We start from the raw sequence: 112,833 nt of genomic DNA on the forward strand, positions 1-112,833 counted from the left end.
TGTCGAACCAGTCCGCAAACTCCTCTTCCCGGGGACTCCACGTTGCAAGAGGCAGGTACAGGGGGATGAGCTGATCCTCCCTAGCGCTCAGCCCCACCGTCAGCAGGAGCGCAAGCATGGTCTTCCCCGCACCGCTCTCCGCGTGAAGCACCGCTCGCCGCAAACCTCCTGTCGTGAACAGGTCGGTGAGCTTGGTCGTGTACGTCTCAAAGTCCCACACGTGCTCGCCGTAGGCCGGTTCAATCAATGCACCGGGGGTAGCAGCGTTGCGCAGAGTGACCGGCAACAAGGCGTTGCGTTCCATGTCGCGGGTTTGTCGTTCCGGCGTCCACACCTCACGGACGTCGTCACGCAGGGCAGGGAGGATCTCGGACACCGGAGGGTCGGAGTCCTTGCGGAGGGTCGGTATCAGGCCCAACCCGCCGAAGAGTGTGATCAGAAGCGACAGCCCTGAAGAGATCTGGTCAGCGGACCCCTGCCCGTATTTCACCCAGTTGACGAGAAGGGCGCAGGCTCCAACCACGACCAATGCCCAGGAGAAGCGTGTGCGCCAGCGCTTGCTGCGCGTCGAGTGGAAATTCAATTCCCCACCCCCCTGTTGCCCCGTGGCGCTTCCGCCGCGGCCGTACTTTGCCCTCCGCTTCTCCCCCCGTCGATGCGGCATCACCCGTCGTGTGACCTAGGCGATGCACTTTGTTACGCAGCCCAGACATTGCTTGAGGAGCTGCGACAGGACAGATGCCAGGAGTTCGGCGACGTTCACGCCGCCAGCCCGAGAGTGTCGCGCCAGGTGGGGCCGGGTGTGGTGAGGCGGCGAAGCTCTACTCAACCGAGATCGCAGCCCCAAGCCGGTGCGGTCATGTCCGCTGGATGACTGGCTGTTGAACTCGCGCCGGGTCTGAGGTAGCCGTGTTTCTGGCCCTGAACCACAGACGAAACCCGCACTCACAGACACTCCAGGTGTCATCATGAAGATGAAAGATGCAGGTAGGAGCCACTGGCTACAGGCTCTGTTGCTCTCCTAAAGCGGGTGTCGCAGGTTCGAATCCTGCCGGGGCACACGATGAAGGGCCAGTTCTTAGGGGTGATCCTCTGGAACTGGCCCTTTGCTCTGATCACGGTCGTGGCACACCCGTGCCACAAAGCTCACTACGAGTCCGCGTCACCCGCCTCTTTACGGATCATCGAGCCGAGTCGATGGGCGATCTCGCGAGCCCGGCCGTTGACCGTGTGCTGGTGGATCAGCGCCGCGCGAGGCGTGCTGTGTCCCATGGGGGCGGCCGTCTCCGTGCGCGGGGCCATCGTGGCGACGGATGGAGGGCTCCGATCCCCGACCCCATCGACCCAGGCTGAGCCGAGCAGACGCGGCCCAGGGCGTCCAAGGCGTTCGTGCAGTGGCGCGCTCCCCCTGGACGCCAGGAACCACGCCCGCTCCATGGTGTGTGGGTCGACGGCGTACGGGATGGGAGCTGGGGGGGGAGGTTGTGCGTGTCCGGGCCGCAGTCGTTCCCCGGACCTCGCCGGCACCTGCCCTGGATCGCCCGTATGCGTAATGTGCTCCTTTTTCCTTGGGCTGCGCCGTAGGGGTTGCGATGAACCATGCGGCGACTAGCGTGGGTGAACGAGAGGTCTGACACGGCGGCATCCGCGATCAGTCAGATTCTCTTCACAAGGAAAGCGGCCGCAGCGCAGTAGGCGAAGCCCACGCTGCGGGGCTGCGACAGGGAGATGCTCCCCACACGTACGCGGCCGATCGGAGACCGCGCCGCAGACCTTCAGGGCGGCCGCGAGCAGCCGCACGCGCCTGACTGCGTGCGGGCCAATCAAGGAACAGGAAGTGTATCGATCATGCGAGCACGACGCCTGAAGCACCTCCTCGCCGCTTCGGCGGCAGGCATTCTCGTGGCCGGCGGCGCCGCGATCGGCACGGCCGGGACTGCGGTCGCATCCGCTCCGACTCACGCTCCTCAGGTCTCCGTCGGCTACCACAGCCACGGCGGCGGTGGCGGTGGCGGTGACCACGGCGGTGGCGACCACGGCGGCGGTGGCGGTGACCACGGTGGCGGTGGCCACGGTGGTGGCGACTACGGCGGTGGCGGTGACCACGGCGGTGGCGGTGACCACGGCGGTGGCGGTGACCACGGCGGCGGCGACCACGGCGGTGGCGGCGACTACGGAGACTGATACCACCCGACACGGACAAGAACGGCGTGCGGTGAAGGACCGCACGCCGCGCACGATTGCACGGGCGCAGCTCAGGGATTCGTGCCCGTTGCGTGCCTGATCCCGGCGGGACGCAACAGGGACTCGCGGGGAACATCAATCGCTTTCCCGCCCAGGTCAGGGAGTCACTCGGTCAGCCGTCATCCGCGTACCAGTGAGCGGGGCAACCGCACCTCCTCACGGGTGGTGGTCAGCTTCCGGCGCAGCTCGTCCTTGATCGCGTCGAACGCTGACCAAAACTGATCCTTGGGACGCCCTGTCGTCGGGGAGAATCCGCTCGCGCTGCAGGCCGCCTTACGGGAGGGCGTTCGGTTCGCCACGACACAGGGGTGAGGACAACGCCGGAGGCGGTCTTCGCAGGCCGGTCCTGACGGGAACCCGTGCGCCTCGTACCCGTCGCAGAGCCCGGGCCAGGGGACGGACCGTCAGGTGATGCGGCCCTGCCCTGCCGCGCGCCCGTCGAAGCAGCCACTTCCGGTCGCGGCCGACGTACGGTTGAAGTACCGAGGGCATTACGCACTCCGGCCGCCCCGCCGGGTCGTCCTCGGCGAGAGACGAACCCCGAGCCGCCCAGTGGCCGGCGCGGAGACGGGTCGGCAACATGTCCGCCGCGGTCGGAGCAACTCCGCGCAAGCTCATCATGGCAGGGATCGCGCCGAGCACCCGTGCAGGTCCGCAACCCCGCCGAGGGGAGGCGTGATGGCCTTTTCCCGGCTGGACATCCATCGGCGGAACCGAGGAGAGCGGACGCTCGTCACGCTTGCCGGCGACATCGGGCCGGCCACGACGCCGCTGCTGCGGGCCGCAGTGGAGCAGTGTCTGCTGGACGGCGTCACCGAGATCGACATCGACCTGACCACGGTGGGCTCCTGCGACGCCAGGGGCTTGGACGTCCTGCTGTCGGCTTCACGGCGCGCCAGCCGGGTCCACGCCCGCCTGCGGCTGCACCATCCGTGCGCGCAGATCGCCCGGCTGCTCGATGCCACCGGATCGAATTGGCTGCTCCTTACAGCCCCCATGAGTCCCGTGACGGCCCCCGTCAGTCCCGTGCCGCCCGCCTCATCCGGGGACCTCATGAGTACCGCGACGCGGGCGCCCGAGGACCCTGCCGGCCGGGCGGATCAGCCGGTCCTCAGGGACGGTATCCGCCTTCGTCGGCTGACCCGCTGGCAGGCGGAAGACATGCGCGAGGACATCGCTGACCTGGCTGCGGAGTCCGTCGCGGGCACCGCCGGCGAGGCGTACCACGACCGCGGAGACTTCCTGAACCGCTTGGCGGTCACTGCCCACCGCCCCGGCTTCGCCCTGCTGGTCGCCGAGACGACGGCGCTGGTCGGTTGCGCCTTCGGCTTTCGGGTGGGCTCTGACTGCTCCGGTCGCCGGGGGTTCGACGGAACGCTCCAGGAGATCATCCAGCGGCTCACCCACCGTGCGTGCTTCGTCGTCCTCACCCAGGTCGTGGCCCATCCGCACGCTCAGCACCGCGAAATCGCCCGCCGCCTGCAACAGCGACTGCTCACGGACCTGCACTCCTCCCTCGGGGTCACCCTGCTGCACCCTGCCGACCAGGCAGGACAAGCCGCCTTCTCGTCCTGGGGGTGGCAGAACATGGGTGAGGTCGTCGGGCTGCCCGGCCCCGTCGCCCCCTGCGTGTTGACCGTGTCTGCCAAGGGCAGCCCTCGGCACGCCGGTGATGTGGCAGAGGAGCGATGAGCCGGCGGTCGTACCCGGCCAGGGCCGTCACGCCAGGCGTCGTACGCCGTACGGACGTGTCTCGACGCGATGGCTCTGCCGTTACAGGCGATGGGGCGCGGCAGGCCGCTTGCCACGGCCGGGCGTAGCCTGACAGGTACCGAGAACGTTCGGGCGCACGATCACGGCGGCGCCGTTCCCGGCGAGCAACAGACACGGGCAGCCGGAAACCGCCCGGAACGGGATCGCACGATGAACGCCATCACAAAGCCCGCCGAAGGTACGGCGCCAGGTGACGGACACACCTACCGGATGCCCTTGCCCCGGCTGCGCCTCACGCCGGACGTCAGCCATGGCCCGCTGGACGGCGCATGGTGGCCGCGCTGCGACGCACTGGAACTGGAACTGCCCGCGTTGGTCGGCTCCCTGGATCCGAGCATCGGCACCGTCACCCGCGTGACCGTGGGGACCGCCGCCTGGCCCGATGCCCCGCATGAGGTGATGGCGCCCGGCCATGTGATCGAGGTGATCCTGACCGACCTCGCCGCCGAGGCGCATGCCGTCACCGTGGACTGCGGCACCGTGGGACGCTGGGAGCTGCTGGTGATCCCCCCGGACGAGCCGACCGGAACGGCAAGCCGGCTGCTGGCCGCTGCCGCCGAACCCGAAAACCCCCTGTCGGTTCCGCGCCTGCTGGCGCTCGCCGAGAGCGGCCCCGACGGACAAGCCACATGGGAGTCGGGAGGAGGGTCCGGACTCAGGTGAGAGGCCCGATCGGGACGGGCCCGGGTGACTGGGCCAGTCCCGGGGCGTCTACGACCGCTCGATGGAGCGATGACACTGGCAGACCCCGCGTCGTCCCAGCCCGCCGCTCCGACCGGCTCGGATCATGGCGGGTGAGGGGATGACGGCCGGACAGTGTGCGGACCGCTCCGAGGGCTTCGGGGAAGCTCTGCTGGGAGAGGTACTCGATCGCGCGCACGAATTGCCGCCCCATCTCATCGGGCCCTTGGTCGCCGACGTGGTGGAACGGCTCGGGGGCCGCCGGCCGCAGGTGCTGCTGCAGGACTACGGCCAACTGCTGCTCGTACCCCTGCCCGGCGACGGCCTCACGGACGGCGAACCGCAGGTGATCGACGACTCCGAGGCAGGCCGCTGCTTTCTCGACGCTCACCCCGCCGAACTGTCCGAGGACGACGGCGTGCGAATCTTCCTGCCGCTACTGGACGGCGGCGACCAGGTCGGGGTCATGGCAGTGACGCTGGACAGCATCGATGACGACGACCGCCGCATTCTGCACAGGATCGGCGGCCTCGTGGCCGACCTGCTCGTGACCAAGCACGGCTACTCCGACCTCTTCTTCTGTGTCCGACGCAGGGAACCGATGAGCGTCGCCGCCGAGATCCAGTGGGCCCTGCTGCCACCGCTGGCGATGATCATGCCTCGGGTCGCCGTGGCCGGGATTCTGGAACCCGCCTATGACGTGGCGGGTGACAGCTTCGACTACGCCCTCAACGGAGACGTCCTCCACGTGGCCATGATCGACGCGATGGGGCACGGCCTGGACGCGGCCACGATGGCGACCGTGGCCATCGGCGCCTACCGCCACGCCCGCCGCGTCAGCACCGGCCTGCCGGAGATCTACGCCTTCATGGACCGCGCTGTGGCGGACCAGTTCGGCCCCGAGCACTTCGTCACCGCGCAGATGCTGCAGCTGGACACCACGACGGGGCATCTTCAGTGGGTCAACGCCGGGCACCCGTCACCGATGCTCGTCCGTGATCACCGCGTCACACTTCGGGTGACCGGTCCGACGACCCTCCCTGTCGGCTTCGGGGGTCCGCAGCCGCAGACGAGCGAGATGAAGCTTGAGCCGGGGGACCGCCTGCTCTGCTTCACGGACGGACTGATCGAGGAGCACAAGACCGGGGAGGACGAGTTCGGGGAGGACCTGATGATCGACTGGGTGAACCAGCTGGAGAGAACCGGCCGCGGCGTCCGGGCGGTGGCGCGGTCCCTGTCCCACACGCTCAAGCGGGCGCGGGGCGGACATACCACGGACGACGCGACGCTGCTCCTGGTGGAGTGGCGCGGCTGACCTCACTCCAGCGGCACCTGCGCGCTCGCGGTGTCGATGAGCATCTGATTCGCCTGGCTGACGTTGTCCGCCCGGACGGCCTGAGCCATCGCGCCACGGGCGGCCTCGGGTGCTGGATGCGGTCCGTCGAGAAGTGATCGACTCAGGGGGTGCCTGGCCGAACCGGGCCGCCCTGTGCGACGCTGGCCGGACGACCAGCCTGGTCTGGTGGGAGACCCCGCGCCGGCCTTGCGGGCCACCGCGGTGGCCGGGGAGTGGTGCGGGTGGTCTTGCTCGACTGTGCGCGGCTCCCTTACGGCCGCGCGCTTGATGCCCCGTGATGTGGGTGTGATGGGCTCGACCCCGATTGGAGGGGCGAACCGTGGACGACCTCACCGTGATCGCTCGAAGGCTTCCCGAACGCACCGTGATCACCGTAGCCGGGGAACTGGATCTCGAGACCTGCCCCGCACTCGCGCAGGCCGCGTTCGTCGAGCCGCTGGGCGGCTTGACGCTGCACCTGGAGATGTCGGGCGTGTCCTTCATGGACTCCAGCGGGCTCAACCTGCTGCTGCAACTGCACCAGCGCCTCGACGCCGAGGGCGGACGACTGCTGGTCTCCGGCCTGCAGGACCAGCCCACCCGGGTGCTGTACCTGACGGGCGCCTACGACCTGCTCGTCGCGGACACCACTGAGATGTCCCCGGCCCAGCCCTGAGACGTTGCGAAGGGAGCCGGAGGCAGGCGCCCGCCGGTCCCTCACGGCGCCCGGCGCCCTAGTCACGGTAGTCACGGTCTGACGAATCACGGACCGACGAATGACCGGTGGGTGTCACTCGAGCAGGCTGGAAGGTCGGCCTAGAGTGACCGACATGCGGTGGTGGGGGAATCGCCCGGGATGGGCTCGGTGGCTGGCGGCGGTGTACGTCATCGGGTTTGTCGAAGGGACGGGGGCGCACGCCTGCTTCCTGGCCGCGGGCGGGCTGGACGCGTACGACTACGCGCCGGCGCCGGTGCGACTGCTGTTCCACGCTCTTCTTCTGCTCGATCCGCTGGCCGCCGTGGTGATCGTCCGTGCCCGCCCGGCCGGGCCGCTCGTGTGCGGCGCCGTGATGCTCGCGGACGTCGTCGCGAACTGGTGGGTGCAGTGGAGCGACGTGCTGGCGCGTCCGGCCGCTCACCTTCGTCCGGTCGGGCTGTTGCCGATCACCCTCTTCGGCGTGCTGGTTCTGGCCACGGCCCTTCCACTTCGACGCGTGCTGACCTCCGCGGGCGCCGCCGACGCGGACGAGCGGCAGCGGACCGCGCCTGCCCGGAGCTGAACCGTGAGGCGGGGTGCCGTGGTTCCAACCCTGCCGCGGCGCCGGCGTGGAGGCCGCGGACCGCTCGGGATCCGGGGCCCATGGCGTCCCGCCTCGCCGTACCGCTCGCGGTCGCGTCCGAGGACGGTCCGGGTGGCCGCTCCCGGGAGCGGGAGGGCCACCGCGAGCCTCGGGAGGGTCAGCGGTCAGGCGCGGTGGCCGCGGGGGACGATCCGCATCACGGCGGTTCCGAGGGCCACCAGGGCGAAGGCCGCCAGGCCCAGCCACACGCTGGTCATCACGCCTATGCCGGTCGAGGCCAGCGCGCCGCCGCCGACGGTCGCCGCGGGGTTGTTGTACATGGGTCCTCCCAGAATGATCGATGTCGGTTGTTGGAGCGACCTGCTACCAGGCGCGTTCACGGCGGAACACGGAGTCCAGGTACGCCTTGGCGTGGCAGGCCTGGAGCAGGAAGTCGAAGAGCAGCTCGTACATGGACGCGGCGAGCAGCATGCGTTTCCAGCCGCGCTCCCGTACGGTCACGACCCGCTCGACCACGAAGACGAGCGAGGCCCAGAGCCAGAGCGCGTGCACGTGGAACGAGTTCGAGGCCACGGAGTAGGCGATGGTCGACAGGTACACGGCGGTCACCAGGACGCCGACCACGCTGAGGAGCTGACGGCCCCAGTAGCGCCACGTTATGTGCGTCATGCCGTACTGGACGCAGTTCTCCACCGCGCCCCGTTTCCAGCGCAGCCGCTGGTCCCACAGGGCCTTCCAGGGGTCAGCATGACCTCGGTGGTCAGCGTGCCTTCAACTAATTTTTACGTGGCCTATATCACGGCGTGCGAACGCATGCTGTGCTAACTGAGCCGCCCGGGCTTCGAGATGCGGCCACCCGCGCTCCTGGATACGCTCGTGAGCGGCCGGGTGACGACGGCCCAGGAAGCCCTGGCCCGGCGGCCGTACCGGCCCGCCCGCGGAAACCAAGACGTCCGCAGTTCGAAGCCTCTGCAGTGCTCACGCCTCCACGGGAGGAAGGTTGCGATGAGGTTCACCCGTATGCGTAAGGCAAAGGCCACCGCGGCAGCTGTGGTGGCACTCCCGCTCGCGCTCGGAGTTCCGGCGGCGCAGAGCCACGCGCAGGAAGCGTCTCCCAGCCCGTCGGGAACCTTCGGTTCCGGCTGTTCGGCGCTCTCCCAGAAGGTCGACACGGCCAAGGACAAGGTCGTGGAGGCCGCGGCCGCGTATCCGCAACTCAGCCAGCTCGTCTCGGCGGCGGTCCGGGCGAAGCTGACCGGCACCCTGGACGGGAAGCCCGACGTCACCATCTTCGCCCCCAACGACGACGCCTTCAAGAAGGTGACCGCGTCGGGCCTCGCCTCGCTCCTCAGCAACGAGGGGCAGCTCAAGAAGGTGCTGACGTACCACGTCGTGGACAAGCAGATCACCCCGAACGAGCTGTCCAACGGCTCCTTCACCACGCTGGAAGGCGGCAAGCTGACCACGTCGGGCTCGGGCAGCGACTTCAAGGTCAACGGCAACGCGAACATCGTCTGCGGCAACATCAAGGCCGCGAACGCCACCATCTACGTCATCGACTCGGTCCTCAAGCCCCCGTCCTGAGCCTGCCCGCGCGGACACGGCCGTGGGGCTCTCCCGTCCGGCGGACGGGAGAGCCCCACGGCGCGCCCCCTGGACCCGCTCTGGACGCGGCGGCGCGGGCTAGCATCCGGGCATGACTGCTATTGACGACAACGGTTCCGTGCTGGACGTGGAGATCGGGGCCCTCCAGGGCGGCTCCGCCGACCTGCCGGGTTACGCCGGCAAGACCGTGCTCATCGTGAACGTGGCCTCCAAGTGCGGCCTGACCCCGCAGTACACGGGCCTGGAGCGGCTGCAGGAGCGGTACGCCGGGCGGGGCTTCACCGTGCTCGGCGTGCCGTGCAACCAGTTCCTCGGGCAGGAGCCCGGCACCGCGGAGGAGATCGCGGAGTTCTGCTCGGCCACGTACGGGGTGACGTTCCCGCTGACCGAGAAGATCGAGGTGAACGGAAAGGGGCGACACGCGCTGTACGAGCGCCTCGTCGGCTTCGCGGACGGCGAGGGGCACAGCGGTGACATCCGCTGGAACTTCGAGAAGTTCCTCATCGGCCGGGACGGACGGGTCGTCGCCCGGTTCTCGCCGCAGACGGAGCCGGAGGCGGCCGAGGTGGTCGCGGCCATCGAGGGGCAGTTGGGCTAGCAGGACCGACGAAACCGCCAAGGCGCGCCGCTCGGTTGCGTCGAGCCCTCTCGGCAAGGACGGCGACTGGTCGAGAGGGCTCTGTGAGCGACGCCTGTGCGGTTGTCGTCGGGCGTGCGGCCGTCGTCGGGCCAGGTCGGCGCCCGACGGCCGGAAGGGGCTCGGTTCCTAGGCCTTGACCGAGGCCACGAAGGCGCTCCACGCCTCGGCGGGGAAGGCCAGGACCGGGCCGTCGGTGACCTTGGAGTCGCGCACGGCGAGTTCCGCGGTGGTGGGCGACTTGACCTCGACGCAGGCGCCGTTGCCCGCGGAATAGGAAGACTTCATCCACGTCTCCGAAGCGCCCTGAATCAGTGCCATGTCCACTCCTGTTGCCAGTTGCTGTAGTGCGGTTCGCGCCAACCCTGTCGTCTGATTGGCGTGATCGACGCTACCGGGCAACTGCCGTCTTCGGAGGAGCCGTTCACTCAAGCGGATGGCATATTCCAGATGAGCCTTCCGCTGGAGTGGACCACTGGTGTACGATCCCGCGCCCTCTGTGAGGCACAGCTCAGTCCGCGTACTCCTTGGCCACCTTTGCGATGAGTTGCCGGGACTGTTCCACATTGAGGGACTGCGCCCGGAGATGCTCGTACATCACGGCGTACTTCTGCACGTCCGGCGCCTTCTCCAGGTACAGGTCGCTGGTGACGCCCTCGAGGTAGACCACGCTGGAGTCGGCCGCGTCGGTGAACTCGAGGATGGCGTACTGGCCGTTGAGGCCCGGGTGGGCGCCCACCTCGAAGGGCAGCACCTGCACGGTGACGTGCGGGAGCTGGGACATCTCGATCAGGTGCTCGAGCTGTTCGCGCATCACCAGCCGGCTGCCGACGACCCGGCGCAGCGCCGCCTCGTCCAGCACCACCCACAGCCGCAGGGCGTTGGCCTCGGCGGTGATACGTTCCTGTCGCCGCATGCGGACCCGCACGCGCTTCTCGATCTCGGCCGTCGACGTCTCCGGCAACGCGCCCTGCACCAGCGCCTCCGCGTAGGCGGGGGTCTGCAGCAGGCCGGTCACCAGCTGGGGTTCGTACACGCGCAGCGACTCGGCGTCGGTCTCCAGGCCGATGTAGACGCTGTACGGGATGTCACCGAAGGTGTGCCACCAGCCCTGCTGGCGGGAGTCGCGGGCCATCTCCATCAGCGAGTCGACGACCCGCTGGTCCTCGACCTCGTACACCCCGCACAGGTCGCGCACGTCGCGCTGGCTGATGCTCCTGCGGCCGTTCTCCAGCCGGCTGATCTTCGACTGCGACACGAGCAGCCGCTCCGCCACCTCTTCGGCCGTCATGCCCTTGAGCTCGCGGAGCCGGCGCAGCTCCTGGCCCAGCCGGCGCCGCCTGACGGTGGGATTGACACTGGACGCCACGGGACGTGCACCTCCGGCTGCCTGCCTGTACTGACCACTTTGTGTATCTGCTGTTGAGCAGACTGCCACCAAGGCGCTTTCCGCCGCTGGGAAACGGTGGATGTGCGGCACGCGCACACCGGTCGGGGGCCCGGCCCGGGCGCTCCGCACACGGCCGAGCGGGGCGGTGGGACCACACGGGTCTCACCGCCCCGCTCCGACCAGCGGCTCCCGGAAGGGTCTTCGGGGACCGGTACCGGTGTCGTGGGGACCGGTGGTGCGGCTCAGTGGGCCACGGCGCGTGCCATGGACCCGCGGTGCGGCTGCATCGGAACCCCGCGCGCGGGTTCCGCCACGCTCCTGGTTCCGGGCCCCGCCGGGCGGCCGGCCGCGGCCGGACCGCGCCGTGGCTGGGCCACCGCGCCGTTCTGCACGTCCATCACGGCGTGCGCGACCAGCCCGCCCATGGGGTCGTGCCGGATCAGGTCCCGCAGCCGGGAGCGGGAGGATCGTCCCTCGTTTCCCGGATACAGGTGCTTGCCCAGGCCCACCGCGTGCGCCAGCGCGGCGAGCGCCGCGGTCCGCGGGTCCGGCGGTACGCCGGTGCGGATCGCGTTGTCCAGCCGGGCTCGGATCTCCCGGCTGATGGCGGTGTCCGTCGCCTGGTAGCGCGTCGTCGGCAACACCCCGCACATCTGGCCCGGTACGGCGGCGACCATGCCGCACCGCTCCAGGTGCGAGAGGTAGATCTGGCGGAGCCCCAGGCGTGGCCCGCCGATCCAGTGGACGGCACGCACCGGAGCGCCACGCCTTCGCAGCAACTCCAACGCGCAGTCCAAAGTCGGATCTCCAGTCGGCCGTGGCACCACCACGGCGATACGATCCCCGTCTGGGGCTATCCGTCCGGCCAGCGCCAGCTCCACTAGCTGTGCTCCGGCCAGACCGAGGTCGAGCGACTGCGGCTGCGCAGTGGTACCCGTGGCCGGGTCCAGTGCCAGCAGCAGAAGCTCCTCCGGAAGTGTTCTGCGGCTCCTGCCCATCCATGCCTCCCCGCGTGGATGAATGACAGGGTGACCCCTCTCACATTGGTCTGTCGAGGGCGCGTGACCGGTTCGTAAGGGAACCGGTAGGTATGTCGTTCTCGTCTACCGCAGGGGCCAAGTCCTCACACAGGACACTGGTACATGGTTCGGACAGGGCGCGCGAGTGTGCGTGCGGCGCATGGAGGAGGCATCGGTGGCGGGCGAGTCCCCCGACAGGTCGAAGCAGCGCGAGTCGTCGGCGGAACCGACGTCGGGGAGCGCGGGTTCGGTTCCCGAGGCGCGCGATCCGCGTCTGACGGTGTCCCGAGAGAAGGATTCCTCGGCAGCCGTCGACACGGCGACGAAGATCCTCTCGGTACGGGACGCGAAGAGGGCCGCCGACTCGGAGAAGTCCGGCGCCGGTACTCCCGGGGAGGGCCAGGACCCCGACCTCCGCGAGGCGGTCTCGGCCTGGATCCGCTCGGCCGAGGATCCGCAGGCGCAGGCCGGCTCGAAGGGCGCCCGGGACGCGAAGGGCGAGGACGCCTCGCGGACGGATGACGGCGCCGAGCCCGGGGCGGCGGCTGACGCGGCCGAGGACGCCGCCGTCGACGCGGCCCCGGCCACGCCGGACGCGGACGGGGAGTCGGACGCCGGGACGAGGTCCGGGGCCGGCAGCGGAGCGAAGGCGGCCGCGGGGGCGGGTACGAAGGCGGGCGGGTCCGGCACGGGCTCTGGCGCATCGTCGCCGGGCACGGGCGCGTCGTCGCGGGGCGCGGACGGCGACGCCGGCACCGACGCCAAGTCCGACGCGGACGACGCCACTTCACGGGCGGACGCGAACTCGGCCAAGGGCACCAAGGGCTCCGGGGCCGCCGGCGCGGGCACGGGCGCGAAGGCAGCCACGTCCGCCAAGGGCGCGAGCGCATCGTCGCCGGGCACGGACACCGACGCCAAGTCCGACGCGAACGACGCCACTTCACGGGCGGACGCGAACTCGGCCAAGGGCACCAAGGGCTCCGGGGCCGCCGGCGCGGGCACGGGCGCGAAGGCCGCCACGTCCGCCACGGGCGCGAGCACATCGTCGCCGGGCACGGACAGCGACGCCGACGCGAAGGTGGACGCCGGCACCGGCGACGCCTCGGAGGCGAACGCGGACTCGGGCGCGAAGGCCGCCACGGCAGCCAAGGGCACCGGCACGGCTTCGGCGGACTCGGACGCCGACACCGACGCCGGCGCAGACGACGACGCCTCCAAGGTGACCGCGGACGCGGCCCCGGAGGCCGCCACGGCCGCCACGGCCGCCAAGGGCACCGGAGCGGCCTCGGCGGACTCGGACTCCGACACGGACGCGAAGAGCAGCGCCGACGCTAAGGCGGGCGCCGACGCGAAGGCGGCCAAGGTCGCGGGTGCGAAGGCCGCCGCGGCGGCCGCCAGGGCGGCGAAGGCCGCCGAGCCCCAGGACGCCCCGCGGGGCTCGTCCGCGGCCGGTGACGCGCGCGGTGCGAAGGCCTCCCCCGCCGAGGCGGGAGCCGGGGCGAAGGGCGTCGACCAGCCCACCACCGCCTTCAAGAGCGTGCGCCCGAAGAAGCCCGAGGTGGACCAGCCCACCACCATGCTCAAGCTCGGCACGGCCAAGCCGAAGCCCGAGGGCGGGGCCAAGGCGCCCGCCGGGCCCGCCGGGCCCGCCGCCCCCGACGCTGAGCGTGCCAGCAAGTTCGTTCCGCTGCGCAACCCCGACCTGAACGCGCCCACCAGCGCCTTCCCCCAGGTCGGACCCGAGCGCACCACCCAGCAGCCGCTCCCGCCCAAGCCCCCGCTGGACCTGCTGGCTGAGCTGACGAACACGCCCCCGCCGCCGGAGACCCCGGTCCGCACGCTGGTCCGCCGGGTCAAGATCTGGACGCCGCTGGTCATCCTGCTGGCGATCGTCTTCGCGGTCGTACAGGCGATGCGCCCGCTCCCCCAGCCCACCCTGGACCTCACCGCGAAGGACACCTACACCTTCGACGGCGGCAGGACCGCGATCCCGTGGCCGGCCCAGGGGCAGGCCGCGCTGGACGTGCAGGGCATCGGCACGTTCGGTTCCTCGGGCGCCCAGAAGCCGGTGCCGATCGCGAGCGTGGCCAAGGTGATGACGGCGTACGTCATCCTGCGCGACCACCCGCTGAAGAGCGGCGCCGACGGCCCGAAGATCAAGATCGACCAGGCGGCCCAGGACCAGTCGAAGGCGGGCCAGGAGTCCACGGTCGACGTCACGGCCGGCGACAGCCTCTCCCAGCGCGAGGCCCTGGAGAGCATCCTGATCGCGTCCGCGAACAACGTGGCGCGGCTGCTCGCGCGGTGGGACGTCGGTTCCGAGAAGGCGTTCGTGACCAAGATGAACGCCACCGCCAAGAGCCTCGGCATGACGAACACCACGTACACCGACCCCTCGGGGCTGACGAACTCGACGGTGAGCACGGCCGTGGACCAGGTGAAGCTGGCCAAGGCCGCGATGCAGGAGCCCGCCTTCCGCGAGGTCGCGGCGATGATGTCGTACGACGACTACAAGGGCGTCAACCACTCCAACTGGAACCACCTGGTCGGTCACAACAACGTCGTCGGCATCAAGACCGGCACCACCACCTCCGCCCTCGGCAACCTGGTCTTCGCGGCCAAGCAGGAGGTCGGCGGTGAGACGCGGACCATCGTCGGCGCCGTGGTCCGCCAGCCCCCCGGCGGCTCGGACAACACCATCCTCAGCGGGGCGCTGGACGCGGCGGACAAGCTGATCCGCTCCGCGCAGGGCGCGCTGAAGACGGCGACGGTGCTGAAGAAGGGCGACGTCGTCGGGTACGTGGACGACGGGCTCGGCGGCCGTACGCCGGTGGTGGCCACGAAGGACGTCGCCGCGGCCGGCTGGTCCGGTCTGAAGGTGAAGCTGTCCTTCACCTCAGACGTCGTGCCGCACACGGTGAAGGCCGGCACCAAGGTGGGGTCGCTCACCGTGGGTGACGGCGGGGCCGGTGCGGTGAAGGTGCCGGTGGCCCTGCAGAAGGACCTGGCGGAGCCCGGTTTCACGGACAAGCTGACCCGCCTCGGCTGACCCGGCCCCTGCCACCAGCGCACGCACCCCGTCGACGGAGCCCCTCGGCGGGGTGCGTGCTAGCGTCACGAAACGGGGCAGGTCGACGGTCGGGGAACGAGACCGCGAACTGAACGGGAAACGGCCGGGAACACGAGGGACACGGCCGAGAACGGAAGACGGGACACGGGGAGTGCCTTCAGGTGGCCACAACCGAGCGGACACGCTCCGACGACGCAGATCCGGACCCGGGATCCGGCCGGCGAATACGGCCGTCCGCGCCTGACACGGACGGTCATCACACCGGCCGCGCGGACAGCCGTCACGACGACCGCGCGCACGGCGCCGCCCCGGCGCGGCAGAGCCTGCCACTGATCCGTCTCCGCCTCGCCGTCGAGCCCCTCCGGCAGCGGATGCTGCGGCACCCCGTGCTGTCCGTCACCGCCCTCGCGGGCGCCCTGCACATCATCTGGTTCTTCACGTTCGCGAACAGCGGCGGCGACCTCGCGGCCCAGGACGCCTGGGCGGAGTTCGTCGGCCGGCACCCGGACTCGGCGTACAACCTCGCCTGGTACGGCGGCATGCATCCCGTGTCGTACAGCGTGGTCTCGCCGTACCTGATGTCGGTGCTGGGCGTGCGCACCACGATGATGCTCGCCGGGACGGTCTCGGCGGCCCTGCTGACGCTGGTCCTGCTGCGCAGCCGGGTGGTGCGCAACCCGCTGTGGGCCTCGCTCGCCGGGATCCTCGCGTTCGTCTGCAACGCGGTGTCCGGGCGGGTCACCTTCGGGCTCGGCACCATGTTCGCGCTCGGCGCCGTGGCCGCCGTCTTCTGCTGGCCGCACCGGTGGCGTCACAAACGCTGGGCGAAAGCGCTGGTGGCCGCCCCGCTGGCGGCGCTCGCCACCATGTCCTCGCCGGTCGCGGGGCTGTTCGTGGGCCTGGTCGCGGTGGCGCTGTTCCTGCAGAAGCGGCGGCCCGGCGCGTGGGCGCTGGGGCTCGCGCCGTCGGCGGTAGTCGCCGTCTCGGCGTGGCTGTTCCCGTTCGCGGGCACCCAGCCGATGACGTTCGGCTCCGTGGTGATGCCGCTGCTCTACGGGCTGCTGTGCCTGTTCCTGGTGCCCAAGGAGTGGATCACCGTCCGGCTGACGGCGGGCGTGTACAGCCTGGGCGTGGTGCTGGTGTGGCTGATCAGCTCGCAGATCGGCTCGAACATCTCCCGGCTGCCGATGCTGTTCGCGGGCGTGACGCTGGTCGCCGCGCTGCCCTACACCGTGCCGCGCTCGCGCAAGTGGTACGTGACCGTGCTGGCGTTCCTCGGCTTCGCCGGCTGGATCGGCTTCAAGTCGGTCGACGACATCGTGCACACGACCCCGGCCGCGTCCTGGGCCCGTGAGCTGGCCCCGCTGGTCAACCAGTTGCAGAACGTCGGCGCGGAGAAGGGCCGCGTCGAGGTGGTCCCGGCGCGCTCGCACCGGGAGGCGTCCGCGCTCGCGCCGTACGTGAACCTGGCGCGCGGCTGGAACCGGCAGGCCGACATGGAGCGCAACCCGCTCTTCTACGACGACACCCTCAACTCGGCGAACTACCACGAGTGGCTCCAGCGGTGGGCCGTGCACTTCGTGGTGCTGCCGAAGGACAACCCGGACGGCAACGGCGGCGGCGAGCGCGAGCGGACTCTGCTGCGGCGCGGGATGCCGTACCTGCGGCAGGTATGGGCCGACGCCAACTGGCAGTTGTTCAAGGTGACCGACCCGTCGCCGCTCGCCGAGCCGAACGCGGTGGTGGACCGGGCCGAGCAGGGGGAGATGACCCTCCAGGTGCGCAAGCCCGGGCGGATCCTCATACGGATCCCGTACTCGCCGTGGCTGAGCGTCGTCGACGGCGAGGGCAAGAGCCTGAAGCCGCCGCAGGAGACGGAGGCGTCCAAGCACCGGGACGAGGGCACGCCGAAGACGTACGAGAACGTCAACGGGTGTCTGACGGAGACGGCGGAGGACGCCAAGGGCGACCGGTGGACGGTGCTGCTCGCGCCGAAGGCCGGGACGTACCACCTGGCGGCGCCCTACCAGCTTCCACGCGGCACGCCCTGCCCGGACGAGCTCAAGTAGGTCACAGGGCCCCTTCGGCACCCAGGTCCCCCGGTCCCCGGCCGGGGGATTTCCCGCTCTCCGCATTGTTCATGTACATGAATCACGATCACCAGAACGAACATTTTTGCCTTCTCTTGACGTTCCCGTTCCTTGCCGTGCGTACACCTCCGAAACCAGAGTTCACATGCCTGACCCTGGCTCGTGGACTCTGGAAGGAGACACATGAACGGTCTCGACTGGGCCGTGCTGATCGGCTACTTCGGAGTGATGGTCGCGATCGGCGTCTGGTCGCACAAGCGCGTGGACGACGTCTCCGACTTCTTCACGGCCGGCGGCAAGATGCCCTGGTGGCTCTCCGGCATCTCGCACCACATGTCGGGCTACAGCGCGGTGATGTTCACGGGGTACGCGGGCATCGCCTACACCTACGGCGTCACCTCCTTCGTCACCTGGTCCTTCCCGATCGCGCTCGGCATCGCCATCGGCGCCAGGCTGTTCGCGCCGCGCATCAACCGGCTGCGCTCCCGGCTGCACGTGGCCTCGCCGCTCGAATACCTGAAGAACCGCTACAACCTCTCCACCCAGCAGGCCCTCGCCTGGTCGGGCATGCTGCTCAAGATCGTGGACGTGGGCGCCAAGTGGGCCGCGATCGCGACCCTGTTGTCGGTGTTCACCGGGGTGTCCCTGAACCAGGGCATCCTCATCACCGGCGCGATCACCGCCGTCTACTGCACGATCGGCGGCCTGTGGGCGGACGCGCTGACCGAACTCGGCCAGTTCGTCATCCAGCTGCTGGCCGGCGTCTCGATGTTCGTCGCGGTCGTGCTGAAGCTGAACGACAAGAACATCGGCCTGTTCGACGCCTTCGACCAGCCCGCGCTGCACGGCCACGGCAAGCCGCTGGTCGGCCCGTACGGCACGGTGTTCCTGCTCGCCTTCCTGTTCATCAAGCTCTTCGAGTACAACGGCGGCATGCTCAACCAGGCCCAGCGGTACATGGCGACGGGCAGCGCGCGGGAGGCCACGCGGTCGGCGCGGCTGTCGGCGGCGCTCTGGCTGGTGTGGCCGGTGGTCCTGTTCTTCCCGATGTGGATGTCCCCGCTGCTGGTCCACGCGCAGAAGCCGGACGGCTCCGACTCCTACGCCCTGATGACCGAACAGCTCCTGCCCCACGGGCTGCTGGGCCTGGTCATCGTCGGTTTCTTCTCGCACACCATGGCCATGTGCTCCTCCGACGCCAACGCGATCGCGGCGGTGTTCACCCGGGACGTGGCGCCGGTGCTGTCCGCGCGGGCCCGGGGCTGGGGCCAGCGTTCCGGGCTGATCGCGGCCCGGGTGACGACCGTGGTCTTCCTGGGCCTGTCCATGGCGGTGGCGACCCAGGTCGACTCCCCCGCCTTCAAGGACATCATCACGGTGGTCATCAAGTGGGTCGCGGGCCTGATGGGGCCGATCGCGATCCCGATGATGCTGGGCCTGCTCCGCCCGTTCCGCCGCTCCGGCCCGACCGCGGCGCTCACCAGCTGGGCGGCGGGCCTGCTGGCCTTCTGGCTGGTGAACTACCCGGTCAACTGGCAGGTCGACGGCGGAGTCCCGCTGCAGTACCAGGTCTCCGTCCCGCTCGCGGTCTCCCTGGTGCTGTACGTCCTGGTCGGCTACCTCAGGCCGGAGGACACCCCGGAGCGGCTGGCGGTCATCGAGAAGGTCAACACGGACGGGGACGCGGCGGTGGCCGTGCCGGTGCCCGCGAGCGCCGGGGACGACGTGGTGGGAGCGCCGTAGGGCCGCCGCCGGGGCGGCTCAGGCCCGGGGATAGCGGACGAGCCAGCCCGGTGCGGACCCGGCGGGGCCGTGCAGGGCGGGGCCCTGGGTCATCTCCATCGCGAAGTCGTCGGCCAGTTCCAGCACCGTGGGACGGCCCTCCAGCTCGGCGAGCCAGGCCGGGGGCAGGGCCGTCTCGCCGTGCAGGGTGCCGAGCAGGCCGCCGGTCAGGGCGCCCGCCGCGGCCGAGGGCCCGCTCTGGTTGACGGCCAGGCACAGGCCGTGGCGTACGTCCTCCCCCACCAGGGCGCAGTAGACGGCGGCGGCCAGCAGTCCGTCGGCGGTGCCGTCGCCGGCCAGTTCCTCCACTCGTCCGGGGCCGGGCAGGCCCTGCCGTACCGCGCCCAGCGCGTGCTGGAGGGCGTCGGCGACGGGCTGGTGGCCGGGGCGGGCGGCGAGCAGGGCGAGCGCCCGCTGCACGGCGGTGTCCAGGCTCTCGCCGCGGGCGAGGCCGTGCACGATGACGGCGTACGCGCCCGCCGACAGGTAGGCGATGGGGTGCCCGTGGGTCTGGGCCGCGCACTCCACGGCGAGCTGGGCCACGAGTTCGGGCTCCCAGCCGACGAGGAGGCCGAAGGGCGCCGAGCGGGCGACGGCCTCCGGGCCCAGCTCACCGGGGTTCTTCGGGGCGTCCAGGGTGCCCATGGTCTCGTCGCCGAGGCCCAGCAGCAGGGCCCGGGTCGGGGCCCGGCGGGCGTACAGCCATTCCTCGCGGGCCAGCCAGCCGTCGTCCTTGCGGCGCTCGTCCGGTCCCCAGTCCCGCTGGGTGGCCGCCCAGCGCAGGTACGCCCGGTGCAGATCGGTCGGCGGGTGCCAGGCGCCGGTGTCGCGGCGCACCTGGGCCCGTATCAGCCCGTCCACCGTGAACAGGGTGAGCTGGGTGTGGTGGGTGACCGTGCCGCGCCGGCCGTGCCCGAAGGCGAGGTCGAGCAGCCCCTCCGCGCCGTACGCGGTACGGATCTCCGCCAGGTCGAGCGCGTCGGCGGGCCCGCCGAGCGCGTCGCCGACGGCCACGCCGAGCAGGGCGCCGCGCACCCGGCTGCGGAAGTCCTGCTGCTCGGCGCGGCCCCAGACGGCGCCGGACGTCGCCCCCATGCAGGCCTCCTCGGCACGTCCGTACGTAGACGCCCAGCACTGTAATCGACCGGGGACGGTCGGTTCACCGGGGCGAATCGGTCCCGCCCGGTCATTCCCGTACAGCTGTGAACGCTTCCACCGCGTCCTGGGCCGGAGTCGGCGGCGGGTCACGCGTGGCCGGGGCCCCCGACGGGTGCGCGGTCCTCAACTCGGCCTGAACCAGGCGGGTTTCTGGCGCGATGCGCAGGGGAGAACTCCTGCCGCGACGGGGAGAATCCAGCCATGACCACCACCCCCACCACAGCAGCCACCGCCGCCACGCGCGCCTCCGGTACCGGTGCGCACCTGGCCGCCGGTGTCCTCACCGGCGTCGTCGCCCTCTACATCGCCCTCGTCGCACTCGGGAACATCACCGACTTCGGGACCAACCAGCAGTTCGTACGGCATGTGCTGGCGATGGACACGACGTTCAAGGACGACGACCTGATGTGGCGGGCGATCACCAGCACCGCGCTCCAGGACACCGTCTACGTGCTGATCATCGCCTGGGAGACGGTGGCGGCGCTGGTGCTGATGGCGGGCACCTGCCTGTGGGCGCGGCGGGACCACGAGCGGGCCCGGCGGTTCTCCGTCTACGGACTGCTGATGCTCGTGCTGCTCTTCGGCGCCGGGTTCATCGCCGTCGGCGGCGAGTGGTTCGCCATGTGGCAGTCGAAGACCTGGAACGGACTGGACGCGGCGACCCGGGTGCTCGTGCTCAGCGGGGTCGCGCTGATCGTCAACCTGCTGCCGGCCGGACGGCGGGGCGCGGCTAGCTGACGACCGTCACCTTGGCGCCCAGATCCCCGAAGGACCACAGGGCGGCGCCGTCCTGCTTGTGCATGCGTATGCCGCCCAGCTTCTGGCCGTTCGCCGGCGGGGGCGAGGAGCCGTCGAGGGCGTTGGAGAACGCTATGTTCACGCCCTCGGCCTTGGTGAAGTACATCACGTGCTCGATCTCGACGCCGTCCGAGCCCTTGAGGGACTGGGTGCGCAGGGTGATCGAGTAGCGGCCGGGCTGCGGGTCCACCGTGCCCGGCCACACCGTGAACGTACGGGCGGCGTGGCCGGTCGCGTCGACCAGCCACACCCGCTTCTCGCCGACGGAGTAGACGATCCGGCGGCCCGACCCGGACCCGTCCGGCAGGGCGGGCGGGGCCGACTGCTCCGGGGCGGCGGAGATGTGCGGCCGCGGCGACGCCGACGCGCTGGGCGCGGCCGCCGCGGCCGTGGGATGCGGCCCGTGCTCGGCCTGCACGCCAAGGGCGACGACGGCGGCGGTCGCCGCCACCGTCAGGCCGGAGACCCAGGCCCACGAGGGCAGTCGGGCAGCCACGGGTACGCATCTCCTCCGCTATGGATCCCCTTGTCGGAACCGGGGTCGGATCATCGTACTCAGTCCGCCCTCAGTCCAGGACCGGCAGCAGGTCGGGCAGGTGGCCGTCGGACGCCTCGGCCGCCCGCCGCCGCTCCTCGGGCACCTCGCCGTACAGGGTCGTGCGCGGCTTCGCCGGGCGGCCGGCCGCGTCCGCCACGGCGACCAGGTCGCGGACCGACTTGTAGGAGCCGTAGGAGGAGCCCGCCATGCGGGAGATCGTCTCCTCCATGAGGGTGCCGCCCAGGTCGTTCGCACCGGAGCGGAGCATCTCCGCCGCGCCCTCGGTGCCGAGCTTCACCCAGCTCGTCTGGATGTTGGGGATCCAGGGGTGCAGCAGCAGCCGCGCCATCGCGGTCACCGCCCTGTTGTCCCGGGTGGAGGGGCCGGGCCGGGCGATGCCCGCCAGGTACACGGGCGCGTTGGTGTGGATGAAGGGCAGGGTGACGAACTCCGTGAAGCCGCCCGTCTCGCGCTGGATCCCGGCCAGGGTGCGCAGGTGGCCGAGCCAGTGGCGGGGCTGGTCCACGTGGCCGTACATCATCGTGGAGGAGGACCGGATGCCCAGTTCGTGGGCCGTCCTGACCACCTCGGTCCAGGTGGCCGTGGGCAGCTTGCCCTTGGTGAGCACCCAGCGGACCTCGTCGTCGAGGATCTCCGCCGCGGTGCCGGGGATGGAGTCCAGGCCCGCCTCCTTGGCGGCGGCCAGCCACTCGCGGACCGGCATGCCCGTCCGGGTCGCGCCGTTGACCACCTCCATCGGCGAGAAGGCGTGGACGTGCATCCCGGGGACGCGCTCCTTCACCGCCTTCGCGATGTCGAAGTAGGCGGTGCCGGGCAGGTCCGGGTGGATGCCGCCCTGCATGCACACCTCGACCGCGCCCACCTCCCACGCCTGCTGGGCCCGGTCGGCGACCTGCTCCAGGGAGAGGGTGTAGGCGTCGGCGTCGGTGCGGCGCTGGGCGAACGCGCAGAAACGGCAGCCGGTGTAGCAGACGTTGGTGAAGTTGATGTTGCGCGTGACGATGTAGGTGACGTCGTCGCCCACCGCGGACCTGCGCACGTCGTCGGCCACCCGGCACAGCGCGTCCAGCGCCGGGCCGTCCGCGTGCAGCAGCGCCAGGGCCTCGCCGTCGGTCAGCCGGGTCGGGTCGTCGGCCGCCGTGCGCAGCGCCTGCCGTACGTCCGTGTCGATGCGCTCGGGCGCCATGCCGGGGGCGGCCGCCTCGCGCAGCGCCTGCCAGTCGCCGTACACCTCGTCGAAGTCGGCGCGCCGGTCGGCGGTGCGGCCCTCGGTGTCGATCGCGGTGTGCAGGTCCGTGCGGCCGGTGGCGGTGAACGCCTCCTCCGGCTCCTGCCAGGGTCGCCCCTCGACCACCGCGTCCGGCAGTGCCAGTCCGGTCTCCGGGTCGGCGAGCGCTCCGACGTGGGGGCGCAGCCGCGGATCCAGCCAGGGCTCGCCGCGGCGGACGAACTCCGGGTAGACGCAGAGGCGTTCGCGCAGCTCGAAGCCGGCGGCGCGGGACCTGGCGGCGAGTTCCTCGATCTGCGGCCAGGGGCGCTCGGGGTTGACGTGGTCGACGGTCAGCGGCGACACCCCGCCCCAGTCGTCGATGCCGGCGCCGATCAGCCGCTCGTACTCCCCGTCGACGAGGTTGGGCGGCGCCTGCAGACAGGCCGAGGGGCCCATGATGAGCCGGGCGACGGCCACCGTGGCGACCAGGTCGTCGAGTTCGGCGTCCGGCATGCCGCGCATCGCGGTGTCCGGCTTGGCGCGGAAGTTCTGGATGATCAGTTCCTGGACGCCGTGGTAGGCGCGGGCGACCTTGCGCAGCGCGAAGAGGGACTCGGCGCGTTCCTCGTAAGTCTCGCCGATGCCGATCAGCAGGCCGGAGGTGAAGGGGACGGAGGAACGCCCCGCGTCCTCCAGCACCCTGAGCCGGACGGCCGGTTCCTTGTCCGGGGAGCCGAAGTGCGGGCCGCCGGGCTCGGACCAGAGCCGGGTGGCCGTCGTCTCCAGCATCATGCCCATCGAGGGGGCGACGGGCTTCAGGCGCTGGAAGTCGGTCCAGGTCATGACGCCCGGATTGAGGTGGGGCAGCAGGCCCGTCTCCTCCAGGATGCGGATGGAGACGGCGCGGACGTAGGCGATGGTGTCGTCGTAGCCGTGCGCGTCCAGCCACTCGCGCGCCTCGGGCCAGCGGTCCTCGGGCTTGTCGCCGAGGGTGATGAGGGCTTCCTTGCAGCCGAGGGCGGCGCCCTTGCGGGCGATGTCCAGCACCTCGTCGGGGGACATGAACATCCCGTGGCCCGCGCGGCGCAGCTTGCCGGGGACGGTGACGAAGGTGCAGTAGTGGCACTTGTCGCGGCACAGCCGGGTGAGAGGGATGAAGACGCTCTTCGAGTAGGTGATGACGCCGGGGCGGCCGGCCGCCTCGAGGCCCGCGTCACGCACCCGGGCGGCGGACGCGGCGAGAGCGGTGAGCGCCTCGCCGCGGGCCTGCAGCAGCACCGCCGCCTCGCCGGCGTCGAGGGCGACGCCGTCCCGGGCACGTTTGAGGGCGCGACGCATGGAGTTCTCGGTGGGGCCGGTTCCGGAGGTCGCGGAAGTCGTCATCCCCTGAGCATACGTTCGGCGTGATCAGCACACGGGCGGGCCGGGACGCGCCCCGGCCCGGACGGTGCCGCCGCCGGCCGACCGGAGCAGAGTGACGATCGCGGCGACCGCGTCCAGCGGGCGGGCGGCCCGGAACCCGGCGTCCGGGGAGCCGGCGGTCTGGGGAGCCGGCGGTCTGGGGAGCCGGCGGTCTGGGCGACGCCGCTCAGCCGGCCGCGCGATGCCTGCGCCGGCTCCGGGGCGGTGCGGCGGGTCGGGCGGCGCGGCTCGGCGGGGCGGGGCGGGGCGGGCGGTGCGGCGGATCGGGCGGCGGGGCGGGCGGCGCGGGCAGCGCGCGGGCGACTCAGGGCAGCGCGGGCGGCCCAGGGCAGCGCGGGCGGCTCAGGGCAGCCGCCGGATCGGGCGGCGCGGGCGGGCGGCGCGGGCAGCGCGGCGGGGCGGGCGACGCGGGCAGCTCGGGCGGCGCGGCGGCTCAGGGCAGCCACCGGATCGGGCGGCGCGGCGGGTCGGGGCAGCCACCGGATCGGGCGGCGCGGCGGGTCGGGCAGCGTGGCGGCTTAGGGCGGCGCGACCGCCCGGGCGGCTCGGGCGACGCGGGCAGCGCGGCGGATCGGGGCAGTCGGCGGATCGGGCGGCCTCGGCGTCGAGGCGGCGCAGGCGCGCCCTCGCCTCCGTCGCCGCCCTGGGCCCACTGCCGCGAGCCGAAGCTCCGCGGGTGCTTGCGGCAGCTCCTGAACGCGGGGGAGGCTGGCACACGTCAGTCATAGGAGAGCCCGGGCGTCACAGGGCCCGCACGGGGTCGGCACAGCATCCGTGCGGGGGCCTGGAAGGGGCCGGGGAGAGCGGGAGATCCAGGGACATGTCAGGCCGTGCGGACCTCAAGCAGCGCGTCGTCACCCGGTTCCAGCGGTATGTCGCCAATCCGCTCAACCGGCGCCTGCCCTTCCAGACCCTGCTGGAGACCACCGGCCGGGTGAGCGGTGAGCCGCGGCGGACGCCGGTGGGCGGGCGCCGGGCCGGGGAGTCCTTCTGGATCGTCTCGGAGTTCGGCTACAAGTCGCAGTACGTGCGCAACATCCAGGCCGATCCGCGGGTCCGCGTCCGCGTCGCCGGCAGCTGGCACCACGGCACCGCCCACCTGCTGCCCGACGACGACGCCGTGGCCCGCCTGCGCTCCCTGCCCCGCTTCAACAGCGCGGCGGTGCGGGCGTTCGGCACGGACCTGCTGACGGTGCGGGTGGACCTGGCGGACTGAGCCCGACCGCTCCGGCCCCACCGTCAACCAACCAAAGGACCGGCCCTCCACCTGAGGAGACCGTGTGCAGACCATGTGGACCCAGGTGTACCGGTCTGTGATCGGCGTCTCCCGCTGCTGACGCAACCGCCCCGAACAAGGCAAACTGACGGGGTTGTTCGGGATGACGGGTCCTAGGGGGTCGAACGCATGGACGGTGGGCCGCGAGTGCCTGGGCAGCGACGTGCCGGCTCCGCGGTCGCCGCGGAACCGGAGGCGACACGCTTCGGGGTGCTCGGTCCGGTGCGGGCCCGGCGCGGCGAGGAGGCGCTGAACACCGGCTCGCCGCAGCAGCGCGCCCTGCTGGCCGCCCTGCTGCTGCGCGAGGGCCGCACGGCGACCGCGGCGGAACTGATCGACGCGCTCTGGGGCGCCGAGCCGCCGTCCCAGGCGCTGGCGGCGGTGCGCACGTACGCCTCCCGCCTGCGCAAGATCCTCGGTCCCGGCATCCTGGTGAGCGAGTCGGGCGGCTACGCGGTACGGGGCCTCGGCGAGGGCGCGCTGGACCTGGCGGTGGCGCAGGAACTGGCGACCGAGGCGGACAAGGCGCGCGGCGGCGGCGACCTGGGGCACGCGCGGGAGGCACTGGGCCGCGCGCTGGCCCTGTGGGACGGTGAGGCGCTGGCCGGTGTGCCCGGCCCCTACGCCGAGGCCCAGCGGGTACGCCTGGAGGAGTGGCGCCTGCAACTCCTGGAGTCCCGGCTGGACATGGACCTGGAGCAGGGCCGCCACGCCGCGGCGGTCTCGGAGCTGACCGCCCTGACGGCCGCGCACCCGCTGCGTGAGCGCCTGCGCGAGCTGCTGATGCTGGCGCTGTACCGCAGCGGCCGCCAGGCTGAGGCGCTCGCGGTGTACGCGGACACCCGCCGGCTGCTCGACGAGGAGCTGGGCGTCGAACCACGGCCGGACCTGCGGGAGCTCCAGCAGCGCATCCTGCAGGCGGACCCGGCCCTCGCCGGGCCGTCGTCGCCGGTCGCCGAGCCCGCCGTGCTAGCCGTCCGGCCGGCACAACTCCCGGCCTCGGTGCCCGACTTCACCGGCCGCGCTGCCTTCGTGGACGAGCTGAGCGAGGTGCTGGCGTCGGCGTCCGAGGCGGAGGGCCGGGTGATGGCCGTCTCGGCGCTGGCCGGGATCGGCGGCGTGGGCAAGACGACGCTGGCGGTGCACGTGGCCCACCGGGCGCGTTCCGCCTTCCCCGACGGCCAGTTGTACGTGGACCTGCAGGGCGCCGGCCCGCGCTCCGCCGAACCTGAGACGGTGCTCGGCTCCTTCCTGCGGGCCCTCGGCACGGCGGACTCGGCGATCCCGGACAGCCTGGAGGAGCGGGCGGCCCTGTACCGCTCGGTGCTGGACGGCCGCCGCGTGCTGGTGCTGCTGGACAACGCCAAGGACGCGGCCCAGGTACGGCCGTTGCTGCCGGGCACGGAGGGCTGCGCGGCGCTGGTCACCTCCCGGGTGCGGATGGTGGGCCTGGCCGGCGCCCATCTCGTGGACTTGGACGTGATGTCCCCGGAAGAGGCCCTGGCCCTCTTCACCAAGATCGTGGGCGAGGAGCGGGTGGCGGCGGAGCGGGAGGCCGCGCTGGACGTGGTCGGGGCGTGCGGCTTCCTGCCCCTGGCGATCCGCATCGCCGCGTCCCGTCTGGCGGCGCGCCGCACCTGGACGGTCTCGGTCCTCGCCGCCAAGCTGGCGGACGAGCGGCGCCGGCTGGACGAGCTCCAGGCCGGCGACCTGGCGGTCAAGGCCACGTTCGAGCTGGGCTACGGCCAGCTGGAGCCCGCCCAGGCCCGGGCGTTCCGCCTGCTGGGCCTCGCCGACGGTCCCGACATGTCCCTGGCGGCGGCGGCCGCGGTGCTGGACCTTCCGGTGGAGGACACGGAGGACCTGCTGGAGTCCCTGGTCGACACCTCGCTCCTGGAATCCGCGGCCCCCGGCCGCTACCGCTTCCACGACCTGGTCCGCCTCTACGCCCGCTCCTGCGCGGAACGGGACGAGCAGCCGCCGAGCGAGCGGGAGGCGGCGATGTCGCGGCTGCTGGACTTCTACCTGGCTTCGGCCGCGCGGGTCTACGCGATAGAGCGGCCGGGCGATCGCACGGTGGATCATCTCGAGGGCACGGAGCGTCCCGGACAGGAGTTCATCGACGACGCACGGGCGCTCGACTGGCTGCATGCCGAGGCGGCCTGCATCCTGGCCTGCGTACAGCAGTCGCTCGCCGCTCCCAGCCTGCGCAAGGCCGTCGACCTCCTCCTCGCATCCAAGGACCTGGCCGAGTCCGGGGCAAGCGCGCTGCGCTACGGAGTGGTGACCCAGGCCGCCCGCGATGCCGCGACCGCCCTGGGTGACGCCCATGCGGAAAGCCGGGCCCGGACCACGCTCGCTCAAGTACTCAGCCGCGCCGGCCGCTTCGAGGAGGCCGGTGTCGAGGCGCAGCGTGCCATCGAACTCGGCCGCACGACGGGTGACCCCTGGACCGTCGGCAACGCCCACAACGAGCAGGGCATCATCACCAACTGCCTGAACCAGCGCACCGTCAGCGAGAGCCACCTGCTGGAGGCGATCAAGGCGTTCAGGGCCGACCGCAACCGCCCGGGGGAAGCCAGCGCCCTGTGCAACCTGTCGCGTGTCCTGGTCTCCCTGGAACGCGTGTCGAGCGCGATCGACCTCGTCCGCGAGGGCATCGCCATCTACGACGAGCTCGGACTCACGTTCCGCCTCGCCAACGCGCGGTACGCGCTGGGAATCGCGCTCGGACACGATGGACGCCACGAGGAGGCCCTGAAGGAGCTGAGCGCGGCACTGCACACGTTCACGGTGAACAGGCAGCGTCTTTGGGAAGGCGCCACGCACTTCCGCATCGCCCAGGTCCATCTGTCCAGCGGTCTCCCGGCACGGGCCGCGCAGCACGCGGAGCAAGCGCTGACGACCGGCTGCATCGGCGGCGAGTGGATGCGGGCCAACATCCTGACGCTCCTGGGGCACTCGCTGGAGAGCCTGGGTCAGACCGATCGGGCAAGAGCCTGCTGGCGCGACGCGCTCGCCATCTACGAATGCGCGGGCTCTCCCGAAGCCGACCAAGTGCGCGGACTGCTCACGTCGGCCGCCGTGTTGTGACGTGCCCACTGACACGTTCATCGAACGTTTATGAGTGGCTGCCATCCTCAAGTCATCGATCCGTCGCAGCGGGGGGAGCGGGCGGATCAGCTGGGGCCCACGGTTAAGGTGAGCGCCCCGGAACGCCCGTTCGACGACCCGCGGGGGAGTCGCCGAGCGGGCGTTCCCACCAGCACTGCCACAGGGGAGTTTTCATGAGCAAGGTCGAAGAGCCCAAGAACACGGACGAGATCACGACCCTCGACAGCCACATGCCGGCTCCGCCGAAGGACGGCGAGATCACCACGCTGGACAGCCACATGCCGGCCCCGCCGAAGGACGGCGAGATCACCACGCTGGACAGCCACATGCCGGCCCCGCCGGCCCTGGACCTGAACGGCAAGTAGACCTGACTCCCAGCGGGGGAACGGCCGCGGCGGCGCGGAGGGGGAGCCGCCGCGGCCGTGGCGTGTCCGGGGGCGTCAACGCACCGGCCTCGCCACCGGGTTCGCCCTGCAGTGGTGGACCTCGAGGATGAGGCCGTCGTCGGGCCGGCCGAAGGAGTCGAGGAGTTTCACCTCGGCACGGGCCGTGCCCTTGGCCGGGACGGTGACGGTAGCGGTGTTGTCGGCGACCGCCGAGCCCCGCTTGTCGTCGAACTCGACCCGCACCGTGAAGTAGCCCTCGACCGCGTTGGGGTTGGTGACCTCGACGGTCGCGTACTGGGCCTTCTCCGTCGCGCAGCTCACCAGCCGGGCCTTCGCGGCCTTCAGGGAAGGCGTCGGACTCGGCGTGGCGCGGGTCCCGCCGCCGCTGCCCGACGTGCTTCCGCCGGTGGCGCCGTAGTCGTCGTCGTAGTCGCGGTAGCGGCCGGAGCCCGCCTTGCCGACGCCCGACGACGTGTCGTGGTCCTGGCTGGAGCTGCTGCAGCCGCCTCCGCCGCCTGAGTGGCCGCGGCTGTGCCCGTGCCGGCCCGTGAAGCCGGTCAGGGCGAGCACCACCAGCGCCGACACCGCCGTGAGCCTGATTGTGTGACCGCCTCGTCGCATAACGTCACCCTATCGGCCGACTGTCACGCCGCTGTCACCGCACGACCGCCGTCCTGTATCCGGCACCGGCCCCCGCGTCGCGCGACCGCCGCCCCGCACCCGGCGCCGGCCGCCCCGCCCCGTCCGCACCCGGCGGCCCAGCGCCTCACGCCGTCCGAGCCGTGCCCGTCCCCTTCTCCGCGTCCAGCGCGTACACGCACCGGTCCTTGCTGCACGCGTACACCACGCCGTCCTTGACCACCGGGGAGCCGGTGATCTCGCCGCCGGTGGCGAGCTTCCAGCGCAGGCGGCCGTCGTCGGACTTGAGGGTGTAGAGGAGGTGGTCGGTGGAGCCGAAGTGGATGCGGCCCTCGGCGACCACCGGGGTGCCCACGACGTCCCCGCCGGCCTGGAAGCGCCACTTGGGGGTGCCGGTGACGGCGTCCAGGGTGTATAGGCCCTTGCCGCTGCCCACGTGCACATGACCGGCGGCCACCAGGACCGGCTCGACGGAGGAGCGGGCCTCGGTGGCGATGCGCCAGCGGTCGCGGCCGTCGGTGGCGTCCAGGGCGTAGACCGTGCCGAGGTAGTCGGCGAGGTAGACGCCGCCGCCGGTGACGGCGGGGCCGGGCGCGAAGGCGGGCGGGCAGAGGAAGACCGCGGGTGCCTCGAAATGCCAGCGCACCAGGCCGCTCGCCACCTCGATCGCGAGGACCCGGGTGCCGGCGGAGACGTACACGTAGCCGTCGGTGGCCGGGGTGATGCGGACGGGCACGCCGCCGCAGGAGGCCGCGTCGCCGATCGGGTACGACCAGCGCTCCTCGCCGGTGCGGGCCTCAAGGGCGCGCAGCCGGGCGTCCTGCCAGACGTAGACGGTGCCGTCGTGGACGGCGGGGCCGGCCTCGGGGGACTCGAAGTCGGTCTGGCAGCCGCTGATCTCCCACAGCTTCTGGCCGTTCGCCGCCTCCCAGGCCTGCGCGCCGCCGCCCCGGGTGCCGGTGACGACCGTGCCGTGGTCGGCCTGCAGCGAGTACACCCAGGCGTCCGTGTTCAGCCGCCACAGGTCGCCGCCCTCGCGGGCGTCCAGCGCGAACAGGGTGGGCCCGTCGGAGGCGTGGACGCGGCCGTCCGCGACCGCCATGGACCAGGCCACGTCCCGCGTCTTGAAGCGGCGGCGGCCGGTGGCCACGTCCAGCGCGTGCACCTCGAAGGAGGTGACGTAGACCAGCTCACCGTCGACCGCCGGGGTGCCCCAGACGTCGTTGGACATGCGGAAACGCCACGGGCGCCAGCCGTTCGCGGTCTCCGGGGGCACGGCCGGGACGGGCGGTACGGCGGGGTCCGCGCCGGCCACGCCGTGGCGGGGGCGGGACCAGCCGGCGACCAGGCCGGCCTCCGGCGGGGGCGCCTTGACGGCGGCGGCGCGGGCGTCGGCGACGCGCGGCCCGGGGCCGATGGGCACCGCGGCGCCGGCCAGCCGGACCGGGCCGGTGTCGGGCGCCACGGCCGGCCCGGTGGCCGGGACGGGGGGGTCGTAGGACGGCGGCGGGGGCACGGCGGCGCGGCCGCCGCTGCGCGGGCCGGGGGCGGTGGGGGCCGGCTTGGCGGCGGGGCGGCCGCCGCGGCGGGACTCGATGAGGCCGACCGCCTTCTCCGGCAGCCAGGCGGAGGCGGTGCCGCTGTCGTCGGAGCCGGAGCCGAACAGGTGCGGTGCGAGCTGGGCCTGGAGGTCGGCGGGGTTGGGCCGGCCGGTGGCCTCCATCTGCATGCAGGACTCGATCAGCGGGCGCAGCTCGTCCGGCAGGCCGGAGAGGTCCGGGCCCTCGCGGAGCAGCATGAACACCGTCTCGACCGGGTTGGCCCCGTGGAAGGGCGGGTGGCCGGTGGCGGCGAAGACCAGCATCGAGCCGAGCGAGAAGACGTCGCTGGCGCCGGTGACGCTGCGGGAGTCCTTGGCCTGCTCGGGGGACATGTAGGCGGGGGTGCCGACCGCGACGTTCGTCATCGTCAGGCGGGTGTTCGAGACGCCGGAGGCGATGCCGAAGTCGATCACCCGGGGGCCGTCCTCGACGACGAGGACGTTGGACGGCTTCAGGTCGCGGTGGACCAGGCCCGCGCCGTGGATGGACTGCAGGGCCTCGGCCACGCCCGCCGCCAGCCAGCGCACCGCCTGCGCCGGGAGCGGGCCGCACTCGTTCACTATCTCCTCGAGGGAGGGCGCGGGGACGTAGGCGGTCGCGAGCCAGGGCACGGCGGCGCGGGGGTCGGCGTCGACCACGGCCGCCGTGTAGAACCCGGAGACCGCGCGGGCCGCCTCCACCTCGCGGGTGAAGCGGACGCGGAAGAGCTGGTCCTCGGCCAGCTCGGTGCGGACCGTCTTGATCGCCACGCGCCGGCCGGACGCCGAGCGTGCCAGATAGACCAGCCCCATGCCGCCGGCCCCCAGCCGGCCCAGCACCTCGAACGGCCCGATCCGCCGCGGATCGTGCTGTGTCAGCTGATCCACCACTTGCCTGCCACCTCCCCGTACGAGCCGCGCCACCCACATATGTACGCGACCGAAGTGCAGCGTCTCACCACCGCACCGCCATGGCGGCACGCACCCTGATTCTTCCTGGCCGGGCGGCCGGTTGCGAACCCGGTGATGAAACGGGGTGTCTCATGCCGAATAAGGTCATTTCTTCGCCGCGGTGCTCTGCCTCACCTCTCCAGCAGGGCGAACGACGCCCCCTGATTGTCGGTGACGACGGCCACCCGTCCGTACGACGCCTCGAAGGGCGGCTTCTGCACCCGGCCGCCGAGCCGCCGCACGGCGTCGAGGGCGTCGTCGAGGGCGGCGACCCGGAAGTGGACCAGGAAGTGCGGGGGCATCTCGGCCGGGAAGACCTCGGTGACGTCCGCGCGGCCGAAGTCGGGCTCGGTGCCGGTGCCGAACAGGGCCTCGTGGAAGAGGTCGCCGTAGAAGGTGTTGGCGGCTTCCGTGTCCCGGGTGTACAGCTCGGCCCAGACGAACGTGTTCGGCTCCCCGCGCCGCCCGAAGCCGGAGTGGGCGCCCGGCTGCCACAGGGCGAACACCGCGCCCTCGGGATCGGCGGCCAGGGCGGCGGTGCCCAGGTCGCCCACCGGGAAGGGGGCCATCACGAGCTGTCCGCCGGCCTCGGCGATCCGCCGGCCGAGCGCCCGGGCGTCCGCGGTCGCGAAGGACACCGTCCAGACCGTGGGCATGCGGCCGTCGGACTTCGGGGCCAGCGAGGCGACGCGGTCGCCGTCCAGCAGGGCCCAGACCGAGGAGCCGTGCGCCTCCCCGAACTCCCAACCGAAGAGCTCGCCGTAGAACCGCTTGCCCGCCTCGACGTCGGGCAGCTCGGCGTCCACCCAGCAGGGGACGCCCTCGGGGTACGTCTCTTCTTTCGCGGATGCCCTGTTTTCGGCCATGCCGTCAAAGTAGCGGGGTCGCGCGCGGCCCGCAGACCAGCCACACCCTGCCCGTTTGTGCCGCGCACCCCATTTGCAGTCGGCCGAATCGCGCTCGTATCACCCGTCGGTAAGCTGACGACATGACAGGACAAGTGCGTACCGTCGACGGCCGCGTGGCCGGCCGACGTGGGCAGGCGACCCGGCAGAAGCTGCTCGACTGCCTCAGCGAGATGCTCAGCACGTCCCCCTACCGGGATGTCAAGGTCATCGATGTCGCCAGGAAGGCGGGCACTTCGCCGGCGACGTTCTACCAGTACTTCCCGGACGTCGAGGGGGCCGTCCTGGAGATCGCCGAACACATGGCGACCGAGGGCGCCGGGTTGACGGAACTGCTCGAAGGACGCTCCTGGGCCGGGAAGTCCGGCTGGCAGACCGCGCAGGAACTGGTGGACGGATTCCTCGAGTTCTGGCGGCGCAACGACGCCATCCTGCGCGTGGTCGACCTCGGTGCGGCCGAGGGGGACAAACGGTTCTACAAGATCCGCATGAAGATCCTGAACTCGGTGAACGGCCCCCTCACCGAGTCGATCACCGAACTGCAGACCAAGGGCCGGGTGGACAAGGACGTGAACCCGGCGGCGATCGCCGGGTCACTGGTCGCGATGCTCGCCGCGGTGGCCGAGCACCAGAAGGGCTTCTCCTCCTGGGGCGTCAAGCAGGCCGAGCTCAAGCCCAATCTCGCGCTGCTGGTGCACCTGGGTGTGACCGGCAAGAAGCCGAGCAGATAGCGGACGCAGCCCGTACCCCAAAGCAAGTCCTGTCTGGCAGGCGGTGGCCCACCCGAGTGGGCCACCGCCTGCTTCTTGTCTCACCCCCCGGCCCAGGCGCAGGCCTCCTCAAGTGCCTCGGCGACGGCCGCCCACCGGTGGTCCGTGGGGCCGTTCACCGCCAGCCACTCCCGCGCCCCCCGGCCCACCTCGGCCGCGTGACGCACGGCCGGGTCGGGGTCGCGCAGCAGCGCGAGCAGCACCGCGACCGTGACCGGCCGGGCGGTGTGGCCGGGCAGCCAGGCGAGCGCGCGGGCGACCACCGTGGGCCGCCAGGGGGCGGGGCCGGTGCGGCGGAGCAGCGCGGCCAGGGTGAGCGGCCGGTCCGGACCGGCCAGGAACGTCCCGGCGGCGCGCGCCACTTGTCCCTCGGTGAGGTCGGGCTGGGCCAGCAGGTGCTGGAGCACCTTGCCGGCCTCGTCGTTGAGCGGGGCGCGCCGATCGAGCCAGCCCAGCGTGTGCTCGATCAGGGTCGCGCGCTCGGCGGTGCCGGCGGGCAGCGCGTGCAGCAGGCTGATGAACAGGGTCGTCGCGTTGCCCACCCCGGCCGTCCGCTCCAGCAGGTGCGGCAGGAGCGCGGTGGCGCACTGCGGACCCGGTCCGGGTCTGGTGAGCAGGGTCGACAGCAGGACCTTGCGGCCGCCGGCGTCCGGGTGCCGCCCCAGCCAGTCCACGGCGAGCAGCTCGGCCTCGGCGCGCAGGGCGGGCGGCACGTCCTCTCGGGCCAGCAGGGGCCGCAGTACGCGGTCGGTGTTCCCGCTCGCCGGATGGGCCCGCAGCCAGCGGCCGGCGGCGCGCAGCGCGGCCTCGGCCTGGCCGGTGGAGAGGGCGCGCAGGTGGAGCAGCGGCTCGACGACGAAGCCCGCCTCGTCCCGGCCGGCGTGCGCCTCCAGCCAGCTCAGCGTGCGGTCCACCACCGGCCCGGCCTGCGTTTCGGCGTGGTCGCCGAGGTGCCACAGCAGCGGCCGCAGGACATAGCTGGCGCCCGCCTCGGAGCCGGGCAGGGTCAGCCAGTCCAGGGCGCGCCGGACCACGTCAGCGTTGTCCGGCTCGGCGGTGAGCAGGTCGTCCAGCAGATAGCTGGCGTCGGGGGAGTCGCTGTGCACCTTCAGCCAGCGCACGGCCCGGCGGGACGCCTCCTCCCAGGCCTCGTCCGCCGGGGAGATCCGGCACAGCAGCAGGTGGAGCAGCGTGGAGTCCTCGCCCTGGCCGTGCACCCGCAGCCAGTCCAGGCAGGCGTCGACGACGTCCAGGAACAACGGCCGGGGCAGTGACTCGCGCAGCAGGTCGCGCAGCAGGTACTGCCGGTCTTCGGTCACCGGCTTCTCGTCCAGCAGCTCCCGGATCCGCCCGGCGGCGGACTCGTCCCACCGCACCAGGGCGACGAGGACGAAGTGGCGCGTCTTCACGGGGTTGTCCGCGAGCCACTTGCGGGCGTACCTGACGGCCTGGTGGGCCTCGCTCTCGGTGAGGTCGGTGCGCAGCAGCGGGCGCAGCACGAAGGAGGCGTGCTCGTGGGAGTGGTGACCGTGCAGCCAGGCAAGGGCGAGGCCCACCGCCCGGTCCCGGTGCTTGCCGAGGTCCGGGCGCTTGAGGAGGGCCGGCAGGAGGAAGGAGACACCGGGGTTGCCGTGGTGCCGTACGACCCAGGACAGTGCGGCGTCCATCACCCTGACGCCGAGCGGTCCGAGGTCGTCGCGCTCGAGCAGCGGGCCGAGCACCACGGAGCCGGCCGAGTGCCAGGGGTTGTGCCGGGCCCACCTCCAGGCCTCGGCCACGACCGGCCGGACGGTCTCGGGCGCCAGGTCGCGGCGGCCCATGGCCGCGGCCAGCAACTGGAGGGCACGGCGTTCGCCCCGGTGCTGCCGCGCCCAGTCCAGTGCGGGGCCGACGACCTGTTCCAGCCGTTCAAGGGGCAGTTCCGCGTGCAGCAGCGCCTGCAGGAGCATGCCCGTCTCCGGGGCGTGCGGACGTGATTCCAGACAGGCCAGCGCCCGGCCGAGCAGCCGTTCCTGCAGCGGGCCGGCGGTCCCGTCCACCGCCTGGGCGAGCACGGCGGGCACGGACTCGGGGCGCTGTTCCTCGACCTGGACCAGCCAGGGCTCGACGAGTTCGTCCCAGAGCCGCAGCAGGCCCGCCTGCCAGGGCGTGCGGGCGATCAGATGGAACGCGGTCCGGCCGAGGGCGTCGGCGACGAGCAGCTCGCGGACGTCGTGTGCGCGCCGGGCCAGCCAGCCCGCGCACGCGGCCTCGATCTCGCCGCGCCGCTCCGGCGTCTGGTCTGTGGTCCAGCGGGCGAAGTGCCGGACGGTCTGGGCGAGGAGCGGGCTGCGGGTGCGGGCCGGGTCCTCGCCGAGGAGCGCGTCGAGGAGTTCCTCGGCGGTGCGGCTGCGGACGGTGTCCCCCGGGACCAGCGCGGCGTCGAGGAGACCGTCCGCGACGATGTCGTGGACGAGTTCGAGGCGGTCGCCGCCGCCGACCAGCCACCCCTGGCGGCGCAGCCGGGCGACCACGTCGCAGCCACGGTAGGCGAAGTGGTCGGCGCGGCGGTCGATCGCCCCGTCCACCGCCGCCTCCACGGGCGGGCGGTCGTACGGGCAGGCAAGCAGGGCCACCGTGGAGGCCAGCAGCCAGGTGCGCGGGGCCCTCGACGGCCCGGCTGCCGGGTCCGCGCCGTCCGGACCGTCGACGAAGTCCCTCTCCAGGCGCCGTCGCAGCCAGTCGAACAGTTCGCCGCGCCGCAGATCGGACAGGTCGGGTACGTCCTGCCGGGCCGCCTGCTCCTCCAGCGCCCGCGCGATCAGCAGCGCGAGCACGGGCCGGTCGCTGCACGCGGCCACCAGCCGGCCCTCGCCCCAGCGGTCCCACGCCACCGGGGCGACCTTCTGAAAGATCGCGGCGGCCACCCGGGCGCGGTAGTCCTCACCGTCCTCCAGCGGCATCCGGGTCAGGACCGCCTGCACCTCCCGGCCCTCCAGGGCTCCGGGCCGGGCGGAGGCCAGGCAGGCGATCCGGCCTTCCCGGTCGTGCTCCTGCAGCTCTAGTCCCAGCTCCGAGGGCTTCAGCCGCGCATGGCCGTCCAGGTAGTCCACGACGAGCAGCGCCCGGGACGCACCCGCGAGCCGGGCATGCTCCAGGACCGCCCGCACGACGTCCCCGGCGCTCACGTCGGACCCGGGCACCGCGTGCAGGACCAGCCAGTCCTGGTCCTCGTCCCGGTCGGCGCGCTCCGCCACCTCGAAGCAGGTGCGGGACTTGCCGGCCCCGGCCACGCCCTCCAGCAGGATCCCGCGTTGCGGCCCCGCGGTGCCGCCGGGCTCGAAACGCGCGTCGAGCAGGTCCAGCAGGCGGGCGGGGTCCGCCTTGCTGCCAGGACCAGGGCGGACGAAGTCCACCTCGGTCAGACTCCGCTCCTGCTCCGCCAGGTCGCGCCGGAGCTGCCCGTGGGTGCGCAGGTGGGGTGAGAACCAGGACAGCTCCCGGGGCGCGAGCGCGGCGAGGTCCTCCGTCCAGGCCGTCCACGCCGAGTCGCGCAGCCAGCCGTCGGGGCTGTTGTACCGGGACCTGACCACGCCCACGACGGCGTCGTCCGAGCCGCGCCGCACCGGGGCACCGCTCATGCCGAGCAGCAGGTCCTTGGTGCTGAGCCGGCCCATCCGGACACCGTCGTCCAGCCGCTCGGCCGGGCCGCCCCACCGCCCGCCCGCCGTGAGGTAGCGGTACGCGTGCGCGCCCTCGTGCTCGGCCCGGGCGGCGTACCCGGCGACGACCACCTCCGTCCCGGGCGGAACCTGTCCGGTGGACGCCACCGCGGTCACCGAGGCGGGCAGCGGGCTGGAGGTGCGCAGGACGGCCAGGTCGTTCGGCGGGTCCACGCGGTCGACCACCGCCACGGCGGCCGGGCCGCCCGTCAGCGGCGCGAAGCACACCTCGTCACCGGGGGCGCCGAGGCCCTGCCGGTCGAGGAGGTGCCAGGCGGTGGCGAGGACGCCGGGGGTGAGCTGGAAGCAGGTGCCGACCGGGGTGTCGCCCGAGAGGTGCAGGATGCTCGCCAGGTAGGCGGGCACACCGGGCACGGCCACCATCACGCCGCCCTGTCGCCGGCCTCGCCATCATCGCCGTGCTCACCGTCGTCGCCGTCGTCCCCTTCGTCGGCGTCGGCCGGCTCCGCTGCCTTCCCTCCGTAGGTGAGCTTCACCTTGAGGGTCATCTCCCCGCTCGCCCCGGCCACGATGATGTCGCCCTTGGCGGAGAACTTGATGCCGAACTCCACCTCCATGGTGTCCGGGCGTACTGCGCGGCCCGCCCGCCCGAGGGCGGTCGCCGTGGACGTCGCGATCTCCACGATGGCCGACTGCGCCTGCCCGAAGGCGTCGCGGACGCGCTCCGAGAGGTTCCCCAGTCCCCCGCCCGTGGGCTCGTCCCCCGGCAGCCGCACCGGGGTGGCCTCCACCAGGATCTCGACGTCACCCACCGCCACCGGAATGTAGACCCCGGCCATCTCCGCCCCCCGTTCACCGGCTCCCGCGAACGTCCTCGGATTCCGGTGTACCACAGGAACCTCGTGCCCCAACAGCACGAACGACCCGTTTCCGGGGGCCTGTTGGCCCCGCGCCAGGGCCTCTGCCCGCAACGCGCCCTAGCCCCGCGCCGCGGGCAGCGGCCGGTCCCGCACCACGTGCTTCATCACCAGCGTCGAGGTGAGCCGCTGCACCCCGGGCAGGGTCGCCAGCCGCTCGTCGTACAGCCGCTGGAAGGCGGCGAGGTCGGCGGTGGCCACCCGGAGCAGGTAGTCGGGCTCGCCGAACAGCCGCTGGGCGTCCAGGACATGCTCCAGCTCGCCGACCGCCCGCTCGAACTCGGCGACGGTGTCCCGGTCCTCCTGCCGCATGGAGACGAAGACCAGGGCCTCGAAGTTCAGCCCGAGCGCGCCCGCGTCCACCACCGCCCGGTACCCCTGGATGGCGCCGGAGCGCTCCAGCTCGCGCAGCCGCCGGTGGCAGGGCGAGACGCTGAGGCGCACCCGCGCGGCCAGCTCGGTCACGGTAAGCCGCCCGTCCTGCTGCAGCTCGGCAAGGATTTTCCTGTCCACATCGTCCACGAGCAATATTCTCCCCCGATCTGCCGGACAACGAGCAAACAGCAGGAACACTTTCGGGCCATTCACGCCTAATGTCGCCGGTATGGAACCGGCACTGCTTCTCTCCTTCCTCGCCGTCGACCTGCTGCTGGTGTGCGTGCCGGGCGCCGACTGGGCCTACGTCATAGCGACCGCCCTGCGCGGCGGCCGGGTACCGCGCGCGGTGGCTGGTCTGGTCTGCGGGTACGCGCTGCACACGGTCCTGGCGACGGCGGGTCTCGCGGTCCTGGTGGGCGGCTCGCCCCGGTTGCTGACCGCCCTGACGGTGGCGGGCGCGGGATATCTGCTGTGGCTGGGCTGGGGGGTGCTGCGCCGCCCGGCCGTACCGGATGCGGACGCCGGCCCGCCGGCCGAGGGGCGGCTCTTCCTGCGCGGCGCCACGATCAGCGGGCTCAACCCCAAGGGGCTGCTGCTGTACCTGTCCGTACTCCCCCAGTTCCTGACCCTCACCGGCCACCGGCTGCCCGTACCCGCGCAGACGGCGGCACTCGGTCTGCTCCACATGGCCTGCTGCGCGGCCGTCTACCTCGCGGTCGGCGCACTCGCCCGCGTCCTGCTGGCCGCCCGCCCGGCGGCGGCCCGCGCGGTCACCCGCACCTCGGGCGCGGCGATGCTGGGCGTCGGCGCGCTGCTGCTGGTGGAACGGCTCGCGACGCTCTGACCGACCGTCGGCGGCTCCCCGGTGAGCGCGCCGCGGCGGTCCTGTGACAACCGACCGGTGCCGGGAGCGTCCGGGACGAGTACGGATGCCGCCTGCGGCCATACTCGCCCCATGGCACAAAAGGATCTCCACGACATGCTGCGGTCCCTGCGGGTGTGGGCGCCCGGGGCGACCGAGCTGCGTCCCTTCGACCCGGACACGGCGCCTCCGACGCCGCTGCCCCTGTTCACCGGTTGGTTCACGGAGGCGGTGGAGGCAGGGCAGTCCGAGCCGCACACGATGTCGCTGGCGACGACGGACGAGGAGGGCAGGCCGGACGTACGGATCGTCATGCTGCACGGCGCCGACGCGGACGGCTGGTCCTTCGCGAGCCACGCCACGAGCCGCAAGGGCCGCGCCCTGAGCGCCCGCCCCTACGCGGCCCTGGCCTTCTACTGGCCGGTCCTCGGCCGTCAGGTGCGGGTGCGCGGCACGGTGGCCTCGGCCCCCTCGCACGAGAGCCTGGCGGACCTGCACGCACGCTCGACGGGCGCGCTGGCGGCGGCCCTGACCGGCCGGCAGAGCGCGGATCTGTCCTCGCTGGAGGAGCTGCGGCAGGCCTCGGAGGCGGCCTGGGACCGGGCCCGCGAGAACCCGTCCGAGCCCTCCCCCACCTGGACCCTCTACCGGCTGCGCCCGGAGACGGTGGAGTTCTTCCAGGGCGACCCCGACCGCCGCCACGTACGCCTCGAGTACCGGCGCACGGAGTTCGGCTGGAGCAAGAACCTCCTGTGGCCGTGAGCCGCGCCGCCCGGGGGCGGACCCGACCTCCGGGGCGGACCCGGCCTCCGGGGCGGACCCGGCCTCCGGGGCGGGTTCAGCCCACGAACCGCACGGCCCCGTTCCCGACAGTCGTGATCAATCCGCAACCAATTCCGGTCTTGACCGAGACCCATCAACCGGGTGTGTGATTACGCTCGCGCTCATGGCCGACTTGCGTCCCCCCTCCGCGCGTCTCACCGCGACCCCCGCCGACCGCCCCGTCTACGTCATAGGCGCGGGACCCGGCGGACTGGCCGCCGCGTACGCGCTGCGGGCGCGGGGCGTACGCGCGGTGGTGCTGGAGAAGTCGGACTGGGTGGGCGCCTCCTGGCGACGGCACTACGACCGCCTGCGCCTGCACACCACGCGGCGCCTGTCGGCCCTGCCGGGCCTGGCGATACCCCGCAGGTTCGGGCGCTGGGTGTCCCGGGACGACGTGGTCCGGTACCTGGAGAAGTACGCCGAGCACCATGAGCTGGAGATCGTCACCGGCGTCGAGGTGTTCCGCATCGAGCCCGCCGGCGACGGCGGCGGCTGGGTGCTGCACGCCTCCGGCGGGCGGGAGCTGACCGGCAGCGCGGTGGTCGTCGCCACCGGCCACAACCACACCCCGCGGGTACCCGACTGGCCCGGCCTCGACGGCTTCGGCGGGGAGTTCCTGCACGCCGGTCAGTACCGGAACCCGGGCCCGTACGCGGGCCGGGACGTGCTGGTGGTGGGCATCGGCAACACCGGCGCCGAGATCGCCGTCGACCTGGTGGAGGGGGGCGCGGCGCGGGTGCGCCTGGCCGTGCGCACCGCCCCGCACATCGTGCGCCGCTCGACCGCCGGATGGGCCGCCCAGTACACGGGCGTCCTGGTGCGGCGGCTGCCGGTGCGGCTCGTGGACCGGCTCGCCCGCGCTCTGGGCGGGGCCGTCACCCCGGACCTGTCCGCGCACGGGCTGCCGCGCCCCGGCAGCGGGCTGTACAGCAGGGTGCGCGAGGGCGCCATCCCCGTGCAGGACGTCGGGATCGTCGCCGCCGTGCGCGGCGGGAAGGTGGAGATCGTCGCCGCCGTGGAGGCGTTCGAGGACGGGAAGGTGGTCCTCGCCGACGGCGCCCGTCTCACGCCGGAGGTGGTGATCGCGGCCACCGGGTACGAACGGGCGCTGGACGGGCTGGTCGGGCACCTGGGCGTGCTGGACGGACGCGGCAGGCCCGTGGCGCACGGCTCCCGCACCCCGGACGGCGCCCCCGGCCTGTACTTCACCGGGTTCACCAATCCGATCAGCGGGATGTTCCGCGAGCTGGCCATCGACGCCGAGCGGATAGCCAGGGCCGTGGCCAGACGGCTCGCGGCGGGCGCCCGGGGCTGAGCCGTCCGCCGCCGCCCGGCTCAGGCCGGCCGCACCGGGGCCGGTGCCGCCGCCGGGCGGCGGCGGATGACCAGGGCCATCAGGGCCGCCATCGCGCACAGGGTGCCGGAGGCGTACCAGACCATGTCGTAGGAGCCGAAGGCGTCACGGGCGACGCCGCCGAGGAAGGCGACCAGGGCCGCGCCGACCTGGTGGGAGGCGAGCACCCAGCCGAAGACGATGGCGCTGTCCTCGCCGTACTGCTCCCGGCACAGGGCCAGGGTGGGCGGGACGGTGGCCACCCAGTCGAGGCCGTAGAAGACGATGAAGAAGACCATCGGGGGGTGCACCGACGGGCCCAGCAGCATCGGCAGGAACAGCAGCGAGACTCCGCGCAGGGCGTAGTAGACGGCGAGCAGCCGGCGGGGTTCGAAGCGGTCGGTGAACCAGCCGGAGGCGATCGTGCCGACGACGTCGAACACGCCGATGACCGCCAGCAGCGAGGCCGCGGCCGTGACGGGCATGCCGTGGTCGTGCGCCGCGGGCACGAAGTGCGTCTGGATCAGGCCGTTGGTGGAGGCGCCGCAGATCGCGAAGGTGCCGGCCAGCAGCCAGAACGGACCCGTGCGGGCGGCGGAGGCGAGGACGCCGAGCGTGCGGCGGGCGGCGCCGGTGACCGGCGGCGGCTTCGGCACGAACTCCCCGGCGCCGTACGGCTTCAGGCCCACGTCGGCCGGGTGGTCGCGCAGCAGGATCCAGACGAACGGGACCACGGCGAGGGCGGCCAGGGCCACGGTGACGGCCGCCGGGTGCCAGCCGTGGTGCTCCACCGTCCAGGACAGGACGGGCAGGAAGATGAGCTGGCCGGAGGCGGAGGCGGCGGTGAGGATGCCGCTGACCAGCCCGCGCCGCTCGGTGAACCAGCGGTTGGTGACGGTGGCGGCGAAGGCCAGCGCCATCGAGCCGCTGCCGAGGCCGACCAGCAGGCCCCAGCACAGCATCAGCTGCCAGGGCGCCGTCATCCAGACGGTCAGGCCGGAGCCGACCGCGATCACGGTGAGCGCGACGGCCACCACCCGGCGGATGCCGAAGCGGTCCATCAGCGCGGCGGCGAAGGGCGCGGTGAGCCCGTAGAGCGCCAGGTTGACCGAGACGGCCGCGCCGATGGTCCCGCGCGACCAGCCGAACTCCTGGTGCAGCGGGTCGATGAGGAGCCCGGGCAGGGAACGGAAGGCGGCCGCGCCGATGATCGTGACGAAGGTGACGGCGGCGACGTACCAGGCGCGGTGCACCCGGCGGCGCCGGGCGGGCGGGGCCTGGAGGGGGGCGGCGGCTTCGGTTGTCTGAGTCACATCATGAAGGTTCCTCGACCCGGTCCCACGCGACGAGTGGCCCGTTGGACAGCGTTCGCTAGGATCGGGCCATGACCGCCGGCGAGGAATTCCGTCCGCACCGCATCGTCGTCCTGGCCCTGGACGGCCTGCTCCCGTTCGAGCTGGGCATCCCGCACCGGATCTTCGGCCGCCCCAGGGACGCGGCGGGCCGGCCCCTGTACGAGGTGGTGACCTGCTCGGTCAGGCCGCCCGGGCCGGTCGAGACGGACGCCGACTTCGCGGTGCACGTCGCGCACGGCCCCGAGGCGCTGGAGACGGCCGACACGGTGATCGTCCCCGCCTCCTACGAACTCGGCCCGCTCTACGAGGAGGGCAGGCTGACCGACGAACTGGCCGCCGCGCTCGCCCGCGTCCGCCCCGGCACCCGGCTCGCCTCCATCTGCACCGGCGTGTACGTCCTCGCCGCAGCCGGAATCCTCGACGGGCGGCCGGCGACCACGCACTGGGCCGAGGCCGAGCGGCTCCAGCGGCTGTTCCCGAAGATCGACGTCGACGCGGACGTGCTGTTCGTCGACGACGGCGACGTGCTGACCTCGGCCGGCGTGGCCGCCGGGATCGACCTGTGCCTGCACATGGTGCGCCGCGACCACGGCACGGCGGTCGCCAATGACGTCGCCCGCCGCACGGTCGTACCGCCGCACCGCGACGGCGGCCAGGCCCAGTACATCGAGCGGCCCGTGCCCGACCTGCAGCTCGCCACGACCACCGCGGCCCGCGCCTGGGCGCTCGGCCGGCTGCACGAGCCGATCCAGCTCCGCGACATGGCCGCGCAGGAGTCCATGTCGGTGCGCACCTTCACCCGCCGGTTCCGTGAGGAGGTCGGCGTCAGCCCCGGCCAGTGGCTCACCGGGCAGCGCGTGGAACGCGCCCGGCACCTGCTGGAGTCCACCGAGCTGTCGGTCGACCAGGTGGCCCGGGACGCCGGCTTCGGCACGGCCCAGTCGATGCGCCAGCATCTGCAGCAGGCGCTCGGAGTGACACCGACCGCGTACCGGCGGACCTTCCGCACCGGGTCGGTGCGGTGAGCCGTCCACAGCCTGTGGAGAAGCCGGGCGGCGCGCGTTCTCCCGCCGTGCGGTGAGCCGGGCCGGCGGCCCGGTCCCGGCCTGGCGGCGCGCCCCCGCCTCCACCTCGCGCCGCCGTCCGGTGCGACTCGCACTCGGCGAGGACCCCGCCGTCCGACGGGCCCTCGCCGTCCCCTCACGGCGATTCGCTGCCCACCAGCGTGTGCACCCGGTGACGTGCCGTCAACACGGGCAGGATGATTCACCGTTCACGCCCGGTTCGCGGTGGCCGCGCACGGATGCACCCGGGGCGCACCGGTGCGCCGGACGCCTACACCGCCTCGAAGGCGAAGTCCTCGTACGCGGGCAGACCGCCCCCGTACGCCGGCGAGGCACCCTCCCGGGACTGCGAGCAGCGGTCCAGCTCGCACCAGATGCTCTTGCCGGAGCCCTCGGCGTGCCAGCCCCAGCGGTCGGCCAGGCAGTCGACGAGCGCCAGGCCCCGGCCGCCGGTGGCGTCACCGCCGACGCAGCGCGGCACGGGGGCGCGGGAGCTGGTGTCGGCCACCTCGAGCCGCACGGTGGCCGAGGCGGCCGGATCCGTGGCGGCCGGGTCCGTGGCGGCCGGGTCCGTGGCACCTGCCGCGCCGGGAGCCCCGGACGCCGGGTCCGGCGCCGGCTCCGGCGCACTCCCCGGCAGGTAGAGCCGCAGCACGGCCGGCCGGCCGGTGTGCACCACGGCGTTGGTCACCAGCTCGGAGACCAGCAGGACCAGCGTCTCGGCCAACGGCTCGTCGGCCCCTATTCCGAGCCCGGTGAGCCGCGAGCGGGCCCACCGTCTGGCCCGGCCCACCTCCGCGGGGTCGGGCCGGATCTCCAGCTGCACTTGAAGCACCTGCACCGCTCACACCATCCGAACCGGCGGACACATGGCCCCGCCACGCACGAACGCCGCGCCACAAACCGCGACGCGCACCGCGACGAGGGCCACGATCGTAGCCATTTTCTGCATGGCCAGGACAACGGCCAGAGCAAGGGTCACGGAACGTGATTCCCTTACGCGACAGCATGGTTGACGTACAGTCACCCCAACAAGGGCTTCGGGCATATTCCAGCGCGAAGGAGTACGCGTACGGCATACTGTGCGACGCGCTTGCCGGGGAGTCGAACAAGCGGGGAAACGGGCCGGAAATCGAGCCCGTACCGCCCCGCGAGCAGGGGCGCACGCCGCGCGGTCCGGGGCTGACCCGGGTGCGCGACCGGCTGGGCTCGTGCTCGCGGCCACTCGCATCCCACACAAGGTACCCGAGTCGGCGCGCGACTCCGGGACGTGACGAGTCACGTCGAGGACACAAGCCGGTATCAACGCTCTGTGACACCGGTTCGCCACGATCCGCGACATCTTGGGCCAGGGGTCGTCCGAACCGGGTGCGCAGCCGGGCGCGTTGCACGGCAACGGCTACTCGGCAACGGTGAAGTACCGCGCGAAGGCCGGGACGATCTCCGACTCGCCGATCCCGCCGTCGCCGTCGGTGTCCAGGGCGGTGGCGGTCGCCAGGGCGACGTCCTGCGGAACGCCCAGCACGCGCAGGACGCGCACGGTGTCGGCGACGGAGGCGCGGCCGTCCGCGTCCGAGTCCGCGACGGCGAGGGCCGCGTGCAGGAAGGGGCGGGCGATCTCGGCGAAGCGGTCGGGGTTGTCGCGCAGTCGCTTGACCGCGCCGGTGACGAACTCCTCGCGGGTGATGCGCTGGTCGCCGTCCCGGTCGGCGATGCCCGCCATGCCCTGCCAGAACGCCTCCGCTCCGGCGTAGAGCGCCTGTCCGCGGTCGGACCGGGCGGGCACGGAGAACTCGGCGAGCAGGGCCTTGGCCGCCGCGCTGAAGTCCTCGCGGTCGATGTAGCCGTTGCCGTCCTGGTCGAAGCCGGCGAACCGGGCGGCGATCCTGCGCTCGTACTCGGTGCTGACCATGTCTGTTGGGCCGCCTTACGTCGACGTGGGGTTGATCCGGCTGGGAGCGTACGTCGCGGGCGGCGGGCAGGTGACGGGAAAACGGCGGTTGTGCCAAGACCGGGGGAATTTCGCGACAACGCCGTGGCGGCGGCCGCGCGATGTGCTCGGACTCAGGCGGACAGCGGGTCGGCCTCGTCGGTGACGGCGGACTCGACGTCGGGGCGGACGTCGAAGAGGCGGCGGACGCCGAGCGCGCCGAGGACCCGGTTGACGTGCGAGCCGTCCTCCGCGCCCCGGTCCGGCAGGATCAACCGCAGCCGGCCCTGGCAGGAACGGATCAGCCGGCGGGCGGCGATGAGCACGCCGACGCCGCTGGAGTCGCAGAAGAAGACCTCCGAGAGGTCGAGGACCAGGTCGTGGTGGCCCTCGGCGACCACGTCGTGCACCCGCTGGCGCAGCACCGGCGAGGTGATGAGGTCCAGTTCGCCGCCGACCCGGAGCACGGTCCACCCCTCCTGCTCGACGCCGGTCACTTCGAATGTCACGGCCACGCCCCTCCGCTCGCCGGTTCGCGGAACCGCCCGGAAACGGAAGCAGTTCCTACGTTTCTTTCCGCGCGGCTGCCCAGCGGCCGTTCCCTGAAACTTCGGGTGGCAAACGGCGCACGATCGACAAGGAGCTTGTTTCAGTCACTACCGGTCCCGTTCGATCGGATACGGACGCCACCCGAGTGAAGGATGTGTGAAGAGGGCACTATCACCTGCGACGCCTCGGGGGGCGCACATTGACACAAAGGGGCGTGCGTTGTCGGACGTGCGGACTACATTCGAGATGACGGTGCAGACACGCTGGACCTGCCGGACGAGCGCGAGGGGAGGGGCGACATGGCGCAGAAGGACGTACCGCCCCGCTGGGACCGCAAGATGCAGCAGCGGCTCGCACGCGGCGAGGCCGCGGCCCTCGGCGAGCTGTACGACCGTTTCGCCTCCCTGGTGCACAGCCTCGCCCACCGGGTCCTCGGCGACGAGCGGGCCGCCGACGGCGTCACCCGGGAGGTGTTCACGCACGTCTGGGAGCACCCCGACACCTACGACCCCAAGCAGGGCCCGCTGCGCACCTGGGTGGCCCAGGTGACCCACCGGCTGGCCGTGCAGCGGCTGCGCGCCGACGAGTCCGCCGCGCTCCCCCCGGGCGCAAGCGGCTCGGCGGCGGAGCTGGAGAGCGTGGAGAGCAAGGTGCGCCGGGCCTCCGTGGCCGCCCGCGCCGACTACATCGTCCACTCGATGCCCGCCCCGCTGCGCGCCGCGCTCGAACTGGCCTACTTCCAGCGGCGCGACTACCGGCAGGCCGCCGCCGACCTCGGCGTCACCGAGGACGAGGCCCGGCGCCGGCTCCGCCTCGGTCTCCAGTTGCTGTCCACCGCGCACGACGCCGGCGCCCCGCCGGGATACGGAGGTGCGGTGTGACCGGCCCCGAGGGCTTCGCCGCGCACGACGGGCCCGACGACGACCGCGAACTTCGTATCCCGCCGCCCCGCGCCTCCGTCGAGGACAGCGGGCTGCCCCTGCCCCACGCCGCCGATCCCGGGGAACCCGCGCCCGTGCCGCTCGAGTTGTCGCACGATGTCCTGAAGTCGCTCCTCGGCGCCTGGGCCCTGGCGGCCTGTTCGGCGGCGGAGACGGCGGCCGTGGAGGAACACCTCGGCGGCTGCGGCGGCTGCGCGGACGAAGCGCGCCGGCTGCGCGAGGCGGTCGGACTGCTGCACCAGCCGGAGAGCCTCGACCTGGACCCGGCCCTGCGCACCCGCGTCCTGGAGAGCTGCCTGACCCGCCGGCCGCCGCGCATCCCGGTGCCCGAGTGGGCGGCGCCCTACGACGCCGAGACCGCGCGGCTGGACGCGCTGCTGCAGGACTTCGGGGACGCCGAGTGGCACGCGCCGGTGCGGCTGCGGTGGTTCGAGGCCGGCGCGGCGACGAGCCGCCGCACCACCGTGGCCGGGGTGATCGCCCATCTGCTGTCGGTGGACGGGCTGGTCGCCGTGGCGCTCGGTCTCGACGATCCGCTCACCGAGGCCGTCGGCGACGCGGGGCGGGCCGCGGTGGGACCGGCCGCGCGCACCGAAGCGTTCTGGCGCGCGTCGCACTTCCCGCCGACCCGGTCCGTGCGGGCGCCCTGGCGGGAGCAGAGCCACCTGCTGGTGCGGACGGTGTCCTTCACGGGAGGCAGCGCCGGCGGGCTCGACGTGCCGTACGGCGACTTCGGGCTGCCGCTGCGCGACGCGATGCTGGACCGGGCCTTCGAGTGCTGGGTGCACGCGGAGGACATCGCGGAAGCGGTGGACTACCCCTACGAGCCGCCCGCGCCCCGGCACCTGCACCGGATGATCGACCTGGCGGCCCGGATGCTGCCGGCCGCGCTGGCCGAGCGGCGGCGGGCCGGACTGGCCGCGACGGCCCGGCCCCCGCGCCTGGCGCCGGCCGGGAAGCCGGGGCGCAGCCTGCGGCTGGAGATCGAGGGGGCGGCCGGCGGGGAGTGGCTGATCCCGCTCGACTCGCCGGGCGCGGTGGGCTCGGCGGAGTTCGAGGTGGGCCATGTCGCCCTGGACGGCGTGGAGTTCTGCCGCCTGGCCGCGGGCCACGTGCCGCCGGAGGAGGCCGCGGCGGGTCAGGTGGGCGACCGCGAGGCGATCCGGGACGTGCTGTTCGCCGCGGCTGGGCTGAGCCGGATGTGAGCGCGCGGTGGGCCACCGGCCCACCGCGCCGCTCGGCGTGTGGTCCTCGTTCGGATCCGGTCGGCCCGGGCGGGAGGCGCTGCGGCCTCCTTCGCGACAGGCCCTAGGCGAAGACGACCGTCCGGCGGCCGTTGAGCAGGATCCTGCGTTCCGCGTGCCACTTCACCGCGCGGGCCAGCGCCTGGCACTCCACGTCGCGGCCCACGGCGACCAGGCCCTCCGGCGTGACGTCGTGGCCCACCCGCTCGACCTCCTGCTCGATGATCGGGCCCTCATCGAGGTCGGCGGTGACGTAGTGGGCCGTGGCACCGATGACCTTGACGCCCCGCGCGTGCGCCTGGTGGTACGGCTTCGCGCCCTTGAAGCTCGGCAGGAACGAGTGGTGGATGTTGATGATCCGCCCGCTGAGCCGCTTGCACAGGTCGTCCGAGAGGACCTGCATGTAGCGGGCGAGGACGACCAGTTCCACGCGCTCCTCGCGCACGATCTCCAGCAGCCGCGCCTCGGCCTCGGCCTTGTTCTCCCTCGTCACCGGGATGTGGTGGAAGGGGATGTTGTACGAGCCCACCAGCTCTTCGAAGTCGGTGTGGTTGGAGACCACGGCCGCGATCTCCACGGGCAGCGCCCCGGTCCGCGCCCGGAACAGCAGGTCGTTCAGGCAGTGCCCGAACCTGCTGACCATCAGCACGACGCGCATCTTCTCGTCGGCCCGGTGGATCTGCCAGTCCATGTGGAAGGAGTCACCGATCGCCGCGAAGCTCGCCCGCAGCTTCTCCACCGTCACCGGCGCCTCGGCCGAGAAGTGGACGCGCATGAAGAACAGGCCCGTGTCGTGGTCGCCGAACTGCTGGCTGTCCTCGATGTTGCAGCCGGTCATGAACAGGTAGCTCGACACGGCGTGCACGATGCCCTTCTTGTCAGGGCAGGAGAGGGTGAGGACGTACTGGTCGGCCGGGGCGGCGGCGCGGGCGGGCTGCTCGTTCATGCACCACAGGTTCCCACACCGGCCACGAGCCGTGAGCGGTCGTCCCGCAGGGCGGACGGGTGGCGGAACGGGGTGTGCGGCGGCCCCCGGCGCCGGGCGGCGGTCCGCGGCGGACCCGCTGCCGCGCGCGCGGTGCCTCGCCTACGCGGTCCTCGTCATGATCCGCAGGACCTCGAGGGTGCGCGGAGCCGTGTCCGGGTCGTCGCCGTCGCTGGCCGCGAGACGCAGGTGCGCGTCCCGCGCCGCCCGCACCGCCTCCGGCCACGCGTGGTGGTCGAGGTAGGCGGAGACCGGCGCGTCGGGGCCCACCTGGTGCATGATCCGCAGCACCCGCAGCACGGCCGTGTCGACCAGCGCCGCCTCCTGGGAGTCCCGGAATATCGTGCCGACGTACTTCTCCGCCGACCAGTTGTCCAGCCAGGTGTCCTCCACCAGCCGGTACACGGCGTCGGTGACGTCCCCGTACCCGTCCACACCGGCCAGCCAGACGTCACGCTGGAAGACCGGGTCGGAGAGCATGTGCAGCGCGGAACGCACGTTGCTGCGCCAGCGCCACCACGGCATGTCGTTCAGTGGCATGCCGCCCATGGTGGAGGAGCGACGGCCGCGACGGGAAGAGTTCTCCGAACCTTGCACGGTCATCGATCGTACGTTCCCCACCGCGCCGGCCACACCGGCCCCCTGAATTCACCTCCGTGTCACCTTTCATTGACCGAGGGTCACTCCTGGGTTAGTGGTGTGAGGGAATCGTGCGTGTCCATGACCGGCAGGCGACGCTTCCGCAGCACCTTCCTCCCCTCCTCCACCCGGCCCGTCAGAGCGGCCCTGCTCGCCGCGGGCGCACTGGCCGCGGTCGCGTCGCTCACCGCCGGATGCGGGGTCATCCCCGGTGCCACGGGGGGCTCCGGGGACGACCCGATCAAGGTGATGACGTGGGCGCCGCAGAACACGGACGCCACCAACAAGCCGGGCATGCCCGCGATGGCCCGCGCCTACGGCAAGTGGATCAACAGCCACGGCGGCATCAACGGCCGCAGGCTGGAGGTCCTGACCTGCAACGACCACAACGACAGCGTGGGCGCGGCGAGATGCGCCCGCCGCGCGGCCGCCGAGGACGTCATCGCCGTCGTGGGCTCCTACAGCCAGTACGTCGACTCCTACCGCGCACCGCTGGAGAGCGCGGGCATCCCTTACATCGGCGGCTACGGCATCAGCAACGACGAGTTCACCGGCCAGATGTCGTACCCGGTCAACGGGGGCCAGCCCGCCCTGCTGGCCGGACTGGGTCGGGCGCTGGCCGCGGCCTGCGGCCAGGTCGCCCTGGTGCGCCCGGACAGCATCGCGGGCGACCAGTTCCCCACCCTGCTCGACTCGGGCCTGAAGGCGGGCGGGCACGCGGCGACCGGCGACCAGCTCGCCGCCGAGAACGCCACCGAGTACGACACCCAGGCCGAGCAGGCGCTGCGCTCCGCGGCCAGGGACGGGACGAAGAAGGGCTGTGTGGTGCCCGCGCTCGGGGACCGCACGAGCACCTTCATGGACTCCTTCCGGCGCTCCCGCGACGCCTTCCCCGCGGTGCGCACGGCGACCGTGACGGGCAGCGTCGACCAGAGCGTGATCAACGCGACGGGCGGTGCGTCGAGCCCCTACGAGGGGGCGTACATCACCGGCTGGTACCCGGTGACGTCCGACCCGCGGTGGGACCCGATGAAGAAGGTGATCAGCGAGGAGGCCTTCGGCGACAACCGCATCGACCCCGCGGACGCCGGGGTGCAGACCACCTGGATCGCCTACACCGTGCTCAGGGCCGTGCTGGCGAAGATCGGCGACGGCGAGGTGAGCGCCGACAGCGTGCGGCACACCCTCGACAAGGGCCTGAAGGTGTACACCGGCGGCCTCACCCCGACCCTGCACTGGCCCTACGAGGGCAAGCTCGCCGGCCTCGGCCTGCCCCGGCTGGTCAACGCCGACGTGACCCTCCAGGTGGTCGAGGACGGCAAGCTGGTCGAGGCGAGGAAGTCCCCGGGCTCGGGATTCAACGGAATCACCGACATGACGAGCACGCTCCAGGAAGCGGACCTCACCTGACCCGGCCGGCGGCCCGGCGCCGAGCCCGCCTCACAGCTGGGTCGGCTGGCGCTGGGCCAGGCCGTACTTCGTGGCGATGGTGTTCCACAGCGCCGCCGCCCTGACCTTCTGGGCGCTCGCGGTGCCGCTCTCCCGGTCGCCCGCCTGGGTCTCGCCGGTGCCCCGGGCACGGCCCTTGTGGCAGCCCTTCTTGCCGCCGCCCACCTGGCCGGCCCAGGCCGCGTAGTGGTTGTCGGCGGCGGCCGAGGCCTGCCAGGCCTTGGTGAGGGCGGCGGTCAGCTCGGCGTTGGCCGGCAGCTTGTCGACCGACAGCTGGCCCAGCCTGGTGACCAGGCCGTTGCGCTGCTTGGCCGCGTTGCGCAGGTCGGTGGCGGCCTGGCCGAGGTTGTCGCACCGCCTGACGTTCGCCACCGCCTGGATCACCGAGGCCCGGCTGCTGCCGCTGTCGGCGAGCAGCTTGTCCAGGGCGATCGCCTGCTGCTCGGCCGGGTCGGCGGACTCGGCCGCCGAGGGCGAGTCCTGGGTGACCGGGGAGGAGGCGGCGACGGTCTTGCCGTCGGTGCCCTTGCCCCCTCCCCCGCCGCTGAGCAGCGCGCCGGCGCCCACGCCGAGCACCACGATGCCGACCCCGACGGCCGCGATCAGGGGCACCCGCGAGCGGCCGCCGCGCCCGCGGCCGCCGCCGTCCAGGGGCGGCTCGTACGGCGGCTGCGCCGGGCCGGGGTAGGCGTTCGGGGGCTGGACGCGCGGCATCTGCTGCGTGCTCCCGGCCGGGGCCGGGTCACCGGGGCCGCCGCGGAAGAGGCTGTCGAACTCGGCGGGCGGCTGCCGCTCGCCGCCGTGCGCCTGGGCGCCGTAGGGCGGGATGTACTGCGTGGCCTCCGCGTCGGAGTGCCCGGCCGGCATGGCCCCCGGGTTCACCGGCGGCATGTACTGGGTGGCGCCCTCGTCGGCCGGAGGGGCCGGGACCGGGGGTATGTACTGGGTCGCGCCCTCGTCGGCCGGAGAGGCCGGGACCGGCGGTATGTACCGGGTCGCGCCCTCGTCGGCCGGAGGGGCCGGGACCGGCGGTATGTACTGGGTCGCGCCCTCGTCGGCCGGGGGCAGCGGGGCGCCCTGCGCCGGGTACGCGTCCGGCACGGCGGGCGGCAGGGGCGCCGAGGGCTGCCCCGGGTACTGCTGGTAGGCGTCGGGCGTGCCGTAGCCGGGTTGCGGGGCGGCTCCGTACGGGGCCTGCGGGCTCCCGCCGTAGGCGGACCCGCCCGCGCCGTCGTACTGGCCGTAGCCCGGGGCCTGGCCGTAGCCCGGGGTCTGCCCGTAGCCCGGGGCCTGGCCGTAGCCCGGGGCCTGGCCGTACGCCTGGTCGCCGTACGACGGGGCCGGTGCGCCCTCGGGGGGCAGCGGGCCGGGACCGGCGGCGGGCTGCTGCTGTTCCGGGGTGCCCCACTGCTGGGCGGCCGCCGGCGGCCACTCCTGGTCCTGCTGCTGCTGCGGGCCGGGGCCCCAGGAGCCGCCCCATGCCTGGCCGCCCGTGGGCGCGCCGGGGGCCGGGGCGGGCGCGCCGGTCATGCCCGGCAGCAGCGGCTCGCCTCCGTCGGAGGGCAGCACGATGCCTTCGCGCGCGGGTCGCGCCGAGGGCTCCTCGCCCTGTCCACTCTGCGTCACCAGGACTCCTACGATTGGGGGACCTTCGGAACCGTCGGCTCACGCTACCGGGTCCCCGGAGCCGGGTGCCACGCAGCTCAGGGCGCGATCTTCTGCCCTGTGACAGCGGTAACAAAACCGCCCCGCGGCACGCTGTATACGGCACCCGCCGTGCGTGCGGGCGCCGTCGGCCGTGCGTTCACGTGACCGCGGGGCTGCCGTTCAGGCAGCGGGCTGGAGGTCGAGGCGGGCTCCGAACTCCCTGACCACCGCCTCGTCCCGGAACGGTTCCAGGCGCTGCTGCAGGTCCTCCAGGTATTCGGCGCCCCGGTTGGAGCGGAGCGTCTCCAGCAGTTCCACCGCCTTCAGGCCGGTGCCGCAGGCCTGCTCGATCTCACGCTGCTGCACCTGGGCCGTGGCGAGCAGCACATAGCCGATGGCGCGGCGCCGGGCCCGGGTCTCGGGGTGGCCGGCCAGCGACTGCTCGGCGTACCGGGCCGCCGCCTCGGCCTGGCCGAGGTCGCGGTGGCAGTGCGCCAGCTCGTCGGCCAGGTAGGCCTCGTCGAAGTGCGCGATCCACGCCGGGTCGTCCCCGGAGGCCGCGTCCGCGCGTTCCATCGAACCGACCGCCCGTCCGGCCGCCGCCTGTGCCGCGCGCACGTCACCGAGCAGGGCGTGCCCGCGAGCCTCGGCCGCGTGGAACATCGCCTCCGCCCGCGGGGTGACCCTGCCGCGCGCCCCCTCCTGCGCCGCGCGCGCGAGCTGGGAGATCTCGCGCGGGTTGCCGAGCTGGGCGGCCAGGTGGCTCATGGAGGCGGCGAGGACGTATCCGCCGTAGCCGCGGTCCCCGGCCGCCTGGGCGAGCCGCAGCGACTGGATGTAGTAGCGCTGGGCCAGGCCCGGCTGCCCGGTGTCGACCGCCATGTAGCCGGCCAGCTCGGTGAGCCGGGCCACGGTCGCGAAGAGCTCCCGGCCGACCGCCTCCCGGTACGACCCGGCGAGCAGCCCGGAGACCACGCTGTTGAGGTAGTGCACGACCACCGGGCGCACGTGCCCGCTGCCGTACTGGTGGTCGAGGTCCGTCAGCGCCCGGGTCATGGACCGTACGGCCGCCACGTCGGACAGGCCCACGCGCGGGCCCGCGTGCCGGGACACCTGGGGGTCCGGCGCCGAGATCAGCCAGTCGCGGCTGGGCTCGACCAGGGCGGAGGCGGCGACGGAGGAGCCGGACAGGAAGTCCCGCCGGCCCACGTCGCTGCGCCACAGCTCGCAGACCTGCTCGATGGCCCCCAGTACCGTCGGCGAGAACTGGAGACCGACCCCCGAGGCGAGGTTCTTGCCGTTGGCCATGCCGATCTCGTCGATCGTGACCGTACGGCCGAGCTTGCGCCCGAGCGCCTCGGCGATGATCGCCGGGGCCCGGCCCCGCGGCTGCTGGCCGCGCAGCCAGCGGGCCACGGACGTCTTGTCGTAGCGCAGGTCGAGACCGTGCTCGGCGCCGCACATGTTGACCCGCCGGGCCAGCCCGGCGTTGGAACACCCCGCTTCCTGGATGAGTGCCTGCAGCCGTTCGTTCGGCTGCCTCGCCACGAGAGGCCTTGCGGCCATGCGCTACCCCCTGCGAACCCCTGGAGCGTGAAGATCCGGCCGGAGGGCTCCGGCCGAGAAGATCACTGCCCAGCTGACATACCGTCAATGCGTGACATGTGCGGTTTGCCGGGGTAAAGGCAGTTGCCACCCCCACCCCTGGCTACCCACCTCCCGCCCCGGTTCCTCCCACGCGCCCCCATCTGTGCACCCATGCGCCCCAAGTGCGAAAACGATGCTCCTCCCCGGCGCGCGCTCCAGCCGTAACCCGAGGTGAGCGCGGGAGTTGAGTGGAACGTGGAAGAGACGATCGCGGGCACCACGGCCGCCCAGATTCCGCAGCAGCGCGGGCAGTCGCTGCTGGAAACCGCCGTACGCTACGCCGAGGAGCGGCACTGGGACGTGTTCCCGGGCACCTGGCTGGAATCCGCCGACGGCGCCCAGCGCTGCTCGTGCGGCGACGCCTCCTGCCTCGCGCCGGGTGCGCACCCCGCGCGCCCCGACTGGGCGGCCCAGGCGACCGGCAGCGTGAGCGCGGCCCGGCGGATGTGGCAGAAGCAGCCGGCGGCGTCGATCCTGCTGCCCACGGGGCTCACCTTCGACGCGGTGTCCGTCCCCGAGAGCGCGGGGTTCCTGGCGCTGGCCCGGATGCAGCGGATGGGGCTGACCCTCGGGCCGGTGACGCTGACCCCGGACCGGCGGATGCAGTTCTTCGTGCTGCCGGGGGCCGCCGCGAAGATCCCCGGGGTGGTGCGGAAGCTGGGCTGGTCACCTGCCTCGCTGGACCTGGTGGCGCTGGGCGAGGGGAACTACGTCGCCGCTCCCCCCACCCGGTTCGGCTCCCGGGGCGCCGTGCAGTGGGCCTGCCGGCCGACCCCCGCGAACCGCTGGCTGCCGGACGCCGAGGAACTGGTCCCGCCGCTGGCCTACGCGTGCGGCCGGGACCGCCGGGACCGCTGACGTCACGCGCGGCGGACACGGTCCCGCATACCTGGGGAGGCCGAAGTCACCGTAGCCTTCGTGCATGACCGAAGCTGCGGTGTGTGTGCGGGGGCTCTGGAAGCGGTTCGGGCAGCAGGTCGCCGTCGGGGGCGTCGATCTCGATCTGCCGGCCGGGAAGTTCGTCGGGCTGGTCGGCCCGAACGGCGCCGGGAAGACCACCACCTTGTCCATGGTGACCGGCCTGCTGCGGCCCGATCAGGGGTCCGTCGAGGTCGTCGGGCACGACGTGTGGCGCGACCCGGTGGCGGTCAAGGCCCGGATCGGCGTACTGCCCGAGGGACTGCGGCTGTTCGAGCGGCTGTCGGGGCGCGAGCTGCTCGGCTACTCCGGGCGGCTGCGGGGGCTGCCCGGCGCCGAGGTCGACAAGCGGGCCGCGCAGTTGCTGGACGTGCTCGATCTCGCCGGGTCGCAGCACAAGCTCGTGGTCGACTACTCCACCGGCATGCGCAAGAAGATCGGTCTCGCGGCCGCCCTCCTGCACAACCCCGAAGTCGTCTTCCTCGACGAGCCGTTCGAGGGCGTCGACCCGGTGTCCGCGCAGACGATCCGGGGCGTGCTCGAGCGGTACACCGCCTCCGGCGCCACCGTCGTCTTCTCCTCCCACGTCATGGAACTGGTCGAGTCGCTGTGCGACTGGGTGGCCGTCATGGCGGCGGGCCGCATCCGGGCCACCGGGACGCTGGCCGAGGTGCGCGGCGGACACCCCACGCTGCAGGCGGCCTTCCTGGAGCTGGTGGGGGCGCGCGACCGGGACTCCGCGTCCCGGCTGGACTGGCTGGGCGGCGGGGCCGCCCGATGACGGGCACCACCGCCGTCCTCGTACGGCTGAAGCTGTCGCTGCTGCGCAACGGGCTGCGGCAGTCTGCGGGCCGCCGGGCCGCGTTCGCCGCCTCGGCCGTCGTCGCGCTGCTGTTCGCCCTGCTGCAACTGCTGGGCCTGCTCGCGCTGCGCGGCCACGCGCACGCCGAGGCCGTCGCCGTGCCCGGGACCGCCGTACTGGCCCTGGGCTGGGCCGTCATGCCGCTGTTCTTCCCCGGCGGCGACGAGACCCTGGACCCCACCCGGCTGGTGATGCTGCCGCTGCGGCCCGGGCCCCTGGTGCGGGCCCTGCTGGCCGCCTCGCTGGTCGGGATCGGGCCGCTGTTCACGCTGCTGCTCCTGACCGGCTGCGCGCTTTCGGTGGCGCACGGGACCGCGGGGTACGTCACCGCGGTGCTCGCCGTCGTCCTCGCGCTGCTGGTCTGCGTGGCACTCGCCCGGGCCGTCGCCGCCGCCAACGTACGGCTGCTGACCAGCAGGAAGGGGCGCGATCTCGCGGTGCTCAGCGGTCTGGTGATCGCCGTCGGGGCACAGCTCGTCAACTTCGGCGCACAGCGCCTGGGTTCGGCCGGCCTCGGGTCGTTGCGGCCGGTCGCGGACGTGCTGTCCTGGGTGCCGCCCGCCTCCGCTGTGGGCGCGGTGCACGCGGCGAGCGAGGGTTCGTACGGCGGGGCCGGCGGCCGGCTGCTGCTGTCGCTGGCCGCGCTGGCGCTGCTGCTGGCCGTGTGGGCGCGGAGCCTGAACCGGCTGATGACCGCACCGGACGGATCCACCCTGCAGGCCCCGGACGCGAGCACTGGCGACCGCGCCGGCTCGGGCGGGCTCGGGCGGCTGCTGCCGGGCGGGCGCACGGGCACCGTCATGGAGCGCGCCCTGCGCTACGTCTGGCGCGACCCGAAGACCAAGGCGGCGTGGGTGACCTCGCTGGCCATCGGGCTGATCGTGCCGGTCTTCAACGCCGTCCAGGGCACCGGTTCGATCTACTTCGCGTGCTTCGCCGCCGGAATGCTCGGCATCCAGATGTACAACCAGTTCGGCCAGGACACCTCCGCCTTCTGGATGGTGGCCATGACGATCTCCACACCCCGCGACGCCTACGCCGAGCTGCGCGGACGGGCCCTGGCCCTGCTGGTGATCACCCTGCCGTACGCCGCGCTCGTCACCGTGCTGACCACCGCGCTGCTGGGCGCCTGGGACCGGCTGCCGGAGGTGCTCGGCCTGTCCCTGGCCCTGCTCGGGGCCATGCTGGCGACCGGCGCCTGGACCTCGGCCGGCTTCCCGTACTCCATCCCGCAGGAGGGCCACAAGAACGTGGCGCCCGGGCAGGCCGGACTCGCCTGGATCTCCGTCTTCGGCGGCATGGTCGCGTCCGCCCTGCTCTGCTCCCCCGTCATCGCGGCGACGATCTGGCTGAACGTCAGCGCGGGCGGGGACGCGTGGACCTGGGTGCTGCTGCCGCTGGGGGCGGCGTACGGGGCGGGTGTCGCCCTCGGGGGCCTGCGGCTGGCCGCACCGCGCACGGCGGCCCGTCTGCCGGAGATCCTGACGGCGGTGAGCAAGGGCTGAGGCGAGGCGGTCAGACCGCCGCGAGGCGCTCCAGGAAGGGTTCGACGGCAGCCCGCCAGGCCGCCGGCTGGTCGTAGTGGACGAGGTGGCCGGCGTCGGCGACCTCCGCGTACTCGCCGAGCGGCAGCACCCGCACCATCTCCTGCGCCTCGGCCCGCCCCAGCTCCCCGTCCAGCCCCCGCACCACGAGCGTCGGGCAGCGCACCTGGGCCAGTTCCTCCCAGTGGGCGTCGTACACCCAGCTCTCCCGGGTGCGGAGCATCTGGTCCGACTCGAAGACGGGGCGCCAGCCGTCGGCGGACTCGTGCATCACCTCGGCGTAGAACTCGCCGCGCGAGGGGTTGGGCCGCTCCACCCAGGGGTCGTCCTCGCCGAACCACTTGCGGACGTCGGCCAGGGTGGCGAAGGGGACGGGCCAGGAGCGGAACCACTCGGCCCACTCCCGCTGCGAGGCCGCGCCGAGCGCGGAGGCCCGCATGTCGCAGACGACCAGGCCGCGCACCAGGTCCGGGCGCCTGGCGGCGAGCTGCCAGGCGGTCAGGGCGCCCATCGCGTGGCCGATGAGGACGGCGGGGCCCAGACCGAGCTGTTCCAGGGCGGCCTCGGCGTCGTCGACGTAGGCCTCCCGGCCGTAGGCGGCCTGCGGGTGCTTGTCGCTGCGCCCGTGACCGCGCTGGTCCAGGGCGACCGCGCGGTGGCGCTCGGCGAGCCAGCGGGCGGTGGGCGCCCAGTGGGAGGCGCGGCCCATCAGGCCGTGCAGTAACAGCACCCCCGGAGCGCGGGGATCCGCCTCCGGTTTCGGAGGATCGGCATACTCCCAGGCGGTCAGGCGCACCCCGCCCGTTCCCATCACGTCGATACGCCGTGCCATCGGCCTGGTACCCCCCAGCTCCGCCTGCCTCGTACCGGTGTACTGCCGTTCTCGCCGTCCGTCGGTCCTGCCGCCGCAGGCTATCGAATGCTCTTTCGAAAATAGTGCCTCTGCGAGCAACACCCCTCATTCGAGTGACGCCCTCCGAGGAATGATCGCCGCCGCCGAGGGGATCTTTCTGGCGGGAGGCGGACCACTCGGGGAAAAGCGGTCCGAGGGGATTGACCCTGAGAGCTCGGGGCTCCGGGTCAACAAGGGGAGGACGGGCCCCGGCGCCGACAGGCGCCGGGGCCCTCCCACGTCAGCGCTTGGCGACGAACACGTGCGAGGCGACGTCCGCCTCCAGCTCGGCCGCCTCACCACCGCTGCCGACGAGCACACCGCCCGCCGACTCCGTCACGCTCACCACCGAACCGGGCTGCACGCCCGCCCGGCGCAGCGTGTACATGAGCTGCGCGTCCGTCTGGATCGGCTCGCCGATGCGCCGGACCACGACCGTCTTGCCGTCCGTGCCCGCGTCCAGGTCGGCCAGCGACACCATGCCCTCGTCCAGGAACGGGTCGGCCCCGTCCTTCTCGCCCAGCTCCTCCAGACCCGGGATCGGGTTGCCGTACGGCGACTCGGTGGGGTGCCGCAGCAGCTCCAGCACCCGGCGCTCCACCGCCTCGCTCATCACGTGCTCCCAGCGGCACGCCTCCGCGTGCACCTGCTCCCACTCCAGGCCGATCACGTCGACGAGGAGACACTCCGCGAGCCGGTGCTTGCGCATCACGCGCGTGGCCAGCCGGCGCCCCTCCTCGGTGAGCTCCAGGTGGCGGTCGCTGGCCACGGACACCAGACCGTCGCGTTCCATGCGGGCCACGGTCTGGCTCACCGTCGGCCCGCTCTGGTCCAGCCGCTCCGCGATGCGGGCGCGCATGGGGACTACGCCTTCCTCTTCGAGCTCGAGGATGGTTCGGAGATACATCTCCGTGGTGTCGATCAGTCCGGACATACGTGCCCCTCGATTACCTCTGCCGGAACCTCGCCCGGCGCGTGCGCTGGCCCTGACCTCAATTCTGCCGGATACCACCGACAACCGTCCCGCACCGACCGGACGAACAGGCCCCCTGCGGCCGCGGACGGGCGTACCGCCGGGCGGGAAACCGGCCCTCCGCCCCCGCCGTATTGACACCGCACTGGTCCAGACCGCACCGTGATCCGCGACACAGACGCTGCGAAGGGGCACCGCATGAGCGACGGCACACCCGCCGACCTGTTCTTCGACGCCGCCATCGGCCTGCTGCAACGAGTCCGCGAGGAGGAGTCCGGGGCGATCACCGCCGCGGCCGCCCTGCTCGCCGACACCGTCGCGTCCGGCGGCCGCCTGTTCGCGTTCGGCGCCGGCCACTCCTCGCTGGCCGCCCAGGACGTCGTCTACCGGGCCGGCGGCCTCGCGCTCATGAACCTGCTCGCCGTCCCCGGGGTCGTCGGCGTCGACGTCACGCCGGCGACCCTCGGCTCCGCCCTCGAACGCGTCGACGGACTCGCGAGCGCAGTCCTGGACACCTCCCCCCTCCGCGCCGGCGACGCCCTCGTGATCATCTCCCTGTCCGGCCGCAACGCCCTGCCCGTGGAGATGGCCCAGGGCGCACGCGCCCGCGGCGTCAAGGTCATCGGCGTCACCTCGGTCGCGTACGCCTCGGAGACCGCCTCCCGGCACTCCTCCGGCACCTTCCTCAAGGACCACTGCGACATCGTCCTGGACTCGAAGATCACGGTCGGCGACGCGGAACTCACCCTCGACACCATCCCCGCGCCCTTCGCCCCGGCCTCGACCGTGGTCACCACCGCCCTGATGCAGGCCGTCGTCGCCACCACCGCGGCCGACCTCGCCGACCGCGGCATCGAGCCCCCGCTGCTGCGCTCCGGCAACGTCGACGGCGGCCACGACTGGAACGCCCGCGTCATGACCGAGTACGGCGACCGCATCTTCTACCGGCACTGACACCCGGGCGCCGGACTACTCCCCCGCACCCCGCGCCCGCAGCGCCTCCGCCAGGTCCAGCGCCGCCCCCACCCGCACCGCCACGTCCTCCGCGTAGGCCGCGTCCGCCCGCTCGAAGCGGCTCCGGCCGGCCCCGCGCAGGAAGGTGACCACGCCCAGCGTCCGGCCCCGGCTGCGCAGCACCGCGCACAACGCGTGCACCGCGTCGCCGGGCCACTGCCGGGCCAGTGCCCAGTCCCGCGCCCGCTCCGCCGACACCGACCCGGCGTCCGCGCGCACCGTGCCCGCCCGCTCCACGCACTGCAGCGCCGGATGCCCCGGCTCGTAGCGCAGCGGCAGCCCGGCCGCGCCCGTGACCAGACTCGGCCCCGGCGCCCCGGCGGGCGACGCGGCGAGCCGCACCAGCCGGACCGGAGCCGGTTCGTCGCCATCCGCGCGCGGCGCGCCGGCGAGACGGTCGAGCAGCGCGTGGTCCGCGAAACCCGCGAGCGCGAAGTCCAGGTGGACGGTGGCCGCCTCCGCCGGGTCCTCGCACTCCGCGGCGGCCCGCGCGGCCCGGTGCAACTGGTTGCCGCGGAAGCGCAGCAGCGACGCCTCCTGCTCCCCCTGCCTGGCCTCGGTGACGTCCTGGAAGAGCCAGCCCACACCGAGCGGCACCGGCTCCTCCGCCAGCGGCGAGGCCAGCCGCACGAACCCGCTGCGCCAGCAGCGCCGCCGCTCGCCCTCGGCCCCGCGCACCGCCACCCACATCTCGGCGGGCGCGGGCGGCGCGCCCTCGGCCAGCACATGGGTGAGCGCGCTCTCCAACTCCTCCGCCCCCTGCGCGAGCAGCTCGCCCAGCGGCCGCCCCAGCGCCGACATGCGCCCGACGCCAAGGGCCCGCGCGGCGTGCCCGTTGACCACGGCCGGCCGCAGATCGGCGTCCACCAGGACCACGCCCCAGGCAGCGTCCTCGAACAGCGCCTCGCTCAGCGCGATCGACCGCTCCAGATCGATCTGCGTGTGCACCTCGCTGAAGGCGCAGTACACCCCCGCAGGCTTCCCGTCCGGGCCGCGCACGGCGGCCGACTGCGTCCGCACCAGCACCCGCCCGCCGTCCTTCGTGACCAGCGCGAACTCGTTCACCTGCCGGCCGGGCGCGTGCATGGCCGACATCAGCCGCTCCTGCACCTCCTCGGCGTCCGCGCTGCGCACCGCCCAGCCGGCGAACCCGTGCCGGCCGACCGCCTCGGCCACCGTCCAGCCCAGGATGCGCTCCGCCTCGCGGTTCCAGTGCGTCACCACCCCGTCGGCGTCGAGCGCGCACAGGGCCGCGTCCATGCCGTCCAGCAGCGCGGCGAGCAGGTCGGAGCCGCCGGACTCCTCAGGACAGTCCGTACCGTCCGGCCCGTGCGGGCCGCCCCGCTCGGGCTCGTCGGGACCCAGCTCGTCGGTGGTCCCACTCCGCCGGGAAGCACTCACCTGGACCCCCTGGACGCTGCGCCCGCGCACGCGCACGCACGGCGCTCGGTTCGCTCATTGGCCTTCATTCAACTCGAACGTGACGCAGCCCACATCCTGTTCCCGCAAGATTGCCGCAATCATTGCCCGTCCGGCGCCGTGAGCCGCAGGTCGACCCACTCGTCGGCCTCCCCGTCGAGCACGTACCGGTCGATCTCCACGAACCCGCGCCGCCCGGCGAACCGCAGCCCGTCCTCGTTCGCCGCCAGCACGCACGTCTCGACCGTCCGGGCCCCCAGCCCACGCGCGTGCGCGAGCCCGTCGCCGTAGATCACCGCACCGAACCCCCGCCGCCTGAACCCGGGCAGCACCCGCGCGATCACGGTCGCCACCGCCCCGTCCCCGGCCGGCGGCCGGACGGTGGAACACCCCACCAGTTCCTCCCCGAGATAGGCGTTCACCAGCCGGTACCGCCCGACCCGCGCCCGCGCGTCCGCCAGGGACATCGCCGCGGGCGGCACCACCACGTTGTGCACGTGCCGCCACTGCTCGAGCATGCGGTCGGCCCGGACGGCTTCCATACGGAGATCAGTCATGGCGGCACCTTTACCATCGACGCCGCTCACGCGTTCGGAAAAGCCTGCTCTTTCGTGATTCCGGGCGACGTCGATCCGGGCTACAGCCTCCGGGTGGAGGAGCTGTCGTCGTACGAAAAAACAGTTGAAGCCGCACGAGACGGTTCTTAGGCTGACGCGTACGTGAGAAAGGAGGTGATCGGGTAAATGAGTGAAACCCGGACGCGCGAGGTGGCTGCGGGCTAGCGGCCTGCCACCACACGATGTGCGGTGCCGGACCAGCGTGTGCGAGACACACGCAGCCGGCCGAATCCAACGCAGTCACCCGACCCGCGAGCTCGCCGGTACGTCCGGCCGGCTTCGCCGCCGTCAGGCGGTGGAACCGAGCTCGCGGGTCGTCTGCGTTCTCGGGGCCGGGATCACGGGCTGAGGCGTTCCAGGGTCCAGGTGCCGTCGGGGCGGCGGGTGTAGCGCAGGCGGTCGTGGAGGCGGTTCTCGCGGCCCTGCCAGAACTCGACCGTCTCGGGGGCGATCCGGAAGCCGCCCCAGTGCGGCGGGACCGGGATCTCCTCGTCCTCCGGGTGGCGCGCCTCCAGCTCGGCGTAGGCCGCTTCGAGTTCGGCGCGGGAGCCGATCACGGAGGACTGGGCGCTGGCCCAGGCGCCCAGCCGGGAGCCGCGCGGGCGGGTGCGGAAGTAGGCGGCGGTCTCCTCGCGGCCGGTGCGGCGGGCGACGCCGGTGACGATGACCTGGCGGGCGATCGGGTGCCAGGGGAAGAGCAGCGAGACGTAGGGGCTGGCGGCGAGTTCGCGGGCCTTGCGGGAGTCGTAGTTGGTGTAGAAGACGAAGCCGTCGGTGTCGAACTGCTTCATGAGGACCGTGCGGGAGCTGGGGCGGCCGGCCGCGTCCGCGGTGGAGACGACCATCGCGTTGGGTTCGTAGAGGCTGCCGTGCAGGGCCGCCCGTGCGGCGTCCTCGAACCAGCCGGTGAACTGGTCCATCGGGTGCGCGGGGCAGTCCGCCTCGTAGAGGCCCGCGGCCCGGTACTGCTTGCGCATGGCGGCAGGGTCCAGCAGCGGGTCGGGGGTGGGTTCGCGGTCGGTCACGCGGTCATCCTGCCGTATCGAACGCCCGTGGCACTGAGTGTCGCGTGGGCTCCCCAACTGTGGCACTGGGGGTTATGGTGCAGGTTCCGCCGCGGTTTGGGTGACCACCGGCCGATCGGGGCATCACCGGGGTGACCGCCGCCGACATTCACTAGGAGCCGCCTGATGTCCGACTTCGTACCCGGACTCGAAGGGGTCGTAGCGTTCGAGACGGAGATCGCCGAACCCGACAAGGAAGGCGGTGCCCTGCGGTACCGGGGCGTCGACATCGAGGACCTGGTGGGGCACGTCTCCTTCGGGAACGTGTGGGGTCTGCTGGTCGACGGCGCCTTCAACCCCGGCCTGCCGCCGGCCGAGCCGTTCCCGATCCCGGTGCACTCCGGTGACATCCGGGTGGACGTGCAGTCGGCGCTGGCCATGCTGGCCCCGGTCTGGGGTCTGAAACCGCTGCTGGACATCGACGTGGAGCAGGCGCGGGACGACCTGGCGCGGGCCGCGGTCATGGCGCTGTCGTACGTGGCGCAGTCGGCGCGCGGGCAGGGGCTGCCGATGGTGCCGCAGCAGGAGATCGACAAGGCGGGCTCGGTGGTCGAGCGGTTCATGATCCGCTGGCGCGGCGAGCCGGACCCGAAGCACGTGGCCGCCGTGGACGCCTACTGGACCTCGGCCGCCGAGCACGGCATGAACGCCTCCACCTTCACCGCCCGGGTCATCGCCTCCACGGGCGCGGACGTCGCGGCCGCGCTGTCGGGCGCGGTCGGTGCGATGTCGGGGCCGCTGCACGGCGGCGCGCCCTCGCGGGTGCTCGGGATGATCGAGGAGATCGAGCGCACCGGGGACGCGGCGGGGTACGTCAAGCAGGCCCTGGACCGCGGTGAGCGGCTGATGGGCTTCGGTCACCGGGTGTACCGGGCCGAGGACCCGCGCGCGCGGGTGCTGCGGCGTACGGCGCGGGAGCTCGGGGCGCCGAGGTTCGAGATCGCGGAGGCGCTGGAGAAGGCCGCGCTGGAGGAGCTGCACAACCGGCGGCCGGACCGGGTGCTGGCGACCAACGTGGAGTTCTGGGCGGCGATCATGCTGGACTTCGCCGAGGTGCCGGCGCACATGTTCACGTCGATGTTCACGTGTGCGCGGACGGCCGGGTGGTCGGCGCACATCCTGGAGCAGAAGCGGACGGGGCGGCTGGTGCGGCCTTCGGCGAAGTACGTGGGGCCGGGGCCGCGCAGCCCGCGGGACATCGAGGGGTACGCGGACATCGCCAGCTGAGGGCGGCGCTGGGCGGCGGCCAGGGCGCTGCCAGGGCGGCGGCCGGGGGGAAGCTGGGCGGCGCCCGGGGTGCGGGTGCGCGGCCGGTGGCCGATCCGGTCGATGGGCCGTGGGGGCCGGCCACGGGTCGTCGCACGTCGTGCGGCCCGTCCCAGGCCCCCGCGGTCGGCCCAGCCGCGACTCCCCCAGCGCGCCCGCCCGCGGCTCACGTCGGGTCAGGCCGGGGTGAGCAGGTCCGCGTGGTGTCGTGCGGCCGCCAGCGGGTGGGCCCTGAGCTTGCCCTTCAGCTCGTTGTAGCCGTACTCGGCGTACAGCGGGTTGGCCGGGTCGGTGGTGATGCCGGGGGCCGTGGCGGCGTGCGGGAAGGGCAGCGGCTCGATCCGGGCGTCCAGGCGGGGGTTGTAGAAGAACGGGACGGAGAAGCGTTCCGTCGCGCCGGCCGGGCTCACCACGCGGTGGTTGGTGGCGAGCAGGTAGCCGTTGGTCGCGACCTCGAGGAGTTCGCCGAGGTTGACGACGAAGGCGCCCTCGATCGGCGGTACGTCGTGGAAGCGGCCGTCCTCGCGCTGGACCTGGAGGCCGCCGACGGTGTCCTGCAGGAGCAGGGTGAGGAAGCCGTAGTCCTTGTGGGCGCCGACGCCCTGGTCGGTGCCGTCGCCGGCGCTGCCGGGGTAGCGGACGAGCTTGAGGTGCGGGTGGGCGTGCTCGCCGAAGACGGGGTCGTAGAAGCCGGCGGGGGCGCCGATGGCGGTCAGGAGTTCGCGCAGCAGGCGCTGGGCGACGGAGCTGAGGGTGTCGATCCAGGCGAGGGCGGCGGTGCGCAGTCCGGGGAGGGCGGCCGGCCACTGGTTGGGGCCCTGCAGCCACCAGTACGGGGGCTCGCCGGGGCCGGGTACGCGGGCGGGGCGCTCGGCGCCTATGTCGAGCTGGTCGCGCCAGTCGCGGGCGCCGGCGGTGTGTTCGTCGCCGGTGCGGGTGTAGCCGCGGAAGTGCGGGGAGCCGACGTTGTCGAGGGCGAGCCGGTCGGCCTCGGGGAGGTCGAAGAAGGCGCGCATGGCGGTGAGCAGCGCGTCGGTCTCGGCCCGGGTCACGCCGTGTCCGACGAGCTGGAAGAAGCCGACGTCGTGGGCGGCGCTGTGCAGCTGGGCGTGGAGCATGGCCCGGGCCTGGGGTCCGCGGTCGGCGGCCGACAGGTCGATGATCGGGAGCTGGGCGTACGACGGGTTCGTCGCGGTGTGCGTCGTCATGGGGTGCGTCCGCTGGGTGTACGGGGCGCGGGCGGCCGCCGAGGGGTGTGGGCGGCCCCCGGGTGCCGGAAGAGGGAGAAGAGCGAGGAGGGGGCTGGATCAGGCGGAGAAGCGCCGACAGCCCGTGCTCGTGACGCGCACGTAGTCCACGTGGCGGCGTCGGACGAGCATCGGAAGCATGGAGCAAGGGTACTGCGGGTCTCCGCCCGCGGGTGTGACCCGCTTCACCGGCGCGGAATCCGCCCGGAGTCCGCCCGGGGGCGCGCCGGCCGCGGCTCAGTCCAGGGCCGTGTCCACGAGTGCCGCCCACTGGGCGACCACGCGCTCGCGGCGGGCGGTGTCGTCGGTGAGGAGGTTGGCGAGGCCGAGGCCGCGGGCCATGTCGAGCAGGCCCTGCACGGTTTCCCGGACGCCGGGGCGGGACTCGTCGGCGCCGAGGAGTTCGACGGCGATGCGGTGGGACTCGCGGCCGACGCGGGCTTCGAGTTCGGTCACGCGCGCGCGGAGCTGTTCCTCGTCGCTGGCGGCGACCCACAGGTGCAGGGCGGCGCGGAAGAGCGGGCCGGTGTAGAGGCCGACGACGGCGGAGACGACGGCGCGGCGGTCGGCGGGGCCGTCCGGGAAGAGTTCGCGCAGGGCGGTGGAGCGTTGCTCGGCGACGTACTCGACGGCGGCCGTGAACAGGTCCTCACGGGTCGGGAAGTGGTGCTGGGCGGCGCCCCGGGAGACGCCGGCGCGTTCGGCGACGGCCGTGACCGTGGAGCCCGCCCAGCCGTGTTCGGCGAGGCAGGCCACGGCGGCTTCCAGGAGCCGCTGCCGGGTGGCCCGGCTGCGGTCCTGCTTGGGTACGCGGTCGCGTTCCGCCGTACTCACACCACCCATGCCGCATCCCGTCTTTCCAGGAAGGCCGTCATCCCCTCCCGGGCCTCGGGCGTGGCGAACAGCCGGGCCGAGAGCGCGGTCAGGGCGGCCGCGTCCCGGTCGAAGGTCTCCAGCACCCTAGCCGTGAGCAGCCGTTTCGTCTCGGCCAGGGCCTGGGGCGAGGAGCGGCGCAGGCCGTCGAGGACGGGGGCGAGTGCCTCGTCGACGTCGTCGGCGGCCACGGTGAGCAGGCCGAGGCGCACGGCTTCGGCGGGGTCGAAGCGTTCGCCGGTGAGGTAGTGGCGGGCCAGGGCGCGCGGGTCGGCGCGGGGTATGACGGGCAGGGAGATCACCGCCGGCGCGACGCCGATGCGGACCTCGGTGAAGGCGAAGGTGGCGGTGGTGGCGGCGGCGGTGATGTCGCAGGCGGCGAGGAGGCCGAGGCCGCCGGCCCGGACGTGTCCGGTGACCCGGGCGACGACGGGCTTGGGCAGCTCCACGATCTGCCGCAGCAGGCCGACCAAGGCGTCCGGGTGGGGAGGGTCGCGCAGGTCGGCCCCGGCGCAGAAGGTGGTGCCGGTGTGGGTGAGGACGACGGCGCGTACGCCGGGGTCCCCGGCGCAGTCGGCGAGGGCGTGGGCGAGGGCGTCCACGAGGGCGGCGGAGAGCGCGTTGCGGGTCTCGGCGGCGTCGAGGCTGAGGGTTTCGACGCCGCGCGCGCGTGTGCGTGAGACGGGGGTGCTCAAGGGTGCTCCCGGAGCTGTCGGCGGAGGATCTTCCCGGAGGCCGCGCGGGGCACGGTGTCGACGAAGGTGACGCGGCGGACGCGTTTGTAGGGGGCGACGCGTTCGGCGACGTGCAGCATGACCTCGTTCGCGCCGAGGCCTGCGGCGGCGGGCTGGCGGACGACGAAGGCGTGCGGGATCTCGTTGCCGTCGTCGTCCCGGGCGCCGACGACGGCGGCGTCGGCGATGCCGGGGTGGGTGAGCAGCAGCGCCTCGAGTTCGGCCGGGGCCACCTGGAAGCCCTTGTACTTGATGAGTTCCTTCACCCGGTCGACGACGAAGAGCCAGCCGTCGCCGTCGACGTGCCCGACGTCTCCGGTGTGCAGCCAGCCGTCGGGGTCGATCATGGCGGCGGTGGCGTCGGGGCGGCCGAGGTAGCCCTTCATCACCTGGGGGCCGCGGATCAGGATCTCGCCGGGTTCGCCGGTGCCGAGGTCCTTGCCCGGGTCGTCGAGGGAGACGATGCGCATCTCGGTGCCGGCGACGAGCCGGCCGACGGTGCCGGGAGGCGCGTGGTGCAGGGCGTCGAGGGGGACGACGTGGGTGCCGGGCGAGAGTTCGGTCATGCCATAGGCCTGGCCGATCGGGGGCAGGCCGAGGCGTCCGGCGCAGGCGGCGGCGAGTCGCGCGTCGAGGGGGGCGGCGGCGCTGATGACGTACTTCAGGGAGGAGAGGTCGTAGCGGGCGACCGCCGGGTGCTTGGCGAGGGCGAGGACGATCGGTGGGGCGACGTACAGGCCGGTGATGCGGTGGGTCTCGATGGCGGCGAGGAAGGTCTCGAGGTCGAAGCGGGGCAGGACGACGACGGTGGCGCCCTTGCGCAGGGGGGCGTTCATCAGGGCGGTGAGGCCGTAGATGTGGAAGAACGGCAGCACGGCGAGGATGCGGTCGCCGGGTCCGGCCGGGACGGCGGGGTCGAGCTGGGCGAGGTTGGTGGCGATCTGCCGGTGGGTGAGCATCACGCCCTTGGGGACGCCGGTGGTGCCGGAGGAGTACGGCAGGGCGGCGATGTCCTCGGCCGGGTCGATGGCCGTCTCGGGTTCGGGGGCGGTGGTGGCGAGCATGTCGATGAGCGAGCGGTGTCCGGGTGCGCTGTCGCAGACGAATATCTCCCGGACTCCGCCCGCTAGTTCGGCGGCGCGGCGGGCGGACTCCAGCAGCGGTGAGACGGTGACGATCCAGCGGGCGGCGCAGTCGGAGAGCTGTTTGGCGAACTCCTCGGGGGTGGCGAGCGGGTGCACCGTGGTGACGGAGGCGCCCGCGCGCGTGGCCGCGTAGAAGGCGGTCGGGAAGGCGATCGTGTTGGGGCTGTGCAGGGCGAGGACGTCGCCCTTGCGCAGGCCGGCTTCGGCTAGGGCGGCGGCGAGCCTGCGGTGGAACCGGTCCACTTGCTCGTACGTGAGGGTGGTGCCGTCCGTGCCGTCGATGAGGGCCGGGTGGTCGCCGTAGCCGGCTGCGGGACCCAGGACGGCGTCGTGGATGGGCAGTTCTACGGGCGGGACGTCTGCGTACTCGCTGCGGAACACGGTTCCTCCAAGCGGCCGTCGCTGCGGCCTAGTACGACTTGGGCAGGCCGAGGGTCTGGTGGGAGACGTAGTTGAGAATCATCTCCCGGCTCACCGGTGCTATACGGGACACGCGCGAGGCCGTTATCAGCGAGGCGAGGCCGAACTCGCGGGTGAGGCCGTTGCCGCCGAGGGTGTGCACGGCCTGGTCGACGGCCTTCACGCAGGCTTCGGCGGCCGCGTACTTGGCCATGTTGGCCGCCTCGCCCGCGCCGATGTCGTCGCCGGCGTCGTAGAGGTGGGCCGCCTTCTGCATCATGAGCCGGGCCAGTTCCAGGTCGATGTGCGCCTGGGCGAGGGGGTGCGCGATGGCCTGGTGGGCGCCGATGGGCGTCTTCCAGACGGTGCGTTCGCGGGCGTACTCGACCGCCCTGGCCAGGGCGTAGCGGCCCATGCCGATGCTGAACGCGGCGGTCATGATCCGCTCGGGGTTGAGTCCGGCGAAGAGCTGCAGCAGACCGGCGTCCTCTCCCCCACTGCCGAAAGCGTGGGAGGGGCCCCCACCGACCAACGCGTCCGCGGGCAGCCGTACGTCGTCCAGGACGAGCTCGAACTGTTTCTCGGCGGCGTTGAGTTCCATCTCGATGGGGTGCCGCCGGAAGCCGTCGGCGTCCGTGGGGACGATGAACAGGCAGGGCTTGAGGCGTCCGGTGCGGGCGTCCTCGGTGCGGCCGACGATCAGCACGGCGTCGGCCATGTCGACGCCGGAGATGAAGACCTTGCGGCCGGTGAGGAGCCAGTCGGCGCCGTCCTTGCGGGCCGTGGTGGTGATGCGGTGGGAGTTGGAGCCGGCGTCGGGTTCGGTGATGCCGAAGGCCATGAGGCGGGTGCCGTCGGCGAGGCCGGGGAGCCAGGTCCGCTTCTGCTCCTCGGTGCCGAAGCGGGAGATCACCGTGCCGCAGATGGCCGGGGAGACGACGAGCATGAGGAGCGGGCAGCCGGCCGCGCCCAGTTCCTCCAGGACGATGGAGAGTTCGGTGATGCCGCCGCCTCCGCCGCCGTGCTCCTCGGGGAGGTTGACGCCGAGGTAGCCGAGTTTTCCGGCCTCCGCCCAGAGTTCGGTGGGGTGACGGCCCTCGGCGAGGGTCCGGGCGACGTAGTCGCGGCCGTAGCGTCCGCCGAGGGCGGCCACCGCGGCGCGCAGTGCCTTGTGCTCGTCGGACTCGATGAGGGTGCTCATGGTGTCTCCCGGAGTTCTTGTACGACCGCCAGCAGCGTTCCTGGTTCGACCTGCCGGCCCGTCGTGGCGTGCAGGGCGGTGAGCGTGCCCGTGACGGGCGCCGAGATCTGGTGCTGCATCTTCATCGCCTCCAGCCAGATCAGCGGCTGGCCGGCCCGTACCGTGGCGCCCTCGGTCAGTCCTTCGGCGACGCGGACGACCGTGCCCGGCATCGGGGCGAGCAGGGAGCCGGGCGTGACCTGGGCGGCCGGGTCGGGGAAGCGGGGCAGTTCGGTGAGGGTGGTGGAGTTCACGTACACCCGGTCCGTGCCGTACCGCGACACCTCGTACCGGCGCTGGACGCCGTCCGCTTCGAGGACGACGAGGCGCGCGTCGGCGTGCACCACCCGGACCCCGTCGGCGGTGAGGCCCTGCCGGGTGTGCCGGTAGTGGACCTCGTGCTCCTCGCCGGCCGTCTCGTACCGCCTGGTCTGCGGCTGGGAGGGAACGTTGCGCCAGCCGCCGAAGCGGGAGCGGCCGTGGGCGCCGGCCAGGGCGGCGGCGAGGGGGGCGTGCGGGTCGGCGGCCGGGGCGGTCAGGGCGGCGAGGTGGCGGTCGTAGAAGCCGGTGTCCATGCGGCCGGCGGTGAACTCGGGGTGGCGCAGGGAGTTCAGCAGCAGGTCCCGGTTGGTGACCGGGCCGTGCAGCGCGGTGCGTTCCAGTGCGCCCGCGAGCTTCCGGACCGCCTCAGCGCGCGTGGGGGCGTGGGCGACGACCTTGGCGAGCATCGGGTCGTAGTGGACGCCGATGGTGTCGCCGTCGCTGTAGCCGGTGTCCAGGCGGACCCCGTCGGGCACGGCGAGACGGTGCAGGGTGCCGGTCTGGGGGGCCCAGCCGCGGGCCGGGTCCTCGGCGTACAGGCGTGCTTCGACGGCGTGGCCGCGCGCCTGCGGCGGCTCGCTCGCCAGCGGGTGGCCCTCCGCGACGCGGATCTGTTCCGCCACCAGGTCGAGGCCGAACACCGCCTCGGTGACGGGGTGCTCCACCTGGAGGCGGGTGTTCATCTCCAGGAAGTGCGCGCGGCCGTCGGCGACCAGGAACTCCACGGTGCCCGCGCCGACGTAGGACACCGCGCGCGCGGCGCGCACCGCGAGCGTGCGCAGCTCGTCCTGGAGCCCCGCGGTCAGGCCGGGCGCCGGGGCCTCCTCGATCACCTTCTGGTGGCGGCGCTGGAGGGAGCAGTCGCGGGTGCCGAGCGTCCACACCGTGCCGTGGGTGTCGGCGAGGATCTGCACCTCGACGTGGCGGCCGCGTTCGAGGTAGGGCTCGGTGAAGACCTCGCCGTCGCCGAAGGCGCTCGCGGCCTCGGCGCGCGCGCCCTCCAGCGCGTCCGGCAGGTCCGCCAGGCGGCGCACGATCCGCATCCCGCGCCCGCCGCCGCCGGCGGCGGCCTTCACCAGCACGGGCAGGTCGGCCTCGGTCACCTCGCCCAGGGGGGCGATGTCCATCAGCTCCTTGGCGCGCGTCTTGGACGCCATCGCCTCGATCGCCTCCGGGGGCGGGCCGATCCAGACGAGTCCGGCGTCGAGGACCGCCCGGGCGAACTCCGCGTTCTCGGAGAGGAACCCGTAACCGGGGTGGACGGCGTCGGCGCCGGCGGCCAGGGCCGCCTTGACGACGAGGTCGCCGCGCAGGTAGGTGTCGGCGGGCGTCGCGCCCGGCAGCCGTACGGCGGTGTCGGCCACGCGCGCGTGGAGCGCGCCGGCGTCCGCGTCCGAGTGCACCGCGACCGTGCGGATGCCCAGTTCACCGCAGGTGCGGAAGATCCGGCAGGCGATCTCGCCGCGGTTGGCGGCCAGCAGAGTCGAAATCATGAGCCTCACATCCGGAAGACGCCGAAGCCGCCGCGCGCGCCCTCGAAGGGGGCGGTGTGGATGGCTGACAGGCACAGGCCGAGGACGGTGCGGGTGTCGCGCGGGTCGATGACGCCGTCGTCGTACAGCCGCCCGGACAGGAACATCGGCAGCGACTCGGACTCGATCTGCTGCTCCACCATGGCGCGCAGCGCGGCGTCCGCGTCGTCGTCGTACGGCTGTCCCTTGGCGGCCGCCGACTGCCGGGCGACGATGGACAGCACGCCCGCCAGCTGCTGCGGGCCCATGACGGCCGACTTGGCGCTGGGCCAGGCGAACAGGAAGCGCGGGTCGTAGGCGCGGCCGCACATGCCGTAGTGCCCGGCGCCGTACGACGCGCCCATGAGGACGGACAGGTGGGGCACGCGGCTGTTGCTGACCGCGTTGATCATCATGGCGCCGTGCTTGATGATGCCGCCCTGCTCGTACTCCCTGCCGACCATGTAGCCGGTGGTGTTGTGCAGGAACAGCAGCGGGATGTCGCGCTGGTCGGCGAGCTGGATGAACTGGGCGGCCTTCTGCGACTCCGCGCTGAACAGCACGCCCTGGGCGTTGGCCAGGATGCCGACCGGGTAGCCGTGCAGCGCCGCCCAGCCGGTGGTCAGGCTGGTCCCGTACAGCGGCTTGAACTCGTCGAAGTCCGAGCCGTCGACGAGCCTGGCGATGACCTCGCGGGGGTCGAAGGGGGTCTTCAGGTCGCCGGGCACGATGCCCAGCAGCTCCTCTTCGTCGTACTTGGGCGGTTGCGCGAGGGGGGGATCGGGGTGGGCCTTGCGGTGGTTGAGGCGGGCGACGACCCGGCGGGCCTGCCGGAGCGCGTCCCGCTCGTCGACGGCGAAGTGGTCGGCGAGGCCGGACACGCGCGCGTGCATCTCCGCGCCGCCGAGCGACTCGTCGTCGCTCTCCTCGCCGGTGGCCATCTTCACCAGCGGCGGGCCGCCGAGGAACACCTTGGCGCGCTCCTTGACCATGATCACGTGGTCGGACATGCCGGGGACGTAGGCGCCGCCGGCGGTGGAGTTGCCGAAGACGACGGCGACGGTGGGGATGCCGGCCGCCGAGAGCCTGGTGAGGTCCCGGAAGATCGCGCCGCCGGGGATGAAGATCTCCTTCTGGGACGGCAGGTCGGCCCCGCCGGACTCCACCAGGCTGATGCAGGGCAGCCGGTTGGCGAGCGCGATGTCGTTGGCGCGCAGCGCCTTCTTCAGGCTCCACGGGTTGCTGGCGCCGCCGCGCACGGTCGGGTCGTTCGCGGTGATCAGGCACTCCACGCCCTCGACCACGCCGATGCCGGTGACCAGCGAGGCGCCCACCGCGTAGTCGCTGCCCCAGGCGGCGAGCGGGGACAGTTCCAGGAACGGGGTGTCGGGGTCGAGGAGCAGTTCGACGCGCTCCCGGGCGAGCAGTTTGCCGCGGTCGCGGTGGCGCCGGACGTACTTCTCGCCGCCGCCCGCGAGCGCCTTGGCGTGCTCGGTCTCCAGGTCGGCGAGCTTGGCGAGCATGGCCTCGCGGTTGGCCAGGTAGTCGGGGCCGCCGGTGTCGAGGGCGGAGGGCAGGACGGTCACAGCAGGGCCTCCGGGATGTCCAGGTGGCGGGAGCGCAGCCATTCGCCGAGGGCCTTGGCCTGCGGGTCGAAGCGGGCCTGCGCGGCGACGCCGGCGCCGAGGATGCCGGTCACGACGAAGTTGAGGGCGCGCAGGCCGGGCAGCACGTGCCGGGTGACGGGCAGGTCCCGGCTCTCGGGGATCAGCTCCCGGAACCGGTCGGCGGTCAGCTCGTGGGCGAGCCACCGCCAGGCCTCGTCCGAGCGCGCCCACACGCCCACGTTGGCGTCGCCGCCCTTGTCGCCGCTGCGGGCTCCGGCGACCAGGCCGAGCGGCGCCCGGCGGACCGGCCCGGGCGGCAGGGGTTCGGGCAGCGGTGGCTCCGGTACGGCGGCCGGCTCGGCCGTTTTCTGGGACGGTGGCACGGGGACGCGGCGGCCGTCGTGGAGGACGGCCACATGGTCGACGGCACCCTGGGGCACGTACACATCCTCGAAGACTCCATAGGGTGCGCCCTTTCCCGGTGGGGCGAGCACATGGAAGCCGGGGTAACTGCCGAGCGCGAGTTCCACGGCGGCGCCGCTCAGCGCCCGGCCCACGACGCGCTGGTCGGGGTCCCGGACGACCAGCCGCAGCAGGGCGCTCGCCGTCTCCTCGGTGTCCGCGTCGGCGCGGTCGGTGCGCACCAGGTCCCAGCGGACCTCCTGGGGAGGCGACTTGGCGAGCGCGTCCGTGAGCTGCGCGCGCACGAGGGCGGCCTTGGCCTCGACGTCGAGCCCGGTGAGGACGAAGGCGACCTCGTTGCGGAAGCCGCCGAGCCGGTTGAGCCCGACCTTCAGCGTCGGCGGCGGGGCCTCCCCGCGCACCCCCTCGATCCGCACCCGGTCCGGCCCGTCCTGGCTCAGCCGTACGGTGTCGAGCCGGGCGGTGACGTCCGGCCCGGCGTACCGGCCGCCGCCGGTCTCGTAGAGCAGCTGGGCGGTGACCGTGCCGACGTCGACGAACCCGCCGGTGCCGGGGTGCTTGGTGACGACGCTGCCGCCGTCGGCGTCGATCTCGGCGAGCGGGAATCCGGGACGGCGTACGTCGCCCTCCCCGAAGAAGGCGTAGTTGCCGCCGGTGGCCTGGGTCCCGCACTCCAGCACATGCCCGGCGACGACGGCGCCGGCGAGCCGGTCGTACTCCTCCGGCCGCCAGCCGAAGTGGGCGGCGGCGGGCCCGGTGACCAGCGCCGCGTCCGTCACCCGCCCGGTGACGACGATGTCCGCGCCCGCCCGCAGGCACTCGGCGATCCCGAAGCCGCCCAGGTAGGCGTGGGCGGCGAGGGCGCCGGGGTGGGCGGCGCCGAGATCGTCGCCCTCGACATGGGCGACCCGCGCCGGTGTGCCGAGCCGCTCGCTCAGCTCCCGTACCTGCCGGGCGAGTCCGGCCGGGTTGAGGCCACCGGCGTTGGTGACGATCCGCACCCCGCGCTCCAGGGCGAGGCCCAGGCAGTCCTCCAGCTGGCGCAGGAAGGTGCGGGCGTATCCGGCGGAGGGGTCCTTCAGGCGGTCGCGGCCGAGGATGAGCATGGTGAGTTCGGCGAGGTAGTCGCCGGTGAGGACGTCGACCTCGCCACCGGTGAGCATTTCGCGCAGCGCGTCGAAGCGGTCGCCGTAGAAGCCGGAGAAGTTGCCGACGCGCAGCGGGTTCACGGGGCTCACCGGGTGCCCTCCTTCGGCGGGCGGCCGGCGCCGGGCGGGCCGGCGAAGGCCTGGGCGATGCCGAGCCAGCGGTCGGCGTCCGGGCCCTCGGCGCGCAGGGCGAGGTCGGCGCGGTGGGCGCGCTGGGTGACGAGCAGGCAGAAGTCGAGCGCGGGCCCGGTGACACGCTGGGCGGCGTCCTCCGGCCCGTACGCCCACAGGTCACCGGAGGGCGCCCGCAGCTCGACGCGGAACTCCTCGGCGGGCGGGGTGAGTCCGTGGACCGTGTGGGCGAAGTCGCGGGTGCGCACCCCGAGTCGTGCCACGTGCCTGAGCCGGTCGGTGGGCGGGCGGACCGCGCCGAGGGCGTCGGCGATGTCCAGACCGTGGGCCCAGGTCTCCATGAGGCGGGCGGCGGCCATGGACGCGGCCGACATGGGCGGCCCGTACCAGGGGAACCGGCTGCCGGCCGGTGCGGCGCGCAGGGCCCGCTGGAGGGCGTCCCGTCCGGCGCGCCACCCCGCCAGCAGCTCGGCGCGCGGCAGCCGGGCGCCCTCCTCCGCGCCGTCGTCCACGAACGAGCCGGGAGCGGCCAGCGCCTTCTCCACCAGTGTCTGGAAGGCCCCGGCGTCGGTGACGGCCAGCAGGGCCGAGCGGTCGGTCCAGGCGAGGTGCGCGATCTGGTGGGCGACGGTCCAGCCGGGCGCGGGGGTGTCGGAGGCCCATTGCTTCGGGCTCAAGTCCGCGACCAGCGAATCGAGTTCGTCGTTCTCGGCACACAAGTCGTCGATGACGTGCGTCGGGTCGGCCATGAGGGGGAGCATGGCAGCGGGCCGAGAAACAATCAAGCACGCTTGCATGATTTTCCGCCGGGCCCGTGCTCGCGGAAAAGGCCGCGCGCCGCCCGCGCCCGCCCAGTAGCGTCGGGGCGTGGTCGATGAGGACGGGTACTTCGGGGAGTCCGTCGCGGCTTCGTACGACGAGTCGGTGGCGGAGATGTTCGAGGACGGGGTCGTCGGGCCCGCGGTCGGGCTGCTGGCGGAGCTGGCCGGTGACGGGCGGGCACTGGAGTTCGGGGTCGGGACCGGGCGGATCGCGCTGCCGCTGGCGCGGCGCGGGGTCGGCGTGCACGGCATCGACCTGTCCCGGGCGATGCTGGACCGGCTGCGGGCCAAGCCGGGCGGTGACGCGGTCGGGACGACGGTCGGGGACTTCGCGACGACGAAGGTGGACGGCGCCTTCCGGGTCGCCTATCTGGTCTTCAACACGATCATGAACCTGACCTCGCAGGACGCCCAGGTGGACTGCTTCCGCAACGCGGCCCGCCACCTGGAGCCCGGCGGCTGCTTCGTCATCGAGGTCGGGGTGCCGGATCTGCGCCGGCTGCCGCCCGGACAGAACGCGGTGCCCTTCCGCGTCGACGAGGGACGGCTGGGCTTCGACCTGTACGACGTCGCGACGCAGTCGGTCAGCTCGCACCATGTGCGGGTGGCGGACGGCCGGGGCACGTACCTGGCGGTCTCGTTCCGGTACGTGTGGCCCGCGGAGCTGGACCTGATGGCCCGGCTCGCGGGGCTGCGGCTGCGTTCGAGGTGGGACGGCTGGACGCGGGAGCCGTTCACGAGCGACAGCCGGCAGCACGTGTCGGTGTGGGAGAAGCCGGCCGGCTGAACTCCGGGCGCGGTGACCGCGCGACGGTCAGGCCTCGGGCGCCGGGGCCGGCGCCTTGCCGCGCCCGGCCTGGGTCCGTACCGCGCCGATGGTCGCCGCGATCACCAGGGCGATGGCGGCGGCCTGCGTGGCGGAGAGCGCCTGGCCGAGGATGAGGAAGCCCGCCGTGGCCGCGATGGCCGGCTCCAGGCTCATGAGGACGGCGAAGGTGTGGGCGGGCAGGCGGCGTAGCGCCAGGAGTTCGAGGGTGTAGGGCAGAACCGAGGAGAGCAGCGCCACCGCGGAGCCGAGGGCGACGGTGGTGGGGTTCAGCAGGCGGCTGCCGGCCTCGGCGATGCCGAGGGGGAGGAAGAGCAGGGCGGCCACCGCCATCGCCAGCGCCAGGCCGTCCGCCTGCGGGAAACGGCGGCCGGTGCGGGCGCTGAAGACTATGTAGGCCGCCCACATGGCGCCTGCTCCCAGTGCGAAGGCGACACCCGTGGTGTCGAGATCGCTGAAGCCTCCGCCGCCCAGCAGGAAGACCCCGGCCAGCGCGAGGGCCGCCCACAGCGCGTTGATCGCCCGGCGGGAGGCCAGCACGGACAGGGCCAGCGGGCCGAGGACCTCCAGGGTGACCGCGGGGCCCAGCGGGATGCGGGCGACCGCCTCGTAGAAGAGGCCGTTCATCCCGCCCATGGCGATACCGAAGACGACCACGGTCCCCCAGTCGGCGCGCGAGTGACCGCGCAGCCGGGGCCGGCAGACCACCAGCAGCACCACGGCCGCCGCGAGCAGCCGCAGGGTGACGACGCCGAGCGCACCGGCCCTCGGCATCAGGGTCACCGCGAGCGCTCCGCCGAACTGGACCGAGATCCCGCCGGCCAGCACCAGGCCCACCGGCCCGAGCGACCCGAGGGGCCCGGACGAGCCGGACCGGCGCGGGGCGCTCCCGGGGGATGCCGGCGCGTGCTGCGTCGAGGGGGCGGTGTGGCTGGAGGTGCTCACGGGCGGTCCTGAGTCTGGCCGGAATCAGATCTTGTTCATCTTGGTGTACTTCCGAGTCCAGGGTAGTGGACTTGGTCAGGAGTGTGAAGCCGCCATGAGCCTGTCCCGCATGCCGGGATGCCGCACAGGGGACTCCGCGGGGAGCCGAGCGGCGGGTCGCATCCTTCTCCATCGTGCTCCGCGCGGCCGGAAAGCGCCCCTGAGTCCAGCCCCGCCCTCACTCCGCGGCCTCCGCCCCGGCGTCCAGCGCGTCCAGCGCGTCCAGCGCGTCCGCAAGGACCTCCGCCAGGTGCCGCCCGCGCACCCCGGCGAGCTGCTCCAGCTGGGTGCGGCACGAGAAGCCGTCCGCCAGGATCACCGTCCCCTCGGCCGCCGCCCGCACCGAGGGCAGCAGCCGTTCCTCCGCGCAGGCCCGGGAGACCTCGAAGTGGCCCTTCGCGAAGCCGAAGTCGCCCGCGAGGCCGCAGCAGCCACCGCTCAGTTCGCCGGTCAGGCCCGCGGCCCCGCGCAGGGCGCGGTCGGCGCCGTCGCCGAGGACCGCGTGCTGGTGACAGTGGGTCTGCCCGGCGACGGGCCGGCCGACGGCGGGCGGGGTCCAGTCGGGGGCGTGCCGCCGCAGCGTCTCGGCGAAGGTGAGGACCGCCGCCGAGAGCCGGGCGGCGCGCGGGTCGTCGGGCAGGAGCTCCGGGAGATCGGCGCGGAGGGCCGCCGCGCAGCTCGGCTCAAGGACGACGACTGGGGTGCCCCTGCGCAGCACCGGTTCCATCAGGTCCAGGGTGCGGCGCAGCACTTTGCGCGCCCGGTCGAGCTGGCCGGTCGAGACGTAGGTCAGGCCGCAGCAGACCCCGCCCCCGGCCGGCCGGGACGGCGGCGGCACCGCCCGGAGCCCGGCGGCCTCCAGCACCCGCACGGCCGCCTGCCCGACCGAGGGCGAGAGGTGCTCGGTGAAGGTGTCCGGCCACAGCACGACCGGGTCCCCGGTGCCGGGCCGCTCGCGCCGACGCCACCAGCGGCTGAAGGTCAGCGGCGCCAGCCGGGGGACGTCCCGCTCCGGCGCGATCCCGGCCAGCCGCTTGCCCATCCGCGCCGGCAGCCGCGCCGAGGCGAGCCGGTTGAGCAGCCGCGCCGCGTTGGCCCGGGCCGCCCAGCGCAGCCACACCGGCAGCCGGCCCATGCTGTAGTGGGCGGCCGGGCGGCGCCGACCCCGGTAGTGGTGGTGCAGGAACTCCGCCTTGTAGGTGGCCATGTCGACGCCGACCGGGCAGTCCGAGCGGCAGCCCTTGCAGGACAGGCACAGGTCCAGCGCGTCCCGGACCTCCGCGGAGCGCCAGCCGTCCGTGACCAGTTCGCCGGCGAGCATCTCGTGCAGCAGCCGGGCCCGGCCCCGGGTGGAGTGCGCCTCCTCGCCCGTCACACGGAACGAGGGGCACATCACGTCGGGTCCCGTCGCCGTGGTCGTACGGCACTTGGCGACGCCGACGCAGCGGCGGACCGCGGCCCGGAAGTCGCCGCCGTCGGCCGGGTAGCCGAAGGCGACGTCCACCGGACGCCGGGGCAGCACGGAGAAGCGCAGGCCGGAGTCGAGCGGGGCCGGGCGGACCAGCATCCCGGGGTTGAGCAGGCCGTCGGGGTCCCAGACGCCCTTGGCCCGCTCGAAGAGCCGTACCGTCTCCGCGCCGTACATCCGCGGCAGCAGTTCCGCACGCGCCTGGCCGTCGCCGTGCTCACCGGACAGCGAGCCGCCGTGGGCCACCACCAGGTCGGCGAGTTCGCCGGAGAAGCGCCGGAAGCGGGCCACGCCCGCCTCGGTGAGCAGGTCGAAGTCGACGCGGACGTGGATGCAGCCGTCGCCGAAGTGGCCGTACGGGGTGCCGCGCAGGCCGTGGGAGGACAGCAGGGCGCGGAAGTCCCGCAGATAGGCGCCCAGCCGGGCGGGCGGCACCGCGCAGTCCTCCCAGCCGGGCCAGGCCTCGGAACCGTCCGGCATCCGGGTCGCCGTGCCGCTCGCGTCCTCCCGGATGCGCCACAGGGCCCGCTGCGCCGCCGGGTCGGTGACCACGAGGGAGCCGACGACCTCGGCGGCGCGGACGACGGCCTCCGCACGCGCGCGCGCCTCGGCCGCCGTCTCGCCGCCGGTCTCCACGAACAGCCAGGCGTCCCCCCTGGGCAGCCCGGCCGGCTCGGGCACCAGGTCGGCCGCCATGCCCTCCACCGTCAGCGGGCCGTACGGGAGCAGCCCCGCCGCGGCCTCGGCGGCCGCGCTCTCGTCGGGGTACCCCAGCACCGCAAGCGCACGGGCGCGCGGTGCCTCCACGAGCCGTACGACCGCCTCCGTCAGGATGCCGAGGGTGCCCTCGGAGCCGCAGAAGGACCGGGCGACGTCGGCGCCCTTCTCGGGCAGCAGGGCGTCGAGCGCGTAACCGGAGATGCGGCGGGGCAGCTCGGGGAAACCGGTGCGCAGCCGGGCCAGCTCGCCCGTCACCAGCTCGCGCAGCCCCTGCGGCGCCCCGGCCCAGTCCCTGCCGAGCCGCAGCCGCTGCCCGCGCGCGGTGACGACGGACAGTTCGCGGACACTGTCCGCCGTGGTGCCCCAGGCGACGGAGTGGGAGCCGCACGCGTTGTTGCCGATCATCCCGCCGAGCGTGCACCGGCTGTGCGTGGAGGGGTCGGGCCCGAACCGCAGTCCGTGCGGGGCGGCGGCCTCCTGGAGGCGGTCCAGGACGAGCCCTGGCTGGACCACCGCCGTGCGGGTGCCCGGGTCCAGCTCCAGCAGCCCGTTCATGTGCCGGGTGAAGTCGAGCACCACGCCCGCGCCCGTGGCCTGCCCGGCGATCGAGGTGCCGCCGCCGCGTGCGACGACCGGCACCCCGCGCGCCCGGCACACCTCCAGCACGGCCGTCACGTCGGCGGCGTCCCGCGGGGCCACCACCCCCGCGGGCACCCGCCGGTAGTTGGACGCGTCCATCGTCACGAGCGCCCGGGACGTGACGTCGAAGCCGACCTCGCCCCGGACGGCCGCGCGCAGCTCCGCCGCAAGACCCGAGAGATCCGTCATGCGTCCAGAATGCATCCGCTCACGCACAGTCACCGAGGGTTTTCCACAGCCACACCAGTTTCGTCGTACGAGTCGTACGAGACCACAAGTCCATGAACCGGCGGACTCGTCTCATCGGACGGACACGGTTCCGTCCCGTTTCGCGTAGCCGATACCCTCCGAAGCGTGGCCGACATCCAGATCCCCGCTGACATCAAGCCCGCCGACGGACGCTTCGGCGCTGGCCCCTCCAAGGTGCGGACCGAGGCGCTGGACGCCCTCGCCGCCACTGGCACGTCCCTCCTGGGTACCTCCCACCGCCAGGCGCCCGTGAAGAACCTGGTCGGCAAGGTCCGCGAGGGCATCTCCGAGTTGTTCTCCCTCCCCGAGGGCTACGAGGTGATCCTCGGCAACGGCGGCTCCACCGCCTTCTGGGACATCGCCACCCACGGACTGATCGAGAACAAGTCCCAGCACCTCAGCTTCGGCGAGTTCTCCTCGAAGTTCGCCAAGGCCGCCAAGCTCGCCCCCTGGCTGGCCGAGCCCACCGTCGTCGCCGCCGACCCCGGCACCCACCCCGAGGCGCACGCCGAGGCGGGTGTCGACGTCTACGCGTTCACCCACAACGAGACCTCCACCGGCGTCGCCATGCCGATCAGGCGCGTGGCCGGCGCCGACGAGGGCGCGCTCGTCCTGGTGGACGCCACCTCCGGCGCGGGCGGCCTCCCGGTCGACGTCGCCGAGACGGACGTCTACTACTTCGCCCCGCAGAAGTCCTTCGCCTCCGACGGCGGCCTGTGGATCGGCGTCTTCTCCCCGGCCGCGATCGAGCGCGCCGAGCGCGTCCACGCCTCCGGCCGGCACGTCCCGGAGTTCTTCAGCCTGCCGACGGCGATCGACAACTCCCGCAAGAACCAGACGTACAACACCCCGGCCCTCGCCACCCTCTTCCTGCTGAACGAGCAGCTGGAGTGGCTCAACGGCCAGGGCGGCCTCGACTGGTCCACGGCCCGTACCAAGGACTCCTCGACCCGGCTGTACGGCTGGGCGGAGGAGTCGAAGTACGCCACTCCGTTCGTCACGGACCCGGCCAAGCGCTCGCAGGTCATCGGCACCATCGACTTCTCCGACGAGATCGACGCGGCCGCCGTCGCCAAGGTGCTGCGCGCCAACGGCATCGTGGACACCGAGCCCTACCGCAAGCTCGGCCGCAACCAGCTCCGCATCGCGATGTTCCCGGCGATCGACCCGGCGGACGTCGAGGCGCTGACGAAGTGCGTCGACTACGTGATCGAGAAGCTCTGACCCCTTCGGGTGGAGCGGCAGGGCGCCCGGCGGCTTTCACGCCGGGCGCCCTCTTCTCGGGCCGCCGTGCGGGCACCCGCTCTCACACCGCCGTGCGGGCCGGCCGGTTCACGTCGCCGTGCAGGTCAGCGCCGGCACCGCACCGCCGCCGGGCGCGCCGCCGAAGCCGAAACCGGTCGAACCCGCCACCGGCACACTGCCGTTGTGAGCGGCGTTCACAGCCGTGACCCCGGCCGCGCTCTGCGTGTACGTGGCGTTCCACATGGACGTGATCTGCTGTGAACCGCTCCACGTCCACGTCACCTTCCAGGACTTGAGGGCGGTGGTCCCGGTGTTCGTCACCGTCACCTGGGCGTTGAAGCCGCTCCCCCAGTCGCTGCTGACCGCGTAGGAGGCGCTGCACGCGGCCGAGGAACCGCCACCGCCACCACCGCCGCCCCCGCCACCACCGCCCCCGGTGCCCGGGAACAACGGCGCCTTGACGCTGGCCAGGTACCCGTCCTTCACCGTGTCCACCGTCGACCAGTCGTCCTTCAGGATGCCGCCCGTGTCACCGGAGTTGGGGTTCCACGACCAGAAGGTCCACTGGAAGGCGTCCGCGCCGTACGTCGAGGTCGGCCGCAGGTAGCTCACCAGCGCGGCCAGCCACTTCTGGTCCACGGCCGACTGCAGGGTGGTGCCGAACTCGCCCACCCACACCGGCGCGATGTTCTGCTTGAAGATGTAGCCCCAGTACTTGTCCCACACCCCGGGCATGTTGGCGGGGAAGGACGGGTCGCTGAACCAGCTCTGCTGGGCGACGCTGGTGGCGTAGTCGTGGGCGGAGTACACCACGCGGTTCGCCACGTCGAGACGGACCGGGTACTGCGCGACGCCCATCAGGTTGCCGCCCCACCAGCCGGAGACGCCGTTGTACGTCTGCACGCCCTCGACGAAGACCAGCAGGTCCGGGTTGACGGAGAGCACCGCGTCGCCGCCGCGCTCGGCCGCGAGCCGCCAGTCGGTGGCCTGGTCGCCGCAGCCCCAGCAGGCCGGGTCGTGCGGCTCGTTGTGCAGGTCGATGCCGATGACCGTGTCCTGGCCCTTGTAGCGGGCCGCCAGCGACTTGAGGTTGGCGATCCAGGTCGACTCGGGCACGGACGCGGTGTACCAGAGGGCCGACTGGCCACCGGAGTCGGGCCGGTGCCGGTCCAGGATGACCTTCAGGCCGTCCTGGCCGGCGTAGGACACGATCCGGTCCATGACCTGGAGCGAGGTCAGCCCCTGCAGATCGGCGTTCTTGCCGCCGGAGAAGTCGATGCTCTCGGGCATCGTGCCGGACTTGAGGACGTCGTCGCTGTAGGGCAGCCGGATGGTGTTGTAACCCAGCGACCTCATCTGGTCGATCATGCTCTTGTAGTCGCGCGACCAGAGGCCGTGCACCACGTGGTTGCCGGTCTCGAAGCCGAACCAGTTGATCCCCGCGATGCGCACCGGCTGCCCGGCCGCGTCCAGGATCTGCCGGCCGCTGGTGTGCCAGTAGCCGGCTCCGGGGGCGGCGGCCGCGTGCGCCTGGTGCGCGCCCGCCAGGGGCAGCAGGAGCGCGGCGGCGGCAGCGCACAGCGCTCTTCGCAAGCTGCGGAACATGTGCCTCGGTTCCTCTCGGGAGACGCGGCCCCGGAACGGATGGGAGCGCTCCCATGCACCGCGCGACATCAAGGAAACTGGGACGCCATGGCCACGTCAAGATGTCCGGCGGACCGGACTCCGGCGCCGGGGCGGTGTTCAGCCCCGCCGGCGCCGCAGCCGCAGCCCGAGGAGGACGACCGCGCCGACCGCCACGACGGCGGCCCCGACCTTGACGCTCCCGCCGCCCCCGGACCCGTCGGACGCCGAACCCCCGCTGCCGGAGGGCGACTTGGCGGAGTGGTCGCCGGGCGCGTCCTCGGCCTGCACCGAGCTGCCGGCGCCCTCGCTGCCGTACATCAGCTTGGTCCCGTCCGTGGAGTACGTCAGGGACTCGCCCTGCCCCTGCAGGGGGATGTCGAGCCGGCCCTCGCGCTTGATCCGCCCGCCGTTCCAGTCGTAGTAGATCCCGCCGAAGTACCCGCGCACCGCGAGCTGGCGGCCGTCCGGGGAGAAGGCGGCGTCGGTGGCCCACAGATCGACCGCGGCGACGGGCCGGAAGACGTTCGTCCCGGAGGTGGAGAGCGTCGCGGGACCCTCGAACAGATGCCCGCCGTCCTCCTTCTTGTCGATGATGTAGACGCGACCGCTCTTCGGGTGCACGAGCAGCGACTCGGCGTTGCGCGGCCCGTCGGAGTACTTCACCACGTACTGCCTGGCCGTGACCGTCTGGTCCTTGAGCACCTTCGGCTCGGGCAGCCGGTAGATCCACACGTACGGCCATCTGCCGTCGAAGTTGTCCCCGATGTCGCCGACGTAGATCTCGTTGTGCGGGCCGATGGAGATGGACTCCACGTCGCGCGGGGAGCCGATGCCGCGCAGGGTCACGGTCGCGACCGTGTTGCCGGTCCTGCTGTCCACGGCGTAGATGTACGGCCCGTCGTCGCTGTCGTTGTGCGTCCAGTAGATGCCGGGGTGCAGCCGGGAGGCGGCGAGTCCGCTGGACTCGGTGATCCTGGGGTCCTTGATGGTGAAACCCCGGTCACCGTCGGCGGCGGAGGCGGGCAGCGCACAGGCCCCCGCGAGCAGGGCCCCGGCGAGCAGGGCGAACGGTCGACGCATGCCCCAAGCCTGCCATTCGCCGCGGTGGCGCGTCGGACGTGTCGGGCCTCACATCCCACCGGTCGCGCTGATCGTCCATCATGAGCGGGTGCTCAGGTTCATGCCCGTCGGGGACTCCATGACGATCGGGAGCGCGGGCGAACACACCTGGCGTTACCGGCTGTGGCAGCACCTGCGCGATTCGTGCGGCGGCCCGTTCACCCTGGTGGGCCCGCGCGAGGAGCTGTACGACAAGACGGCCGAGGCGCCGGTGTCGTACGCGTACGCCGACCCGGAGTTCCCCCGGGCCCATCTGGCCGGCTGGGGCGAGGGCTGGCTGCACATGGCGCCGCTGATAGGCGGGGCGGTCCGTGAGCACCGGGCCGACGTGCTGCTGGTCTCGCTGGGCCTGATCGACCTCGGCTTCTACACCAACGCCGAGCAGACGGCACAGAACGTACGGGCGTTCGTCGCGGGCGCCCGCCAGGCCCGGCCGGGCATCCGCATGGTGCTGCTGCCGGTGATCCCGAACATCCGCGCCCAGGCCGACGACGCCTTCGCGGACCAGGTCGACCGGTTCAACGAACTGCTCGCCAAGACGGTGGCCGACCTCGACGAACCCCGCTCCCCGCTGCTGCTCGCCTCGCCGCCCGAGGAGTACGACGTTCACACCCACACCTACGACGGCACGCACCCCAACGCGAGCGGCGAGCACCGGATCGCGGAGGCCTTCGCCGGGGCGATGTGGGAGGCCTGGGGAATCGGACAGGCTTACGCGGCTGGAACGGATTGACCTGATTCCGTCGTTTCCCCGTCACCGTGCCTATCGTTGAACCGCGCGGCTGCACCCGTCCATGGAGCAGCCGGTTCAGGAGCGCCACGAGAACGGCTTCTGCCCGGACGTCGCCATGCTCAAGGAATCGGCGGAGCCGGACGCCGGCGGTCGCTGGCGCCACGAGGACGTCGAGTTCGTCGCCGAGGTCATCTCAAGGGGCACCGCCGCCAACGACTACGGCCCGAAGAGGACCGCGTACGCCGACGCCGAGGTTCCCGTGTACGTCATCGCCGATCCGTACCAGGGGCGTTGCCACGTCCACACCGATCCCAAGGAGGGCGACTACGCCCGCGTCACGCGGGTCGACTTCGGCACCGACGTCGACCTGACCGGCACGGTGGTCGACCTCGTCCTGAAGACGGACGCCTTCCCCCGCGGCTAGCCGCCCGAACCCCCCTTGCTTCGAGCGCACTCCAAGCCGTTGGCTAGGACACCATGAAGTACACGCAGCTAGGACGCACGGGACTCAAGGTCAGCCGACTCGTCCTCGGCACCATGAACTTCGGCCCGCAGACCGACGAGGCGGACAGCCACGCGATCATGGACGCGGCGCTGGACGCGGGCATCAACTTCTTCGACACGGCCAACGTCTACGGCTGGGGCGAGAACAAGGGCCGTACCGAGTCGATCATCGGCAGCTGGTTCGCCAAGGGCGGCGAGCGCCGGGACAAGGTCGTTCTCGCCACCAAGGTGTACGGCAACATGGGCGCCGACGGCGCCGCCTGGCCCAACCACGACAAGCTCTCCGCGGTCAACATCCGGCGCGCGGTGGACGCCAGCCTGAAGCGGCTGCGGACCGACTACATCGACCTCTACCAGTTCCACCACGTCGACCGGAGCACTCCCTTCGAGGAGATCTGGCAGGCCATCGACGTACTGGTCCAGCAAGGCAAGATCCTCTACGCCGGCTCCTCCAACTTCCCCGGCTACAAGATCGCCCAGGCCAACGAGATCGCCGCCCGGCGCGGCGGCACCATCGGGCTGGTCAGCGAGCAGTGCCTGTACAACCTCGCCGAACGCCGCGCCGAGATGGAGGTCATCCCGGCCGCGCAGGAGTACGGCCTCGGGGTCATCCCGTGGTCGCCGCTGCACGGCGGGCTGCTGGGCGGAGTGATCAAGAAGGAGGTGCAGGGCGGGCGCCGTGCCTCCGGGCGGGCCGCCGACACCCTCGCCGACCCCGCCGCCCGCGCGCAGATCCAGTCCTACGAGGACCTGCTCGACAAGCACGGCCTGGAGCCGGGCGAGGCCGCCCTGGCCTGGCTGCTGACCCGGCCCGGCGTCACCGGCCCGATCGTCGGACCGCGCACCGCCGAGCAGCTCGAGTCGGCGATCAGGGCCGTGGAGCTGGAGCTGGGCGAGGAGCTGCTGACCGGGCTCGACGAGATCTTCCCCGGCCCGGGACCGTCCCCGGAGGCCTTCGCCTGGTGAGCGGCGCCCGCCGCTGACCGCCGACGCGGCCGCGCCCGCGCCTCACCTGCCGAGCGCGGCCGCCAGGGCGACGACGGCGAACATCAGCACGAGCACAAAGGCCATGATCCGGTTACGGGTCTTCGGGTCCACGTATCGAGGTTAACCGGCCGCGCCGAGTGCCCAGCGGCCGACCGTCTCGTAACGGGGCTGCTCGCCGGGCACGCCGGACTTCGGCAGGTTGCTGCGGACGAGGGTCAGCTCGTCCACCGTCCAGGTACGGCTGCCGAAGTCGCCCAGCGCCGCCACGTACGGCCGGACGTCCACCGTCGAGCGGCTGCGGGCCACTGTCAGGTGCGCCTGGTAGCGGCGGTGCTCCCCCATCTCGATGCCGCTCCTGCGCGCCGCGGCCTCCGCCCGCCCGGCCAGCAGCCGCAGGGCCCGCAGATCGCCGTCCGCGCCCGTCCACAGCGCCTTCCCGCGCCCGAACTGGCCCCCGCCGCGCAGCGCCAGTGGAAAGGCCGGTGTACGGCCCGCCGCGCGCTCCAGGCGGTCCCGCAGCTCCGGTACCAGCTCCTCGTCGACCTCGCCGTAGAAGGCGAGCGTGAAGTGCCAGCCGGGCCGCCCGGTCCAGCGCAGTCCGTCGGCGCCGGGCAGCTCCCGCAGCGCGACCACCTCCCGGGCGAGCGCGCCCGCGACGTCGTCCGGGGGCAGCAGGGCGGCGAAGAGTCTCATGCCGCCAGTCTCCCGCGCACACCCCGGCGTGTCCGGATGACCGTGCGGATCGGCTTCCCCGGGCATCTGAACGGCTTCGCCTGTGACGTGGCGGCCCTGGCCGAGCGGTCAGTGAAGGACAGCAAGGGCCGCTGGCGCTACCAGGACGTCGAGTTCGTGGCCGAGATCATCTCCGCGGACACCGCGGCGAACGACTACGGCCGCAAGAAGCTCGCCTACGCACTCGCGGAGGTGCCCGTCTACGTCGTCGCCGACCCCTACCGAGGTGAGTGCCATGTCCTCACCCACCCCAGGGACGGCAAGTACGCCCTTCAGATGAAGGCCGACTTCGGGGAGGAGCCGGACCTCACGGGCACCCCCGTCGGTCTCGTCCTCAAGACCGACGAGTTTCCCCGCGACTGAGTCCCGCTCCTCCCGCGCGTCAGGCCGCCGGGGCCAGTTGCTCCCGGGGGACGAAGCGGACCTGGGGGTGGCCGCGGTGCCAGCCGACCGCCAGGCGCAGGCCGCCGATGCGGGCCAGGACCAGGCCGACCGTGGCCGCGGCCACGGCCGAGATCACACCGCCGAGGGCGAAACCGACCCGGGCGCCGTAGGTGTCCGTGATCCAGCCGACGACCGGCGCGCCCAGCGGCGTGCCGCCCATGAAGACCATCATGAACAGCGCCATCACCCGCCCGCGCATGGCAGGGTCGGTGGCCATCTGGACCGCGGTGTTCGCCGTGACGTTGACCGTCAGCCCGCAGACCCCGATCGGGACCATGAGCAGCGCGAACAGCCAGTAGGACGGGGCCAGCGCGGCCACCGTCTCCAGCGTGCCGAAGGCCAGCGCGGCGGCGATCAGCAGCCGTAGCCGGGCCGTGCCGCGGCGGGCGGCCAGCAGGGCGCCGACGAGGGAGCCGACGGCCATCAGGGTGTTGAAGAGGCTGTAGGCGCCGGCGCCGGCGTGGAAGACGTCGTCGGCGTAGGCCGAGAGCCACACCGGGAAGTTGAAGCCGAAGGTGCCGATGAAGCCGACGAGCACGATCGGCCAGATCAGCTCGGGGCGTCCGGCGACATAGCGCAGGCCCTCCCGGAGCTGGCCCTTGCCGCGCGGGGCGCGCTCGACGGCGTGCAGCTCGCGGGAGCGCATCAGCAGCAGGCCGGCGATGGGCGCCGCGAAGGACAGGCCGTTGGCGAGGAACGCCCAGCCGGTGCCCACGCCGGTGATCATGAGGCCGGCGACGGCGGGGCCGACCAGCCGGGCGGACTGGAAGTTCGCGGAGTTCAGGCTGACCGCGTTCTGGAGCTGGCCGGGGCCGACCATCTCGGAGACGAAGGACTGCCGGGCCGGGTTGTCGAGCACCGTGGCGAGTCCGACGGCGAAGGCGGCGAAGTACACGTGCCAGACCTGGACGTGACCGGTGAGGGTCAGGAAGGCGAGGGCGAGGCCGGTCATGGCCATGGCCGTCTGGGTGGCCAGGAGGGTGGGCCGCTTGGGCAGCCGGTCGACCAGGACGCCGCCGTACAGGCCGAACAGCAGCATCGGCAGGAACTGCAGGGCGGTGGTGATGCCGACGGCGGCGGAGGAACCGGTGAGGCTGAGCACCAGCCAGTCCTGGGCGATGCGCTGCATCCAGGTGCCGGTGTTGGAGACGACCTGGCCTGCGAAGAACAGGCGGTAGTTCCGGACCTTCAGTGAGCTGAACATCGAGGACTTACGGGCGGTGGGGGTAGTAGTGATCGGTGCGGGGGCGGAAGCTGCTCCGGATCCCGTACTCAAAAGGGTTCGCCTCCTCCTGGCGGGGGGTGAATGGCTTACAGGTGCGCGAGCTTCTCCAGCACCGGGGCGGCGGCGCGGAGCTTGGCCCACTCCTCCTCGTCGAGGGCGTCGACCAGGCCGGCCAGGAACGCGTTGCGCTTGCGGCGGCTCTCCTCGAGCATCGCCTCGGCCTGCTCGGTCCTGGTGACGGTCTTCTGGCGACGGTCCTCGGGGTGCGGTTCGAGCCGGACCAGCCCCTTGGCCTCCAGCAGCGCGACGATGCGGGTCATCGAAGGGGGCTGCACGTGCTCCTTGCGGGCGAGTTCGCCCGGGGTGGCGGTGCCGCAGCGGGAGAGGGTGCCCAGCACCGACATCTCGGTGGGGCTCAGCGACTCGTCGACGCGCTGGTGCTTGAGGCGACGGGACAGTCGCATCACGGCGGAGCGCAGGGAGTTCACGGCGGCGGCGTCGTCGCCGTGGGTGAGGTCGGGCATGGTCATTAGCGTAACTCATTACTCTCGCTAAGGACCACCGGGGAAGGGACAGGACGCCCGTGACGCCCGCCACTCGCCGCAATAACCACTCGTAAGAGTGAGTCGTTGCCGGATAGTGACGCATGGGATGGCCGAATGTGGCCACCCTCGTAGGCATGGGGACCACTGTGCTCAGCCTGCGGATAGACGGGGAGCTGCTCGAACGGCTCCGCCACCACGCGGCGAGAAGAGGAATGAGCGTGCAGGACTATGTGGTCCGCACGCTCATTCGGGACGACTTCGACGAGCGGTTCCAGGCCGCCGTCGAGGAGACGGAGAAGTTCTACGGCGTCACGTGACGCCCGCGCCTCAGGTGAGACCCAGGGCCGGCATCAGGTAGTAGAAGGCGAACACCGCGGCGACGGCGTACATCGCGACCGGGACCTCGCGGGACCGCCCGGCGGCCAGGCGCAGCACCACGAAGGTGATGAAGCCCATGCCGATGCCGTTCGTGATCGAGTAGGTGAACGGCATCATCATCATGGTCACGAAGGCCGGGATGGCGATGGTGTAGTCCGCCCAGTCGATCTCCTTGACGGAGTTCGAGAGGATCAGGAAGCCCACCGCGACCAGGGCCGGCGTGGCCGCCTGGGACGGGACCATGGTGGCGACCGGGGTGAGGAAGAGGGCCACCGCGAACAGGGCGCCCGTGACGACGTTCGCGAAACCGGTGCGCGCGCCCTCGCCGACGCCCGCCGTGGACTCCACGAACGCGGTGGTGGCCGAGGCGGAGCTGGCGCCGCCCGCCGCGACCGCGACGCCGTCGACGAAGAGGACCTTGTTGATGCCAGGCATGTAGCCCTGGGCGTCCGTCAGCTTGGCCTCGTCGCCGATGCCCATGATCGTGCCCATCGCGTCGAAGAAGCACGACAGCAGGACGGTGAAGACGAAGAGGATGCCGGTCAGCACGCCGACCTTGGAGAAGCCGCCGAAGAGGCTGAAGTGGCCGACCAGGCCGAAGTCGGGCGTGGCCACCGGGTTGCCGGGCCACTTCGGGACCGTCAGGCCCCAGGTGGAGACGTGGGCGACCGAGTTGATGATCAGCGCGAGGACGGTCATCCCGACGATGGAGATCAGGATCGCGCCCGGCACCTTGCGGACGATCAGCGCGAAGGTGAGCAGCGCGCCGAGGATGAAGATCAGCACCGGCCAGCCGTTGAGGTGACCGCCGACGCCGAGCTGCAGCGGGACGGTGGTCTGCGCGGCGTCCGGCATACGGGTGACGAAGCCGGAGTCGACCAGGCCGATCAGCATGATGAACAGGCCGATACCGATGGAGATCGCCTTGCGCAGGCCGAACGGTACGGCGTTCATCACGCGCTCGCGCAGTCCGGTGGCGACCAGCAGCATGACCACGAAGCCGGCCAGCACGACCATGCCCATGGCGTCCGGCCAGGACATCCGTGGGGCGAGCTGGAGCGCGACGACGGAGTTCACACCGAGACCGGCGGCGAGCGCGATCGGCACATTGCCGATGACGCCCATCAGCAGCGTGGTGAACGCGGCCGTCAGCGCGGTCGCCGTCACGAGCTGCCCGTTGTCCAGGTGATGCCCGTACATGTCCTTCGCGCTGCCCAGGATGATCGGGTTCAGCACGATGATGTACGCCATCGCGAAGAAGGTGGCGAAACCGCCCCGGATCTCGCGCCCGAGCGTGCTGCCGCGCTCGGAAATCTTGAAGTAGCGGTCGAGAGCGCCGTAGGCGGGCGTGCCGCCCGGCTGCTCGGGGGCGGGGACCTTGGCAGGAGCCGAGGTGGACATGAGGACCTCATCACCAGCAGGGTTCCCCCGAGCCCCGTTGGAGTTTCATACGAACAGAAGCGGCCAAAGACAAACGTTTTCAGTATGAACGTATGAGTGGCAAATCGCCATCTCCGCGCGTAGACCTGATCACCTCGTAAGCTGTGCGCATGACGAAGTGGACCCCCAAGCACGAGGCGCCGGAGCCCCTGGAGGGGCCCGTGGTCGCCACCATCACCGGCGGCACGATCGTGTGGTTCGTCCTCTTCCTGGTCCAGCTGCCCTTCTACGGCTGGTTCGACGACCACGGCCATCTGTGGTGGCTGTGGACCTGCCTGGCCGGCGGCGGTCTCGGCCTGATCGGCATCTGGTACGTCCGAAAGCGGGACGCGGCCATCAAGCGGGACGCGGCGCTGAAGGCGGCCACCTCGGGACGGTAGCGCCGGCCTCGGGGTTTCGGGGCCAGGCGGCCGGCGGGCGGCCGGGGAGAGTCTCCGACCAGCGCAGGACACCCCTCCTCCCCAGGTCGGATCCTGCCCGCACTCGGCAGGTGAAGCCGCAGATCCACACGTACCGTCGGATGCATGACGCACATCGACGCGGGCGCCGAACTCGACCCGGTGCATCCAATGGCTCTGCCAGGGGTCCGGTCGGCGGGCCTGTCCCGGGCCGAGGTCGCCGAGCGCGTCGCGCGGGGGCAGGTCAACGACGTCCCGGTACGCAGCAGCCGCTCGATCGGCGAGATCGTCCGCGCGAACGTCTTCACCCGGTTCAACGCGATCATCGGCGTGCTGTGGCTGGTCATGCTGTTCGTCGCGCCGATCCAGGACAGCCTCTTCGGCTTCGTGATCCTCGCCAACACCGGCATCGGGATCGTGCAGGAGTGGCGGGCCAAGCAGACCCTGGACTCACTGGCCGTGATCGGCGAGGCCCGGCCGACCGTGCGCCGCGACGGGGTCGCGGTCGAAGTGGCCACGCACGAGATCGTCCTCGACGACCTCGTGGAGACGGGCCCCGGCGACAAGATCGTCGTGGACGGGGTGTGCGCGGAGGCCGACGGTCTGGAGATCGACGAGTCGCTGCTCACCGGTGAGGCCGACCCCGTGGTCAAACGCCCCGGCGACCCGGTCATGTCGGGCAGCTTCGTGGTCGCCGGCGGCGGCGCGTTCCGGGCGACCAAGGTGGGCCGGGAGGCGTACGCCGCGCAGCTCGCCGACGAGGCATCCCGGTTCACGCTCGTCCACTCCGAGCTGCGGTCCGGCATCTCCACGATCCTGAAGTACGTGACCTGGATGATGGTCCCGGCCGCGATCGGCCTGGTCATCACCCAGCTCGTGGTGAAGAGCAACAACCTCAAGGACGCGGTGGCGCGCACGGTCGGCGGCATCGTCCCGATGGTCCCGGAGGGGCTGGTGCTGCTCACCTCCGTGGCCTTCGCCATCGGGGTGATACGGCTCGGGCGCAAGCAGTGCCTGGTGCAGGAGCTGCCCGCCATCGAGGGCCTGGCCCGGGTCGACACCGTCTGCCTGGACAAGACCGGCACGCTGACCGAGGGCGGCATGGACGTCACCGAGCTGCGGCCGCTGAACGGGGCCGACGAGCCGTACGTGCGCCGGGTGCTCGGCGCCCTCGGCGAGTCCGACCCGCACCCCAACGCCTCCCTCCAGGCGATCATCGACGCCTGTCCGGACAGCGAGGAGTGGCGCTGCGTCGAGTCGCTGCCCTTCTCCTCCGCCCGCAAGTACAGCGGCGCCGCCTTCAGCGAGGGCGACGGCGAGGCCAGCACGTGGCTGCTGGGCGCCCCCGACGTGCTGCTCCCACAGGACGACCCCGCCCTGTCCGAGACCGAGCGCCTGAACGCACAGGGACTGCGGGTCCTGCTGCTGGCCCGCGCCACCCGTGAACTGGACGACCCCGAGCCGGCCCGCGGCGCCCGCCCCACCGCCCTGGTCGTGCTGGAGCAGCGGCTGCGCCCCGACGCCGGCGACACCCTGCGCTACTTCGCCGACCAGGAGGTCCACGCGAAGGTGATCTCCGGTGACAACGCGGTGTCCGTCGGCGCGGTCGCGGCCAAACTGGGCCTGTCCGGTACGGCGGTGGACGCGCGCCGGCTGCCGGCCGACCGCGAGGACATGGCGAAGGCGCTGGACGAGGGGACCGTCTTCGGCCGGGTCACCCCGCAGCAGAAGCGGGAGATGGTCGGCGCGCTGCAGGCGGGCGGGCACACGGTCGCGATGACCGGGGACGGCGTGAACGACGTGCTGGCCCTGAAGGACGCCGACATCGGCGTCTCCATGGGCTCGGGCTCGGAGGCGACCCGGGCGGTGGCGCAGATCGTCCTGCTGGACAACAGCTTCGCCACGCTGCCGTCGGTGGTCGCCGAGGGCCGCCGGGTGATCGGCAACATCACGCGCGTGGCGACGCTCTTCTTGGTCAAGACGGTGTACTCGGTGCTGCTCGCGCTGCTGGTGGTGTGCTGGCGGGTGGAGTACCCGTTCCTGCCGCGTCACCTGACCCTGCTGTCCACCCTGACCATCGGCGTCCCGGCCTTCTTCCTGGCCCTGGCGCCCAACACGGAGCGGGCCCACCCGCACTTCGTGCGCAGGGTCATGCGGTACGCCGTGCCCGGCGGGGTGGTGGCGGGAGTGGCGACCTTCACGACGTACCTGCTGGCCCGGGACCACTACACCGGGCCGGACTCCCTGGAGGCGGAGACCAGCGCGGCCACCCTCACGCTGTTCCTGGTCTCCATGTGGGTCCTGGCGATCATCGCCCGCCCGTACACCTGGTGGCGGATCGCCCTGGTGGCCGCGATGGGTGCGGCCTTCCTGCTGGTCCTCGTCGTACCGGCGCTACAGGACTTCTTCGCCCTCAGACTGGTGGGCGTCGCCATGCCGTGGACGGCGGTGGCCGTCTCGGCGGTGGCGGCGGCCGCCCTGGAGTTCCTGTGGAGATGGGCCGGCCGCCGCTTCCCGGCGTGAGGCCTACTTCACGTCGACGTAGTCGCCGGTGGCGTTGACCGCCGGGGTGGTCGAGGTGCCCGCGAAGCTGAAGCGCCAGTAGCCGTCGTAGGAGGCCGTGGTGGTGGTCTTCAGGTTGCCCGCCGAGTCGGAGTAGACCGTCTTGACGGTCGTGTACGTGCTCGTGCCCGCCTTGCGGAACTGGAGCTTGACCGGCTGGCTGGTGTAGCCGTGGTACAGGTGGTCCTCCCAGTTGGCGCGGGAGAGCTTGCCCGTGACCGTGAGGGTCTTGCCCTTGTAGACCGGCTCCGGCGAGGCGTCGGCGGTGAGCTTGGAGTAGCGCTGGACCAGGGTGGCGCCGAGGCCGTCCTGGTCCTTGTAACCGACCTTGCTCATGTCCGGGTTGTTCGGGTCCTGGCCGTTGAAGGCGATGGCCTCGGCGGCCACCGTCCAGCTGCCGGCGTTCGCGTTCGTCAGGTCGCCGCCGGCCGGGCGGATGTCGATCGTGCCCGTGCAGGTGGCGGTGGTCGCCGAGGTGGCGGTGCAGGTCGCCGGGTTGTCGCCGTACAGCTCGGCGCTCGGGTCGTCGAACGAGCCGCGGTAGAGGAACGCGTCGGTGTAGAAGTCCTTCGCCGTGATGTCGACGCCGGCGCCGTGGGTCAGCGTGTAGGTGTACTTGGTGCTGACCTCGTTGGTCGTGCCGACCTTGATCGCCTTGGCGATCGTGACGCCGGAGAAGCTGGCGTCCAGGGTGTACGGCGTACCGCTCGACGTGGCCGCGTGCGCGGCCGGGACGACGAGGGCGGAGAGGGCCAGGGCGCCGGAGACGGCGGCCACGGTGGCACGTATGCGCATGTGCGGTTCCCTTGGAGGGAGAAGTGATCGTGGAGTCGGCTGACTCACGCGATCAGATCCTCGACACGGTGTGGCGGTTGTACGGCGTAAGCGCATTCCGGCCAGATTTTGGACCCCGATTGCCCGCCCGTTACCCAGGTGGGGCCAGGTCTTGGCACAAGTGGGAGGAAAGCTTCCGGCCCCGGGACAACGAGGTCCCGGGGCCGGTGCGGTGCGGTGCGGGTGCCGCTTACTTCACGTCGACGTAGTCACCCGTGGCGTTGACCGCCGGGGTGGTGGTGCCGCCCGCGTAGGCGAAGCGGTAGTAACCGTCGGCCGTGGCCTTGGTCGTGGTCTTCAGGCTGCCGGTGGAGTCGGTGGTGACGGTCTTAAGCGTGGTGTAGGTGCTGGAGCTCTTCTTGCGGTACTGCAGCTTCACCGACTGGCCGGTGTAGCCGTGGTACTTGTTGTCCTCCCAGTTGGCCCGGGTCAGCTTGCCGGTGACCGTGACGGTCGCGCCCTTCCGCACGGGCTCCGGCGAGGCGTTGACGGTCAGCTTGGAGTTGCGCTGGACCTTGGTGGTGCCCAGGCCCTCCGCCACCGAGGCGTCACCGGTGCTGTACTGGAGGGCCAGCGCACCGGCCTTCCAGGTGCCGGCGTCGACGTTGAGCAGGTCGCCCTCGGCCGGGTAGATGTCGACGAGGCCCTTGCAGTTCGCGGTCGTCGGCGAGGTGGCGGTGCAGGTGGACGGGTTCTCACCGGCCAGGAAGCCGCCCGTGGACGGCTTGTAGATGTACGGGCCGTTGTCGAAGTCGTCGCCGCCGACGACGTAGTTGTCCCCGTGGGTCATCGTGTAGGTGACCGTGGCGGTGACGTGGTTGGTCGTACCGACCTTGATCGCGGAGGCGATCTTGAGGTTCGAGAAGGTGACGCCCAGGTCCGCGGGCTCGTCGGCGGCCGCGCGGAAGCCGTTCTTGCCGGACGTGGCGTGCGAGTGGACCTTCGCGACCGCCGCCTTGTAGGACGGGGCCGAGTCGGCGGCCTGCGCGGCCGGCACGGCGAGGGCGGAGAGGGCCAGGGCGCCGGTCACGGCGGCCACGGTGGCACGTATGCGCATGCGTTCCCCTGTGTGGAGAGGGTGGGCACTCGCGTGCCCAAATGATCGTGGGAGTCAGTCGACTCGCTGATCAGACCCGCCACACAGGGAAACGGTTGTACGAAAGTTGAAGGTTTTGCGAGCGACCCGCGCACGCACCGGCGGGTGTCAGTCGAACCAGCGGTCCCGGGCCAGTTCCTCCGTCCTGGACGGGTCCTCCAGCAGTGCCGCCACCTCGAACCGGCGGGGCCACTGGCCGGCCGCCCAGGCGAGGCCCGCCGCCACGCCCTCCAGGGTGGCCGCGTGCAGGGTGCCGTCGTCGGTGAGGCGCCAGTCGATCTCCACGCCGTCCACGACCAGTTCATCGTGTTCCACATAGGTGCCCGGCACACGCGGCCCGAGCAGCATCCGTACCGCGTCCGGCACGCCGTGCTCGGCGCCCTCGGAGTCGACCGACCCGGTGACGGACTCGCTCAGCCGCCGCACCTGGAACAGTTCGGCCAGCTCGGCGGCGCGGGCCGGGCGGACCGGCAGCAGCGGGACGCCGGAGGTGAAGGGCAGCAGGTCCGGGGAGTCCACGACCACCGCGTCGGCCGCGTCCACCACCTCCACCCGGCCGTCCACGACCGCCCGCAGCTCGTCCGGCAGCGTCACCTGCTCCGGGTCCAGCTCGGCCAGCGCGCCGTACAGGCCGTGCAGCTGGGCCGGGCTCACCCGCCGCCCGGGGTCGGACAGGCGGTCCAGCAGTTCGGCCGCGCCGCCCGGCTCGTCCAGCAGGGCGGCGACCGAGGTCCGGACGCCCAGCGCGCGCAGCACCTGCTCGTCCTCGAAGCCGGTCGCGTCGGCCTCGTCGTACAGGCCGTGCAGGAGCGGATCGCCGCCGGCCGCGAGCAGGCCCGCCGGGCGGCGGCCGTCGAGCACCGGGTGCCCGCGCAGCCACCACGCGGTGTACGGCCGTACGACCTCGTGGGTGCCGTCGGGCAGCAGGACGCGCACCGGCTGGGTGAGGGCGTCGCGCAGCGGCGGCCGGGCGAGCAGCGCGAGCGCCTGCGGCCACTTGTCGTCGTCCACCAGGTCGAGGTCGCGTACGGCGACCAGCTCGGTGGCGACCGGCGGCACGGGCGTGTCCGGGAACCGGTCGAGGATGTCCTCGCACCACACGTCGACGGCGTCCAGCAGACCGGCGTCGTCCGGCTCGGCGAAGTCGCCTTCGCGGGGCTCCAGTTCGTCCGGGTCGAGGACCACGTCGGTGGCGCGGACGAGCGCGAAGTCCGCGAGGACCCCGCAGGCGGTGAGCGGCTGCTCGCCCCACTTCTCGGCCAGGTCGTGGTCCACCTCGGCGAGCTCGCCCGCGCGGATCACCCGGGCGAACGGGCTGCCGGGCAGGACCAGTTCGCCGGCCGGGGCGAGTTCGCCGTCCTCGTCGGGCAGGGCGAGCGCGCCCAGCCAGGGTTCGTCACCGGGCTCCAGGGCGGCGTCGCGGACGAGGGCGAGAACGGTGTCGGCCAGTTCCTCCGCGTCCGGCGCGTCCTCCTCCCACAGCGCCCCGCCCTCGTCGTCCAGCGAGGCCGCGACGGCGGCCCGCACCTGCGGGGTGGTCAGCACCGCGCGCGGGGTGGCGGGCAGCGCGCCCAGCTTCTCCAGCAGCGGGTGGACGGCGTCCTCGTGGGCGACCTTCAGCCCGAGCCGGCCGAGCACGTCCGCGTCCAGGGCGGCGTCGGAGCCGGGCAGCAGCACCTGCCGGGGGCCGATGGTGGTACGCCCGTCGACGAGCGGCACCGGCAGCCCCGAGAGCCGGTCGGGGTCGACCCCGGCGAGGCTGTCGTAGAGCCGCCACCACCAGCCGGGGTCCTTCTCCAGACCGGCGAGCCGGTCCACGGCGTCGGCGAGGGACAGCCGGGCGACCCCGAGGGTGCGCAGCTCCACCCGGCGCTCCAGCCCGGCGGGCAGCAGGGTGGGCAGCACCTCGGCGAGGACCCGCACGGTGTCCGCCCCCGCGCCCTCCACGATCTCGGCGTCCCTCGGCCGCAGCGCCTCGGGGAGGTCGTCGTCCTCCGTGCGGTCGGCGGCCGGCGGCAGGAAGGCGGTACGCGGCAGCCGCTCCAGGATCGCCTGGCGCAGCGCGCCGTCCAGCTCGCCCTTGCCCAGCGGCCCGGGCACCAGGTCGACGACGCCGTCGGTCACCGGGCGCCACTCGGCGAGCAGTTCGGCGTACGCGTCGGCCGCGCGCTGCACCAGGAAGTCGGTCAGCGGGCCGGGCGCCGCGTGCCGGCGGGTGGTGTCCAGCGGGAAGGACGCGATGAGCAGCGCCGGGACGCCGAGGGCCTCGTCGCTCGGCGTGGGGGCGTGCACGACGGCGGCGGTTCGCGGCCGGGCCGGACGGCCCTCGTCGTCCGCCGGTACGGCCCAGGTCAACGACCAGTGGGGGCGCAGGCGCTCCTCGACCGGCCGGCCGGCGAGCAGCTCGGCGGTGAGCGGGCCGTGCGAGGCGACGGTGCGCCAGCGGGTGACGCCGTCGCGCGAGTCCTCCACGACGGTGACGGCGTCCTCGGTACGGCGGCGCAGGGTGCGCGGGGACTCGCCGTCGACCTCCACGACGACCTCCTCGAGCCCGGGCAGGGCGAGAAGGAGGGCGTCGTCCACGGCGTCGAGGAGACGTTCGGCGAGGTCGGCGGCGGCCGCGTCGCGCAGCGGCAGGATGACGGCGGTGTCGTACGGGTCCGGCGCGGAGCCCTCGGCGGCGAACGGCAGCCGCAGCAGCGGCACGTGCCCGTCCCGGCGCCGGACCTCGTCCCCGAGCCCGGGGCTGTGCCGGGCGGTGTCGCCGGCCAGCTCCCGCGCCTCGGCCAGCGACCAGCGCACCCCGCCGTGCCGGCCGACGATCGCCGGCTCGTCGGTGACGGACAGCACGGCGGCGAAGCCCACGCCGAACCGGCCGACGGCGCCGTGGGTGTCGTCGGCCTCCCGCTTGGCGGAGGCCCGCAGGGTGGACAGCGACTCGACACCGGTCGCGTCCAGCGCGGCGCCGGTGTTCGCGGCGACCAGGACGCCGTCGCGGAGGGTGAGCCGCAGCCGCCCCGGCGCCTTCGCCCGGGCGGCGGCGTCGGCGGCGTTCTGGGCCAGCTCGACGACGAGCCGGTCCCGGTAGCCGCCGAGGACCAGGTCCTCCTCGGCGTTGGCGTCCTCGCGGAACCGGGCGGGGCTGGTGGCCCAGGCGTCGAGGACGCCGCGACGGAGACGGGCGGTGCCGAAGGGGTCGGCGCCCTCGGACGCCGGCCGCACGTACTTGCTCACGTTCACTCTCCTCGTCTGCGTGAGGACGAAGGTACAGCCCCGTGAGCGGGCGGCCGTCCGGCCCCGCGTCAGCGGTGGGAGGCGTAGGCGACGAAGGTCGCCCAGGTGGCGGGGGTGACGGTCAGGAGGGGGCCGTCGTCCTGCTTCGAGTCGCGTATGTGGATGGTGGAGGGCGTGGGAGCCACTTCGAGGCAGGAGTCGCCTTCACTGCTGCTGCTGTAGCTGCTCTTGAACCAGTCCAGGGCCACTTCGACGCAGGAGTCGCCTTCGGGACCGTCACTGTGGCTGCTCTTGAACCAGACCAACTCGCGGATCATGTCTCTCCCAGCAGTTGCTCGATGAAGGCCACCGACTCCCGTGGGGAGAGAGCCTGAGCCCGAATGGTGCTGTACCGCAGCTCAAGGATGCGGAGCTGTTTCGGGTCGGAGATCGGGCGGCCGTTGTATGCCCCGTCGGAGCGTCCCAGTGCCGTACCGTCTCCGAACTTCAGCACCTCGATCTTGCCACTCAGTCCTGGGTGAGCCCCAGAGTCGGTCGGCATCACCTGCAGCGTGGCATTGCGGAGCTGAGCGACACCCAGCAGATGTTCGAGCTGCTGACGCCACACCATTGTGCCCCCCACCTTCCGGCGCAGCGTCATCTCCTCCAGTACGAAGCTGAGCGCTGGAGCCGGGGAGCGCTCGAAGATCGCTTTACGCGCCATGCGGGCCGCTACCAGGTTCTCCAACTCGTCCTCCGTGTAAGCGGACTGGGACACCTCGAACAGCGCCCGCGCATGCTCCGGTGTCTGCAGCAAGCCGTGGATGCTCAGTCCGACGTACACCCCGTACTCGACGGCCTTGGCCTCCATGTCAGCCAAGTCCCGCACCCGCTTCGGATACCGGACCTTCGCCACGTCCTCCTTCATCGCGGCCAGCAGCCCGCCCGCGCTCAGTACCTCGTCCGCCTTGTCCAGGAACTCCGGGCGCGGGATCCGCTTGCCGCTCTCCACCTTGTAGACCATGTCCTCGCCGTAGCCCACGACCCTGCCGAACTCGGCCGCGCGCATGCCCACCGCCTCGCGGCGCAGCCTGAGCTGGCGTCCGACGGTGGTGATGACGGCGACTCCCCAGTCGTCGTCCGGGTCGACCTCCCAGCCCGGCTCCTCTTCCTCCGCCACGCCGCGCCCCCTTCCCGCCCGCACCGTCCCGACAGACCGGACACCCTCGGACAAGCCCCGGACAGTGACTCTACGTACCGACACGATCACTGTTCACGGTAAGCACGCGCCGACACCCTGAGTGACGTGAATCAGCAAATCTCCACCCGTGTCCCGAACTTCAGCGTGCGGCTCTCCCCGACACCGCGCGGCGCCCGTCTCGCCCGGCTGCTGTCCAGCGAACAACTCAGTTCCTGGGGGGTGCCGTTGGACCCGGCGGCGCTGATCGTGGCCGAGCTGGCGGCGAACGCGGCCACGCACGGGCGGGTGGCGGGCCGGGACTTCCGGCTCACGCTCTACGTCGTCGCGGACGTCCTGCGGATCGAGGTGACCGACACCCGCGGCGACCGGCTCCCCCGCGTCGGCGACGCGGACCCGGACGGCGACTCGGGGCGCGGTTTACTGCTGGTCGACGCGCTGGCCGACCGCTGGGGCGTCATGCCGGGCCTGCCGCCCCGCAAGACGGTGTGGGCGGAGATCGCGCTGCCACCGCGACCCGGGATCCCGTGTGGCGGTCCGGGCGGCGCTCTTTCCCAAAGGACCACCGAGGAGAAAGAACCCCGCCAAACCCCACCCCTCCCGCCCGCGACGGCACACGCTCACTCTCCAGGGTGAACATCGCGAACACGGCTGGCGTGGCGCCCGGTTGATCGCTCTACGCTCGGCGCAGCGAGCCCAGCACATTGCAAACCGGCAAAAATAACGGCCCCCGGCCGGGACTAGCGATCCCGATCGAGGGCCTGACCACCTAGGAAACACCCTTCCCGATGGATACCCAGCACCGTAGCGCGCCCATGCGCGCCCAGTCCCGAGTTGTCGCCAAGAACCACCCGAACCGGCGGTCGGCGGACTGATCCACGACAACACCCGCCACTCCGCCCGCTTCACCGTGATCGGCAACCACCTGGCCCAGCACCCGGAGCTGTCCGGTCTCGCGATCGGGCTCGGCGTGCACATCCAGTCGTACCGAGCGATGCGGAAACTCGTCGAGTCCGTGGACGACACCATCCCGGGCAAATTCGAGATCACCAAGAAGGGGATCGTTCACGACATGACGGCGCCCGTCGGCCCGCATGAGCTGACCACTCTGCATCTGCGGAAGCGACTCGAGAAGGTCATGCCTGACGAGATCGTCGCCCACACCGAGGAGCCCGACGTCGAGGACGAGTCCGAGGGCATCCTGCGGCGTCCCGATGTGATGGTGATCGCCTGGACGGACATGGAGGTACCGGGTTCCTTCGACCCGCGCACCCTGATCGCCGCGATCGAAGTCGTCTCCCGCTCCAACCCGGACAACGACTGGGTCGGCAAGACGCGTGACTATCCGCTCCTCGGCATCCCCGTCTACGCGGTCTTCGACCCCCGCACCGGTACCGGCGCCGTCCTCACCGACATCCACTCCACCCCCGCCGGGCCGCGCTACGCGACCCGGAAGGACTTCGTCTACGGCGAGGACGTCACCATCGGCGGCTGGACCATCTCCTCGGAGAACCTGCCGCTCTACGGCGACTGATCCTCACCGGGCCCCGCTCAGGAGTGGCCCAGCTCCGCCGTCTCCTCGTCGCCCGCCTCCGGGACCGAACCGGAGTCACGGGCCGGGCGGAGCGGGAAGACGTCGATCCGGGTCTCGTCGACGACCGGCGGGGCCGGCTGCGGGGTCTTCGGCATGACGGCCGCCTCGGAGTGGGCGCCGCAGCCGTAGGACAGGGAGACCACCCGGCCGTCGGCCGGGGAGAACTCGTTCCCGCAGATGCCGAAGGCCTGGCCCAGCGAGCCGCCGATCGGGATGAGGAAGCCGCAGGTCATGCAGGTGGCGGGGGCCGCCTGAGCCATCGTGGTCTTGGGGCCGTAGGCCTCTTCCCAGCGGTCCGCGGCGACATGCAGGCCGTAGCGGGACAGGATCCGGGCGCGGCGCATGCCCAGCTCCTCCGCCACCGAGGCGATCGAGCCGCGGACGGGCGTCGTCGGCTGGACGGCCGGGGCGCCGGGAGTGACCTCCGCGTCCTCGGCCTCGGCCAGCTCCGCCATCTCACCGGACACGACCGAGTTCGGCGGGGGCTCCTCCTCGCCCGTGTAGCCGGGCTCCAGGCGCAGGTCCTCCTGGTCGGTGGGGAGCAGGTCGCCGGGGCCGAGGTCACCGGGGCGCAAGCGCTCGCTCCAGGGCACCCATTCGGGGGCGAGGAGGGCGTCCGGGCCGGGGAGCAGGACCACCTCGTCCAGGGTCACGATCTTGGCGCGGGAGGCGCGGGCGACCGTCGCGGCCCAGCGCCAGCCCCGGTAGCCCATTTCCTTACACTCGAAGAAGTGCGTGACAACACGGTCGCCCTCCGACACCATCCCGACGTGCTCGCCCACCACTCCGGGTGCGGCGGCCTCCTCGGCGGCGGCGCGGGCGAGGTCGACGGCCTCGGCGCACAGACGGTCGGGGGTGCGGCTTCGCGTTGTCGCTGCGCTCACAGGTATCGCTTCTCTCCTACGCCGTCTGCAATGAGTGCGGCTGCCTCCGGCGGTTGGCGGGACGGAGCGGACCTGGGGGCCGCATCGACGTCCGCATCCGATCGCGCTCGGGCGCACCTCTGCCATCCATTCTGCGTTATGGCTGAGATACGCACGCTACCCGGTCGCCGGTGGTCGGGGACAGTCCGCCGCTGCCCGGCGATGTTTCCCGAGCGGCCGCGCGTGCCGGTTGGCCGAGAACCGGCCCCGGCGGACGGTCCGGTTGGCCGAAAGCCGACCGGTCCCCGGGCAGGCGTCCGCCCCTGGGTGATCGGGTGGCGGGCCGGCCGTCGCCGGGTGGCCGGCCGACTCGCTTGGATTCAAACCGCACTATCGGGCGGGGTCTCGGGGCACTATGAACGACGTGGCAGCCACGGACAAGGGCAGCGTTCGGGGTGGCGGTTCGGGCCGGGTCGGCGGTGCCGTCCGCTCCGTCGGCCGCGCCCTGCACCTTCCCGTGACCGGGGCCGCGCGCGGCATCCGGAGGGTCACGCACGCGCACGGCGCGGGCGAGTCGGGGCTGGGCAAGCTGATCGAGCTGCACGCGGTGAACGGCGCCGGGGACGTCATGATCACGGTCGCGCTGGCGTCGACCGTGTTCTTCTCGGTGCCGACCGACGAGGCCCGCGGGCGTGTCGCGCTCTACCTCGCGATCACGATGGCGCCCTTCACCGTACTGGCGCCCGTGATCGGGCCCCTGCTGGACCGGCTGCCGCACGGGCGGCGGGCCGCGATGGCCGGGGCGATGCTGGCCCGGGCGCTGCTGGCGCTGATCATCTCGGGGGCGGTGGCGAACGGGAGCCTGGAGCTGTATCCCGCCGCGCTGGGGGTGCTGGTCGCCTCCAAGGCCTACGGAGTGGTCCGCAGCGCCGTCGTGCCCCGGCTGCTGCCACCGGCGTTCTCGCTGGTGAAGGCGAACTCCCGGGTCACCCTCGCCGGGCTGCTGGCCACCGGGGTGGCCGCGCCGATCGGGGCGGGGCTGCACGCCCTCGGTGATCCCTGGCCGCTGTACGGAGCGTTCGTGATCTTCGCCGCAGGGACGTTTCTGTCGTTCTCCCTGCCGCCCAAGGTCGACTCCGCCAAGGGCGAGGACGTGGCGCTGCTCGCGGCCGACGAGCAGCATCTGCACGGGGCGCAGCGCAAGCAGCAGACCAAGCGGCCGGGGCTGCGGACCGTGGGGCCCGCCGTCACGCACGCCCTGGCCGCCAACGCCGCGCTGCGCTGTCTGTCCGGCTTCCTGATCTTCTTCCTCGCCTTCCTGCTGCGCGAGCACCCGCTGACCGGGGAGAGCGCGGCGGTCTCGCTGGGGATAGTGGGGGTCGCGGCCGGTGCGGGCAACGCGCTCGGCACGGCGGTGGGCGCATGGCTGAAGTCGAAGGCGCCCGAGATCATCATCGTGACGGTCGTCGCGGTTGCGCTGGGCACGGCGATCGTGGCCGCCGTATTCTTCGGGGCCTTCCTCGTGGCCTGCCTGGCCGCCGTCGCCGGGTTCGCCCAGGCGCTGGCCAAGCTGTCGCTGGACGCGCTGATCCAGCGGGACGTGCCGGAGCAGGTGCGCACCTCGGCGTTCGCCCGGTCCGAGACCCTGCTGCAGATGGCGTGGGTGTTCGGCGGCGCGGTCGGCATCGTGATGCCGCTGAACGGCACCCTGGGCCTCGCGGTCGCCGCCGTGTTCGTGGCCGCCGGCTGGCTGAGCACGCTGCGCGGGCTGCTCGCCTCGGCCCGGCACGGCGGCCGGACCAGGGCGCGAGTGGCGTAACGAACCGGGCACGCCGCACCCCACGTGGGCGGACGGCTACAGGTGCCCGATAGCCTTCGGTCATGACCACGCTGCCCCGCGGCGAAGCCGCTGATGTAACACGTGCTGTGCGACGCCGCCGCGCCGTCGCCGCCGCCGGCGCCGTTACCGCCGGACTGCTCGTCCTTTCGGCCTGCGACAAGCCGACGCCCGTCGCGACCGTCACCGTAGGCCAGGACTCGGTCAGCTCGGAGGCGCTCTGCTACAACGACGGCAAGCCGCTGGACGCCAAGTCGATCGCCAAGTGCGCGAAGAACTCCAAGGACATCAAGTCCATCAAGGTGGGCCAGGACCAGGAGGTCCGCTTCGGCGTCGACCCGAAGATCGCGGACGCCGGCTGGACGATCCTGGTGAACGGCAACCCGTTCTCCGAGCCCAGCCACCTGACCACCCGCACCCTCCCGTACAACGCGTTCTTCAACCAGCAGTACGGCACCCAGGGCGACACCAACACCGTGTCCGTCCAGATGGGCAGCAACCCGCCCAAGGGGCTGTGGTCGTTCAAGGTGAAGAAGGCGAGCTGACCACGCCTTCCGCACGCTTCCTCGTCGCCACCGCCGTCCCGGCCGAACGGGACGCGGTGGCGCGTGCCTTCCCCGGCGAGACGACGGCGGTACCCCTGCCGGGCGCCGGACTCGTCCGGGTCCCGGGCGGGTGCGACCTGCTGGCCGCCGGCGTCGGACCGGCCCTCGCGGCCGCCTCCACGGCCGCCGCGCTCACCGCGGCCGCACTGGCCGGCACGCCGTACGACCTCGTCGTGTCCGCCGGGATCGGCGGGGGCTTCCTGCCCGCCGCGCCGCTCGGCTCGCTCGTCGTCGCCGACGCGATCACGGTGGCCGATCTGGGCGCCGAGACCGCCGACGGCTTCCTGCCGGTCACCGAGCTGGGTTTCGGAAGCGTCACCCACCGGCCGCCGGAATCACTCGTACGAGCAGTTTCCGAGGCCACCGGCGCATGCGTCGGCACCGTCCTGACCGTCTCCACCGTGACCGGCACCGCCGGCCGCGCCGCCGAGCTGCGCGAGCGTCACCCCCGGGCCCTCGCCGAGGGCATGGAGGGGTTCGGCGTCGCCGAGGCGGCCGCCGCGCACGGCGTGCCCGTGCTGGAGATCCGCGCGGTGTCCAACCCGGTCGGCCCGCGCGACCGCGCCGCCTGGCGCATCGGCGACGCCCTCGCCGCCCTCACCGAGGGCTTCGGGAAGCTCACGCCCGCACTGGAGAGTTGGAACCCACATGACCGCTGATCAGCTTCAGATCGCCTACTCGCCCTGCCCGAACGACACCTTCGTCTTCGACGCCCTCGCGCACGGCCGCGTCCCCGGCGCCCCCGCGCTGGACGTGACCTTCGCCGACATCGACATCACCAACGGCATGGCCGAGCGCGGCGAGTTCGACGTGCTGAAGGTGTCGTACGCGGTGCTGCCGTACGTCCTCGGCGAGTACGCGCTGCTGCCGTGCGGCGGGGCGCTGGGCCGGGGCTGCGGTCCGCTGGTGCTGACCCGCGAGGCGGGGGCGGAGCTCACCGGGGGCACTGTCGCGGTGCCGAGCGAGAAGTCCACCGCCTACCTGCTGTTCCGGCTGTGGGCCGCGGACACCCTGCCCGGCGGGGTCGGCGAGATCGTCGTCATGCCGTTCCACGAGATCATGCCGGCCGTGCGGGACGGCAAGGTCGACGCGGGGCTCGTCATCCACGAGGCGCGCTTCACCTACCAGAACTACGGGCTGCACAAGCTCGCCGACATGGGCGAGCACTGGGAGCGCACGACCGGGCTGCCGATCCCGCTGGGCGCGATCATCGCCAAGCGTTCGCTGGGCGAGGCGGCGCTCGGCCGGCTCGCCGATTCCGTGCGGGCCTCCGTACGGGCGGCCTGGGACGACCCGGAGGCGTCCAGGCCGTACGTCATGGCGCACGCCCAGGAGATGGACCCGGCCGTCGCCGACCAGCACATCGGGCTGTACGTGAACGAGTTCACCGCCGCTCTCGGCGACGACGGCTACGCCGCGGTCCGCGGGCTGCTCACCCGCGCGGCGGCCGAGGGGCTCGTGCCGCCCCTCGGTCCGGACGCGCTCGCCTTCCCGTAGGCCGCTGCCGGGCGGCCTACGGCCGGGGTCAGACGTCGAGCTGGTCGGCGACCGCGCGCAGCAGCCCGGCGATCTTCTTGCCGGAGGTCTTCTCCGGGTAGCGGCCCCGCTCCAGGCCCGGCGTGATGTTCTCGAGGAGGGTCGTCAGGTCCTGCACGATCGAGGCCAGCTCGTCGGGCTTCTTGCGCTGGGCCGCCGCGACCGAGGGCGCCGGGTCGAGCACGGTCACCGACAGTGCCTGGTCGCCGCGCTGCCCGGCGACGACCCCGAACTCCACCCGCTGTCCCGGCTTGAGCGCGTCGACTCCGGCGGGAAGTACCGAGGAATGGACGAAGACGTCACCGCCGTCGTCGCGGGAGAGAAAGCCGAAGCCCTTCTCGCTGTTGAACCACTTGACTTTGCCGGTGGGCACGTCTGTCCTCGTCCTCGTACTCGTCGGAAAATGCTCGGAAAGGGCTGCCGATAGCAGAGAGCGGGCCGACCGTGACCCGCCGCTACCAAGGCTAATGGTCTTCGGGCGGGTGACAAGACGTCCCCCGGTTGTTCTCTCGCGCTGGGAACTACCCTGGTCCGGTGCGTGACAAAACCCAACCGAATTCCGCCGGGCCCGGTGACGGACTGATCCGCGCCGGCGCCATCGTCTTCTTCGTCGGGGCCGTGGCCACCCTCGTCACGATGGCCCCGCTGCTGCTCGGCACGAAGCCTTTCCCGACGTTCATGTTCGGCCTGAGCATGCTCATGGCCGTCGGCTTCCTGATCGCCGGCGCGGGAATACTGCGTTCCGTCGCCGCCGGACGGCGTCAGGCCAGGGAGGCCGCCCCGGGCGCCTCGCGGTAGCCGGCCAGCCAGGCCGGGAACGCGCCGAGGTCGTCCAGCACCACGTCCGCACCGGCGGCGCGCAGTTCGTCGCCGGCGCAGGGGCCGGTGGCCACGGCCACCGACAGGGCGCCCGCCGTACGGGCGCCGCGGACGTCACCCACATGGTCGCCGACGTACACCCCCGCACCGTACTCGCGCAGCGCCAGCGCCTTCTGCTCGGCCCACAGGTCCCCGACCACCACGTCCGGTTCCAGACCCAGGTGGGCGAGGTGCAGCTTGGCGTTCGGCTCGTACTTCGCCGTGACCACCATGGTCCGCCCGCCGGCCGCCCGCACCGCCTCCATCGCCTGCCTGGCCCCGGCCATGGCGGGCGTCGCGGCGATCGCGGTCGCCGGGTACATCTCCCGGTACAGATCGGCCATCGCCGGGACCTGCTCCGCGGGGAACCAGTTGATCAGCTCGTCCGCGAGGGGCGGGCCCAGCCGGGTGACCGCGAGGTCGGCGTCGATGTACGTGCCCGTCCGCTCCGACAGCGCGAGGTAGCAGGCTCGGATGCCGGGGCGGGAGTCGATGAGGGTCATGTCCAGGTCGAAGCCGACGGTGAGGGTCATGGGGGTCATTGTGCCTGGGGGGGGCGGTGCGCCTTTGAGCGCGGGCGGGTTTCGTGGTCGGGTGCGGGTGGCCCCGGTGGGGGGCGTTCGCCGTCGGCGGGTGCGGGCGGTCGGCCAGGGGGCGGTGAGAGCGGGGGCGGGGTCAGCGGGAGCGCTGGGAGCGCCAGACCAGGTAGAGGGCCGAGGCCACCGCGGCGCCCCGGACCACCCAGGGCCAGGTCTGGGTGAGGGCCTCGTTCATGTGGCCCCGGGCGATGGGGTCGCCCCAGCGGCCGGTGTTCCTGCCCCACAGCCAGACAAGGCCCGCCGCCACCGCCGAGCCGGGCAGGACGAGTACCGCCCACTTGGTCTCGGCCGGGGTCAGGCGCCGGGAGCCGTAGGCGATCAGCCAGCCGAGGAGCAGCGCGAACCAGTTCCCGAGTACGGCTCCCGCGACCAGCGCGGCGGCGGCCAGCAGCAGGAGCGGGTTGGTCCAGCCGGCGGCCGGGCGGGGCAGCGGCAGGAAGAGGCGCCGGCGCGTGGGAGCCGTGGCCCGCTCTGCCTGCTCCGTCGCCTCCGCCGGGTCCTCGGGAGCGGGGCGTTCCGCCTCCTCGGGGTCCTTCGGGGGGCGTTTGAGCAGGTCGGGGATCTCCACACCGCCCACGAAGCCCGGCACCGCGTCACCGGCCGGCATCCCGAACGGGCCGTCCTCCACCCGCCACCAGTCGGGACGGGCCGCGCTGTCCCCGAGTTCGTGCGCGGCCGCCAGGTGCGGCGGCGAGGCGCCCGCGCGCGGGGCGGGCGGCTCCGGCTCGGCGGGGCGCGGACGCGGTACGACCCGGCGCAGCCCCTTGGGCCGTGCCTCCGGCTCCGGCTCGGTCTCCCGCTGCACGGGGACGGCGGCGGGCGGCGGCTGCGGGGCCGCCGCCGCGCCGCCCGCGGCCTCGACCACCTCGTCCGGCGTGCCGAGCCGGTCCAGGATGCGGCGCACGGCGGCCGGGCTGTCCACGGCCGTCCTGGCGCGGTGCCGGTCGATCTCGTCACGCAGTCGTGACACCAGCCGCATCCGGGTGGACGACGGCAACTGCCGTTGCTGAGCGACGTCCCCGACGCGGCTCAGATACTCGTAGACGACCTGATCGCTCTCGATCCCCACGGAACCCCTCCGGGGCGCGCCGATGAAACCCCTTGCCGATGTGACCCGTTGAGGACGGTAGCGCAGACCGGCGCCGAACAGCCGCCCGGCGTTCGGCACGGCACCCGCTAACGTGGGTCAGATGAGCCCCGAGGCCAACTCAGCCCCCCGGTCCCTCGCCGAATCGCTCCGCATGAGGGACGACGCCTCGCTGGCCGCGCTGCTGCGCAGCCGCCCCGACCTCATCACCCCCGTGCCCACCGATCTCACCCAGCTCGCCACCCGCGCCGGCACCCGCGCCTCGGTGCTGCGGGCGCTGGAACGGCTGGACCGGTTCGCCCTGCAGACGGCGGAGGCGCTCGCGGTGGCTCCGGACCCGGCGTCGTACGGCACGCTGCACGGTCTGATGGCCGGCGACACGGGGGACCCGGCCGTCGCCGCCGCGCTGCCCCGCGCCGTCGCCACCCTGCGCGAACGGGCGCTGGTGTGGGGCGACGAGGACCGGCTGCGGCTGGTGCGCACCGCGCAGGAACTGCTCGCGCCCTCCGCGCAGCACCCCTCCCCCACCGGTCTCGGCCCGAGTGTGCAGGAGGCCACGTCGGGCATGTCGCCGGGGCGGATCCAGGAGATCGTCGCGTGCGCCGGTCTGCCCTCCACGCACGACTCGGTCTCCGCGGTGGCCGCGCTGACCGCCCTGTTCACGGACCGCAGGAAGATGGCCAAGCTGCTCTCCCAGGCCCCGGAAGCCTCTCGCGAGGTGCTGTCCCGGCTGGTGTGGGGGCCGCCGTACGGGCAGGTCACGCCGGATCCGGCGGCCCATCTGCGCTGGCTGCTCGACCGCGGTCTGCTGCTGCCGACCGCGCCGGGCACGGTGGTGCTGCCCCGTGAGGTGGCGCTGCACCTGCGCGAGGGCCGCGCCCACCGCGAGCCCGAGCCGCGGCCGCCCGCCGTGGAGCCCGCCTCCACGCACGGTGCGCAGGTGGTGGACGCCACCGCGGCCGGGCAGGCGTACACCGCGCTGGCCACCGTCGAGGAGCTGCTGAAGGACTGGGACGAGGGCGGCCCCGCGGTGCTGCGGGCCGGCGGTCTGAGCGTGCGGGACCTGAAGCGGACCGCCGTCGCCCTCGACGTGTCCGAACCGGTCGCCGCCTTCTGGGTCGAGCTGGCCTACGCGGCCGGCCTGCTCGCCTCCGACGGCGAGGCCGACGAGCGGTACGCGGCCACGCCCGCCCACGACGAGTGGCTGGAGCTGCCGCCGGCCGAGCGCTGGGCCCGGCTGGCCCAGGCCTGGCTAACGGCGACCCGGACACCGGGTCTGATCGGCGGACGGGACGCCAAGGACCGTACGTTGTCCGCGCTCGGGCCGGGGCTCGACCGGTCCGCGGCGCCCGAGGTACGGCGCCGGGTGCTGACCCTGCTGGCCCAGCTCCCGGCGG

100 protein-coding genes and 1 tRNA gene (1 of these 101 only partly in view) are annotated in these 112,833 nt (G+C 72.8%); 46 read left to right on the forward strand and 55 right to left on the reverse strand.

The features are described 5' to 3' along the window. Positions 1–583, reverse strand: a 583-nt coding sequence (locus tag ACFQ9Z_RS28455) for a hypothetical protein (protein ID WP_383024901.1), incomplete at its 3' end; no start/stop codon positions are given. A 399-nt stretch (positions 584–982) separates the two neighbouring features. Here ACFQ9Z_RS28455 and ACFQ9Z_RS28460 point away from each other — a divergent pair. Then, positions 983–1,060 (forward strand) — tRNA-Arg (locus tag ACFQ9Z_RS28460). Positions 1,061–1,149: 89 nt separating this feature from the next. On the opposite strand, the gene ACFQ9Z_RS28465 is transcribed toward ACFQ9Z_RS28460, so the two are convergent. Beyond that, complete coding sequence (locus tag ACFQ9Z_RS28465; protein WP_383024904.1) at positions 1,150–1,272, reverse strand: integrase; 123 nt, start codon at positions 1,270–1,272, stop codon at positions 1,150–1,152. A gap of 576 nt (positions 1,273–1,848) precedes the next feature. Here ACFQ9Z_RS28465 and ACFQ9Z_RS28470 point away from each other — a divergent pair. The 6 genes from ACFQ9Z_RS28470 (at position 1,849) to ACFQ9Z_RS28495 (ending at position 7,314) form a co-directional block, all read left to right on the forward strand. After that, entirely contained in the window at positions 1,849–2,184 is a 336-nt protein-coding gene (locus ACFQ9Z_RS28470; protein WP_383024907.1) for a hypothetical protein, read from the forward strand. A 738-nt stretch (positions 2,185–2,922) separates the two neighbouring features. Continuing rightward, on the forward strand, positions 2,923–3,936 hold the full coding sequence (locus ACFQ9Z_RS28475) for an STAS domain-containing protein (RefSeq protein WP_383024910.1): 1,014 nt from the start codon (positions 2,923–2,925) through the stop codon (positions 3,934–3,936). A 69-nt stretch (positions 3,937–4,005) separates the two neighbouring features. Beyond that, positions 4,006–4,680 carry a DUF5994 family protein gene (locus tag ACFQ9Z_RS28480; RefSeq protein WP_383024913.1) on the forward strand — a complete coding sequence of 225 codons (675 nt, stop codon included), beginning with the start codon at positions 4,006–4,008 and terminating at the stop codon, positions 4,678–4,680. A 139-nt stretch (positions 4,681–4,819) separates the two neighbouring features. Continuing rightward, complete coding sequence (locus ACFQ9Z_RS28485; protein ID WP_383024917.1) at positions 4,820–6,013, forward strand: PP2C family protein-serine/threonine phosphatase; 1,194 nt, start codon at positions 4,820–4,822, stop codon at positions 6,011–6,013. A gap of 361 nt (positions 6,014–6,374) precedes the next feature. Next, positions 6,375–6,710 (forward strand): STAS domain-containing protein, encoded by a 336-nt coding sequence (locus tag ACFQ9Z_RS28490; RefSeq protein WP_383024920.1) that lies wholly within the window; start codon positions 6,375–6,377, stop codon positions 6,708–6,710. A 154-nt stretch (positions 6,711–6,864) separates the two neighbouring features. Next, positions 6,865–7,314: a hypothetical protein gene (locus ACFQ9Z_RS28495; RefSeq protein ID WP_383025667.1), complete on the forward strand. Its 450-nt coding sequence runs from the start codon at positions 6,865–6,867 to the stop codon at positions 7,312–7,314. 185 nt (positions 7,315–7,499) lie between these two features. Here the strand turns inward: ACFQ9Z_RS28495 and ACFQ9Z_RS28500 are convergent, their stop codons facing one another. Beyond that, the gene (locus ACFQ9Z_RS28500) at positions 7,500–7,655 is read right to left on the reverse strand and encodes a hypothetical protein (protein WP_383024923.1); all 156 of its coding nucleotides are present in this window, start codon (positions 7,653–7,655) and stop codon (positions 7,500–7,502) included. A 43-nt stretch (positions 7,656–7,698) separates the two neighbouring features. Next, positions 7,699–8,004: a hypothetical protein gene (locus ACFQ9Z_RS28505; RefSeq protein WP_383024926.1), complete on the reverse strand. Its 306-nt coding sequence runs from the start codon at positions 8,002–8,004 to the stop codon at positions 7,699–7,701. Between the two features lie 351 nt (positions 8,005–8,355). Between ACFQ9Z_RS28505 and ACFQ9Z_RS28510 the strand changes: the two genes are divergently transcribed. Together ACFQ9Z_RS28510 and ACFQ9Z_RS28515 are read left to right on the forward strand one after the other, a co-directional pair. Then, positions 8,356–8,919 carry a fasciclin domain-containing protein gene (locus ACFQ9Z_RS28510; protein WP_383024929.1) on the forward strand — a complete coding sequence of 188 codons (564 nt, stop codon included), beginning with the start codon at positions 8,356–8,358 and terminating at the stop codon, positions 8,917–8,919. A 112-nt stretch (positions 8,920–9,031) separates the two neighbouring features. After that, positions 9,032–9,538, forward strand: a complete 507-nt coding sequence (locus ACFQ9Z_RS28515) for a glutathione peroxidase (RefSeq protein ID WP_383024933.1) — start codon at positions 9,032–9,034, stop codon at positions 9,536–9,538. Between the two features lie 168 nt (positions 9,539–9,706). Here the strand turns inward: ACFQ9Z_RS28515 and ACFQ9Z_RS28520 are convergent, their stop codons facing one another. From ACFQ9Z_RS28520 to ACFQ9Z_RS28530, 3 genes are all read right to left on the reverse strand, one after another. Further along, on the reverse strand, positions 9,707–9,898 hold the full coding sequence (locus ACFQ9Z_RS28520) for a DUF397 domain-containing protein (RefSeq protein WP_383024936.1): 192 nt from the start codon (positions 9,896–9,898) through the stop codon (positions 9,707–9,709). 190 nt (positions 9,899–10,088) lie between these two features. Continuing rightward, positions 10,089–10,946 carry a helix-turn-helix domain-containing protein gene (locus tag ACFQ9Z_RS28525; RefSeq protein ID WP_383024939.1) on the reverse strand — a complete coding sequence of 286 codons (858 nt, stop codon included), beginning with the start codon at positions 10,944–10,946 and terminating at the stop codon, positions 10,089–10,091. Positions 10,947–11,209: 263 nt separating this feature from the next. Next, on the reverse strand, positions 11,210–11,965 hold the full coding sequence (locus ACFQ9Z_RS28530; RefSeq protein WP_383024943.1) for a GPP34 family phosphoprotein: 756 nt from the start codon (positions 11,963–11,965) through the stop codon (positions 11,210–11,212). 181 nt (positions 11,966–12,146) lie between these two features. Between ACFQ9Z_RS28530 and ACFQ9Z_RS28535 the strand changes: the two genes are divergently transcribed. The 3 genes from ACFQ9Z_RS28535 (at position 12,147) to ACFQ9Z_RS28545 (ending at position 18,889) form a co-directional block, all read left to right on the forward strand. Beyond that, positions 12,147–15,035 carry a D-alanyl-D-alanine carboxypeptidase gene (locus ACFQ9Z_RS28535; RefSeq protein WP_383024946.1) on the forward strand — a complete coding sequence of 963 codons (2,889 nt, stop codon included), beginning with the start codon at positions 12,147–12,149 and terminating at the stop codon, positions 15,033–15,035. A gap of 392 nt (positions 15,036–15,427) precedes the next feature. Then, positions 15,428–17,125, forward strand: a complete 1,698-nt coding sequence (locus ACFQ9Z_RS28540; RefSeq protein WP_383025670.1) for an MFS transporter — start codon at positions 15,428–15,430, stop codon at positions 17,123–17,125. A 204-nt stretch (positions 17,126–17,329) separates the two neighbouring features. Beyond that, positions 17,330–18,889, forward strand: coding sequence for a sodium:solute symporter family protein (locus ACFQ9Z_RS28545; protein WP_383024949.1), 1,560 nt, complete (start codon positions 17,330–17,332; stop codon positions 18,887–18,889). 18 nt (positions 18,890–18,907) lie between these two features. Here ACFQ9Z_RS28545 and ACFQ9Z_RS28550 read toward each other — a convergent pair whose 3' ends face one another. Next, positions 18,908–20,023: an ADP-ribosylglycohydrolase family protein gene (locus ACFQ9Z_RS28550; protein ID WP_383024952.1), complete on the reverse strand. Its 1,116-nt coding sequence runs from the start codon at positions 20,021–20,023 to the stop codon at positions 18,908–18,910. Positions 20,024–20,287: 264 nt separating this feature from the next. Between ACFQ9Z_RS28550 and ACFQ9Z_RS28555 the strand changes: the two genes are divergently transcribed. Beyond that, positions 20,288–20,824, forward strand: coding sequence for a DUF2165 domain-containing protein (locus ACFQ9Z_RS28555; RefSeq protein ID WP_383024955.1), 537 nt, complete (start codon positions 20,288–20,290; stop codon positions 20,822–20,824). On the opposite strand, the gene ACFQ9Z_RS28560 is transcribed toward ACFQ9Z_RS28555, so the two are convergent. Further along, complete coding sequence (locus ACFQ9Z_RS28560; RefSeq protein WP_383024958.1) at positions 20,817–21,380, reverse strand: hypothetical protein; 564 nt, start codon at positions 21,378–21,380, stop codon at positions 20,817–20,819. The two genes, ACFQ9Z_RS28555 and ACFQ9Z_RS28560, sit on opposite strands and share 8 nt — an antisense overlap. A gap of 70 nt (positions 21,381–21,450) precedes the next feature. Further along, positions 21,451–24,036 (reverse strand): bifunctional FO biosynthesis protein CofGH, encoded by a 2,586-nt coding sequence (locus ACFQ9Z_RS28565; protein ID WP_383024961.1) that lies wholly within the window; start codon positions 24,034–24,036, stop codon positions 21,451–21,453. Between the two features lie 859 nt (positions 24,037–24,895). Here ACFQ9Z_RS28565 and ACFQ9Z_RS28570 point away from each other — a divergent pair. The 3 genes from ACFQ9Z_RS28570 (at position 24,896) to ACFQ9Z_RS28580 (ending at position 28,830) form a co-directional block, all read left to right on the forward strand. After that, a complete protein-coding gene (locus ACFQ9Z_RS28570) occupies positions 24,896–25,291 on the forward strand; it encodes a nitroreductase/quinone reductase family protein (RefSeq protein WP_383024967.1) in 396 nt (131 codons plus the stop codon). A 189-nt stretch (positions 25,292–25,480) separates the two neighbouring features. Beyond that, complete coding sequence (locus tag ACFQ9Z_RS28575; RefSeq protein ID WP_383024970.1) at positions 25,481–28,444, forward strand: BTAD domain-containing putative transcriptional regulator; 2,964 nt, start codon at positions 25,481–25,483, stop codon at positions 28,442–28,444. Positions 28,445–28,638: 194 nt separating this feature from the next. After that, the gene (locus tag ACFQ9Z_RS28580; RefSeq protein WP_199210942.1) at positions 28,639–28,830 is read left to right on the forward strand and encodes a sigma-like protein; all 192 of its coding nucleotides are present in this window, start codon (positions 28,639–28,641) and stop codon (positions 28,828–28,830) included. Positions 28,831–28,905: 75 nt separating this feature from the next. On the opposite strand, the gene ACFQ9Z_RS28585 is transcribed toward ACFQ9Z_RS28580, so the two are convergent. The 3 genes from ACFQ9Z_RS28585 to ACFQ9Z_RS28595 form a co-directional block, all read right to left on the reverse strand. Then, entirely contained in the window at positions 28,906–29,472 is a 567-nt protein-coding gene (locus tag ACFQ9Z_RS28585) for a hypothetical protein (RefSeq protein ID WP_383024974.1), read from the reverse strand. A 145-nt stretch (positions 29,473–29,617) separates the two neighbouring features. After that, positions 29,618–31,960: a PQQ-binding-like beta-propeller repeat protein gene (locus ACFQ9Z_RS28590; RefSeq protein WP_383024977.1), complete on the reverse strand. Its 2,343-nt coding sequence runs from the start codon at positions 31,958–31,960 to the stop codon at positions 29,618–29,620. Between the two features lie 191 nt (positions 31,961–32,151). Further along, positions 32,152–32,886: a VOC family protein gene (locus tag ACFQ9Z_RS28595; RefSeq protein WP_383024980.1), complete on the reverse strand. Its 735-nt coding sequence runs from the start codon at positions 32,884–32,886 to the stop codon at positions 32,152–32,154. A gap of 134 nt (positions 32,887–33,020) precedes the next feature. Between ACFQ9Z_RS28595 and ACFQ9Z_RS28600 the strand changes: the two genes are divergently transcribed. After that, positions 33,021–33,656: a TetR family transcriptional regulator gene (locus ACFQ9Z_RS28600; RefSeq protein ID WP_383025673.1), complete on the forward strand. Its 636-nt coding sequence runs from the start codon at positions 33,021–33,023 to the stop codon at positions 33,654–33,656. An 80-nt stretch (positions 33,657–33,736) separates the two neighbouring features. Here ACFQ9Z_RS28600 and ACFQ9Z_RS28605 read toward each other — a convergent pair whose 3' ends face one another. The 3 genes from ACFQ9Z_RS28605 to ACFQ9Z_RS28615 form a co-directional block, all read right to left on the reverse strand. Beyond that, the gene (locus tag ACFQ9Z_RS28605) at positions 33,737–37,771 is read right to left on the reverse strand and encodes a trypsin-like peptidase domain-containing protein (protein WP_383024983.1); all 4,035 of its coding nucleotides are present in this window, start codon (positions 37,769–37,771) and stop codon (positions 33,737–33,739) included. An 8-nt stretch (positions 37,772–37,779) separates the two neighbouring features. Further along, complete coding sequence (locus tag ACFQ9Z_RS28610) at positions 37,780–38,196, reverse strand: CU044_2847 family protein (RefSeq protein WP_383024986.1); 417 nt, start codon at positions 38,194–38,196, stop codon at positions 37,780–37,782. A 138-nt stretch (positions 38,197–38,334) separates the two neighbouring features. Further along, positions 38,335–38,796, reverse strand: a complete 462-nt coding sequence (locus ACFQ9Z_RS28615) for an Lrp/AsnC family transcriptional regulator (RefSeq protein ID WP_383024989.1) — start codon at positions 38,794–38,796, stop codon at positions 38,335–38,337. A gap of 82 nt (positions 38,797–38,878) precedes the next feature. Between ACFQ9Z_RS28615 and ACFQ9Z_RS28620 the strand changes: the two genes are divergently transcribed. The 3 genes from ACFQ9Z_RS28620 to ACFQ9Z_RS28630 all read left to right on the forward strand — a co-directional run bounded on the left by ACFQ9Z_RS28620 (position 38,879) and on the right by ACFQ9Z_RS28630 (position 41,654). After that, positions 38,879–39,496 carry a LysE family translocator gene (locus ACFQ9Z_RS28620; RefSeq protein WP_383024992.1) on the forward strand — a complete coding sequence of 206 codons (618 nt, stop codon included), beginning with the start codon at positions 38,879–38,881 and terminating at the stop codon, positions 39,494–39,496. A gap of 111 nt (positions 39,497–39,607) precedes the next feature. Next, complete coding sequence (locus tag ACFQ9Z_RS28625) at positions 39,608–40,276, forward strand: pyridoxal 5'-phosphate synthase (RefSeq protein WP_383024995.1); 669 nt, start codon at positions 39,608–39,610, stop codon at positions 40,274–40,276. Between the two features lie 184 nt (positions 40,277–40,460). Continuing rightward, on the forward strand, positions 40,461–41,654 hold the full coding sequence (locus ACFQ9Z_RS28630) for a flavin-containing monooxygenase (protein WP_383024998.1): 1,194 nt from the start codon (positions 40,461–40,463) through the stop codon (positions 41,652–41,654). Positions 41,655–41,674: 20 nt separating this feature from the next. Here ACFQ9Z_RS28630 and ACFQ9Z_RS28635 read toward each other — a convergent pair whose 3' ends face one another. Beyond that, a complete protein-coding gene (locus tag ACFQ9Z_RS28635) occupies positions 41,675–42,985 on the reverse strand; it encodes an MFS transporter (RefSeq protein ID WP_383025001.1) in 1,311 nt (436 codons plus the stop codon). A 71-nt stretch (positions 42,986–43,056) separates the two neighbouring features. Between ACFQ9Z_RS28635 and ACFQ9Z_RS28640 the strand changes: the two genes are divergently transcribed. Further along, positions 43,057–44,052 carry a GlxA family transcriptional regulator gene (locus ACFQ9Z_RS28640; protein ID WP_383025005.1) on the forward strand — a complete coding sequence of 332 codons (996 nt, stop codon included), beginning with the start codon at positions 43,057–43,059 and terminating at the stop codon, positions 44,050–44,052. 310 nt (positions 44,053–44,362) lie between these two features. Here the strand turns inward: ACFQ9Z_RS28640 and ACFQ9Z_RS28645 are convergent, their stop codons facing one another. From ACFQ9Z_RS28645 to ACFQ9Z_RS28655, 3 genes are all read right to left on the reverse strand, one after another. Continuing rightward, a complete protein-coding gene (locus tag ACFQ9Z_RS28645; RefSeq protein WP_383025009.1) occupies positions 44,363–44,917 on the reverse strand; it encodes an ATP-binding protein in 555 nt (184 codons plus the stop codon). A 573-nt stretch (positions 44,918–45,490) separates the two neighbouring features. Next, complete coding sequence (locus tag ACFQ9Z_RS28650; protein ID WP_383025012.1) at positions 45,491–46,003, reverse strand: EF-hand domain-containing protein; 513 nt, start codon at positions 46,001–46,003, stop codon at positions 45,491–45,493. A 152-nt stretch (positions 46,004–46,155) separates the two neighbouring features. After that, entirely contained in the window at positions 46,156–46,536 is a 381-nt protein-coding gene (locus ACFQ9Z_RS28655; protein ID WP_281295267.1) for an STAS domain-containing protein, read from the reverse strand. A gap of 333 nt (positions 46,537–46,869) precedes the next feature. Here ACFQ9Z_RS28655 and ACFQ9Z_RS28660 point away from each other — a divergent pair, with 333 nt between their 5' ends. Continuing rightward, a complete protein-coding gene (locus tag ACFQ9Z_RS28660; RefSeq protein ID WP_383025018.1) occupies positions 46,870–47,451 on the forward strand; it encodes an RNA polymerase sigma factor in 582 nt (193 codons plus the stop codon). Continuing rightward, positions 47,448–48,716 carry a zf-HC2 domain-containing protein gene (locus tag ACFQ9Z_RS28665; protein ID WP_383025022.1) on the forward strand — a complete coding sequence of 423 codons (1,269 nt, stop codon included), beginning with the start codon at positions 47,448–47,450 and terminating at the stop codon, positions 48,714–48,716. The genes ACFQ9Z_RS28660 and ACFQ9Z_RS28665 overlap by 4 nt, the downstream gene beginning before the upstream one ends. Positions 48,717–48,819: 103 nt before the next feature. On the opposite strand, the gene purU is transcribed toward ACFQ9Z_RS28665, so the two are convergent. Both purU and ACFQ9Z_RS28675 read right to left on the reverse strand, forming a co-directional pair. Beyond that, entirely contained in the window at positions 48,820–49,701 is an 882-nt protein-coding gene (gene purU / locus ACFQ9Z_RS28670; RefSeq protein ID WP_383025025.1) for a formyltetrahydrofolate deformylase, read from the reverse strand. Positions 49,702–49,842: 141 nt separating this feature from the next. Beyond that, complete coding sequence (locus ACFQ9Z_RS28675; protein WP_143631044.1) at positions 49,843–50,343, reverse strand: hypothetical protein; 501 nt, start codon at positions 50,341–50,343, stop codon at positions 49,843–49,845. A gap of 117 nt (positions 50,344–50,460) precedes the next feature. On the opposite strand from ACFQ9Z_RS28675, the gene ACFQ9Z_RS28680 reads away from it, so the two are divergent. Next, complete coding sequence (locus ACFQ9Z_RS28680) at positions 50,461–51,789, forward strand: ABC transporter substrate-binding protein (protein ID WP_383025029.1); 1,329 nt, start codon at positions 50,461–50,463, stop codon at positions 51,787–51,789. Positions 51,790–51,819: 30 nt separating this feature from the next. On the opposite strand, the gene ACFQ9Z_RS28685 is transcribed toward ACFQ9Z_RS28680, so the two are convergent. After that, positions 51,820–53,454 (reverse strand): hypothetical protein, encoded by a 1,635-nt coding sequence (locus tag ACFQ9Z_RS28685; RefSeq protein ID WP_383025032.1) that lies wholly within the window; start codon positions 53,452–53,454, stop codon positions 51,820–51,822. Positions 53,455–53,655: 201 nt separating this feature from the next. Further along, positions 53,656–55,041 (reverse strand): transcriptional regulator, encoded by a 1,386-nt coding sequence (locus ACFQ9Z_RS28690; protein WP_383025034.1) that lies wholly within the window; start codon positions 55,039–55,041, stop codon positions 53,656–53,658. Positions 55,042–55,317: 276 nt separating this feature from the next. Between ACFQ9Z_RS28690 and ACFQ9Z_RS28695 the strand changes: the two genes are divergently transcribed. The 3 genes from ACFQ9Z_RS28695 (at position 55,318) to ACFQ9Z_RS28705 (ending at position 58,407) form a co-directional block, all read left to right on the forward strand. Then, on the forward strand, positions 55,318–55,980 hold the full coding sequence (locus tag ACFQ9Z_RS28695) for a bifunctional DNA primase/polymerase (protein ID WP_383025037.1): 663 nt from the start codon (positions 55,318–55,320) through the stop codon (positions 55,978–55,980). Between the two features lie 64 nt (positions 55,981–56,044). After that, entirely contained in the window at positions 56,045–56,821 is a 777-nt protein-coding gene (locus ACFQ9Z_RS28700) for an ABC transporter ATP-binding protein (RefSeq protein ID WP_383025040.1), read from the forward strand. Further along, entirely contained in the window at positions 56,818–58,407 is a 1,590-nt protein-coding gene (locus ACFQ9Z_RS28705; protein WP_383025043.1) for a transporter, read from the forward strand. The genes ACFQ9Z_RS28700 and ACFQ9Z_RS28705 overlap by 4 nt, the downstream gene beginning before the upstream one ends. Positions 58,408–58,417: 10 nt before the next feature. On the opposite strand, the gene ACFQ9Z_RS28710 is transcribed toward ACFQ9Z_RS28705, so the two are convergent. Beyond that, positions 58,418–59,278: an alpha/beta fold hydrolase gene (locus ACFQ9Z_RS28710; RefSeq protein ID WP_383025047.1), complete on the reverse strand. Its 861-nt coding sequence runs from the start codon at positions 59,276–59,278 to the stop codon at positions 58,418–58,420. A gap of 301 nt (positions 59,279–59,579) precedes the next feature. Then, positions 59,580–60,272, reverse strand: a complete 693-nt coding sequence (locus ACFQ9Z_RS28715; protein ID WP_383025050.1) for a metal-dependent transcriptional regulator — start codon at positions 60,270–60,272, stop codon at positions 59,580–59,582. 237 nt (positions 60,273–60,509) lie between these two features. Between ACFQ9Z_RS28715 and ACFQ9Z_RS28720 the strand changes: the two genes are divergently transcribed. Then, a complete protein-coding gene (locus ACFQ9Z_RS28720) occupies positions 60,510–61,265 on the forward strand; it encodes an SIS domain-containing protein (RefSeq protein WP_383025053.1) in 756 nt (251 codons plus the stop codon). 15 nt (positions 61,266–61,280) lie between these two features. On the opposite strand, the gene ACFQ9Z_RS28725 is transcribed toward ACFQ9Z_RS28720, so the two are convergent. The 3 genes from ACFQ9Z_RS28725 to pdxH all read right to left on the reverse strand — a co-directional run bounded on the left by ACFQ9Z_RS28725 (position 61,281) and on the right by pdxH (position 64,386). Then, positions 61,281–62,726: a PAS domain-containing protein gene (locus ACFQ9Z_RS28725; protein WP_383025058.1), complete on the reverse strand. Its 1,446-nt coding sequence runs from the start codon at positions 62,724–62,726 to the stop codon at positions 61,281–61,283. Between the two features lie 119 nt (positions 62,727–62,845). After that, positions 62,846–63,301 carry a GNAT family N-acetyltransferase gene (locus ACFQ9Z_RS28730; RefSeq protein WP_383025061.1) on the reverse strand — a complete coding sequence of 152 codons (456 nt, stop codon included), beginning with the start codon at positions 63,299–63,301 and terminating at the stop codon, positions 62,846–62,848. Between the two features lie 398 nt (positions 63,302–63,699). Then, complete coding sequence (gene pdxH, locus ACFQ9Z_RS28735) at positions 63,700–64,386, reverse strand: pyridoxamine 5'-phosphate oxidase (RefSeq protein ID WP_383025064.1); 687 nt, start codon at positions 64,384–64,386, stop codon at positions 63,700–63,702. A gap of 165 nt (positions 64,387–64,551) precedes the next feature. Here pdxH and ACFQ9Z_RS28740 point away from each other — a divergent pair, with 165 nt between their 5' ends. Beyond that, a complete protein-coding gene (locus tag ACFQ9Z_RS28740) occupies positions 64,552–65,652 on the forward strand; it encodes a citrate synthase 2 (protein WP_383025068.1) in 1,101 nt (366 codons plus the stop codon). A 215-nt stretch (positions 65,653–65,867) separates the two neighbouring features. Here ACFQ9Z_RS28740 and ACFQ9Z_RS28745 read toward each other — a convergent pair whose 3' ends face one another. The 9 genes from ACFQ9Z_RS28745 to ACFQ9Z_RS28785 form a co-directional block, all read right to left on the reverse strand. Beyond that, entirely contained in the window at positions 65,868–66,899 is a 1,032-nt protein-coding gene (locus tag ACFQ9Z_RS28745) for an isopenicillin N synthase family dioxygenase (protein WP_383025071.1), read from the reverse strand. Positions 66,900–67,175: 276 nt separating this feature from the next. Then, positions 67,176–67,781: a TetR/AcrR family transcriptional regulator gene (locus ACFQ9Z_RS28750; protein ID WP_143631030.1), complete on the reverse strand. Its 606-nt coding sequence runs from the start codon at positions 67,779–67,781 to the stop codon at positions 67,176–67,178. Beyond that, the gene (locus tag ACFQ9Z_RS28755; RefSeq protein WP_383025076.1) at positions 67,769–68,506 is read right to left on the reverse strand and encodes an enoyl-CoA hydratase family protein; all 738 of its coding nucleotides are present in this window, start codon (positions 68,504–68,506) and stop codon (positions 67,769–67,771) included. The genes ACFQ9Z_RS28750 and ACFQ9Z_RS28755 overlap by 13 nt, the downstream gene beginning before the upstream one ends. Further along, entirely contained in the window at positions 68,503–70,071 is a 1,569-nt protein-coding gene (locus tag ACFQ9Z_RS28760; protein ID WP_383025081.1) for a 4-coumarate--CoA ligase family protein, read from the reverse strand. The genes ACFQ9Z_RS28755 and ACFQ9Z_RS28760 overlap by 4 nt, the downstream gene beginning before the upstream one ends. Positions 70,072–70,099: 28 nt before the next feature. Next, positions 70,100–71,290 carry an acyl-CoA dehydrogenase family protein gene (locus ACFQ9Z_RS28765; protein ID WP_383025084.1) on the reverse strand — a complete coding sequence of 397 codons (1,191 nt, stop codon included), beginning with the start codon at positions 71,288–71,290 and terminating at the stop codon, positions 70,100–70,102. Continuing rightward, on the reverse strand, positions 71,287–73,143 hold the full coding sequence (locus tag ACFQ9Z_RS28770) for an acetyl/propionyl/methylcrotonyl-CoA carboxylase subunit alpha (protein ID WP_383025087.1): 1,857 nt from the start codon (positions 73,141–73,143) through the stop codon (positions 71,287–71,289). Before ACFQ9Z_RS28770 ends, ACFQ9Z_RS28765 begins: the two co-directional genes overlap by 4 nt. Before the next feature lie 5 nt (positions 73,144–73,148). Beyond that, on the reverse strand, positions 73,149–74,747 hold the full coding sequence (locus ACFQ9Z_RS28775; protein WP_383025090.1) for an acyl-CoA carboxylase subunit beta: 1,599 nt from the start codon (positions 74,745–74,747) through the stop codon (positions 73,149–73,151). Beyond that, positions 74,744–76,420 carry an acyclic terpene utilization AtuA family protein gene (locus tag ACFQ9Z_RS28780; RefSeq protein WP_383025678.1) on the reverse strand — a complete coding sequence of 559 codons (1,677 nt, stop codon included), beginning with the start codon at positions 76,418–76,420 and terminating at the stop codon, positions 74,744–74,746. The genes ACFQ9Z_RS28775 and ACFQ9Z_RS28780 overlap by 4 nt, the downstream gene beginning before the upstream one ends. Positions 76,421–76,425: 5 nt before the next feature. Then, entirely contained in the window at positions 76,426–77,220 is a 795-nt protein-coding gene (locus ACFQ9Z_RS28785) for a TIGR03084 family metal-binding protein (RefSeq protein ID WP_383025093.1), read from the reverse strand. A gap of 118 nt (positions 77,221–77,338) precedes the next feature. On the opposite strand from ACFQ9Z_RS28785, the gene ACFQ9Z_RS28790 reads away from it, so the two are divergent. After that, positions 77,339–78,079, forward strand: coding sequence for a class I SAM-dependent DNA methyltransferase (locus ACFQ9Z_RS28790; protein WP_383025096.1), 741 nt, complete (start codon positions 77,339–77,341; stop codon positions 78,077–78,079). Positions 78,080–78,106: 27 nt separating this feature from the next. Here the strand turns inward: ACFQ9Z_RS28790 and ACFQ9Z_RS28795 are convergent, their stop codons facing one another. Next, positions 78,107–79,063 carry a DMT family transporter gene (locus ACFQ9Z_RS28795; protein ID WP_383025100.1) on the reverse strand — a complete coding sequence of 319 codons (957 nt, stop codon included), beginning with the start codon at positions 79,061–79,063 and terminating at the stop codon, positions 78,107–78,109. A gap of 217 nt (positions 79,064–79,280) precedes the next feature. Then, on the reverse strand, positions 79,281–82,118 hold the full coding sequence (locus ACFQ9Z_RS28800; protein WP_383025104.1) for an FAD-binding and (Fe-S)-binding domain-containing protein: 2,838 nt from the start codon (positions 82,116–82,118) through the stop codon (positions 79,281–79,283). A gap of 165 nt (positions 82,119–82,283) precedes the next feature. Between ACFQ9Z_RS28800 and serC the strand changes: the two genes are divergently transcribed. Further along, positions 82,284–83,402, forward strand: a complete 1,119-nt coding sequence (gene serC / locus ACFQ9Z_RS28805) for a phosphoserine transaminase (RefSeq protein WP_383025107.1) — start codon at positions 82,284–82,286, stop codon at positions 83,400–83,402. A gap of 108 nt (positions 83,403–83,510) precedes the next feature. Here the strand turns inward: serC and ACFQ9Z_RS28810 are convergent, their stop codons facing one another. Beyond that, positions 83,511–85,028: a cellulase family glycosylhydrolase gene (locus ACFQ9Z_RS28810; protein WP_383025110.1), complete on the reverse strand. Its 1,518-nt coding sequence runs from the start codon at positions 85,026–85,028 to the stop codon at positions 83,511–83,513. Between the two features lie 138 nt (positions 85,029–85,166). Continuing rightward, entirely contained in the window at positions 85,167–86,129 is a 963-nt protein-coding gene (locus ACFQ9Z_RS28815; RefSeq protein WP_383025113.1) for a WD40 repeat domain-containing protein, read from the reverse strand. A gap of 88 nt (positions 86,130–86,217) precedes the next feature. Between ACFQ9Z_RS28815 and ACFQ9Z_RS28820 the strand changes: the two genes are divergently transcribed. The 3 genes from ACFQ9Z_RS28820 to ACFQ9Z_RS28830 all read left to right on the forward strand — a co-directional run bounded on the left by ACFQ9Z_RS28820 (position 86,218) and on the right by ACFQ9Z_RS28830 (position 88,371). Next, entirely contained in the window at positions 86,218–86,901 is a 684-nt protein-coding gene (locus tag ACFQ9Z_RS28820) for a GDSL-type esterase/lipase family protein (protein WP_383025116.1), read from the forward strand. A 61-nt stretch (positions 86,902–86,962) separates the two neighbouring features. Next, positions 86,963–87,325, forward strand: coding sequence for a Uma2 family endonuclease (locus ACFQ9Z_RS28825; protein WP_383025120.1), 363 nt, complete (start codon positions 86,963–86,965; stop codon positions 87,323–87,325). Positions 87,326–87,378: 53 nt separating this feature from the next. Continuing rightward, positions 87,379–88,371, forward strand: a complete 993-nt coding sequence (locus ACFQ9Z_RS28830; protein ID WP_383025125.1) for an aldo/keto reductase — start codon at positions 87,379–87,381, stop codon at positions 88,369–88,371. A 141-nt stretch (positions 88,372–88,512) separates the two neighbouring features. On the opposite strand, the gene thpR is transcribed toward ACFQ9Z_RS28830, so the two are convergent. Then, positions 88,513–89,085, reverse strand: a complete 573-nt coding sequence (gene thpR / locus ACFQ9Z_RS28835; protein ID WP_383025128.1) for an RNA 2',3'-cyclic phosphodiesterase — start codon at positions 89,083–89,085, stop codon at positions 88,513–88,515. A 36-nt stretch (positions 89,086–89,121) separates the two neighbouring features. Here thpR and ACFQ9Z_RS28840 point away from each other — a divergent pair, with 36 nt between their 5' ends. After that, positions 89,122–89,487, forward strand: a complete 366-nt coding sequence (locus ACFQ9Z_RS28840; protein WP_383025132.1) for a Uma2 family endonuclease — start codon at positions 89,122–89,124, stop codon at positions 89,485–89,487. A gap of 19 nt (positions 89,488–89,506) precedes the next feature. On the opposite strand, the gene ACFQ9Z_RS28845 is transcribed toward ACFQ9Z_RS28840, so the two are convergent. Together ACFQ9Z_RS28845 and ACFQ9Z_RS28850 are read right to left on the reverse strand one after the other, a co-directional pair. After that, positions 89,507–90,844, reverse strand: a complete 1,338-nt coding sequence (locus tag ACFQ9Z_RS28845; protein ID WP_383025135.1) for an MFS transporter — start codon at positions 90,842–90,844, stop codon at positions 89,507–89,509. A gap of 35 nt (positions 90,845–90,879) precedes the next feature. Beyond that, positions 90,880–91,317, reverse strand: coding sequence for a MarR family winged helix-turn-helix transcriptional regulator (locus ACFQ9Z_RS28850; protein WP_383025140.1), 438 nt, complete (start codon positions 91,315–91,317; stop codon positions 90,880–90,882). A gap of 155 nt (positions 91,318–91,472) precedes the next feature. Between ACFQ9Z_RS28850 and ACFQ9Z_RS28855 the strand changes: the two genes are divergently transcribed. Further along, a complete protein-coding gene (locus tag ACFQ9Z_RS28855; RefSeq protein WP_097257380.1) occupies positions 91,473–91,655 on the forward strand; it encodes a ribbon-helix-helix protein, CopG family in 183 nt (60 codons plus the stop codon). Positions 91,656–91,665: 10 nt separating this feature from the next. Here the strand turns inward: ACFQ9Z_RS28855 and ACFQ9Z_RS28860 are convergent, their stop codons facing one another. Then, positions 91,666–93,117 (reverse strand): NCS2 family permease, encoded by a 1,452-nt coding sequence (locus ACFQ9Z_RS28860; protein ID WP_383025145.1) that lies wholly within the window; start codon positions 93,115–93,117, stop codon positions 91,666–91,668. 149 nt (positions 93,118–93,266) lie between these two features. On the opposite strand from ACFQ9Z_RS28860, the gene ACFQ9Z_RS28865 reads away from it, so the two are divergent. Then, the gene (locus tag ACFQ9Z_RS28865) at positions 93,267–93,536 is read left to right on the forward strand and encodes a DUF2530 domain-containing protein (RefSeq protein WP_383025148.1); all 270 of its coding nucleotides are present in this window, start codon (positions 93,267–93,269) and stop codon (positions 93,534–93,536) included. Positions 93,537–93,680: 144 nt separating this feature from the next. Then, entirely contained in the window at positions 93,681–96,077 is a 2,397-nt protein-coding gene (locus tag ACFQ9Z_RS28870; protein ID WP_383025151.1) for an HAD-IC family P-type ATPase, read from the forward strand. 3 nt (positions 96,078–96,080) lie between these two features. Here ACFQ9Z_RS28870 and ACFQ9Z_RS28875 read toward each other — a convergent pair whose 3' ends face one another. The 5 genes from ACFQ9Z_RS28875 to ACFQ9Z_RS28895 all read right to left on the reverse strand — a co-directional run bounded on the left by ACFQ9Z_RS28875 (position 96,081) and on the right by ACFQ9Z_RS28895 (position 102,439). After that, positions 96,081–96,911 carry a hypothetical protein gene (locus ACFQ9Z_RS28875; RefSeq protein ID WP_383025154.1) on the reverse strand — a complete coding sequence of 277 codons (831 nt, stop codon included), beginning with the start codon at positions 96,909–96,911 and terminating at the stop codon, positions 96,081–96,083. 229 nt (positions 96,912–97,140) lie between these two features. Beyond that, positions 97,141–98,007, reverse strand: a complete 867-nt coding sequence (locus ACFQ9Z_RS28880) for a hypothetical protein (protein ID WP_383025157.1) — start codon at positions 98,005–98,007, stop codon at positions 97,141–97,143. A 147-nt stretch (positions 98,008–98,154) separates the two neighbouring features. Then, a complete protein-coding gene (locus ACFQ9Z_RS28885; RefSeq protein ID WP_383025160.1) occupies positions 98,155–101,280 on the reverse strand; it encodes a sacsin N-terminal ATP-binding-like domain-containing protein in 3,126 nt (1,041 codons plus the stop codon). A gap of 68 nt (positions 101,281–101,348) precedes the next feature. Continuing rightward, positions 101,349–101,597, reverse strand: coding sequence for a DUF397 domain-containing protein (locus ACFQ9Z_RS28890; protein WP_383025163.1), 249 nt, complete (start codon positions 101,595–101,597; stop codon positions 101,349–101,351). Then, the gene (locus ACFQ9Z_RS28895; RefSeq protein ID WP_383025166.1) at positions 101,594–102,439 is read right to left on the reverse strand and encodes a helix-turn-helix domain-containing protein; all 846 of its coding nucleotides are present in this window, start codon (positions 102,437–102,439) and stop codon (positions 101,594–101,596) included. The genes ACFQ9Z_RS28890 and ACFQ9Z_RS28895 overlap by 4 nt, the downstream gene beginning before the upstream one ends. 126 nt (positions 102,440–102,565) lie before the next feature. Between ACFQ9Z_RS28895 and ACFQ9Z_RS28900 the strand changes: the two genes are divergently transcribed. Next, positions 102,566–103,093: an ATP-binding protein gene (locus tag ACFQ9Z_RS28900; protein ID WP_383025170.1), complete on the forward strand. Its 528-nt coding sequence runs from the start codon at positions 102,566–102,568 to the stop codon at positions 103,091–103,093. 358 nt (positions 103,094–103,451) lie between these two features. Then, on the forward strand, positions 103,452–103,991 hold the full coding sequence (locus ACFQ9Z_RS28905) for a Uma2 family endonuclease (protein ID WP_383025681.1): 540 nt from the start codon (positions 103,452–103,454) through the stop codon (positions 103,989–103,991). Between the two features lie 17 nt (positions 103,992–104,008). Here the strand turns inward: ACFQ9Z_RS28905 and ACFQ9Z_RS28910 are convergent, their stop codons facing one another. Continuing rightward, positions 104,009–104,935, reverse strand: a complete 927-nt coding sequence (locus ACFQ9Z_RS28910) for a DUF3027 domain-containing protein (RefSeq protein ID WP_383025174.1) — start codon at positions 104,933–104,935, stop codon at positions 104,009–104,011. Positions 104,936–105,329: 394 nt separating this feature from the next. Between ACFQ9Z_RS28910 and ACFQ9Z_RS28915 the strand changes: the two genes are divergently transcribed. From ACFQ9Z_RS28915 to ACFQ9Z_RS28930, 4 genes are all read left to right on the forward strand, one after another. Further along, a complete protein-coding gene (locus tag ACFQ9Z_RS28915; protein WP_383025177.1) occupies positions 105,330–106,733 on the forward strand; it encodes an MFS transporter in 1,404 nt (467 codons plus the stop codon). Positions 106,734–106,795: 62 nt separating this feature from the next. Further along, positions 106,796–107,296 (forward strand): DUF2771 domain-containing protein, encoded by a 501-nt coding sequence (locus tag ACFQ9Z_RS28920; RefSeq protein WP_383025180.1) that lies wholly within the window; start codon positions 106,796–106,798, stop codon positions 107,294–107,296. Next, positions 107,266–108,015: a futalosine hydrolase gene (locus ACFQ9Z_RS28925; RefSeq protein ID WP_383025183.1), complete on the forward strand. Its 750-nt coding sequence runs from the start codon at positions 107,266–107,268 to the stop codon at positions 108,013–108,015. The genes ACFQ9Z_RS28920 and ACFQ9Z_RS28925 overlap by 31 nt, the downstream gene beginning before the upstream one ends. Next, on the forward strand, positions 108,005–108,853 hold the full coding sequence (locus ACFQ9Z_RS28930; RefSeq protein WP_383025186.1) for a 1,4-dihydroxy-6-naphthoate synthase: 849 nt from the start codon (positions 108,005–108,007) through the stop codon (positions 108,851–108,853). Before ACFQ9Z_RS28925 ends, ACFQ9Z_RS28930 begins: the two co-directional genes overlap by 11 nt. Before the next feature lie 28 nt (positions 108,854–108,881). On the opposite strand, the gene ACFQ9Z_RS28935 is transcribed toward ACFQ9Z_RS28930, so the two are convergent. Further along, the gene (locus ACFQ9Z_RS28935) at positions 108,882–109,265 is read right to left on the reverse strand and encodes a cold-shock protein (protein WP_143630994.1); all 384 of its coding nucleotides are present in this window, start codon (positions 109,263–109,265) and stop codon (positions 108,882–108,884) included. A 161-nt stretch (positions 109,266–109,426) separates the two neighbouring features. Here ACFQ9Z_RS28935 and ACFQ9Z_RS28940 point away from each other — a divergent pair, with 161 nt between their 5' ends. Next, on the forward strand, positions 109,427–109,690 hold the full coding sequence (locus ACFQ9Z_RS28940) for a hypothetical protein (RefSeq protein ID WP_143630993.1): 264 nt from the start codon (positions 109,427–109,429) through the stop codon (positions 109,688–109,690). On the opposite strand, the gene ACFQ9Z_RS28945 is transcribed toward ACFQ9Z_RS28940, so the two are convergent. Both ACFQ9Z_RS28945 and ACFQ9Z_RS28950 read right to left on the reverse strand, forming a co-directional pair. After that, on the reverse strand, positions 109,654–110,283 hold the full coding sequence (locus ACFQ9Z_RS28945) for an HAD family hydrolase (protein WP_383025192.1): 630 nt from the start codon (positions 110,281–110,283) through the stop codon (positions 109,654–109,656). The two genes, ACFQ9Z_RS28940 and ACFQ9Z_RS28945, sit on opposite strands and share 37 nt — an antisense overlap. A 142-nt stretch (positions 110,284–110,425) precedes the next feature. Continuing rightward, positions 110,426–111,418 (reverse strand): hypothetical protein, encoded by a 993-nt coding sequence (locus ACFQ9Z_RS28950; RefSeq protein ID WP_383025195.1) that lies wholly within the window; start codon positions 111,416–111,418, stop codon positions 110,426–110,428. Positions 111,419–111,539: 121 nt separating this feature from the next. Here ACFQ9Z_RS28950 and ACFQ9Z_RS28955 point away from each other — a divergent pair, with 121 nt between their 5' ends. After that, a protein-coding gene (locus ACFQ9Z_RS28955; protein ID WP_383025198.1) for a helicase-associated domain-containing protein crosses the window boundary here: on the forward strand, positions 111,540–112,833 show its 5' portion. 1,238 nt of this gene lie beyond the right edge of the window; only the first 1,294 of its 2,532 coding nucleotides appear in the window; its start codon is at positions 111,540–111,542; its stop codon lies beyond the right edge, outside the window.

Source organism: Streptomyces sp. NPDC056580 (genome assembly GCF_042793175.1).
Classification (GTDB): Bacteria; Actinomycetota; Actinomycetes; order Streptomycetales; family Streptomycetaceae; genus Streptomyces.

Coding starts and splice junctions, on each gene's coding strand:
- ACFQ9Z_RS28870 (WP_383025151.1), top strand. CDS start 93,681: ATGACGCACATCGACGCGGGCGCCGAACTCGACCCGGTGCATCCAATG.
- ACFQ9Z_RS28860 (WP_383025145.1), bottom strand. CDS start 93,117: ATGTCCACCTCGGCTCCTGCCAAGGTCCCCGCCCCCGAGCAGCCGGGC.
- ACFQ9Z_RS28840 (WP_383025132.1), top strand. CDS start 89,122: ATGACCGTGCGGATCGGCTTCCCCGGGCATCTGAACGGCTTCGCCTGT.
- ACFQ9Z_RS28580 (WP_199210942.1), top strand. CDS start 28,639: ATGAGCAAGGTCGAAGAGCCCAAGAACACGGACGAGATCACGACCCTC.
- ACFQ9Z_RS28540 (WP_383025670.1), top strand. CDS start 15,428: ATGCTGCGGCACCCCGTGCTGTCCGTCACCGCCCTCGCGGGCGCCCTG.
- ACFQ9Z_RS28565 (WP_383024961.1), bottom strand. CDS start 24,036: ATGACGACTTCCGCGACCTCCGGAACCGGCCCCACCGAGAACTCCATG.
- ACFQ9Z_RS28700 (WP_383025040.1), top strand. CDS start 56,045: ATGACCGAAGCTGCGGTGTGTGTGCGGGGGCTCTGGAAGCGGTTCGGG.
- ACFQ9Z_RS28500 (WP_383024923.1), bottom strand. CDS start 7,655: ATGTACAACAACCCCGCGGCGACCGTCGGCGGCGGCGCGCTGGCCTCG.
- ACFQ9Z_RS28555 (WP_383024955.1), top strand. CDS start 20,288: ATGACCACCACCCCCACCACAGCAGCCACCGCCGCCACGCGCGCCTCC.
- ACFQ9Z_RS28740 (WP_383025068.1), top strand. CDS start 64,552: ATGTCCGACTTCGTACCCGGACTCGAAGGGGTCGTAGCGTTCGAGACG.
- ACFQ9Z_RS28485 (WP_383024917.1), top strand. CDS start 4,820: ATGACGGCCGGACAGTGTGCGGACCGCTCCGAGGGCTTCGGGGAAGCT.
- ACFQ9Z_RS28530 (WP_383024943.1), bottom strand. CDS start 11,965: ATGGGCAGGAGCCGCAGAACACTTCCGGAGGAGCTTCTGCTGCTGGCA.
- ACFQ9Z_RS28465 (WP_383024904.1), bottom strand. CDS start 1,272: ATGGGACACAGCACGCCTCGCGCGGCGCTGATCCACCAGCACACGGTC.
- ACFQ9Z_RS28880 (WP_383025157.1), bottom strand. CDS start 98,007: ATGCGCATACGTGCCACCGTGGCCGCCGTGACCGGCGCCCTGGCCCTC.
- ACFQ9Z_RS28850 (WP_383025140.1), bottom strand. CDS start 91,317: ATGCCCGACCTCACCCACGGCGACGACGCCGCCGCCGTGAACTCCCTG.
- ACFQ9Z_RS28810 (WP_383025110.1), bottom strand. CDS start 85,028: ATGTTCCGCAGCTTGCGAAGAGCGCTGTGCGCTGCCGCCGCCGCGCTC.
- ACFQ9Z_RS28855 (WP_097257380.1), top strand. CDS start 91,473: ATGGGGACCACTGTGCTCAGCCTGCGGATAGACGGGGAGCTGCTCGAA.
- ACFQ9Z_RS28945 (WP_383025192.1), bottom strand. CDS start 110,283: ATGACCCTCACCGTCGGCTTCGACCTGGACATGACCCTCATCGACTCC.
- ACFQ9Z_RS28730 (WP_383025061.1), bottom strand. CDS start 63,301: ATGACTGATCTCCGTATGGAAGCCGTCCGGGCCGACCGCATGCTCGAG.
- ACFQ9Z_RS28610 (WP_383024986.1), bottom strand. CDS start 38,196: ATGGCCGGGGTCTACATTCCGGTGGCGGTGGGTGACGTCGAGATCCTG.
- ACFQ9Z_RS28515 (WP_383024933.1), top strand. CDS start 9,032: ATGACTGCTATTGACGACAACGGTTCCGTGCTGGACGTGGAGATCGGG.
- ACFQ9Z_RS28495 (WP_383025667.1), top strand. CDS start 6,865: ATGCGGTGGTGGGGGAATCGCCCGGGATGGGCTCGGTGGCTGGCGGCG.
- ACFQ9Z_RS28875 (WP_383025154.1), bottom strand. CDS start 96,911: ATGCGCATACGTGCCACCGTGGCCGCCGTCTCCGGCGCCCTGGCCCTC.
- ACFQ9Z_RS28750 (WP_143631030.1), bottom strand. CDS start 67,781: ATGGGTGGTGTGAGTACGGCGGAACGCGACCGCGTACCCAAGCAGGAC.
- ACFQ9Z_RS28545 (WP_383024949.1), top strand. CDS start 17,330: ATGAACGGTCTCGACTGGGCCGTGCTGATCGGCTACTTCGGAGTGATG.
- thpR (WP_383025128.1), bottom strand. CDS start 89,085: ATGAGACTCTTCGCCGCCCTGCTGCCCCCGGACGACGTCGCGGGCGCG.
- purU (WP_383025025.1), bottom strand. CDS start 49,701: ATGAACGAGCAGCCCGCCCGCGCCGCCGCCCCGGCCGACCAGTACGTC.
- ACFQ9Z_RS28510 (WP_383024929.1), top strand. CDS start 8,356: ATGCGTAAGGCAAAGGCCACCGCGGCAGCTGTGGTGGCACTCCCGCTC.
- ACFQ9Z_RS28745 (WP_383025071.1), bottom strand. CDS start 66,899: ATGACGACGCACACCGCGACGAACCCGTCGTACGCCCAGCTCCCGATC.
- ACFQ9Z_RS28800 (WP_383025104.1), bottom strand. CDS start 82,118: ATGACGGATCTCTCGGGTCTTGCGGCGGAGCTGCGCGCGGCCGTCCGG.
- ACFQ9Z_RS28550 (WP_383024952.1), bottom strand. CDS start 20,023: ATGGGGGCGACGTCCGGCGCCGTCTGGGGCCGCGCCGAGCAGCAGGAC.
- ACFQ9Z_RS28475 (WP_383024910.1), top strand. CDS start 2,923: ATGGCCTTTTCCCGGCTGGACATCCATCGGCGGAACCGAGGAGAGCGG.
- ACFQ9Z_RS28890 (WP_383025163.1), bottom strand. CDS start 101,597: ATGATCCGCGAGTTGGTCTGGTTCAAGAGCAGCCACAGTGACGGTCCC.
- ACFQ9Z_RS28710 (WP_383025047.1), bottom strand. CDS start 59,278: ATGGCACGGCGTATCGACGTGATGGGAACGGGCGGGGTGCGCCTGACC.
- ACFQ9Z_RS28640 (WP_383025005.1), top strand. CDS start 43,057: ATGACCGCCGGCGAGGAATTCCGTCCGCACCGCATCGTCGTCCTGGCC.
- ACFQ9Z_RS28865 (WP_383025148.1), top strand. CDS start 93,267: ATGACGAAGTGGACCCCCAAGCACGAGGCGCCGGAGCCCCTGGAGGGG.
- ACFQ9Z_RS28690 (WP_383025034.1), bottom strand. CDS start 55,041: ATGGCCGCAAGGCCTCTCGTGGCGAGGCAGCCGAACGAACGGCTGCAG.
- ACFQ9Z_RS28815 (WP_383025113.1), bottom strand. CDS start 86,129: ATGCGTCGACCGTTCGCCCTGCTCGCCGGGGCCCTGCTCGCGGGGGCC.
- ACFQ9Z_RS28480 (WP_383024913.1), top strand. CDS start 4,006: ATGGCTCTGCCGTTACAGGCGATGGGGCGCGGCAGGCCGCTTGCCACG.
- ACFQ9Z_RS28765 (WP_383025084.1), bottom strand. CDS start 71,290: ATGAGCACCCTCATCGAGTCCGACGAGCACAAGGCACTGCGCGCCGCG.
- ACFQ9Z_RS28675 (WP_143631044.1), bottom strand. CDS start 50,343: ATGACCGTGCAAGGTTCGGAGAACTCTTCCCGTCGCGGCCGTCGCTCC.
- ACFQ9Z_RS28470 (WP_383024907.1), top strand. CDS start 1,849: ATGCGAGCACGACGCCTGAAGCACCTCCTCGCCGCTTCGGCGGCAGGC.
- ACFQ9Z_RS28660 (WP_383025018.1), top strand. CDS start 46,870: ATGGCGCAGAAGGACGTACCGCCCCGCTGGGACCGCAAGATGCAGCAG.
- ACFQ9Z_RS28505 (WP_383024926.1), bottom strand. CDS start 8,004: ATGACGCACATAACGTGGCGCTACTGGGGCCGTCAGCTCCTCAGCGTG.
- ACFQ9Z_RS28770 (WP_383025087.1), bottom strand. CDS start 73,143: ATGATTTCGACTCTGCTGGCCGCCAACCGCGGCGAGATCGCCTGCCGG.
- ACFQ9Z_RS28575 (WP_383024970.1), top strand. CDS start 25,481: ATGGACGGTGGGCCGCGAGTGCCTGGGCAGCGACGTGCCGGCTCCGCG.
- ACFQ9Z_RS28785 (WP_383025093.1), bottom strand. CDS start 77,220: ATGGCCGACCCGACGCACGTCATCGACGACTTGTGTGCCGAGAACGAC.
- ACFQ9Z_RS28535 (WP_383024946.1), top strand. CDS start 12,147: ATGGAGGAGGCATCGGTGGCGGGCGAGTCCCCCGACAGGTCGAAGCAG.
- ACFQ9Z_RS28830 (WP_383025125.1), top strand. CDS start 87,379: ATGAAGTACACGCAGCTAGGACGCACGGGACTCAAGGTCAGCCGACTC.
- ACFQ9Z_RS28905 (WP_383025681.1), top strand. CDS start 103,452: ATGCGGAAACTCGTCGAGTCCGTGGACGACACCATCCCGGGCAAATTC.
- ACFQ9Z_RS28715 (WP_383025050.1), bottom strand. CDS start 60,272: ATGTCCGGACTGATCGACACCACGGAGATGTATCTCCGAACCATCCTC.
- ACFQ9Z_RS28630 (WP_383024998.1), top strand. CDS start 40,461: ATGGCCGACTTGCGTCCCCCCTCCGCGCGTCTCACCGCGACCCCCGCC.
- ACFQ9Z_RS28585 (WP_383024974.1), bottom strand. CDS start 29,472: ATGCGACGAGGCGGTCACACAATCAGGCTCACGGCGGTGTCGGCGCTG.
- ACFQ9Z_RS28570 (WP_383024967.1), top strand. CDS start 24,896: ATGTCAGGCCGTGCGGACCTCAAGCAGCGCGTCGTCACCCGGTTCCAG.
- ACFQ9Z_RS28720 (WP_383025053.1), top strand. CDS start 60,510: ATGAGCGACGGCACACCCGCCGACCTGTTCTTCGACGCCGCCATCGGC.
- ACFQ9Z_RS28825 (WP_383025120.1), top strand. CDS start 86,963: ATGGAGCAGCCGGTTCAGGAGCGCCACGAGAACGGCTTCTGCCCGGAC.
- ACFQ9Z_RS28620 (WP_383024992.1), top strand. CDS start 38,879: ATGGAACCGGCACTGCTTCTCTCCTTCCTCGCCGTCGACCTGCTGCTG.
- ACFQ9Z_RS28595 (WP_383024980.1), bottom strand. CDS start 32,886: ATGGCCGAAAACAGGGCATCCGCGAAAGAAGAGACGTACCCCGAGGGC.
- ACFQ9Z_RS28915 (WP_383025177.1), top strand. CDS start 105,330: ATGAACGACGTGGCAGCCACGGACAAGGGCAGCGTTCGGGGTGGCGGT.
- ACFQ9Z_RS28705 (WP_383025043.1), top strand. CDS start 56,818: ATGACGGGCACCACCGCCGTCCTCGTACGGCTGAAGCTGTCGCTGCTG.
- ACFQ9Z_RS28625 (WP_383024995.1), top strand. CDS start 39,608: ATGGCACAAAAGGATCTCCACGACATGCTGCGGTCCCTGCGGGTGTGG.
- ACFQ9Z_RS28680 (WP_383025029.1), top strand. CDS start 50,461: ATGACCGGCAGGCGACGCTTCCGCAGCACCTTCCTCCCCTCCTCCACC.
- ACFQ9Z_RS28930 (WP_383025186.1), top strand. CDS start 108,005: ATGACCGCTGATCAGCTTCAGATCGCCTACTCGCCCTGCCCGAACGAC.
- ACFQ9Z_RS28920 (WP_383025180.1), top strand. CDS start 106,796: ATGACCACGCTGCCCCGCGGCGAAGCCGCTGATGTAACACGTGCTGTG.
- ACFQ9Z_RS28650 (WP_383025012.1), bottom strand. CDS start 46,003: ATGGTCAGCACCGAGTACGAGCGCAGGATCGCCGCCCGGTTCGCCGGC.
- ACFQ9Z_RS28520 (WP_383024936.1), bottom strand. CDS start 9,898: ATGGCACTGATTCAGGGCGCTTCGGAGACGTGGATGAAGTCTTCCTAT.